The organism is Bacillus sp. FSL K6-3176 (assembly GCF_038003325.1).
GTDB lineage: Bacteria > Bacillota > Bacilli > Bacillales > Bacillaceae > Bacillus > Bacillus altitudinis.
On record NZ_JBBOOX010000001.1, the window covers coordinates 2354936 to 2470278 of the forward strand.

The following is a 115343-nucleotide window of genomic DNA, read 5'->3' on the forward strand; positions in this document are numbered from 1 at the left end:
GTAAACGGACTTTCTGCATAATGATTGCAACGCCTCAGTGATGAGGCACCTGTTTAACTGTACGTCCGTCCTGAACGGCTCAGCCATAAGGACAGACTGGCAATTATACATCTAAACAAAAACGGCCCTCTTTTGAGAAGGTCGTTTTTTTATGTTCAAGCCCCTAATAACCGAAGCAGGAACAATTCTAATAATAGCTGCTTGTCCTTTTTACCCGTTTTCATTTCATAATCAATCGTGGAGAGCTCTTTGACGATGTACTTTAGCTCTTCTTCTGAAAACAGTCTTGCTTGATCCATCGCGAGTTTGACCCGGAATGGGTGAACTTTCAGGTTTGACGCAATTTGTTTTTGCCCGTATCCCTGCTGAGCAAAGTACTTTGTCTGCAATATCAACCGAAATTGATTTGAAATGAGTGCCAATATTTTAATGGGTTCCTCATTTTGCTTTAGGAGATCATAAAACATTTGCATCGCTTCAGACCGGCGCCTGTTCACGATTTGGTTAATCAGTTCGAAAATATTCTGCTCCAAACTTCGTGCAACGAGCTGATTGACATCCGCCAGCTCAATTTCCTCTCGCTGCCCAATATATGTACTTAGCTTTCGAACCTCTTGAAAAAGTGAGGACAGGCTCCCGCCACATAACATGACAAGCTGTTCTGCCGCTTCAGCCGAGATTGTTTTTCCTTCTGTTTTCACCAGCGTGATGGTGAAATCTGTTGTTTCTTTCGGATTTAACTCTTTCGCCTCAACCACAGCCGCTTTCTTTTTTAACAATTTGGTGATTTTCTTACGTTCGTCCAGTTTCTCATATGGCGCTAATAACACGAGAATCGTATAGGGTGCTGGCTTTTCTAAATAAGCTTCTAACACAGAAAGCTGATGCTCGATCTTTTCTTTTTTCTTTTCTGCAGTGAGGAAATAAGGGTTCTTGATCACAACGAGACGCCGCTCTCCCATAAACGGAAATGTTTCTGCGTCCGTCACAGCCTGCTCAAGCGGCACCTCTTCCATATCGAAGACAGAGTAATTAAAATCCTTTGTTTCTTCGTCGACGACAGCTTGTCTCAATTTTGCAGCTGTCTCTTGAAGTAAATACGTTTCTTTTCCATATAAGCAATAAACGGGATGGATATCCCCTTTTTTTAAATTGTTCCATACCTCAAAGACCATTCGCTTAAATCCCTCTCTTTCACTTCCTCCTCTATCCTAAAGTGTGTAGAGACATTAGTAAAGAGGAAGCTGAAAGTGCCGCCTCCTCATTTATAGTAAACGTCTCACGTAAGCTCCCGGGTCAGCTTACAGTCAGACGATATTCACAAAATGATCATGAAAATGGAAAACGGTTACTTTACCTTCTAGCAATTCCAAATGAGTTCAAGTATACTAAAAATAGCCAGGAGGGATGAAAATGAATGAATTTGAAAAGAATGTTCAAAGCAAGCGGAATGATGTGACCGACTCAGCTGTTGGTTTTATCGTCACATTCGGATTTTTCGCCTCAATGTTTATTTTGGCAACTGTGATACACCTCGTTGGATCTTAACTACATGAATGCAAGATGACTGCCGTTTTGGCAGTTTTTTTATTGATTTTGTAAGATATCATATGGAGGATGAGCGTAAAATGTTCCATCCTCTTCAAGAAATTCATAGGTCACACTTCCATCGATATCTGTACGATACACCCTTGTTTGATGATCATTTAATTTTTTCAAAACTTCTTGATGAGGATGCTGATACCGATTTCGTTCACCTGCTGAAATCAGTGCATATGACGGATTCAAATGCTGAAGCCATTCTTCACTTGTTGATCCTTTACTCCCGTGATGCCCAACCTTCAAGACATCCGCTCGTAGCTTGGGGTAAGCTTGAATGATGTCTCGTTCCCCTTCTTGTTCAAGATCCCCAGTCAGCATAAAACGCTTGCCGCCAAGCGTAAAGGTGAGGACCAGTGAATCATTATTTTTACTCGTCACCTGGTCACGTGCTGGATGCAGAACGTCAAATTTTTGTCCTCCAATTCTCAGCTGATCCCCTCTTTCCAACTCATCTACAGGAATCCGTTGATCAGCCGCTTCCTTTAAAAGCTGCGCATCCTCTGGATTTCGAGCAAAGCCTTTTGGGATTGCAAGGCGTTTGACTTTATTTCGCTTTATTAACCGCATCGCTTCTCCCATGTGATCTTGATCTGCGTGGGTAAGGATGAGGACATCAAGTTTTGCTATGCCTTTAGAATGCAGAAATGGAATAAGGGTTTGATCCCCAATTGTAGATACTTTACGTCTTTTTTTCCATGGCTCTTCTTCAAAAGAAAGCCTGCCTCCTGTATCAACTAATATATGCCCGGTTCGATAAGGTAGCTGAATAAACAAACTATCCCCTTGTCCTACATCTAACATCGTGACCTCTCCTTTTTGAAGAAAATTCGGCGTGAAATAGTGTACAGCCAGCACACAAACGAGAATCAAAATCGGCACAAGATAAGATTTGATAGAAGTTTTACATTCCATCACAATGAATAGAAAAACAATGGAGGAAACCTCTAGGAGCACATGCCACCATGTCGATTTCATAAAAATGAGAGTAAGACTATCGTAAGCAGCCATGTGTGCAGACAATTGATGACTAAACTGGATCACCCAATCAAGCAGCTGAAACAGTGTTTGTCCAAGCGGAAGATAAATGATAGATAAAAGAAAAAAGAATAAGGACAGAGGCATGACAACCATTGTATAAAAAGGAACAAACATCATATTTAAAGGAACACTCAGCAAGGAAAATTGTTGAAAATAATATAAAAGAACAGGAAGCGAAGCAAGCTGTGCAATCAAGGAAATGAGGAATAACTGCATCACCGAACTTTTTGCTTTTGATAAAATACTAGTGGATAGCAAAATAAATAAGGTCACCACAAATGACAGCTGAAAACCGACATCAAATATATAAAGTGGTTGAATAGCTAATAAAAGCAAGAACGCTGCACTTAACACGACCGCAGAAGGCTGTTTCATTTCTTTTGGCAGGCTTGTGATGACTAAATAAATTCCAGCCATGAGACAGGCTCTTAACACAGACGGTGCAGCACCTGTTAAACAAGCATAAACCGGCAAAAAGGATATTAAAAGAATACGTGCTGTCTCTCTTGTCACGCCAGCGCGGAGTAGACACCAAAATAAACAAGCGAGCAATGTTTGAACATGAAGTCCTGAAATGGCTAATAAATGAATGATGCCAAGCATTTGATAATCTCTTAATGTATCAGGGTCTATTAAATCACGATCGCCAAAAATAAGTGCCTGCACAATCCCAACAGAATTCTTCGGAACGTGATCTTCTAGAAATTTCAACCCCTTCTGCCTAATAGATGAAAGGTCATGTGAAGGGCTGTCATGTTTCGTGCAGCTTTTCATAGACTGCGTTAAGAAAATAGCATCAATGCCTTTTGTTTTTAGAAATTGATCATATTGAAAGCCATTCGGTATGGTTGCTTGTTTAGGCAACCGCATCTCACCTGTCATATGACAGCTCATACCTGGCCCAACATCTTTTAGCGCTTCTTTTTCACGCTCCGTTTGAATCGTATAAAATGCCGCTAGTCGACGATTCTCTGATGAAACAGTCGCTGAAAAGCGATTGCCATCTATTTTCGGGATCGTTTCAATCACAACCGAATGAGAAAATGCTTTTTCTTGCATGGGATGATCCGTTTCAAAAAACTGATGCACCATAAAAATGAGCATATAGATCGTTCCACACAAACTGACCATTAAAAAGAGCTGGGTTGTTTTTTTCAGCAGACTGAAAAGAAGAAATACTAGAAGAAAAAGGAGAAAATACAAATGAAGATGATATGCGGCCAGAGCAATTCCAGCAGCTGCTGAAATCGCCCCGAACGGCAAATACTTAAACATAGGAAGTAAATAATTGATTCGCCTTTTCATGCATTTGACGAATTTCTGTTTCGCTACGTCCTGATTCACTTAGTTTGCCTATTAAATCCGCAACAAAGGCTAATTTTTCTTGGTTTTTTAAGTCAATAATCATCTCATCTAGTTCTACCTGTTCTGTTTGAACTCCGGCCTGTTCAAATAAATCAACAGCATATGGATGATTTTTATAATCCTTCGCATAATACACTGTTCGAATACCTGCTTGAATAATCGCTTTACAGCACTGCAAGCAAGGAAAATGCGTCACATATATTTCAGCATCAGCCGTTGGTGCACCAAATTTGGCACATTGTAAAATAGCGTTCATCTCTGCATGGATTGTACGAACGCAGTGATGATCTATCACATAGCATCCTACATCTGCACAATGCACGTCACCGGCAATGGATCCATTATATCCACCTGCGATGATGCGCTTGTCTCTTACGATCGTTGCCCCAACAGCTAGCCGCTCACAGGTGCTTCGCAAGGCAAGCAAATGGCTTTGAGCCATAAAATATTGATTCCATGAAATTCTCTCCACGAGCTGATCCCTCCAGAATGATGGTTGGTATTAAGTGTACATGCCTTTCTTCTATACCGTCAATTCTACTTGACCGTCAGTTGATTTTTCAGCCGTTCAATGGTCTTCTCTCCAAAACCCGAAATATTCCGTAAATCTTCAATTTGCTGAAATTCTCCATGTTCTTCTCTATACGCAATGATGGCTTCCGCTTTGGCTGGGCCTATTCCGTTAATGGTCTGCAATTCCGCTGCATCAGCTTGATTGACATTCACCCCTTGACTCTTTTCATTTCCCGGCGGCGTATCAGCCGCTGCTGTTTGTCCCTGCTTGTCAGCCTCCCCCTTCTTTCGTACATAAATCATCATACTATCCTCTAATTTTGCTGCTTGATTGATGTCAACTATATCTGCCTTGCTCGTAAAACCACCTGCTCTTTTAATGGCTTCTTCAACTCTGTCCTCAGCCATAAATGCATAAACGCCCGGCTTCCGTACAGCTCCTTTGACCTCTACTACGATGGATGTTGGCTCTTTTTCTGCACTCTCTTGTTTTTCTTCTAAGGTGACTTGCGTTTCATGTTGTTCTTTCAATACACCTAGCTCGGCGCTGCCTTTCTCTTTTCCTGCTAAAAAGAAGAAACAGATGATGACGAGGATAATGATTCCCGCTATCAGATAAAGACTGTATTTTTTCAACGAAATGAGCTGCTTCACTTGTTCACGCTTCTTTCAATCATATTTTCACGCTGCTTCACATACTGTTTAGAAGATAACAGATCCTATGCGTCTAAGGAGGGAGAACGTTTGAATATAGGGTTAATCGGTACAGGAAACATGGGTACCATACTTACTGAGGCATTTATTGAATCAAAAGCAGTCAATCCCTCATCCATCACCATTACAAATCGGACCATCGAAAAAGCGTTCAATATAAAAAAGAATCACCCAGAGGTCGAAGTGACGAAACAGCTTTCAGGAGCTGTAACAGATAAAGATTTCATCTTTGTTTGTGTCAAACCACTTGATATTTATCCGCTTTTAAAAGAACTGAGCCCACTTTTAAAAGAACAGCAAACCATTGTCATCATTACAAGTCCGGTTCATCCTGAACAGCTTCAAGACATTGTTCCTTGTCAAACAGCCAGACTGATCCCAAGCATCACCAACCGCGCGTTATCAGGCGCCTCTCTTTTAACATTTGGTTCATCATGCAATGTCACGACAAAAGCAGCGCTCAGACAACTCGCTTGCCGCATTTCAACACCAATAGAAATTCATCATTCAATCACACGGGCAGCCTCAGATATTGTCAGCTGCGGTCCTGCCTTTATTAGCTTTCTTGTTCAGAAAATGATTGAAGCAGCTGTTGAAGAAACGGATATTTCAAAAGAAGAAGCCACCACCTTATCAGAAGATATGCTTGTAGGACTTGGCCGTTTGATTGAAAAAAGGGTGTATACCCTGCCTACACTGCAAGAGAAGGTGTGTGTAAAAGGCGGCGTCACCGGCGAGGGTATTAAAGCACTTGAAGCAGGTGTTCAAGATATGTTCCATCAGCTTTTCCAGAACACTCATGACAAGTTCGATGAGGATGTAGAAGCGGTTGCGCATCAATACCCGCCGAGTGTGTTTACTGATGATCTCAGAAATTAAACATGTTCGCAACAAGCGAAAAAAGGGTTTTAAAAAACCATCGTTCCATTAAACGATGGTTTTTGGTTTCTTCGCTGAAATAAAATATCTTTCTGCACATTCTTGAGGTGCTTCATTTGTAAAATCAGCGGTCACTTCAATCTGTTCAAAGCCAGCGGACTCAAGGAACGCTGCATATGTCTCAAAAGGAAATGTACGCTGTTCGTGCGTTTCATCATAACGCTCATACACGTCTCCGTCTTTTACAAAAAAGCTTAAATCATGAATGACCGAATATGGATGATCTCCTTGATCACTCTGCCAAATATAGCTGATCTCTTCATCTTGATCGGCATAAGTAGAGCCAGGAAATACCTCTTCCATTTTATAAGGGGTATGAACATCAAACAATAAAACCCCACCTGTCTCTAAAAGCTGAAACATGTTTTTAAAGGTTTTTTTGACGTCATTTTCGTTTTTTAGATAATTCAAAGAATCACAGCAAATAACCGCTGCTTGAAAAGTTTGTTCAAACCCCTCAAGCTCTCTCATATCTTGATGTAAAAATTGAATAGACTGCTTATGAGCCTGTGCTTTTTGCTGCGCAAATGCCAGCATCTCTTCACTTAGGTCAATTCCTGTGACCATGTGGCCTTTTGCAGCTAACCGAAGAGAGATCTCTCCAGTTCCACAACCTACATCGATAATCGCACTATTTGGCTTGATATACCGCTGTACCCACTGAACCCATTCATCATAAGGGGCATGTGTCATGAGCTCATCATACACACCTGCAAACCCTTGATAAATCATGAGTTAATGCCAAGCGAAAGCGTTTCTCTCGGCGCATCTCCCCAAAGCTTCTCTAAGTTATAGTATCCTCTTTCCTCTTTGTGGAACACATGAGCAATGACATCTCCTAGATCAATCAAGACCCATCTTGCTTCGTCAAAGCCCTCCATCTTTTTAACTTCGATGCCGCCTTCTTCTGCAAGGTGTTTCACTTCTCTTGCAATGGCCTGTACTTGTTTGTCAGAATTCCCGTGACAAATGAGAAAATAATCTGCAACAAGTGAGATCCCTTGCATATTCAGGGCAATAATATCCTCTGCCCGTTTATCATCGCACGCTCCAGCTGCGATGTTTAAAATTGATGATGCATCCATCAAAATTCCTCCTTAGTTGTTCTTTTGCACAAGTGAGTTATAAGTAGCAAGTGTATCTGGGAAAACTGGCTGATTCTTTTTCATTAAAAAGCTGACGGTGTTTTTTAAAGATTGAATCAAGGCAAGATCCAAATCCTGCTCTGCTAACTCTCTTACTTCCTCTACACCAGGAAAATGGCGTCCTGGCTCTATATAGTCGGCGACATAAATAACTTTTTCAAGCAATGTCATGTTCGGTCTGCCGGATGTATGGAATTCAATGGCTGTTAAAATATCTCGGTCGTCAATTCCAACTTCTTTTTTGACCAAATAGGCACCAACTGGGGCATGCCAAAGCTCAGGTGAATATTTAAGCAATAGAGGGTTCATCTGTTCTTGCTGGATGATGCCCTTCATTTCTTCTTTCGGTCTAAATTTAGCATAATCGTGGAAAATAGCCGCGACCTCTGCTTTTTTCACATCTACACCAAAACGTTCAGCTAATGAAATGGCCGTCTCCATGACCCCAATTGTATGTGTATATCTATGCTCTGTTAACTGCTGTTTGACACAGTTTAAAGCTTCTTCACGATTCATATAAATGATGCTCCTTTATATAACACTCAACAGCTTTCGGAATCAAATAATCAACAGGTTTCCCCTGCTTCATTCGCTGCCTAATCAATGTCGATGATACATCAAAAGCCGGAACATCTGCAAACAAAAGAGGATATGCCGTACTTCCTTCATAACCTGGTCTTTTCATCCCAATAAAGGTGATCATCTGAAGCAAATCATCGATTCTGTGCCATTTCGGCAAATACTCGACCATGTCCGCTCCAATCATAAAAAAGAACTCATCTTCAGGATGGCGCTTCTTCAACAGCTCAACCGTATCTACTGTATAAGATGGGCCCTCCCGCTCCATTTCAATAAGCTCAACTCGAAAATGAGGATTTGACTGAATCGCTTTTTCCACCATTTTTACGCGGTGATGACTCTCTGCTCGTTTTCGGCCCGTTTTATGAGGGGGCTTGTGATTTGGGATAAACCAAATTTCATCAAGCCCTACTTGGAAACGCACCTCACTTGCCATCAGCAAATGCCCATTATGCGGGGGATCAAACGTACCGCCGAACAACCCTATTTTTTTCATATCATATCCACCTTTACGGCAGCTTAATTTGTTTATTTTCCTTTGATTCCTTATAAAGGACAATCACATTTCCGATCGTTTGAACGAGTTCAGCTTTTGCACCTTTTACAAGTGCTTTTGCAACCTCTGTTTTGTCCTCGTCGCAGTTTTGCAATACGCTGACTTTCAAAAGTTCTCTTGCTTCAAGCGCCTCGGAAATTTGCTTGACCATATTGTCATTTACCCCGCCTTTTCCAACTTGAAAAATAGGTGATAAATGATGTGCTTGCGCACGTAAAAAACGTTTTTGCTTACCTTTTAACATGGTGTTCCTCCTAATTTCTCTATGACAATTGACTTCATTTTTCGGGCGTCAGGTGTAATGCCCGTCCACAGTTCAAAGGCTCTTACTGCCTGACCAACAAACATGCCGACGCCATCGACCGTTTTCAAACCTAACCCAGCTGCTTCGCTTAGCAGCTTTGTTTCTATTGGATTATACACAATATCACAAACGACCGCTGTTTTTTTTGCGTTCGCTAAAGAAATTGGGGTTTCTTCAACATTCGGATACATACCAATCGAGGTCGTATGGATGATGACATCATATTCCCCAAGCCGCTCTTCTGCTGTATTTAATGCAATGGCACGAGATGTGATTTTCCCACCGGCACTTTCAATTAAAGCCTCAGCTTTTTCAATGGTACGATTCGTAATGTCAAAGCTTTTCGGTGCATACTCAGCAATTGTCATATAAATCGCTCTTGCCGCTCCGCCAGCACCAATCATGAGAAATGACAGCTCTGATAACGGCCGATCCAAGGCTTCAAGCAACGAATGAAGAAAACCCTCTCCATCTGTATTGTACCCAACGAGTTGACCATTTTCGAGGCGAACCGTATTGACGGCACGCAGACGTTCAGCTGTCACATCAATTTTGTCAAGGTACTGCATGATGTCTACCTTGTGCGGAACAGTGACGTTAAAGCCGCTGATTCCTAAGGCTTTCATACCGTTAATGGCATCTTTCAGGTCATCATTTTCTACTTGAAAGCCATGATAATGTCCATCAATTCCAGCATCCTTTAATGCTGCATTATGAATATCCGGAGACATTGAATGGCCAACAGGGTTACCGATTACTCCGTATAAAGGTTTCAAGGTCTCTCCCCCTCTGAACATTTAAATTAACGAACGTCTCATAAACACGTGCACGCCTTTTGGCGCATACACTTTGATTTGTTTTCCAGCATCATTCGCAGTCACCCAGCCCAATCCTGAAAAGACAATGTCCATTTTTGGCTGATCGATGGTGAAAGTGTGCGGAACGAGCGGCGGGAAATCTTCCATCCCCTCTTTTGATGGCGGTGAAAGTAGTTCACCTGCATGCTTTTCATATAAGTCATCTGCATTCTCCATCTTCGTCCTATGAATGTTGAGTTCATTTGGCATATAGCAGACAAAGGATGTTCTGCCGCCTTTTACATAATCAAATCGAGCCAGTCCGCCAAAGTAAAGCGTTTGAGCTTCATTTAACTGGAACGTTCTCGGTTTCAATTCTTTTTTGGGCGTTAAAATCTTTAAGTCATTTTTGCCGACATAGTGCGCCATTTGATGGCGGTTGATGATCCCCGGTGTATCGAATAAAGCAGACCCGTCATCAAGCGGGATTTCAATCGCATCAAGTGTTGTCCCTGGGTATTGGGATGTGGTGATCACATTCTCTTCTCCAGACACCTCTTTGATAATGCGGTTAATAAATGTTGATTTCCCAACATTTGTACAGCCGACAACATAGACATTTCTACCCTCACGGTAATGATCAATGGCCTCCATGACCTCAGGCACACCTTGTCCTCTGCTCGCACTGATTAAAAACACATCGATCGGATTGAGCCCATTTTCTTTTGCTTCCCGCTTCATCCATTGAACAAGACGGTCTTTTTTCACGGATTTCGGTAAAATATCTACCTTGTTGCCGACAAGTAAAATGGGATTACCACCAACAATACGGCTCAGTCCATTAATCCAGCTTCCGTTAAAGTCAAAAATATCAACGACCTTGACGATCAGAGAATCAGTCTCGCCAATGCTGTGTAAAATATTTAAAAAGTCGTCTTCTGTTAAAGATACATCCTGAATTTCATTGTAGTTCTTTAACCTAAAACAGCGCTGACAGATCACATCTTCTTTCAATAGAGATGCTGCCGGCGCATATCCTAATTGATCTTTATCTTCCGTCTGAATGGCTACACCGCAGCCAATACAAACAACCTTTTCCATTATTACTCTTCCTCCCACTGAATGTGGCCCTTACGCTTTAAGGCTCCTAAAATTCTGCGTTCAATCTGCCTGTTAAACTTCGTGAAAAATCCGTCCGATGCCGCAACAGGTACAACCAAAATGGTATGGAAGCCATGCCTGTTTCCGCCAAGCACATCTGTCATAAGCTGATCGCCAATGACAACCACATCTTCTTTCTTCAATTGCATATCAGCGACGGCCTTATTAAAGGCTCTTCCCATCGGTTTTCTCGCTTTATAAATAAACGGGATATGAACCGGCTCAGAAAAAAGCTTGACCCTTTTTTCATTATTGTTCGATACAATCGTCACCTGTATCCCGTGATCTTTCATCTCTTGAAACCATTCAATTAAACGCGGGGTCGCACTTGGACGATCCCATTCTACTAGTGTGTTATCTAAATCCGTAATAATTCCTTTTACATTTCGTTCTTTTAGTTTTTGCGGCGAAATGTGGAAAATACTTTTCACAAATTCATCCGGTAAGAAATACTTCTTTAGCACAATTTGCACCCTTTCTTCCATTGGTTTTTCAGCGATTGTGTCGAATCAAATCACAATTTGTCTGTCTATCGAATACAATGAAAAAGTTTTCGACATATGATGAGGACCTTCAACAGGTGTGGATAATTTTACACACATTATCCACCTATATTTCATCACGCTTTCATTCAATTATAAACACTCTACCCACAAGTTATCCACTTAACCATGTGGATAACAGAACGATTGTTCTTGTTTCCCATTCATGGTAGATTAAAGGTACTTCAAAGACATTCGATCAACCTATGATGATATGTCTTTTCCTCAAGTTTTATGCCAACTTTTTCAGGGGAGGTGTTTTTCCCATCATATGGGTTTCTAGTATGAAAAAGCTGTCAGATGATTTACTTATAGAATCGTATTATAAAGCAAATGAAATGAACTTAAATCGCGACTTCATTGAATTAATTGAGACAGAAATGAAAAGACGTTCGCTCGGGCATATGCTCTCTGTTTCCTCTTAATTCCATATATCCAGGAACCATGCCTCCCGAGCACTCTCCTTTTTTAAACTCAGATGACTGATATTATATCACTTGCGCTATAGGCTTACTACTATTTTCCGTAAAAAACACCCCTTCTGATCAAAGAAGAGGTGTCTTATTTGCAAGGCTGTTCATTCCAAAACCATAACCCTCCACCTACGACCAAAATGACGACAAGGAACACAACAAGAAAAGCGTAACCGATTCCTGCTCCTTGAGCTGGATAAGGCGAACACGCAGGGTAAGGATAAGGACATCCCCACATATCAGTTACCTCCTTCTAGGAAGATATACTGTTAGACTATGCGAGATGGATCGTCTTGTTTAGGCAGATGGCCTGCTTTTAAAAATGTTTAATGACATCACGCTCTTTGATTTCGTTATAAATGATTCTTGCCCCTTTTGGTGTCATATGATTGCCAGAAGGGTCAATGAGGCCAGACTGAATCAAGGCGTTGTCACTATCTTCACCCGCTTCTCGGATGAACGCTTTCCAATTGTCGACAAGCGGCACTTGCTGTTTTTCAGCTACTTGTCTTGTGATGTCATTGTATGAGTTTTGCCAAGCTCTCGCCCCGCCTCTCTCAGCAAAATAAGATGACTTATATCTAGAATAATAATACAAGCCCTTTTTGCCTCCTTCCACCACAGGCACGCACGTCATGAGGATCGGGGTAATTCCCTCTTTCCTACTTTCAGAAATGAAGTAGGATAAGTTTTCTTTAAATCGTTTTTTGGTCACACGGGGATGTTTCCCGTCTAGAATCGCCGCATCATTTGTACCGAACATGATGAGGACGTAAGTTGGTTTTGGTTTTAAAATATCCTGCTCAAAGCGCAGCTTCGCATCTTCTGTTGTCTGCCCGCCAATCCCAGCATTCTGCACCTTGATTTGGCCGCGCTCGACATTTTTCATGAGATTCACCCATTTTTCAGATGTGGGATAATCTCGAAAATCCCAGTTCGATCCTCTTGTGTTACTGTCGCCAAATGCAATCACACTTTCCTGTGCTGGTTTTGAGCACCCAGCCGCAACACATAACAGGATGAAAAGGAAAACAAATTTCTTCACAACATTCACCTCCAAAAGCCCTCTTCATATAGTAAACGACAAGACTTTTGGTTTCAATGAATGACTGTTTCTTATTGTAATTGAACCGGCAGATAATCTCTGTCATGGTGCAGTAGTTCGCTTACTTTCACAAACTCATAGCCCCTTTTCTTTAGTTCAGGTACGACTTGTTTCAGCGCTTCTACTGTCTGCTTACGATTTCCTCCGCCATCATGTAAAAGGATGATATCACCGCCCTGAATATTCTCAATAATACGGCTGGCAATTTTGTGTGCACCTGGCCTTGACCAGTCCTTCGGATCTTGCGTAAAGGACCACATCACGACATCGTATCCTTGCTTAGAAAGAATGCGGAATGACTTCATCGTCAAGCGCCCGCCCGGAGGACGAAATAATAAGGGTCCGCCAGGCTGGAGAGAAGCGATATGAGCCGCTGATTCTTTTAATTCTCGCTTGATTTCTTTCGATGACAAAAGGTCAAAATACGTATGGTTCATCGTGTGATTGCCAAGCTCATTTCCTTCGCTCACAATCCGCTCTGCGAGGAGGGGATATGCATGAATACGGCTTCCGATGACAAAAAAGCTGGCATTCACTTCATGCTCTCTCAGTACATCTAGTATTTGATTTGTGTATACCGGATGAGGCCCATCGTCAAAGGTTAACGCAATCTTTTTCCGTTCCTCTCTCATGTCCCAAAAGGCTCGTCCCGTTTTTTCTAGGTCGATTCTTTTTAATGTACGCGCCTCTATGTTATCAGGAACAAAAGCGCATAATACCAATATACATAACAAGATATGCAACCCTTTCATCAGACCGCCTCCACAGAACATCATTACACATTAAATTGCCCGCTTTCTGATGAATTCATTCAAGTTTCGTGATCGTCTACGCTTCTTTTTCACATAAAAAAAGCCGGCCCATTAGGCCCGCTTTTTGTCTCACGTTTGGTTTCTCTCTTCAACTGTCGAACGTTGCTTAGAATTCATACAGACACTCTCCTTCTTGGATTTGATTTTGAGCCCATAGCAATTTTTGATAATACTGGTTGGATTTCTGGTATTGTTGAGAGGTTTCTAAGGCTGTCGCAATTTCTAGTGAGATATCCTCTATATAAGAGTATAGGCTAAGTTTTTCCAAATAATCAATGGTTTTTTGCAGTTGTTCTTCATTGATTTCCTGAACATATAAAGCATCCAGATACTCAAACATATGACAGAACAGCTGGTCTTCATGCTTCTTTGCGGCCAATTTCCCATCCTCTAATATGCGCCTTGCTTCAGTCTGCTCATTTTGTCTAAAAAGCAGCTTGGCCAGTGTATAAAGTGTATGAGGCAGCGTGGGAAGCAGCTCTTTTTTGGCGAGGTCTGCCGATTCGGTTAAATATCGTTCTGCTTCTTCTCGATAACCTAACTCCCCGTAACATTTCCCTAAATTATAGAGTGCTGAGCTATAAATGCGCGGGTGGTCAATTTCGGATGCGAGTTGTTTCGCCTTTTTCAAGTGAGGCAGTGCTCGATCTTTACGTTTTAAATCTTGATAATTTCCCGAGATGACAAAGAGGCACTGAATAATGCGAATGGAATATGCATCATGCTGATCGTATATTTCAAGCGCTTTTAAAATATGGTGCATGGAGACATGCGTTTGTTTCATTATATAGTAGGCTTCTGCTACTTTAAAATGAAACTCGGCCTGCTCAATATCATCAAATACCATAGATAGCTGTTTTTCTGCCATGCGATAATATTTGACGGCCTCCAAATATTCTTTTTGACTAAACTCATGCATGCCACGAAAAAATGCATGGTAATAATGCAGCATATCAGATAACTCATGATTGGAATTTTCGATTTTATCGACAAGGTTAGATACTGAGAAAGGTTGATATTTTGAAGGGTGTATATAGTCGAGCATAATTTGGTGCCGAAAACACATGAGCTGATAATAAATCAGTAAATGCTGGTCCTCTTCCATACGTTCAATTTCCGCTTCTACTTCCGCTTTCAAGATTTCCGCATCTGGAACACTGAACTGCCGTATCATTCGATACCATTCATTAATTTTCATACCGACATGTGAAGAAAGAACCTTCCCCATGTTCCGAAAAAACCCCTTCCTTTTCGGTCTAATATTACATATTTTAGCACGCTTCTAGACCGCCAAGCACCGCAAAGAAACCGCAAACATATGAGAGGTGCAGCAAAAACATACGCACAGAAGCACGTTTCTTTCAAATAAGATGATTTTTTCATCGTACAGACACAGACAATCCTTCCTTCACATACATTTGAGGATATAGGCAGCGGCCTAAACATGGTGGAGGTGAAAATCGTGGCAGGAGTATTTACAGCGATGGGATTGATGGTCAAAGAATTGGTGTTTTTAGTGTCCTATGTCAAAAACAATGCCTTTCCACAACCCCTTTCGGGAGATGATGAGAAAAAATACTTAGCCCTCATGGCAGAGGGCGATGAACACGCAAGAAACATGCTGATTGAACATAACCTTCGGCTCGTCGCCCATATTGTCAAGAAATTTGAAAATACCGGGGAAGACGCTGAAGACCTCATCTCCATCGGGACGATCGGACTCATTAAAGCCATCGAAAGCTATTCCTCTGGAAAAGGAACAAAGCTGGCAACTTATGCGGCGCGGTGTATTGAAAATGAAATTCTCATGCACTTACGCGCACTCAAAAAAACAAAAAAGGACGTCTCTCTGCATGACCCCATCGGTCAAGATAAAGAAGGCAACGAAATTTCATTAATTGACGTCTTAAAATCAGAAAATGAAGACGTGATTGATACCATTCAGCTCAACATGGAGCTTGAAAAAGTAAAAGAATATATCGACATTCTCGACGGCCGAGAAAAAGAAGTGATCGTCGGCCGATTCGGTTTGGACTTAAAGAAAGAGAAAACGCAGCGAGAAATAGCCAAGGAGCTCGGGATATCGCGGAGCTATGTGTCACGGATAGAGAAACGCGCGCTGATGAAGATGTTTCATGAGTTTTACCGGGCGGAGAAGGAGAAACGGAAGCGGGAGAAGGGGAAGTGATTTGAATTTTGTAAAAGAACCCTTCATGTTAGTGTGATAAAAAACAGACCATATGAGGTCTGTTTTTTATTTTTGCTCTATACTACTTTCCATCTGAATTTGGTTATAAGAATAGTTTCTAATCAATTGCCAATTAAATATCTAATTTATTTTCTAGTTTATACGCTTGATAAGCTTTATAACAAACTGCATCTAAGACTCTAAATCAGCTATATTTTAGAGATTATAAACCTGATTATGATACATTGAAAAAATGGCTAATTATTTTAATCAGTTGAGGAGATGTAGAAAAAGATATTAAACCCTGAAACAAAACTTTTCTTTAAAGATATAAAAGATGCAACCGATGATAAGATTGAGGAATTGTTTCAGTTTTGGTTGAATCTGATGTTTCCAAAATTAAGAGTATCAGACTTGTATTAGATTCACCATTCGACGAACATTTAAATAATGTTGCCGAAAAAAAGAATTAACAGTTGATTTAAAATAAATGCTCATTAAGAGTATTTATTTTTTACCCACATTCAGAACATACGTTCTTATTTTAAAGGAGTTGCTTAAGTTGGAACGCATTTTGCCAAAAAACACAACACACTTAGATGACTGGATCGAAGCATTCTATCATCAAATCAACATTAAAAATCCATCAGAACTTGATCTATTAGACATCGCCTACCGCTCCAATTTAAAAGTCGAATTCTTAAACATCAGCAGCCGGTACTATGCTGGAACTATTATCATTGATAATCGCCTTAGCCCTCAAGAACAGTGGCAAGATTTTGGTCATGAACTTTGTCATGCGCTTAGACATGAAGGAAATCAATTAATCATGCCCCCACTGTTTAGAGAGCTGCAGGAAATGCAGGCGAAGCGTTTTGCATATAAGTTTTGTATTCCCACTTTTATGCTTAGAAAAATAAAAGCTATTCAACCATATAATAATTTCACAAATGAAATAGCATCTCTTTTCAATGTTACATATAAATTCGCTACCGAACGCTTTGTGACTTTAAACCCATGCTATAAGTCATGAATTATTTCGTCTAATTTTGTCGAAAATCATCACTTCAACATTTTTTGTATTATAATGTTTCCTGTATTACTAAAATGTGTATATAGAAGGGTGTAGACAAATGAAAAAAGCTAAACTAATTTTATTCTTATGCTTTATGGCAGTTCTAACTGCTTGTGGTAACACTAACAGCTCAACTGAGCCGGCAAAAAAAGAAGAAACGAGTAAAGAGGCTTCAAAAGAATCAACACAAAAAGAGAATAAACCAACATCAGGACTTCTAACCAAAATTGGCCAATGGGATAAAGATAAAAATGGTTCAACACTAACTTTGAAAAAGATAAATAACAAACAAAAAGAAATAGATTTAAGTCCTATTAAGATGAAAATACACGATGTTAAAGTATTTGAATACAGTAATTTAGGTGAACAAGATAAAGAGCTTCTTTCTTATAATAATTTTGAAAAAGATAAATATCATAGAATACAAATCACTTATACGACTGAAAACACTTCCGATAAAGATGTTTTGTTTTCTGGTGTTGATGTTATTACCACTAATACAAAGAAACAAATCGAAGTCTATAAGACTAATTTGACTACGGATACAGGTGTTGGTTCTTTGTATGGTAAAGTCGAAAATGAAGGTATGGTTGTAGTTCCTTTACTGGTAGATGATGTTTCGGATTTGAGTTCAATCACACTTCACTTAAGTGATGTTTATCTAAATGACGAACCTGAATTATTGCATGATGGGGCAAAAGTGAAATTCGATTTTTAAATTCTGCACTCCCCTCTTGACATTAATAATGAAATCCTTATGCATTTACGCGCACTCAAAAAAACAAAAAAGGACGTCTCTTTGCATGACCCCATCGGTCAGGATAAAGAAGGAAATGAAATTTCATTAATTGACGTCTTAAAATCAGAAAATGAAGACGTGATCGATACCATTCAGCTCAACATGGAGCTTGAAAAAGTAAAAGAATATATCGACATTCTCGACGGCCGGGAAAAAGAAGTCATCGTCGGCCGATTCGGTTTGGACTTAAAGAAAGAGAAAACGCAGCGGGAAATAGCCAAGGAGCTCGGCATATCAAGGAGTTATGTATCTCGGATAGAGAAACGCGCGCTGATGAAGATGTTTCATGAGTTTTACCGGGCGGAGAAGGAGAAACGGAAGCGGGAGAAGGGGAAGTGATTTGAAAGATATAAAAAAATCCATTCATTTTGGGTTGATAAAAAAACAGACCACATTAGGTCTGTTTTTTATTTTGACCATTCTTTGTTTCTTATATAAGACTGACCCTTATTAGATTTAAAAATACTCTAAAGGCTAAGAAATATCTGTTCACTCCATTGACTTCAATATCCCGTTTTCTTTTAAAAAACGCTCAAACAACTGATTTCCTTCATCTTCAATTTTGTCATCTTCAATGGAATACTCCCCAATCAACAGCCCTAAATCTTCATATTTTTCATAATGCTTTAAAAGCGTGATCCCATACCATGTATGATCAAAAAATAATAGCCATTTTCCTGTGTCTAAACTCTTAAAAAACATCCCTTCAATATCAACACCCTGTTCATAATAGCCAACATGTAGGTGCATCGTATCGTCTAAACTATGCATTTCATCCCCCTTAACACGTGTCTATCTGGTTCCCTCGTAAAAAATTTATAGATTTTGCTGAAAATCAATCGTCCTCAACTCCACCCATTCAACACTATCAGGTATCGATTTTGTTTTTAGAAAATGTTGAACGATTTCATAGGCTTGATGTCGATCGACGTAGCTGCATGAAGGTACATACAATGGTGCGCCTGCAACGACATGCTTGATTGTTTCTATCTTCTCTTCTTTTTTAAAAGGAACCAAAAAACCTGGATATCTCATAAGAAAAAAGCCATAAGGTTCATGATAAAAGAAAACAAGACTTTCCGTTTCCCAATCTTCATCCACTTCAATAGAAGATTCTCCATTCCCTTGTTTCCAATAGTCTTCATCCTTATGGAAGAAGATTTCTTTCATCCATTCTTCTCCCGGATTTTCCACTGGAGCACCGGTTGGTCCATAATACAAAAACATTCCATTCTCTCCTTCGACAACTATTGATTTCTCGTTCTCTTTCCTTCAAATGTGTAAAATGGATAAGTAAATGATGATTTATTCTGAAAGAATGCTTCTTAAATTCAATATTTTTTAATAGACCATTCATATTCAATTACTAAACTCCATTAATCTAAATTCTCCTTATTATGTTTCAACTCTTTATAAATAAATTAAATAAGTTTAAAGTTTTCATTTAACCAACTATAAAAATCTTAAACTCCTATGAAAAAACTTTAATTCTTTACTTTCAGACCGATTATAAAATTAAAGATACATTATCAATATTAAACAATATTTTTATTCTGAACAAAGGGGAATGACATGTACGATTTTTTCTTATTTATATTTTTTGTTAGCCTTATTTCCATAATAATTATTATTATATTGACCCTCATTGAAAGGACCAAAGAAAAAAATGAATTTGAAAAATTAAGCAAATCAGGAATCGATCAAATAGATGCTATGACAGGAAGAGAATTTGAAATCTATTTAAGCGTTCTATTTAGGAACCTAGGTTATAAAGTAAAATTAACTAAAGCTTCTGGTGACTACGGTGCTGATCTAATCTTGAAAAAATCTGGTTTGAGTATTGTAGTTCAAGCTAAAAGGTATAAAAAAAAAGTGGGGGTGAAATCTGTACAAGAAATCACTTCAGCAAGGTTTTATTATTCATCTGAATCATCATGGGTAGTTACTAATAATTATTTTACATCTCCAGCAATCGAATTAGCTGAAAAAACAGATGTTAAATTATTTGATAGAGATGATCTTGTTAACTTAATTTTAAAGTCAAAAGAATCAAACGAAAAAATAATTATTACCTATTGAATATTAACTAGATTAACTCTAAGAGGCATATATAATGGATCTAATTACTTCTTAAACAGAAAACAATTTCTATGTTCCGAAATTGTTTTCTCAATTAATTATCAATAAATTATTTTTTCTGTTCTTCCTTCCACTGCTCAAGCTCAGACACCGTCAATAATTGATATCCTTGTTTGGTGAGTTCTTTGATAATCGTGACGGCTGCGTTTGCTGAGGTGTCATAGATGTCGTGCATTAAGACCGTTTCACCGCTAGATGCATGGGCTAGAATGTAGTCCGCGACGTATTGGCTGTTTCGATATTTCCAGTCTTCAGGATCCACATCCCAAAGGGTCACTTTCATGTGAAGAGCTTCGTTGATTTGCCCGTTTGTCCCGCCATATGGCGGTCTAAAATGAGTCGGTGTGAACCCGCTCGCTTTTTCAATGATTTGTTGCGTGTCTTCTACTTGTTTGACCGCTTGTTTTAAGGGAAGTCTTGTGAGCAAAGGGTGGTTATAGGAGTGGTTTCCAATTTCATTTCCACCCTTTCTGATTTCACTTAACATATCGGGATAATACTGAACCCTGCTGCCTAATACAAAAAATGTAGCATGTCCTTTGTTCTCTTTTAATGCTGTTAAAATTTTTGAGGTCGTTGATGGATTGGGCCCATCATCAAATGTGAGTGCAATGGCTTTTTGATTTGGATGAAATGTGGATGGTTTTGGCAATTTCACAATCTTTCTTGTTGGAATCGGTTCTTTTTTCTCGTTTTTGTTCAATTCTTTCTTAATATATTCAGGTTTTAATATTCCTTTCAGCAGTGTTTTCTTAATCGCTAACACTTGAGGGCCTTGATGATTTGGAGCGATTTGTCCTCTTGGAAAGTAGAATTCAATAAAACGATCTTTGATGGCAAAATACTGATAGTTCTTCGCCTCAGGAGACGTTCCCCGTTTGAGCAGCGGCTGATTTTCAGCTAGCGTTCGATCTTTTTTTAATTCCTCAAAAGTCATATGAGATAATTTTTGAAAATTATCCTTCTTTGATAGAAAGATATCGTTGATTGATAAAAATGTCTGTTTCTTGAAATCAAAGTTCATCACCTTCGTTTGATTGACGCCTTGCTTTCCGCCCTTCACTTCATATGTATTGAATCTGATTGCGACGGTTTGCTTGGCATAATGAATGATCTCATAATCGATGTTTAACTCGTATCGTTTCTCTTCATTGACATCACTCGCTTGACTAAACGATGTTTTAAACTTTTCTAACGCGGTCTCTGCAAATCTTTTGATCTCCTGATCTAGTTTTTCTTGATGAAACAGCGGATAGTTGACAGCATATCTCATGAATTTCCCGTCATTCACAAGTGTGACAATTTCAACTTGTTTGTAGCTCGCATCTTGTTCTACTTTTTTTCTCTCTGTCCCGCTTGCCTGCTGGTTATGATAAAACGCAGCGATACCGATGACGATTGCAAGTCCACATAGGACGAGGCTGATCTTCCCTTTCGTTGACACAATGATTCTCCTCTCGTGATGCCGTCCTGTCTGGATGACGTGTGTTTGTAGGATAGACTTTTCGCAGCCCCTTTTTAGTTTGCAAAAAACACACTTGTCACATTTTCGACATATTTTACGAGAGACATATAAAAAGGGCTTGATCGCTTAGCCCTTATTTTTGCATATACAGTTGGAATAACTTTGTTTCTTCATCAATAGAGCGAGCCTGGTCAAAAGCTGCTCTGACTGTTTTTGAGTTGTTCACCAGCTCATACAGCATGGTGAGAACAAAAATAAATGACGCATTTCCATCAATGTAGTCATCGGGCGCTGTATAGGAGATCGCCCCTGTTTCTAAAAAAGCTTCTGCCACCTTTTTTTCACCTAGTGTACAGCCTGTACATATAATGTGGACTCCATTTAACGAAGCATACCGCTTTATGTCATCCGCACTAAAAGCAGCACCTCTCGGCTCACCCTCTTCGTATACATCTTCTCCTAACTCCGGCATGAGAAACGCTCCTTCTTCTCCGTGAAAGGATAAAAGAATGAAATCCGTCTTGCCTCTATTCCTCCCGGATAATACATCAATCAGGTCATTCGGTCTGCCTATCCAATGCATATCGACTTTTGCGCCAAAGTTTTCAAGTGCTGCACGAAGCGCAAAGGATTCCAGCTCACTATTTGGTCCGGCTGCCAATGTGATGCGCATGACTGGCTGGCTCATTTATATCCCCTCCAAACGATGATAAACATAGCACCATTTTTTCCTCATCTACATATGCACCATTTATTTTTAGTGCTTTTTCTTCTACCGCATACGACTTAAATCCAACAGACTTGTAAAGATGTTTGGCTGGGTCGTTTGTTGTGACCACTGTTAAATATAGTTGTTCGATGTCTTTTTTTTCGCGTGCAAAAGAAAGTACTTTTGTCAGAAGTGCCTTCCCCATTCCTTTTCCGCGTCCATTAGCCGTGACATACATCGCTACCACATTGGCACGGTGCTTTAATTTCTGCAAGGTTTCTTGTATGAGTGTAACCGAGCCGACCAGCTGACCTTGATGAAAGGCACCGAATGTCCACATAGATTGTGTAGAGGCAAAACGAGCCTTATATTTATTCTTCGTATCTAGCTTCTCTTCCTCGTAACTCATAGCAAAACTCTCTGGATTTAATCGGAGTGCTTCTAATCTCAAGTTCGCATATTCTTGAGCATCTTCTGGTGTTAACAATCGAATATTCAGAAAATCGCCTCCATCAGAATGAATTGATACTTCCAATTTTATCTTGAAAGGCGCTTTTGATCAAAGAATATTGGTTCATTTACATATAGCACATTTCTTATAGACTTTTAGGCTCTCTTTCGTTTTTGTGAAAACAAGGTCATTTTGATCATGTTCACTTGATATTTCCTATCCAAAACGATTCTTTTCTCACTTATCTTTTCACTTATTTTATATTAACCTATAACTAATTCATGAAAAAAAAGAAAAAAAAGGATTGATATGAACAAAAACATATCATAAGATAGAATAGTAATAAAAAGACAAAAAAGGGAGGAATTTGATATGACAGAAACAAGAAATGAAATCAAACTACATGTTCTTTTTGGTGCTTTAGCAGTAGGATTCCTTATGCTAGCTCTTTTTTCCTTCTCGCTACAAGTACTGCCAGTTGCTGATCTAGCAAAAGAATTTGGTATTCCAGGCAGTGTTGCCGCTGTAGTTCTTAATGTGGTTGAAGCGGGTGGAGCTGTCACTACAATTGTCTCCATTTTAACTGCTGTAGGTTCAGGCGGTCTTTCTCTTATTGCTGCGGCTGGTAAAGAGACAATTCGTCAATACCTTAAAAACGAAATTAAGAAAAAAGGCCGTAAAGCCGTTATCGCTTGGTAATTTATTTAACGACTCAATAGAAGGAGACTCTGTTCTCCTTCTATTTAAATTTTTGTGCAGGTGAGAAGATGTTATATCCATTATTATCACTACTTCTATCCATTAGACTGGAGCAACAGTATTCTAATATCGCTCAGTTCGTTATACGAAAAATTCCATTTCTCAAGTCGTTTTCTTCAAAACAGTACATATTTTTTTCTTGTATTCTTGATATCATATTCGGATGCATGATTGTATTCGTGATTTCTTCATTTCTTTACTCCCCCGTCTATCAAATAGAATGGGAAAGTGCTTTTGTGATGTTTTTATTTTTATTTTCTATCGTCAAAGGAATTGAATCTTATAGAAGAACTCATCTTCTTCCTTTTAAAGAATTGATACAGCTAGCACCTGTTTCCTCTAGACAACTTTTTCAAACGCTTCTGTTTTCTGAATTGATTTGGCTTGTGTTTACGAGTTTGAGCACTTATTTGATCTATTTTTTGTTTCAATATGATATTGTTCAAACACACGATCTGGCATTCTGGTTAAAACATGTCAATGTGATGCTGACAAGTATCTTCCTATTTATCATCAGCAATAAGATATTCGGTGCTTATATCTATAACATCGTCGTGAAAAAAATCGGGGCTATTCGTGTCCTCTTTTTTGCAAGCATCGCTTTGCTTTTTTTCTTTTTCGGAAGGGTTCTCATATTAAACATCATGTTCCCTTTTTATCACACCTTCCAGCAACTATTTCAATCGATCTCATCGCTTGCAGAGGATTCGTTTTGGATCACTCTTTCAAACAAGCTGATCTCTTTATATCAACATGATCTTCAGCAAATGCATCATGCTTTATTTTCAGATGGCTCTGTTTTTCTACAATTTCAAGCCCTTTTTAATTCACCTATTACATTGATTGTTGTGATACTAGGTAGTGCGCTTGTCATGAGAAGTCCTGTTCGATGGATTCCAACGGAAAAAGATCAAGACCAAAGCTCAAAGCATTTTCGGGATTTATTTTATTGGTACTTTCAAGTACTGCATAAAATTCAGGGTTTGTTGTTTAGACAAAATGTGTTGATTCAAAAAGACATCAAGCTGCTGAAAGAAAAAAGGTGGCTCTTATCTAAAGAATTTTTTAATTATATGTTCATGTCATATGAAGCCTTCTTTTATATTGGTGTTTTTACCGGATTGATCTCGATCATCGATCATCAAGCCTTGCAAATTCAGCTGCTATTCACACTCAATATTATGATACTAGCAAATCAATCTTATGAGATGAGAATGCTGACACCTTCTATTTTTGCTTTAAGTGCTGAAAAAAAGAACATTTGGCTTTACGAGCTTTCTCAAATATCTCTTTTGCAATTTTTCTTATCAAAAATCCAGTTATTTTATTGTTTATTTTCCATACCAGCACTCTGTTTACTATTCATTAATCTTTCTATTATGACTGTGTATCAACTGTTTCATGTTCAGATGCTCATTCAACTGGTGGTATTAGGGATTGGCTTTTTCATTTTTCCTTTGATTCAGCTTTACCTGTTTCCATTCACAACGAAATTCAATTTTATTCATGAGCATGAAATAGGGACAACAAATGAGGAATTAGAGATCATCGATAAAGGTCAGGCATTTGCCAGAAACTTTCTTGTGCTGCCTTTTATGTACTATTTAATTTTGACCTCTTTTCTCCCTATATTGCAGCAATCCTCAGGGCTCGTAAACGTGCTGTTCGCTATATATTTTGTGATCGTTTCAGTGATTTGCTGGATATTATGCCGCAAGACCATTTATAAAGGAATTGAGTATGTTGAAAAAAATAAGATATTTTCTATCGGAGAATAGATTGATTCTACGTCTCGGCTATTTTTACGCCGGTGTATTTATTGCAGCTTTGCTCATTGGATGCCTCCTTCCTTATGATCAGATTCCTTATTTAAAAAAGGATGAAGACATGTTTTTTCTCTCTATTTTTTCAAATAATTTACAGGTTGGGCTTGCCATTCTAGGTATCGGGGCTTTTACTGGCGGCATTATGTCTGCTGGCATTCTTTTTTATAATGGCTATATCATCGGAAAACTCATTCAGTTTCTGATAGCCCATCATGAAGTGCCGCAGTTATTCACTGGCCTCATGCCGCATGCTTTTGTTGAAATTCTTGGTTTGATCCTCTTTTCAATCGTCAGTGCTTTTCCATTCATTTATCTTTACCGGTTTATGAAAGGTAAGGCCATTGATGTAAGAAAGCTGACTCGGACTGTGGTTCAGTTAATCTTTTCCGCTGTAGTGCTCTTGTTGATTGCCTCTCTTTTAGAGGAATATGTCAGCCATGTACATCTATCTTAGAAGAAAGGAGAATGTGGTTCTATGGAGCTACTTCTACGCCCTAAACAATTTTTCAACCAACATCAATCGACCAAAACCGTTATAGGTTTAGTCTTACTATCTTTATTTGTTTCAACTGTTTTTTTAACATTTTTCATTATTGATTTGTTAGTAGAGGAACCATTATCTGCGGGAAAACAATTAGCCAGCATTGTGTTTATCTTTTTACTGACAATCCCACTTTATTTCATATTGAATTTTCTCGGTACTGTCGTGACTTCTATTTATATGTACTTTTTTCATAAAACGTTTATTTTGCGCAAAATGTATTTTGTCATCTTGCTTTATAATGCGTTTCTTCTATTAGTGAATAGCGCAGCAATCTATTGTGTGATGGTACTCGATTTAGATCATTATTTTATCTTCATCCAAACGGTTTCTTTTTTGATCAACTTGTACCTTTTACGCATCCTATATGATGGGATCATTTATTATGCTAAAGGATCAAAAAAAGCCGCCCTTGCGACCGTCATCTTGTATATGCTGGTGACCACTGTTTTTGTTATTGGAGGATTTATCAATGGCTAGTTTGCAAGTGTCTCAGCTATCTTTTCGTTATGAAACAACTGAAGAAAGCTCTCCCCTCCTTGATCAAGTATCCTTTCATCTGAAAGAAGGTGATCGTGCTTGTATTATCGGGAAAAACGGCAGCGGTAAATCGACACTTTTAAAGATCATCGCAGGTCTGCTTCCTTCAGTATCCGAAACGGTTTTACTCAATGAACAGCATCATCCTGGGTCAGCTCTTTTTAAAGGGTTGGTCGCGTACATTCCAGATAAGCCTTTGGTTTATGATGCGCTGACTGGTATCGAGCATATGACTCTTATACAGTCGCTATGGAAAATGAATCAGTCAGAAAAAGAGGTATACAAAAAGACCTTTCTCTCGCTTTGTGATGCATTTGATTTAACTCATGCACTTAAGATGCCTGTCAAACAATATTCACTAGGCATGAGATATAAGCTTTTCTTTAATTGTATGGCGGCCAGATCACCAGAGCTAATCATTCTTGATGAACCTTTTACATCTCTTGATGAGGCATCTCAAATGCAGTCTATTTCTTTATTAAAAGAAGAATTCTCTGATCAATGTGTTTTATTTACAAGCCATCAGCGCTACCTTTATTCAGAATTAGGAAATCGTTTTTTCGAGCTTGATCACGGACAACTAAATGAAATAGAGCGTTGAACATACAAAAGGCATCCCATCACAGGATGCCTCACTTCTTTTTACCATTAGACTACCACTTACAGCGTTTGACCGGGCGGCAGCAAGGATTCTTGATATCACTGCCACAGTCATATTCTTCCACAATATACTCATTTCGAGTAGATTGCGTCACAGGGTAGTAGTTTTCAATTCTTTTGATGTTTTTATTGACGTTTGTGATATGAGTTGGATGAATTTTTCTGATCGTTTGTACATTTGTTGTCGTGTTGACAATTTGACGTGTAGGGGATACAACCGTTTCAACTTCTCCATGATTCCCTCTGCGAGGCCCAAAGAAAAAATTGTCTAATCGATTCCGGCTCATCTCAACACCCCTTCAAGTTGTCTTTCACTTACACTCTATCGTATGTCAGAGGCACGATTAGTGATTAGATGCTTGTCTATTTTTGATAAAATCCGCTGGTGATCTAGTAGTCTCACCCTTTACAATAGGACAATTTTAACATATTATACAAATGATCTCTTGTGAAGGAAAGGACATTCATTGATGAAAACAAGACATAAGCTTTTTTCATTTTTCATTCTGCTTGTCGTGATGATCACCCTTCCCTTGCTGTCGCCTATGGTTTTTACAAATGCGACTGAAAGAGGAGCGATACGGCATGCCATTTATCAAGAAGGCTACCCTTACCAAAGCTATTTTGCTATTTTGCAAAAAAAGGACGATGTAGACCCTCAATATGGTCAGCTGTATGATGTGTATTGGCAGGCTTGGAAAAGTGAGACGGGAATGACGCCTTCCGTCTGTTATTCAAAAAAGGTAGAAGACCATGAATATAAGGTAAGCTGCGGAACTGCACCGTAACATTTTTCAATAACTTTAAAATAAGAGGTGAACGATTTGATCAACACAACACAAACCATCGAACGAAACAAACTGGACATTGCACTTGAACTGACGCAATTGCATTTGAATCGATATGAAGCAAATCATCCTGATCAGCTGAGTGAAATTTATGCGAAATATTATGCGCTTCTTGAAGTGCTGGACGTATCCTCACCTGATCAATTAATGGATTTACTGCCAGATGAACTGAAACAAATACTTGATTAAAAAAGCCATCTATCCACACAGGATAGATGGTTTCTTTTAGACTCGTGCAGCCATATCGGTTTCGATTTGTTCTAAGCTTCTTCCTTTTGTTTCGACTAATACAAAGCGGGTGAACAACAGGCCAATTAAGCAGATGACCCCAAATGAGGAGAAAATGACGCCAAAGCTGAATTGGTCAGCCAAGATTGGGAACACAAGGCCAACTGCTAATGATCCCGTCCAGTTAAAAGCAGAGGAAATGCCCGCTCCAATACCCCTGACAGAAAGTGGGAAAATTTCACCAATGATAATCCATGTGATCGGTGCCCATGAGAAGGCATAGCACAAAATAAAGCAGCAAAGTGAAATCAATGTGACCCAGTTTAATATGCCTTCACTCACTCCGAGCGCACCTAATGCCGCTGGTGCAAAGAAAGACAGGGCCATCCCCGTTCCCCCAACTGTGAGAATCGTTCGGCGGTCGAACCGGTCGACGAATTGTAAAAAGATCACGGTCGTCACAACAAATATGACACCAACAATGACGGTAAAACCTGCGGCAACTTGCGGAGCAAGACCTACATTTCTTGCGATACTCGTTGCATAATACACAATGGAGTTCGCCCCCTGTATTTGCTGGAGTGTCGCCATTCCGACCCCAATAAAGAGAGCCATTCGGAATTTCTTTTGAAATAATTCACGAATGCCTGAGCGTTCTTCTTTTGCCACTTCTAAAATTTCTTGCATTTCTGCTTCAATCTCTTCACGAGATGAACGAAGTGATCCTAATACTTCACGTGCCTTATGAGCCATTCCGTGTTTAATTAAATATCTTGGAGATTCAGGAAGTTTCAGCATGCCAATATAAAGCACGATCGCAAATAAAGCAGCACTTCCCAGCATCCAGCGCCAGCTGTCTGGAATTGGTTCAAACACAAATGCGACGATATAGCTAAGCAATAATCCACTCACAATCATCAGCTGATTCAGGCCAGACAATTTCCCGCGAATTTTGGCCGGAGCGATTTCAGACATGTAAGCAGGCACGAGCGATGAGGCTGTCCCTACAGCTGTTCCTAAGAAAATCCGGGCAATGGTTAATGAGATTTCTTCTGGTGCAATGGCTGAGCCAAGCGCACCGACAAAAAAGATAATCGATGACACCAAAATGAGCTTTCTGCGGCCAAACTTATCCCCCATCAGACCGCTTAAAATGGAACCAATGATCGCCCCGCCCATTAATGAAGAAACGACGATGCCAAGCCATAACGGGCTGAGCTGAAATTCTTCCTGAATGTGCCCTTCTGCCCCTGCGATAATACCAATATCATATCCAAATAAGATACCTGCAAAGGACCCGAAAAAGAAGATAAATTTACTTGATACTTTTTTCTCCAAGTGGATGACCCCCCTCACTTAATAAACCGCTTTCATTTCTCCCTGCCATTCTACCGTTCACAGTAGAATGCATTTCACCCTTCTTTATAAAACCACATATTCTGCATTCACAAGCTTTGCAAAATGAACAATTTGATCAACTGTTAAATTGAGAGATACGACTGTATGATGACCTCCGCCGTGCTTAATCCATGCTTTGATGCCATCTTGAAAGTTCGGTTTGATTTTCCAGAGGACTCGTGCCACCGGTAAATGAGGTGCTGCTTCCTGCGGCTCAAAGGCTTCTACTTCTTGAATCAACCATTTGAAATGTGTTCCAAAATCAGCAATGGAGACAACAACGCCCTCGCCTGCTTTTCCATCAAACACAAGACGTGCTGGGTCTTCCCTGTTTCCAATGCCTAGCGGAGACACGACAATGACAGGTTTTGTATGTGCAAGCGCAGGATCTACTTCTAGCATATGAGATTGCAGCACTGCTTCCTGACCAGCAGTCATTTCATATGTGTAATCTTCCATAAAACCAGTCGATTGATGATGGCTCATCACCTTTAATAAACGATCCAGTGCGGCGGTTTTCCAATCCCCTTCACCCGCAAAGCCATATCCCTTTGCCATCAGTCGCTGAACGGCTAAACCCGGAAGCTGCTTCATACCATGTAAATCTTCAAAGTTTGTCGTAAAGGCATTGTAGCCGCCTTCATCTAAAAAACGCTTGATGGCAATTTCATATCGTGCCTGCACTTTCACACTTTGTTCCCATTCTTCCGCCGAATAGCTCCCATAATCCACGTCATATAACGTTAAGTACTCAGCAAACAGAGCATTAACTTCTGCTTCTTCCACAGCATTTACATAGTTCACAAGATCGCCAATTCCAAAGTAATCAACGGTCCATCCCAGCTGGATCTGCGCTTCAATTTTATCTCCTTCTGTCACAGCAACGTGGCGCATATTGTCACCAAACCGAGCCACTTTAATGTGGAAGCTCTCATGATAGGCAGCCGCAACGTCCATCCAATCAGCGATTTGCTGCTTCACCTCCTGCTTCGACCAATGACCTGCAACGATTTGGTTTTGCTTATTTAAACGTGCATTGATATAGCCATACTCTCTGTCTCCATGTGCCGATTGATGGAGATTCATATAGTCCATATCAATCGTGTCCCACGGAATGTTTTCATAGTATTGCGTGACGAGATGCAAAAGAGGCTTTTGCAAAAGAGACGTACCACGTATCCACATTTTTGCTGGAGAAAACGTATGCATCCAAGTCATCACACCGATGACCTCATCACGATAGTTGACCTCTTTCATCAGCTGTGTGATTTGATCCGCACTAACCGCCAGTTCCTGCAGAATAATTGGATAAGGCAGCAAACCGCTCTCATTTAAGGCATCTGTTATCTTTTGCGCATCTGCCATCACTTGCTTCAGTGCCTCGTCCCCATATAAGTGCTGTGACCCGACGACAAACCAACATTCTTTCTTCTGACTTGTTAACATAGAAATCCCTCTTTTCTTTATCTTGAAGGTTTTTGTCCGTAATACGCATGTGTTCCATGTTTTCTCAAATAATGTTTATCTAAAATCACCTGCGGAAGAGGCTCCGCATATTCGTTCAATTGCTTTGCAAACAGGTTCATTTTCGCTACTTCATCTAAAATGACACTGTTCGTTACCGCACTTTTTGCATCTTTTCCCCACGTAAATGGACCATGACCTTGTAGCAAAATACCAGGTACCGCCATGACATCTATCTGTCTTTTCTCAAACGTTTCAATGATCAAGTGTCCTGTTTCCACCTCATACCCGCGATTCACCTCTTCTTCTGTGAGAAATCGAGCGCACGGAACAGGTCCGTAAAATGTATCGGCATGTGTTGTGCCCATTGCTGGTAAATCAAGTCCAGCTTGCGCCCATACCGTTGCCCACATTGAATGGCTATGTGAAATGCCGCCAATTTCCTCAAAGTGTTTGTAAAGAACAGCATGTGTGGCAGTATCGGAAGAAGGATTGAATTCTCCCTCGACCACTTGACCGTCAAAATCGACCACGATCATGTCTTTTGCTGATAATTTGTCATACGCTATGCCGCTTGGCTTAATGACAAACAGTCCACTGTCACGATCGCACGCACTGACATTGCCCCATGTAAATTTCACAAGTCCGTACTTTGGTAGATCTAGATTCGCTTGAAACACTTCTTCTTTTAACCGCTCTAACATACAGGTGCCGCTCCTTTCTGTGGCGTCAAATGTTCTACTGCCGCTTTTTCTATCGGGAGTCCTACTTGATAGCGCTTTATAAATTCCTCAAAACCTTTAACATCCAGTGGATCAGGATCAATAAGCTCTTCTAATGTATGGGCAAATACTTGATGCTTGAGGAAATGGCTCAGTGTTTGCTGCTGGTGATTGAGCATATATGAAGCAAGGACCGCCATCCCAAACGCACCGCCTTCTCCAGCAGTTGATACGACGGATACAGGTGTCCCGAGTGCAGCAGCGACCATTTTTTGCCCAACTATGGGTGTTTTAAATAAACCGCCATGTCCTAGTAAGCGATCAATCTTGACTTGTTCATGTGCTTTTAAACGATCCATCCCAATTTTCATTGCGCCAAATGCAGAGAAGAGATGCGTCCGAATGAAATTAGCAAGGGTAAACCGGCTTTGAGGAGATCTAACAAAAAGAGGTCTTCCTTCTTTTAGTCTCGTAATATTTTCACCAGAATAATAGCCATAGCTTAAAAGCCCGCCCCCATCATGATCTGCTTCTAAAGCTTGATTTAATAGGGTTTCGTACATTCTTTCTGTTTCAACTGGCTGACCCATTGCTTCAAACGCTTCTCTGAATAGATTCATCCAAGCGTTGAGGTCACTTGTACAATTGTTGGCATGAACCATCGCGACTGGTAGGCCATCTGGTGTCGTGACAAGATCCACTTCTGGGTACACACCTTTTAGATGATGCTCTAACACAATCATGGCAAATACAGATGTCCCAACTGAAATATTCCCAGTTCTCTTTTCCACACTGTTTGTTGCGACCATCCCTGTTCCAGCATCACCCTCTGGCGGGCAAAAAGGGATACCTGGCTGCAACTGTTTGCCTTGGTCTAAAATCGCTGCTCCAGCTGCTGTTAACACACCAGCTTCTTCGCCTGCTAAATAGATGCGCGGCAAAAGATGACGAAGCTTCCACGGATAGCCTTTTTCTGCAATCAATGCTTCAAATTGATGAAGCATCACTTCGTTGTAATCCTTCGTTTTTTCATCAATGGGGAACATTCCCGACGCATCGCCAATTCCGATGGCCTGCTTCCCTGTTAGCAGCCAGTGAATGTAGCCGGACAACGTGGTCACATACTCTAACCGGGACAGATGTTTTTCCTCTCCTAATATCGCTTGATATAAGTGAGCGATGCTCCATCTTTCTGGAATATGAAATTGGAATACATCTGTTAGCTTTTGACTCGCCTCGGTCGTTGTTCCATTCCGCCACGTTCGAAACGGAACGAGGACTTCTCCTGTATGATGACAGGCGACATAGCCATGCATCATCGCAGATATCCCGATGGAGCCAATGGTTTGAATCGTCACCCCATACAATTGTGCAGCCTGTTCTTTCATTTGACGGTATGCCACTTGAAGACCTGTAATGATCTCAATTAAGTTGTACGTCCATATTCCTTCTTGAAGAGAACTTTCCCATTCAAATGCACCTTGCACAATTGGCTGAAACTCTTCATCTATTAAAATCGCTTTAATTCGTGTGGAACCAAATTCAATGCCCAAAGATGTCCTGCCTTCTCTAATGGCTTTGGCCGTCTTTTCACGATTCATTTTGTTCACCTCCAAGATGATAGCGGTTTCAAATATCTTTTTCGTTTGATTCACCTTTACCTGTGCACAAAAATAATATAATATTTGTACGTACATATGTCAATAATAAATATATTTGTACATACACAATTAGACAAAAACTTTCATGTTCTCTAAGGATTAGACGGTAGACACTGCAAGCGCCTGTTTTTGATTGAGCAACCATGTTAAAATATGTCCATACAAGTTCTTCTCAACCCGAGTAGAGGATCAACTGTGAAAGAAGTGAAACGATGAAAAAGAAGTACCAGATCATTATAGATGATATAAAAAGCAAAATACTGACAGGGGATTACCGGATCGGGGAGCGTATTCCAACCGAATCAAGCTTACAAGAGATGTATCAAGTAAGCCGGCATACGGTGCGAAAAGCCATCTTAGAATTATCGAGTGAAGGTTTTTTACGAAGCGAAAAAGGCTCAGGCACATTTGTCACCAATCAATATCAAACAAAACCTGCTGGACATGCTCATATGAAAACGATTGGCGTCATCACCACATACATATCCGATTACATTTTCCCGTCGATCATTCGGGGCATCGAAAGCCGATTAAATGAAGAGAACTATTCTTTGTTACTGGCGAGTACAAATAACGATGTGGAGCAAGAGAAAAAAGCGCTTGAAATGATGCTGTCCTTTGGTGTGGACGGATTAATTGTCGAACCGACAAAAAGCAATTTATATAATCCAAACATTTCGTACTACCTATCCTTTAAAGAGCAGGATGTCCCGCTTATTATGATCAATGCCTACTATGAGCAGTTAGAGGTCCCCTTCCTTTGTTTGGATGATGTAAAGTCCAGCTATTTAGCGACAAAGGAGCTGATCACCTCTGGGCATCAGCACATTGGACTGATTTCAAAAACAGATGATTTACAAGGAAAATATCGAATGAAGGGCTATATTCAGGCACTTGGTGAAGCGAAGCTCAATTTCCTACCAGAGCATGTTCTTTTTTTCGATACAGAATCGAAGCAGTATTTAGGGGATCATATCAAAACCTTTTTACAAGCGCACCAGCATGAGCTAACCGCCCTTGTTTGCTATAACGATGAAGTCGGGTTAGAAGTAGCAAATGTATGTAGTGAAATAGGTTTATCTATTCCAGATGATCTTTCCATTATTGGACAGGATAACTCGTATATTGCCCAAAAAAATGCCCATGTGAAACTGACAACGCTGACACACCCTCAAGAGCAAATGGGACGAGATGCGGCAGACTGGATGATTAAAAAAGTACAAGGGAAAAAGAATCTCCCTGATCAAACATTTTATGAGCCTGAACTCGTTCCTGGTGAAACGATTAAAGAGCTAAACGTAAGAAAAAATGAGCCCTCTTCATAGAAGGCTCATTTGACTTTAGGCTCCTGTTCAAGCATATTCATCACATCATAGGCAATTCGGTCGGGAGAATCTTGTGTGATACGATTGCGATAGTTAGACAAGACGACCACTCCTGTTTTTGAATGCGGGCGGAAGCCCATGAAGCTGGAGAAACCAGAAGTTGCACCATTATGGCAAATCAATCCCGTATCATCTATGACCCACCCGAGTCCCATTGACATGTTTTTCCCTATCTTCACCTTTGGCTCGTGGGTCATTTTCCATGGAGAAGCGGCGTCTGCACTCATGTGTGCAGAGAGAAATGAAAGCAAATCAGTGACCGTCGAACGAATCGCACCAGCCCCTTGATAGTCATGCATCTGAAGCGGAGGAACCTCTTTTCCATTCTCTTGATGACCGAGGATCATCTTCTCTTGGACATCCTCCTTGATCGTAATAAAGGTGTTCGATAGTTTCAGCTCATCCACGATATATTCAGTCAGCAGCTCTTCATATGTTTTGTGAAGAGACCATCCCATGATCAACCCGAGGAGTCCCATCCCTACATTGGAGTAACGAGATGGGTATTCTTTTCGCTCATTCCATTTTTTCGAGTGTAACAATTTCATTAATTCATCAAGGGAGTATTGACAGTACATATCTCTTCTCACTTTTGGAAGGAACCTTAGTTGTAAATCTCTGAGAAAACGATATGAAGGAAGTCCAGACGTATGGATTGCCAGCTGTTCTATTTGAATGGGGTGATTCTTTCTTATTTCAGGACAATACAGTGAAATGGAATCGTCTAGCTTCATCTGCCCTTTTTGAATCATGCTTGCCAATATACTTGTCGTAAAGACTTTTGAAATAGAGCCGATTTCAAAAATGACCTCCTCAGGCTGGACGCGCTGCCGTATGGGGTGATCTCCGAAATGAAAAACGTGTCTTTCTCCTTGATGAATCAGTCCGATCACAAGCAGTGCCTGTTTCTTTTTCTCCGTATAAGAAGAGGCAATTCGCTGTACTTCTTGTTTGAGCATCATCAATGGATCATCATCCTTCCCCTTCATTTTGATCTACAATCAATTGATCAAGCTTTGTATAAATGGATGTCAATGTGTTGATCTCTTCGAGGCTTAATTTTGAATAGTATTTTTCAATGATCGCAAGTTCTATCTTTCTCATATTCTCCAAGTACGTCTTTGCCTTTTCAGAAAGTTCAACGTGCAATTCCCGACGATTTTGCGGGTTGATGCTGCGGCGAACCCATTCTTTTTTTTCAAGCGTGTTTAACAACTGGCTCACAGCACTTTGGGTGATGCCTAGTTGCTGAGCAATTTGAATAGGTGAGCTTCCCCCTTTTCGCTCTACGAAATCAAGGACAATGTGCTGCTTATCAGTTAACTCATCTACAAATAACTCTTCAAACTCTAATCGGAGCTTTTGATGGATGCGCGCTTCGATTTGGTTTAATTCTTGAATCATCGTTGTTTTGGATGTCACTGTCATCACCTTCATAATTAAGATAACTTAAGTATAAAGGTGTATTAATTATTAATCAACAAAAATCCCTATCTTTTATCAAAGATAGGGAAAATGCCGATTATAATTCTTCTTTTGGCGAGGGCACTGCACATACGCCATCTGCACATGCTTCTTCAAATGAAGCATCAGCCGCTTTCTCCGTTTGCGCTGCCTCTTCTGTCCAAGCCGTTTCAAGTGCACGAAGGAACGTATCTGCTGGCTGTGCACCAGCAACCGAATATTGATCATTGATCACGAAAAAAGGCACAGCAGAAATCCCGAGCTGTCTTGCCTCTTTTTCGTCTTCTCGCACATCGTCTGCAAATTCTTGCCCGTCTAGAACCTTCTGTACTTCGTTCTGATCAAGACCTGCTTTTTCTGCGATATCTAAAAGGGTTTGACGATCACCAACATGCTTTCCATCTGTAAAATACGCTTGAAACAGCTCTCCCATGACGAGATCGCCTTTTCCCATTTTTCCAGCATATTGTGCGAGCTGGTGGGCATCAAAGGTGTTTGTCAAAACGAGTGGATCGAATTGAAAATCGATTCCTTTCTCCTTGCCCGCCTGTTTCACCTGTTCATTCATCGCGATGGCCCGGCTGCGGCTCATGCCATATTTTTTGACAAGCATATCATGCACATCATAATTCACTGCAACAGGTGCATGCGGATCAAGCTCAAAGCTTTTAAACTCTACTTCTACCTGTTCTTTATGAGGGAATTGCTCAAGCGCTGTTTCCAACTGTTTTTTTCCTATATAACAAAAAGGACAGGCGATATCTGACCAAATTTGCACTTTCATCTTCATCTTCCTTCCGTTGCTTACGTTTTTTCTTTTGAGATGTAACTATTATAGTTACATCTTATCCTATATGTCAAGTGATCCTTCTTTTTAAGTACCATGTATTAAAAAAACCTTTCCTTCAAAAAAGGAAAGGTTTTCATCACGGCTATTCTAAGTTCGCATGGTGACCGTACATTTTATGGGTGTCGAGCTTTTTCATTTCCATCAATCTCAAGATGACCGCATCGTACATAAGAAGCAAAGTTTGCTCAAATAATGAGCCCATCGGCTGAATCGTATGATGATTTCCTTCATGTTGATCCTTTGGCGCACCTGAAAGTAAGATGACTTCATCCGATAGATCAGCTATAGGTGACTCAGCTGAAAGTGTGAACGCCGCGACGCTTCCGCCAATCGCCCTTGCCTTTTTCGCGAGCACAAGCAGCGTCTCTGTTCGGCCAGAACCGCTCCCTACAATCAATAAATCCTCAGATGTAAAAGCAGGCGTATTCGTTTCACCGATCACATAAGCTTCGACACCAATATGCGTGAGTCTCATCGCAAACGATTTCCCCATCAAACCAGACCTGCCAGCCCCTGCGACGAAGACCTTTCGAGCCGCTAAAATGCTTTTGACAAGCTGCTCTGATTGTTCGTCTTGAATAGCGGGCGAGTGCTCAGAAAGCTCGCTTAGAATGGCTCTCACATAGTCACTTATTTTCATGATTGTGCAATCAACTGCTTCATTTGCGCAGCCACTTCTGCTTTATTGTCTTGAGCCGCAATACCGCCGCCGACAATAATCAAATCTGGATTTAATTTGACGACTTCAGGTAACGTATCAAGCTTAATACCGCCTGCAATCGCTGTTTTTGCCTGTTTGACCACTTGTTTAATGGTCATGAGATCCGCAAATGAGTTTTGACCAACCGCTTGCAGGTCATAGCCTGTGTGCACGCAAATATAATCTACCCCAAGCTCATCCAGCTCTTTCGCACGGCCGGCGATATCTTTGATCCCAATCATATCGACTAAAATTTGTTTCCCTCTTGCTTTTGCTTCTTTTACCGCTCCTTGAATGGACATATCTTCTGCCGCCGCAAGAATGGTGACGATATCCGCTCCAGCTTCAGATGCCTGCTGCACTTCATAACCGGCAGCATCCATAATTTTAAGATCCGCCAGCACACGTAAATTCGGAAACGCCTGTTTGACTTCTTTTACAGCACGAAGCCCTTCGTTGATCACAACAGGTGTCCCAATTTCCACCACATCAATAGACGCTTCTACTTCTTTGATCAGCTCGATCGCTTCTGGTATATTCACTAAATCTAACGCTAATTGTAATTTCATCTACCTTCACTCCTGTTTCATCATGTCATCTTCAAGAGCTCCGCGGATGATGCATCTTGAATCTTTCTTGCATGAAACGAGTATAACAACAGGAATGGCGCAATCCTAGTACGCACTTTTTTTTTACATACTATACTTTTTCGCATATGGGCACAAAAAAGATACTGTCTTTCGACCAGTATCTCAGCGTGTAGACAAACCCTCGCATTCGGTGTCAGCCCTGCGTGCTAGTGCTCACGAATGTGACATTCGCTCCGCGCCAGTACTCGTCTTTCCTAGACTGCAAAGGTTTTCTATCACGCTGAAAGGAAGACAAAGGGCTAAAATCAATTCATTTTAGCCCTTTGTCAACAATCTGAGATACTGTCTCTCGTTCAGTATCTATTTGTAGGTATTTCTATTTATCGTCCTTTAAAAAATTGCTGTCGAGATATTGTTTGCCCCAATCATACATCGCCTCTAAAATTGGCATTAAGCTTTCTCCGAGTTCTGTGAGAGAATACTCAACCTTTGGCGGAACGACGGGATAAACTTCCCGGTGCACAATGTGATCTTCCTCTAATTCTCTTAGCTGATTGACAAGCATTCTTTGCGTAATCCCAGGCATTAACGACTTTAACTCACCAAACCGTTTTGTCCCTTCTCTCCCAAGGTGCCATAAGATCAGCATTTTCCACTTCCCGCCGATAATATTCAGCGTCAGCTCTTTTTCGCAATTGAACACTTTATTTTCCATTCTTGATGACAACAATATACACTCCTTTTAATACAAACCGTTTATCCTATATCATATACTGCGGCAAAATGGATTGCCCTAACATACAGTCTTTGTTACTGATTTTGTTTTTTGACGAAAGCCATCACAGCCTTTGTCATCTCTTGCGCTTCTTTTGGCGCTCTGTCAGATCCAAACCATTTATTTAAATCACTGTGGCTCAGCGAATGGACCCGAAAGACAAACTTAGAACCTTTATCATGATTCAGTTTTTCTGCAAATCGGTACACCTCAGGATTTTCCCAGCCAGTAACCAAATAGACAGGAGGTACATTCTTTTGATTCATATAAGTGACAGGTGATGCATTTGTCCAATTCTCCTCTTGTTTGCCAAAGACTTTTTTGTACGATGGGATAGCTTGTATAAATTGATTGAGGTTTAACGGTCCGTCTAGAACAACAATGGAATTGATCGTTTTTGGCGACAGCCCCACATGTTTTAAGTAGGTCGAATCTGTGGCAACCAGCGCCGTCAAATGACCACCCGCTGAGTGACCCATGACATTGATTTTTGACGAATCGATTTGATATTCATCTGCATGATCCTTGACCCATTTAATAGCGCTTGCCGTATCATCTGCCATCTGCTCGTAGTTGGCATCAGGGTGAAGCCTGTAATTCATTGAAACAAACACATACCCTTGCCCCGTAAAATAATCAGCTTTTGAAGCGACTCTATTCTTATCGCCGCCCGACCAGCCGCCGCCATGGAGATAGATCATGACTGGATGCTTCTTCTTTTTGTCTTCATCTTTTCCCTTTGGCATATATATATCCAGTGTTTGCTGTTTGTTTTGTGTGTCTGCATAATGGATGTTTGTCGTCGGCTTAGGCTGGTTTAAACGGAACACAAAGAATGCGCATCCCAATAAGCCAGCGATGACCGCCGCAAATAAGAGCCATTTCATGATTCGATTCAATGTCATTGCACCTTTCTATGTTGGGATGGGGAAGCATCATTCGCACATATGTAGAGAGACTAGCCCGATTCATTTGAAACGACTTGTATGACTTGAATCGTTTCACAATAAAAAGAAAAATACTGTTCTTCATAATCTTCGACAAAGTAATTCAAATATTCCCAGCCTCTATCCAAAAGTTGAATGTTCAAAAAAAGAGAGGAATCGTTTGTTAACTCCAAATCTTTGATTTGAACAGAAGAGACGTTGGTAAATTTCAGATGAATGTCTGCTTTATGGGTTGCAGATTCGTATGGGATGTGTAGATGAATACAGTTGATCAAGTCGTAATGTTCATTATACTCTTTAAAGTAGTGAAATTCATTGATTTGCTTTAGATGGTTGATATTGAAATCAGGGATTTGTTTCTGGACTTTTTCATCTAAAAACCATGTCATCGTTTGTCCTCCAAGAGGTTATTGTATAAGTGCAATGATTTGTTTTCTTGTTTCTTCATGGTATTGAACATAGGAGTGCAATAAAGGATATGATTCAAGGATCTGTTGATACGATTTGATTTGGGGATATTGCTCTTCAAATGACTGACGCAGCACGTTTAACTGTTTTTTCGGTATTCGTTTATGATCGACCACATAACTTAAGCTGCCTGCAACAAGTGAAAAAAACATATAAAAATCATCTGAGTACATACCGGTTTCTTCTTCAAAAGAGACGATTTCATCTGGATAAGATGAATCTAATAAGTATTGATAACGTTGTTTTAAATCATCGAATAAACCTTGTTTATCACGGCTGATTCTCATGGTTTTTTCCCCAATCTCTCATTATTTTTAATTCTTATTTAGACGCTAATGAGATCTTCCTATAAACTGCAAATAAATTCTTGTGAATCGAAACATACGTTTTTCGATTCTATTGCGAGTAACATCCCATTGATGTTAAATAGAAAATTTGCATTTGAATCAAATTCTTCAAGAAGTACATTTTTAAGGTCCCCTATCCCATTAGGATGGTAACCACATTCAAAAATTTGCCAATTCATCTCTTCTTGTATCAATTCTTCAAATCTATCATTACCTTCACCCCCATTATAATAAAGACTCGCCACATTCATAAATCGCAATTCATGTTGAGTAACTTTATTTAATTCTGATACTTTTACGCTCAGTATTAATTCTTTATGAAACAAATCAAATGTGACTCCAAGTACATTACAACCACCATCTAGATAATCGATCCATTTTTGTACACTATTAAACATCTCATTCACTCTCCTATTTTTTCAGGATGAACTCTATTCTTATCGTGTCACGGAGTTTGTAAATATTCTTCAAATGAAATAAAGTCCGCTTTTTTTCGAAATTCGCTTAAGATTTTCTGATCTCCTGTAAAAATAACATCTGTCGAATCAAAAAATCCGATTTCAAACACGGCTTGAGGGATAACGGGTGTATAATTCACGTTCCAATATCGTTCATTATCTTCAATTTGAGGTATTGAAATAATATTCAAATGATCTATATGACGAGGCAATGCGGTCAAAACAGCGAAAATAAAAGAATAGTCATGTAAGAATTTTTTGAAATGTTCACCCTTCAGAAATAAAAAATCCGTATAATCCGGCATAACTTCTGAATGAGATTGATTATTCCGATCATGAAGCATTGGGAGTGTCACATCACTTATGACCCAATGATACTCTTCTACGTTTAAATTGATTTTCTTTATTAATTCATTTACTTCGAATAGATTTTTCTCTTTTGCTAATACGATTCTCATTACTTGCTCCACCTCACCGATTTAAAACATCAGACGAAACTAAAAATATTCCACAGTATCAAAATCTGACCATAATCTCCAGTCAGTGTTCGTGTTTATATTTACAATGCATGTTGGATCTTGATAGATCAAACTCTTCGCAACCGATTGAAAAAAAGGAGATTGACTAGGGAGTTGGCTATGCGTTTCTGGATGAAACCATGATTCAGTTGTATAGAGCGGTTTATCATATACATGCTGAACGATGTCAAATTGTTCTTGATCTGTCATCCATAAACTATCCAGCAAATCTCGATGTTTGGCCATTTCTCTTAACAGAGTAATCCATTCATTTTCCTCTGTTACATCAGATTGGCATGACTCTGGTATTTGAACATTAAAATAGCCACCATTCAATTTAATTCGTAATGGTTGTTTGGTGAATCCAGGTTCTATCTCATCATCTATTATTTCATCATGCTGATCCACGAAAACAAAGAGCTCATCCAATAGAAAATTGATGGATCCATTATTCAACTCATGACCAAACGCAAAAAAATCAATAGCCGGTCCTAACTTCGATAAACCGAATAATTGAATCGTGATCAGCCAATTTCCATCTCTAGTAAATAGAGAAAGCTTCCCTTTGGCAAAATCAAAGTTCTCGTTATCTAATAGCGGAAACTCTTTATTTAGAAAAGACTTATCTAATGTGTTTAATACATGGTCTATTTGTTTCATTTCTTCCTCCTTATGAAGTCATTTCTTCAAAGTTAGTATAATTTCGAATCAGTTCTTTTTTAAAATCATCAGGAAGTTTTTGATTCGGAAATACAACTGAAATCCAGCCTAATACAATCTCATCTAAAATTCTCCACGTTTTTAACAATCGTTTATTCATTTGTTCTAATTGAAGAATCGCTAGTACTCCTATCTCATAACCTCTTTCGCCATAAATGATCCATTTCGCAGAAGGGGAAACCCATATCACACGTGAAGCAATATCCATTATGCTATCATTTACACTCTCTATCGGATAATCCGTTAAGAGATCGAGGTAATCACTTGGAGTAAGGTTTAACGGTACTTTCACCCAAGGATAATAACCAAAATCATGATAATAATCATCCATGCTCTTCTGCTCATCTAATACAGCCATGAGTATATAGTCATCATGATGATTCAAAGCTAAACCTTTTAACATTTCCCAACCATCATCTGATAACAACCAATGGAATTCTTCGAATAAATAATGAGGGGTTTTCGTTTTCAACACTTGATCAGGGAATGTCTTCGTACTGTGAATGAGCGAATGAACAAGCGATAGAACATGTTCAAATTCTTTTGGATCGGATATAAACAAATGTTTCACTTTATGCTCCTTTCATATCTTCGGGTAAGGCTATTATCAGTCATTGATTCTCAATTCCACCGCTTAGAACATTATGCATAACTAGAAAGCATTTGAGTGAAATAGTCATCGAATGTTTTTTGATCCTTTAATAATAGTTGTAGCCATTTTGCTAAAACAGGGTGATCCAGTGGCTTCCATCCTTCTTCTAATAACATATTTTTTGCAGAATCTTTTGTTGATACCATCCCTATGATACAAATTTCCATATCTCTATCTGCCCAAATCGCCCACTGCAAAGAATGAGATAACCAGACAACTATATTCGAATTCGTGATTATATTATCCGCTATGGAACCTTTTGGGTGCATCCATAGTGCATTTACATAATCCTCACCTGAAATGTTCACACTCGCTTTCAGCCAATGATAATAACCAAATTCCTTCAAATAATAATCAATTGGATCTGGTTGAAGGACTGCAGTCAAAAATTCTCTATCTTGTGTAACAGTTGATAACTCTTTTATGGTTGGTAAAATATCATCACTCAATGCCCAATCAAACTCTTGAAACAAAAAACAATCAAATGTCTTACGAAAAACTTGTTGTGGCAGCTCTTTATTTGTTTCAAACACATGGTCTACTAAATTCTGATAGAATTTGAACTCTTTTTCTGAACGAATAAATAAGTCTTCAAGCCGTTTCAAACAACTACCTCCACTCTTGTCGAACTAGTAGTTTTTTAATTCTTCCTCTATATCTTCTTTTAATGTTTGAATTTCAATTGACACCGAATTATTTCGATTATAGAAAATGGACGGATTGATTCCATCTGCTAACATTCCCGGCAGCCACTCTTCTATAAAATCGTCTAAATCAATCATTTCTGGCACTGTTTTTTCCCATTGGTCGATCGCACAATAAGCGGCATGTTCCTCTGTCGGCCAAAAATGAAGCTGCGGTACACGATGTTCATCCTCTGACATCACCCACCCCTTCTCGTTTCTTAATGACCAAACCTCTTCAAAATCAACAATCTTTTTGATGAAATAGTCATAACGCTTTTTCGCAGGTAATTGGACGGTGGTTTCTAATTCTTTCGGATGCATGGACATTGCGTCACTCCTTTTATTTATAAATGGGCTTAATCATAAGAATTTAGCAAGCTCATATATAGGAACTATTTGTATTCTTCTAACCAGTCATTCAAATCATCTACAGGATGTAAGTAAGAATTAGGTGAATCTTTCAAATCAATTCCACTTAAAAGAATCAGCATATCCCAAACTTGATCATCGTCTATTTCTGGATCGTCTGCAGAAACGTAAATTTCAGCCCAATCAGACACTTGTTCTCTTGTGATCGTCCCCTTTAAGACATTTCGTATTTTATTTAAACAGTCTAGCATTTTTGGTTCAGCCATTTATTACACCATTCCTTTCTCAAAACTCATTTTACGCTGTAAACTGCCTATATTTCATATTTAATAATATCCTCCATTGACATACCTTTAAAATATAATGAAAGAATGCTTATAATAGTGTATTCGCCAAGCATACCAATCGGGTTAAATATCATTTTAGCGGTTTTTGGATCAGCAACCTCTAAGGACCTAACAGGTGCATCGTGACCTTCTTTACCCTTGCTTACATAATAATTTCCATCTCGGTATTCCACGAATTTCAGATTTTGAAGATCCTCTTCTTTTATAAAATCTTGATTTATTTTTGTGATGACTTTCCATGAACCACTTAAAAAGCCTGTCAGGCCTGTATTTGCAACGAATAGTCCTTTCTCTTTTTTTATCAATTGTTTTAACTCATTTTTTTCTATTCTTTCATCAACAAACAAATCATAGTATTGGATTAAAATATCATCATATTGATTTTTCCCCTCACCCGAAATGATCAAAGCATAGCTCAATTTCCCAACTTCTTTTAATGGGAGTTCAAATATAGCTCCTGGTTCTACTTTACTTAAAGTTTTTACTTTTTTAGTTGTTATTTTAATATCCGTTACTTCTTTGTCGTTTAAATCATCAAAATAGTGACTACCTCCATTGTTTAAAGCCATCATAATTGTCAAAAGCATCTCATCAATCGTTGGCTTTCTCTTCAAATGTTCCTCAGTCATTTCATAGAATTGTTCAATCGCTTCTTCAAAAATATCTAATCCATCATCACCAATTATGATGTTCTTTTTCTTATGTACTTCTTCCCAAAAGCCCATTTAGAATACCCCCTTTATATATTGTGTTCTTTATGTTATTCTCATTTTGCTTTATCACGATAAACGTATACTTGTATAAACTGTTTTATGTGCACGTTTGAAAAGTGCCACTTCATGATCCGTTAACCACTTAAGCTCTCTCATATGATAGGAAATTTCTTCTAAATAAGTATCGGTTTTTGCAATTAATTTTTTATCTAAGATATTTCTTTTATTGTCTTCAACTACAAGATAAAGAGTAAACTGTTTTAAATCTAATTCGATAAGTGGGTAAGCTTTTCTTTTTTTATCGGGACTTAGTTTTGTTCTCCCTTTAATCTCCGCTTTATATTCCTTCTCTTTCATTTTCTTAAATGTCGCTTTGACTAGCTGACTGTCCCAATTTTTCAGTTCACACAGATAGAGTATCGCTTTTTCCAAAGTATCTGCTAAGATCTTTTTCTTATTTGTTGCATTTTCAAATTCACTGTAACGGAAGGGTACTTCCAGCACGTACGTATTTTTTAAAAATAAGATGTCTGGTTCATCTTTTAAAGTACTAATTAATTTGTAGTCTTTAAAAGACCCACATATCAAAACAATAGCCTCACAATCTTTCGTTTGAAATTTCTTTTCTAATTCGTATAAAAACATTTCAGTCATACAAAGGGATTGGCTGGCTAAGTTCCCACGATCTTCATCTGACATTAATTGTATATTTTTCAAATACACTTCTTGTAAGCCTCCTAATAAGATTGTGAATGTTTGCTCACTCTTTTTTCAAAACTTGCTTTCTTAGGTGTAAATGCTCTATCTCATTCCCATTAAAATGCCCTTTCTTCCCTTCTAAATATAGCTAGTTTAAAATATTAGCTCCTTAGAATTTGAAGAATTTCTGTTGCTTCTTTGTACAATTCATTAACTAGTTGTATAATAATTCCTCGCAAATCCACTTCATTTTCAAATGCAATTAAATATCCTTTTTTGCTGATCAGATTATTTGATACACAATCCCAGATATCAAGATGGTCTATACAATAACCTTCATCTCCCTCATCACCATCATGAAACTCTTCGCCATTTAGATAATCTACTGAAAAATATATGGATGAATGATAACCTGCTTTAAAACAATCTGAAACATGAACTTCTCTCCCGCTAAATTTCTTCCCATATCCGAATCGTCCAAATGCAGCATTGATTGTTAACCCTAAATCTCTAAAATCTATTTGTTTTTCATTCACTATATTCAAAGCGATTTTTGTTATTTCTTTTTCGATATCTGCGATAAATTCTTTGGTCAAAGTATTCAATTTAATTTTTTTCAAATTTTTCACCTCTTGCATTGCCTATAGTTGTTAAGATAATGATTACTATTTCACTTCAATATATTTCTATAAATATACCATACTTTCAAACTAACCCAAGTATCATCTTTTTATCAATATATCCCCAAATTCACTCATAAAAAAAGCACACTAAACGGATGCTTCTATCAAATGATATTTTTTCAAAATACGATAGGTGATTTCTTTTGCTTCTAGTCCGGTGCCTTCTATATTTGTGGTGAAGATGTAGGTTTTGTTTTCATGTTTGATGAAGCCTGTGTACCAGCCGATTCCTGATCCGGAGCCTGTTTTTCCGTATAGCGTGGCGTGTTTCTCTTCTTTTTGTATCATCATTCGCTTGACGGTTCTCATAACAGATAGGTCAAATGGGAGACTTTCTTCATATAGCTGTTTAAGGAAATGGACTTGTTCTACTGGAGAAATGCGCAACGTACTGCTTAGCCAAAATTGATCGATTCCGCCAGATATGTCTTGATTCCCATAATGAATGGCTTTTATCCAATGGCCCATGCGTTCTTCCCCGATGTCACGTGCCATGGCTTGATAATACCAGACGACTGAATCTCTCATGCCAGAGCCCAGTGTATGGTCCTTATTCCAGTTATCAATCTCTCTTTTTACTCCGTCCCAATATTTGATGTCGTATTCATCTTTAACTGCACCTGTTTGAAGTCCGATTAAGGCATTTGCTATTTTAAACGTTGATTGAGGTGCAAAGCGCTTGTTCGCTCTTTTTTTGTTATACACCCATGGTGATTTTTCTTTTACTTCTTGAATCACAAATGTGCCTTCCCGGTCTTTCAAAAATTCATCTACTGAACACGATGGTGATGTTCCTTCGCTTGATGAAGGTTGGCCGATAAAAAGTGCCATCAGCATAATAGTAGAAAATAGCCATTTTATATGCTTCTTCAAAAAAACCGCTCCTTTTCCCATGATTTGTATCGATTTTAGCATGTTGAGCGATAAGACATAAGGTACGCTTGTCCTCTTTTCTGCCAAATAAAAAAAGCCGGTTTTATCCGGCTTTCTGTTTATTGTATGCTCAATTTTTTCTCTTCAATCGCTTGCTTTGCAATTTTCGAAATTGTCATATCGTCCATTGGTGGGTTATGAAGGCCAGCACGAATGTCTCGATAGTAACGTTGAAGCGGGCAGCTAAGGCTTAAGCTTTTTGCACCGACTAAACGCATGGCTTTATCGACCACTTGCAGACTATGATTGACGACTGTATGCTTCACAGCACCGAATTCATTGATTAACAGCTCTCTTTTCTCTGGTTGCTCATACAATGTTGTCGTTGAATAGATGACATGGCGTGCTTGCTTTAGTAGTAAATCAATTTCGCCAATCAGTATTTGGACATTTGGCAGTTCGCTAATCGTTCCGCTAATACTGTTCGGTGAATGGGTGATGGCATACTGAACAGCATAGTCTCTTGCCGCTTGCGCAATCCCTAAATAACAGGAAGGGATATGTGCGATCCAAGGATTCAGCATACCGCCCCGAGGTCCTTTTTGCACTTCAACCAACATGTCATCTGGAACTTCCACATGATCTAGAATTAAATCATGGCTCTCTGTTCCTCTCATGCCAACAACATCCCACGTTTCTTCTATAGAAACACCTTTTGTATCATGGTGAATTAAGAAGAAGCCCATCGCTTCTTTTTCTTCGATCCATACACCGACGAGAAAGTATGTGAGCGCTGGTGACATCGTTGTGAATGTTTTCCTGCCACTGATCACCCATTGATCTCCTGATCTCGTTGCAGTTGTTCCAGGTTTGCCTCCTCTTGTTGGACTCCCTGTTTGCGCTTCACTGACAGCCCGGTTCACAAGAGTCCCATTTTTGATTTCTTCAGCAAAAAATTGCAGCTGCTTCTCATTCCATAGTTTCTTTTCATAAATTTCACCAACAACTCCTTGGTGCCAGCCGATCGATAAGGCAGTTGCTCCATCCATACTTCCTAGCGTTTCTTGAAAAAGGACCATATCCTTTACAGATTGACCCCCGCCCCCGTACTCAACAGGCAGAGACAACGTTGTATAGCCCAGTTCTACTAATGATTCGATATTTTGTTTAGGAAAATAGGCACCCTCATCATGTTCTTTTGCAGATTGTTCGATCGTTTCACGAAGGGATTCTAGTTGATTTAGCCAATTTTTTTGAAAATCTGTATCGACAAATAATGCTTTAGACAAAACGTATCCAACTCCTCTGTTTCTCGCAATCTATCATATCCGATTTATCCAATAGGTATTATTAAAACACACTTTACTTATAGGATTTAATGTGTTAAATTTTATCAATATTAAGTACATATGTCAAAGGAACGTGATGCTTTTATGATTTCTGCTATTAATCTACATAAATCCTATGGGTCAACTCATGTGTTAAAAGGAATTGATTTCACCGTACAAGAAGGTGAAGTGGTCGCCATTATTGGACCGAGCGGATCAGGAAAAACAACCCTTCTCCGCAGTTTAAACAGCCTTGATATCCCAGACAAAGGAACGCTGACAGTTGGAGAAGCCACGATTCAATTTGAACAATATCGGAAAAAAGATCTTCTAAAACTCAGACAGCAATCGTCTATGGTGTTTCAGCATTATCACTTGTTTCAAAATAAACGAGCACTTGAAAACATCACAGAAGGATTGATTGTGTCTCAAAACATGTCTAAAAAAGAGGCGGAAAAAATCGGAGAGCAATTGTTAACGCGAATTGGGCTGCTTCATAAAAAAGATGCGTTTCCAAGTGAATTATCCGGCGGTCAACAGCAGCGGATTGGGATTGCTCGTGCTCTTGCCATGAATCCTGCGGTGCTTTTGTTTGATGAACCAACGTCCGCACTAGACCCAGAGATGGTCGGAGAAATCCTTGAAATGATGAAAGATATTGCGAGCCAAGGCATGACGATGGTCATTGTGACGCATGAAATCTCGTTTGCAAAAGATGTAGCGGATACAGTGATCTTTATGGCAGATGGGGAAATCGTTGAAAAAGGCTCACCAGAAGACGTCCTGATGAAGCCTCAGCATGAACGGACGAAACAATTTTTATCAAGAATTCATCGCGGGATGTGGCAAGGATTGGAGGAAGACAGATGAAGCGCAAGACTTTATTCACCGCCGCTAGTATCCTTCTGTTTCTCCTCTCTCTCATTGGCTGCAGCAGTGTGAAAACGACAACAGATGATGGCAGACAAATTGTCAAAGTCGCACTAAGCGCAGAAGTCAATCCGCCTTTTTTAGCCACAAATGACCGCAACGAGCCGATTGGCTATAACATCGATTATTTAAATGAAGTCGAGAAACGTTTGCCACACATTCATTTTGATTATACCTTTGGCGAGGAAGAATCCAATTTAATTGGGATCGGCGCTGGGAAATTTGAAATGGCGGCTAATTGGTTTTTTAGTAATCCTGAACGTGAAAAACGCTTTCTTTATCCTAAGGTTCCATACGGCTATTCGATGACAGGTTTAATTGTGAATGAATCAGAGCAAGATATTCAATCTCTAGACGATATGACATCAAAAAAGCTCGCTCCCGTCAGTCCTAGCGGCGGCCTTCGTTCCATATTAAATCAATATAATGAAGAAAATGATCCGAAAATTCCGCTCACGACCATTGAAAGCCCTTCAAACGAACTCAATTTAAAACGAGTCGAAAGTGGACGGTCCGATGCGGCTTTTATGAATATTTCAACCTTTGATACGATACAAAAACATCTTCACCTGAAAGTCAAAGTGGGCGGCATTGTCTCAAAGGAACCTATTTATCTTGTCTTACAGCCTAGTCAAAAGAAACTAGCATCACAATTGGACCGAGTGACACAAGAGATGATAGAAGACGGAACATTACCTGACCTTGCGAAGAAATGGTTTGGCGTTGATTTCTTTCAAGATATTGACTATATATCAGAGCAAGGCTATCAATATGAAGAAAGGAAGGAAGCGCCATGACGTTTACAGCTGGAGATTGGCTGAGAATCTTTTTACAAGTGGTTGATCGTCTGCCACTCACATTTCTTATGATTGTGGTGTCATTGTTTTTTGCCATCATCATCGGATTGCTGTTTGCTTGCATTCGAATCAAACAAATTCCAGTGCTGAAACAATTGGCGGTCATTTATTTGTCATTTACACGAAGTACGCCGCTCATTGTTCAGTTATTTCTGATTTATTTTGGTCTGCCTCAGCTTTTACTCATGGCCGGAATTCAAATCAATCATTGGGATCGTGTGTTATTTGTGATGATCACATTCTCGTTACATACGGGCGCTTATTTATCTGAAGTCTTTCGCAGTGCATATTCTTCTGTTGGGAAAGATCAGCTTGAAGCAGCTTACATTGTTGGGATGACAGATACTCAGGCATTAATGAGGATCATTATTCCACAAGCCTTTCTCATTGCACTTCCGAACCTCGGAAATTACACCATTGATCTCGTGAAAGATACTGCCATTGCATTTACAATCGGACTCATTGATATGATGGGACAGGTCAAAATCATCCTAGGTAATAACTACGGGATAGGGATGTTTGAAGTGTACGTCATCATTGCAATTGTGTATTGGCTGATTTGCATCAGTATTGAACTGATCACGATGCTACTGGAAAGAAAATTTGTGAAAGGCCGCACCAGCCTGTCACGCTAAGGAGGCGATTTGATGCAAACCATTGATATATCATTTGCGATTGACCAAATACCACATATTCTAAAAGGCGTTCCCTTTACCTTATTGATTGCACTTGTTTCTATGGCTGTGAGCCTTTTGATTGGATCTGTTTTTGCTTTCATTCGCCTCTTTCGTATCCCTGTGCTCCGCCAGCTGGTCACGCTCTATGTCTCATTTTTTAGAGGAACACCTCTCATTGTTCAGTTGTTTGCTTTCTTTTATGGCATTCCATTTGTTCTGACCAAAATGAATAGCACTTTTGGGTTGACCTTTCACCCGGATATGGTCTCCCCGCTTACCGTTGCCCTTATCACCTTCAGCCTGCATTCAGCCGCACATTTAACAGAAGTGGTCCGCAGCGCACTTCTTGCAGTAGACAGAGGGCAGCTTGAAGCGGCGAAAATCGTTGGCATGACCACCAGACAGGCGATGATTCGCATTATTTTACCGCAAGCGTTTGTGGTTGCCCTGCCAAACCTAGGGAATCAGCTCATTCAGCTGTTAAAAGCCACATCCCTTTCGTTTACAATTGGTGTACTGGAAATCATGGGAATCTCTCGCATCATTGCAAATGATGGCTACAAGTTTTTAGAAACGTATCTCGTCTCTGCTTTGATCTATTGGATGCTTAGTATTTTCTTTGAACTCGCTTTTGCTTTGTTAGAGAAACGAGTCAGCGTGTACGGAAAGTCTCTTGGACGTTAAAAAAAAGAGAATGGCAGATGCCATTCTCTTTTTCGTCCTACTTATTCAGCACTGACTAAAATTTTCACTTGATCTTTTTCATTGATTAATGCATGGAAACCATCTTCGATCACATCGTCCAGCTTAATTTTCTTCGTGACGAGTGTATCTGCAGAGAAATAGCCTTTTCTCATTAAGTTTAATACAGATGGAAATACGTCTCTATAGCCGATGATTCCTTTGACTGTACGTTCTTTAATGACAATGTCATTCGGCATAATTTCTGCGCCTTTTTCCCAAATGCTTACAATGACTGTTTCACCTGAAATTCTAGTTGATTGGATTGCTTGCTTCAATACAACAGGTACACCTGTCACTTCAAAAGAAACATCGACTCCACCATTTGTACGGCGTGCGATTTCTTGAACAACATCTTCATACTGAGAAGGATCTACAATGATCGCTCCAAGTTCTTTTGCTTTTTCTTGGCGCTCTTTTGATAATTCCACTGCATAAATGTCAGTAGCACCAGCTGCTTTTAATGCTTCAATGACAAGTAAACCGATTGGTCCACAGCCAAACACAGCTGCTGTATCCCCAGCTTGCACTTTACTAGAACGAACCGCATATAAAGCAACTGCAGAAGGTTCAACAAGTGCACCTTGCTCATATGAAATTTCGTCTGGTAACAAATGAAGTAATTCTTCATCGACAGATACATATTCAGAGAATCCTCCACCGCCACCAGCAAGTCCTAAAAAGCCCATGTTTTCATCTAAGTTGTAAGCACCTTGGTGCCCGTGAGTTGCAAAAATAGGTTCAACAACCACTCGATCGCCTACTTTGTAATTACTCACGCCTTCTCCAACTTCTACAATTTCACCAGAGAACTCGTGTCCCAGTGTAATGGGTGCTTTTTCTTTTGTAAGTGGATGAGGTTCGTTCACAGGAATGAAGATCGGCCCGCCTAAATATTCATGTAAATCACTACCACAAATGCCGCACCATTTTACTTTCAGTTTCACTTTTCCTGGAGCAACTGTTGGTTCGTCAATTTCCTCTAGTCGAATGTCCTTTTGATCGTGCCAGCGTAGTGCTTTCATTTGTAAGACTCCTTTTCTCATCAATTTAATTAACTTACTTAAATAATGATAACATAATTTTTTTAATTTTCTAAGTAAGATGCACTATTTTTTTGACAGTCAATGGACGAAAAATGACAAAACATAGCAACAGACAAATAAGAAGCATACATAGGCAGCCAATTATGACAGAAGTACGTATCGATAAAACATGCGCCAATGCGCCGCATATTCCTGTCATCATCATCGTCAGAACTGCTTCACATAACGCATAAAAACTTGCCACTCTCCCCATGACCTCTACCGGGATATTCGTTTGATAAAAAGTCATAAAACCAGTGTTTGCAAATGCTAAAAAGAAAGCGAGAACAAAAAAGCCAGCTGCTGCGATAGTCAATGTGCTTGAAAAAGCATAGATCAAGTATCCAAAAGCCACAAACAAACTCCCCGCACCAAGCATCACTGAAATAGGCAGCCTTTCGACAATGACCGTATTGAGACATGCCCCTGCGATAATCCCTGCTCCAGCTACACTGACAAGAAACCCATATTCGGTATTGGTCAACATCAGCACTTCCTTTGCAAAAGCTGCTTCAAGTGAGTCAATGGCAGTCGGCAGCACCGTGATGGCGGCACTAAATAATAAATACACGGCCATCACTTGACGGGATGTGAGACTGAAATGAAAGACAAGTTTTGCATCTCCCTTTAATACCGAGAGAGAAAAGCCCTTTTGTGCCCCGTCTGCTTTTGACAAGATCGGTAAACACATCGTCAAAACAGCAGATATCAAAAGGCAGATTGCATTTACATAAATTGAAAGGACTGGTGTACCAATGAGAAAAAGCAGCCCTGCTACGGCGGGTCCGAGTAAAAATCCACCAGACTGAAGCAAGGATCGAATGGCATTAAACCGTTTTCGTTTATCCGCCGGGATTAGTGCTGTCATATACACCATCGAAGCTGGATGAAACATGGCTTGTGCCATATGAATGAGAAATAGCATCACATATACGATCAATAAGTGGCCAGAAAATAAGGCAAAGGGTAAACAAGCAATCAGAACGGCCCGGCATAAATCTAGACTGATCATGACATTCCGCTGATTCAGTCTATCTACTAAACTACCAGACCAGCTATTTGTTAAAAGAGCCGAGACAGGTCTTAACATATAGACGGCTGTTACAGCAAGAACGGAGCCCGTTTCCTGAAAAATCAGCAGATGTAGAGCAATCATATAAATCCATTCTCCTATGTTCGCAATACCAATCGCTCCAAGTAACATGCTCATATCCCGCCAATGTTTTTTCATCGTAGTGTCCTCCTTTTTGTCATGAAAAAAAATCCCGCCCCCAAGACATTTCTGTCTTGAGGACGGGATTGACTCCGCGTTGCCACCTCAGTTCATTCACCTGTTACCAGATGAACCTTAGCAGGTTATCGCTAACCCTTCTCTATAACGGGAGAATGCCGCTGCATCACCATCACAATGAATCCGGTGCAGAGCTAAGAGGCTTGGTTCTGTAACGCTTCCCAGCTCCTTCTCAGCTTCACGGAGTTCTCTGTGTGAGGCAGCCATTACATACTCTTCTCTATTTGCGCTTTATCTTTTTTTCATCACGATCTTCAGCTGAATTGTTACATATTGTACTGCGCCTCCGTCAAGGCGTCAATGTTTTTTTTCATGTTAATCCGCATAAATCATTTTTCTAGTCATGCCGCCATCAACAACCAAATCTGTTCCTGTCACAAATTGATTGTCTTCATCTGTTAAATAAAAACAAGCTTTGACAATATCCTTTGGCGTTCCTACTCGATTGGAAAGGTGCTGCTGATGATCAATTTCTCGCAAATTTTTCTCATCCTTCGTTTCAATCCACCCAGGGGAAATGCTGTTTACTGTTATATGATCCTGACTAAAAGAAGCAGCCAGCGCATGAGTAAGTGCTGATATCCCGCCTTTTGATGCAGCATACGCTTCTGTATGAGGCTCTGACATGGTCGCACGGGTAGATGAAATATTCACAATGGAACCGCCGTTTGGATTCTCTTTGATATAACGTGCCGCTTCCCTTGCACATAAAAAAGCACCTCGTAGGTTTGTATGCAGCACATGATCAAACTCATCAACCGTTAGCTCATAAGGCGATTTTGTACACATAACCCCTGCATTATTGATGAGAATATCGATCGTTTGATAACGAGCCACAGCAGCCGACATGATGTCTTGAATATCCTTCTCTTGTTTCACATCCGTTTTTTTAAAAAAAGCCTCAAAGGACTCCTTTTTCAGCTGATCTTCCAAGCGCTTGCCCTTCTCTTCGTCAATATCCGCAAGCACAACACGCGCCCCTTCTTTCGCATAGCCATACGCGATCGACTCACCAATTCCATTGGCTGCGCCAGTGATGACAACTGTTTTATTGTGAAAGTTCATCGTTTATCCTATCCTTTCTCTCATGAGATGTTGTCGTCTATCATACCACTCATGTATACACGATACCTAGTCAAATGGGACATAGAAAAACCACCACCTAAATCATACATTAGGAGGGTGGTATATTTGTAATTCTCCATATTGACGACATAGTCGTTTGCTTCTTGTGTAAAGTCTGGGAAAGTTTGTGTGTATCATTCAGTCATTCTATTCGGCTCTTTTTCTGTATGACTATATGAAAAAGCAGCCTTTAGTATATCTAAGTAGTCCGCTTTCGTAACGGCACGAACATTGCTTTTTGTAGAGTTATTTTGTTCTGCTAGTTGAGCCATTTTTTCAAAATCCTCTACTTTTACATAAGATAATTCTTTTAGTGATGGAATACCTAAATTCTTTGTGAATGTATACATACCATCCATTAATTTTTGAATCGCCACATCATCTGCATCCGTTTTATCTGCAAAGCCCATAATGTTTGCAAGCTCTATGTGCAATGATTTGTTTTCAGCTGCATTAAATTGTATGACATAAGGTAAAAATACAGCATTTGCGATACCATGAGGCGTATCATAAAGACTGCCGAGCGCTTCGGCTAAACAATGCACGGCTGCTACATCAGCGGAACCGAAGCATAAGCCAGCGAGTAAACTGCCTTCCTGCATTTTGTATCTTGCTTCTAAATCAGATCCGTCTTCATACGCCTTCGGTAAATAGGTCACAATGGTTTTCATTGCGCTTGCCCCCATCGCCTTAGAAATAGGGTTTGTTTCTTTACATGTATAGCCTTCAATCGCATGGACCAGTGCATCAACACCTGTTGCCGCTGTTATACTTTTTGGCACCGTAGAAGTAAGAGCAGGATCCAAAATCGCAATAGTTGGTCGAAGCAAGGCATGTTTTAAGGTGATTTTTTTATGTGAAGCAGCTAACGTAATCACAGATGAACGGGTCACCTCAGAGCCAGTTCCAGCCGTGGTTGGAATACAAATTAAGGGTGATACATTTGTGTACGCTTTCTTGCCTGCTATATACTCTTCAGGATTACCGCCATTTGGACCTAATAAAGCAATGGCTTTTGCCGTATCCATTGGGCTTCCTCCACCAATCGCAATAACCGCTGATGCTTGTACTTTTCTAAAGAGCTCTGCACCCGTTAGACATTCATGATCTCTAGGGTTTGGAGATACTTGATCAAAGACGACAACGGAATAACCAGCTTCTTGCAAATAGGCTTCAATAGGCGTCACCAATCCTGCGCTTTTTACACCAGGGTCAGTTACAATCATAATTGTAGCACTAGGCAATACAATGTCCTCTACAATAGAGGCAATATCTTTAGATTTCCCCGCCCCCATGATCATTTTCGTATGACAATCATATTCAAAATTTATCATTGATTTTCTACCCCTTCATTTGTTGATTTAATTGCTTGTTTTTCTGCTCCCCACCATTCTATTCCTTTTAAACCGGGAATGGTAGAAGCGTAAAAAACAGGGTTCTTTCCTACCTTTCTTTGTCCCATGTAATCATTTAGAGCCGCAAAAGCAAATTTGCCTAAAATCGCAATGGCAACCAAGTTAACAATAGCCATAATCGCCATCGACAAGTCCGCTAACGTCCAAACGATTTGTAAGTTGGCGAGAGCACCAAACATAATCATCATTAAAACAGTGATTCGATACACGAATAGCGCGGTTACACTGTTATGAATAAAACCGATATTGGCTTCACCGTAATAGTAGCCACCTACAATGGAGCTAAATGCAAAAGTAAAGATCGCAAATGCTAAGAAAATACTAGCCCAAGAACCGAAATGCTGCGCCATTGCAGCTTGAGTAATTTCAATACCTGACAAATCACCTGCTGTTTCTACTGTTGATAGCATAATAATAAATGCTGTACAACTACAAACAACTAATGTATCAAAAAATACGCCTAATAATTGAACAAACCCTTGTTTTACTGGGTGTGAAACATGGGCAGCAGCAGCTGCATTTGGCGCACTTCCCATCCCTGCTTCATTGGAAAACAACCCGCGTTTGACACCGTTCATTATTGCAGCGCCGATTCCGCCTCCAACCATTTGCTCTAATCCAAACGCACTTTTCATAATACTTGCTAATGCTGCGGGTACATCAGCGATATTTGTCACAATCACATAAAGTGCTAAGATAATATAAAACGAGGACATGATTGGCACAATGATTTGGGTAAAGCGGGCAATTCTCTTTACACCACCAAAAATGATGAGAGCCGTAAGAATGGTTACGAATACCCCCATACCAATTGGACTGATACCAAATGAATATCGAAAGGCATTTGTGATGGTGTTCGTTTGTACTGCATTAAAAATTAAGCCAAAACTAAGAATAACAGAAAAGGCAAAGATCCTACTTGGCCATTTCAGTCCAAATTGCTTTTGTATATAATAGCCTGGCCCCCCTTTAAAACCATCACTTGTTCTCACTTTATATATTTGAGCGAGTGTGCTTTCGACAAATGCAGAAGCTCCCCCTAAAACTGCTGCAAACCACATCCAGAAAATAGCTCCAGGACCACCAACTGTGATGGCAATAGCAACACCTGCCATATTTCCAGTTCCAATCCTCGTCGCTGCTCCGATAAAGAAAGCTTGCATTGAAGAAATGTCTTGACTCCCTTTTATTTTTGGAGCTTTTTCAAAAATAGAACGGAAGATCTCTTTTAGTAAGACAATTTGCATAAACTTCATTCTCACCGTAAAGTAGATTCCTATTCCTATTAACATAATGACTAAAATATATGTCCATAAAAAGTCATTTATTGAATTGACAATCGTTTCAAACAAAGCCATCCCCCCTATAAAATCTGAACATTCTAAATAATGAAAGCGCCTACTTTTATCATAGTAAAAATGTTATGATCTATCTATAGAAGTTTTCTGATTGCATCAATCGGCTCATCCGATTTAGGAGGGATTGACGTTGGAAATAAAGCAACTGATGATGTTCCAAACAGCATCAAAAGTATTAAACTTTACAAAAACAGCACAAATACTTGGCTATGCTCAATCTAGTATCACGGCAAATATCGCTGCATTAGAAGAAGAGTTAGGAACCCCTCTATTTGAAAGGCTTGGAAAAAGGGTCATTTTAACTGAAGCTGGCATGAAGTTTCAAGATTATACGGATAAGATTTTAGGTTTAACAGGAGAAGCATTAGAGGCTGTTGGCGGGATGAGTGAGCCAAGCGGCATTTTGAGAATATGTGCATCTGAAACACAATGTACCTATCGACTTCCTCATATTTTAACGGACTTTCAAACAACGTATCCTAAAGTAGAACTGATTTTCCGTCCCGGAATATCTGAAAAGGATGTTTTAAATCTATTACTGGAAGGACAAATTGATGTCGCTCTATTATCGATGAATCCTGTCGTATCCTCACATTTAATTGTAAAAGAATTAAAAGATGAACCGATGGCCATTGTATGCTGTCCAACAAATCCATTGAGCAAAAAACAAAAAGTACATCCTATCGATTTAGACGAGCAAAGATTGTTGTTAACTGAGGACTGCGATTATCGTTACGCCTTCGAACACTCTTTGACACAGGCAGGAGCAAAACCGAGAAGTAAACTAGAGCTAGCAGATGTAGAAGCCATAAAAAAATGTGTAATGGCTGGTCTAGGAATTGCTGTACTTCCCGAAATTTCTATAAAAAGAGAAATAACAGAAGGCCATATGATTAAAATCAATTGGATGGGACCCTGTCTCACAACGAAAATCCAACTATTCTGGCATAAAAATAAATGGATGTCTCCTGCTTTGAAGGCGTTTGTTGATTTAACAGAGGATTATATACTCAGGCACGACTAACAATTGACATGGAATGTAGCAGAAAAGCTTCATCTTTTTATATGTAACAAACAAAAAAACTTACAGGAAAAATCCTGTAAGTTTTTTTCGATGGATCATTATTTAGAAATCATGCCATGCGGGTCAATCACAAATTTCTTCGCCACACCCGAATCAAAATCGCTATATCCTTTAGGGGCTTGATCTAGGGAAATGACGGTTGCATTAACGGCTTTGGCGATTTGTGCTCTTCCGCTTAAAATAGATTTCATCAAGCTGCGGTGATATTGCATGACAGGGGTTTGGCCTGTCACAAAGGTATGGGCTTTGGCCCAGCCAAGTCCAATTCGCACTTTCAGAGATCCAACTTTTGCATCTTCATCCACAGCACCTGGATCTTCTGTGACGTAAAGTCCTGGAATTCCAAGCTTACCGCCAACTTTGGTAATATCCATAATTGTATTTAAAACGGTGGCTGGTGCTTCTCCTTGATCTCCATGACCTGAAGCTTCAAAACCGACACAATCGACCGCACAGTCGACTTCTGGCTCTCCAAGGATGTTTGTCATTTGTTCACCGATTCGATCATGTTTTCGTAAGTTAATCGTTTCGCAGCCAAAGCTTCTCGCCTGCTCGAGCCTTTGTTCATTAAGATCGCCGACGATGACAGCAGAAGCGCCAAGGAGCTGAGCGGAATGCGCTGCTGCAAGACCTACTGGCCCTGCACCAGCAATATAGACGGTAGAGCCCGGCTTTACGCCAGCCGTATAAGCACCATGAAAACCTGTCGGGAATATATCAGAAAGCATCGTCAAATCAAGTATTTTTTCCATCGCCTGATCTTTGTCCGGAAATTTGAGTAGCTGGAAATCAGCATATGGCACCATGACGTACTCCGATTGGCCGCCAACCCATCCGCCCATATCTACATATCCATAAGCTGAGCCAGGTCGATCGGGGTTCACATTTAAACACACATGGGTTTTTTGTTCTTTACACATGACGCAGCGACCACAGGCAATATTAAATGGAACTGATACGAGATCACCCTTTTGGATAAACTCTACATCTCGTCCAACTTCAACGACTTCACCAGTAATTTCATGACCAAGGACAAGTCCTTCAGGCGCAGTTGTACGCCCTCTTACCATGTGCTGGTCGCTCCCGCAAATGTTTGTTGTCACCACTTTTAAAATGACGCCATGCTCACACTTACGTCCAACATTGGCTTTAGGTACACCAGGGCCATCTCTTAAAACCAAATCAGGGTATCCAATATCCTCAACTGCTACATTTCCTGCTCCTTTGTAAACGACACCTTTGTTTCCCGACATGTTTTCATTCCTCCCTTTTTGTTTAAAAATGAAGTCTCCCCAAAATTCTCTCTTTCTCGGGCTTTTTCCTTCTTTTAACCACACATTGACTCAAAAAGTAAGTGACAAATGTCTATCTAGGAGAGAAAAATGTACTTTCCAGTCAAATAAAAAAGAAAATATTGAAAAAAAAGCTAAACATTTGCAGAACATTGTCGATATAAGGAATAAGCCAGACAGGTATCCTTAATCGACAAACAAATTCCTTATATATACTATCATTCCTTACACACCTGGCTGGCCCCTACATATGAAATGAATGCAAAAGACTCTTCTTGTGAAGAGTCTTTTTTATTGACGAATGGTCCATTTCATCGCATGCAAAAAGGCTCCTCTGACGAAGAGCCTTTTTTAATTGCTTGTTCATTACCTGGGAAATATTTTCATCATCATTTTAAGGCTTTGATACAGATGTATGTATCATAATGGTAAACAGAGACGTCTCTAAAGTGATACGCTGAAAAAAGACAGCTGATGTCTTCTTCACTGTACGTTGAAAGAGACTGTGAGCGTTTTTGTTCCTTCATTAGTTCCTGCTTTTGAAAAGATAAGAATACTTCTCCATCCACTTGAAGAACACGATATACCTCTTTCATAACTTGTTCGATATCTGGCAAGTAATAGATGGTCTGCACTGTGAACAATTTATTGAATGATCTGTCTTCAAAAGGTAATTGCTCAGCTCTTCCAAGTGTGATAACGGCTTTTTCCTGCTCGACAAGCCTCTTATGTTTTCTTTTCGCGTATTTTACCATATGACGCGAAGCATCGATTCCATATACTTTTCCTCGATCAAGTTTTTCCGCTACTTTAGATAATGTCATACCTCTTCCAGTACCAATTTCTAAAATCCGGTCGTTTTCTTGTATATTTAAGAGTTGAATCGTCCATTGATTGATATTATGATGATTTTTTTCCATATAGCGGGCAACCCATTTTGAGAACAAGCCCTTTGGTTCCCTCATTTGTTTTCCAATCCAGCTTTGAATCAATGTCAACACCTGCTTTACACCAGTAAATAAAACTATTTACGAATTTTCTTACTTTTCATATCGGCTCTCGCCTAACAAAAGTTAAGACCTAGTCCTAATTTCTTTGTCTTTTATTAGACGGCAACTTTTCTGAAAATGTTTCGCACGTCATGAAAAATATTTAAACAAATAGGCATTTTCATTAATTGTGCTCAGATTGATTTCGTTTTCCGCATGAGCTGCATATTTTATGAATGTATCTTGATTAGATAAAGGTGGTGCTAGATTATGGGCTTTGGCGGTTATTCTGGAGGCTACTGCGGTGGCTACGGTGGCGGTTTTGCAGGCGGATTCGCATTGCTTGTTGTACTGTTCATTTTGTTAATCATCATCGGTGCAAGCTGGATTTGCTAATGTAAAAGGAGCAGGAAACGATAACGTTTCCTGCTCCTTTTCTTTAATACCAATAGGTTGGATAATTGTACATATAGCGTCTGAGCATTTCTTCTTGCTCTCTTTGCATTCTGTATGGATTGCCGTATCCGTGCTTTAAAGAATGCGGAATAGACGCATATCCGTGCCCCACTGATGGAAACCTCATATATGGTGACATCGACATTCATTGATCACCTCACAATCTCCTTTTACGGTTATCATATGTGCAGGTGATCAATGTGGAGCGTGTCTAAACCTGGTCCTTCTCCCTTGTATAACAATCAAGCATTGCAAGCATCATAAACATGTCAATCTCCTCCTTTTCATGTTTTTATTGTCCTTTTTAGTTCATGTACTTTAGTTGTTTCTGCTTCATTTCTTCATAAAATGTTTCGACTTGTTGTTCATAAAGAACCGTTTCAATGTCTTTGTATTTACGTTGGATCGTCAAAGTAATAAAAAATAAATGGATTGTCATATACGCTCACCTCCCTTCAGTTCGCAGCACGCGAAATAGCCCGCAGATCTTCTTTATCAGTTGACCTGCGGGCACACAAAAATGCAGATCAAAAGACAGTGTCTTCTAACCTGCGATGGATGATACGTGAAATCCTCGTTTACTTAAACAGTTTTGTAGCGTGAACCGTAAAAGGTAAAGGAAGGACACGAGCTCTTCCACAGGCTGATGACATGATGAAATTGGTTGTTGAATTGATCACAAGTAGATACGAATAACATATTCTTCAGCCTCCTTTACGTTTTTAATTACTTTGTAAGTATATCCAGCAAGCACCATTTTGTAAACCTGTTTTTAGTAAATTAGATGATTTTTGTGTGTTTGACTAAATTTCTACAGACATTCTTGTCCGATTATCCAGTGCAATTAAAAAAAGTCTCCTCATCATATGAGGAGACTTTTCGACTTAATCTTCATCTAGTTCTTGTAGCTTTTTTTGAAAAAAGATCGCACGTTTCACGCAAAGAAAAGCGGCTAATAGGAAAACACAATCAACTGCCATCATCAGCATTTTTGGTGATGCTTCTAGGTGCTGATTTGGTAAAATCGTACCAATATATAAAAAGGTGCTAACAGCAAGCAAAATAAAAGCGTATTGCTTGTAATCTGTCACTAAACCATCCCACTTTTTCTTCACTTGATTCACCTTCCCGTTATCAATGTCTATTGATAGCTTACCATAGTGAGAGAAAGCGGGGGGCATGTAAATCTATCCATTCGTTACTGCGTCGAGCCCTTGTTCAATATCATGTAATAAGTCATCAATATCTTCAATACCGACAGAAATACGGATTAAACCATCTGTGATGCCAAGCTCTTCTCTGCGCTCTTTTGGAATGGATGCATGGGTCATGCGAGCAGGAACAGAGATTAAACTTTCAACCGCCCCTAGGCTTTCTGCGATTGTAAACAATTTCAATTGGCTTAAAAACACGTCGACGTTTTCTTCTTTTCCAATATCAAAAGAAATCATACCGCCAAAGCCTGTTGCTTGAGTTTTTGCAAGCTCATGACCTGGGTGAGCGCTTAAACCTGGGTAATAGACACGTGTAATCGAAGGATGTTGTTCTAAAAACTCAGCGATTTTCTGCGCGTTTTGTTGATGTGCTTCCATTCTTAGTCCGAGCGTTTTCATCCCTCGCATTAGAAGCCACGCATCTTGCGGTCCAAGAATACCGCCTGTAGAGTTTTGAACAAAGTGCAGTTCTTCACCAAGCTCTTCAGTAGCTGTCACGACAAGTCCGCCCACCACATCACTATGGCCGCCTAAATATTTTGTGGCACTGTGCAAGACAATGTCAGCCCCATATGAAATCGGCTTTTGAAAATATGGGGTAAAAAACGTATTATCGACAATCATCAAGATGCCAGCTTCTTTTGTGATCCGGCTTATGGCTTGTAGATCGGTCATTTTCAGCAATGGATTGGTTGGTGATTCAATATAGACGGCTTTTGTTTCTGGTAAAATTGCTTTTTTCACCGCTTCAGGATCACTTGTGTCTACAAATGTGGCTTTAATGCCAATCCGGTTGAGCACCTTTGTCATCACACGATAGGTTCCGCCGTACACGTCATCAGTCAGTACGATATGATCTCCGCTGTTAAACAGCATCATCACAGCTGTAATTGCAGCCATCCCTGAACCGAATGCATAGCCGTTTGCCCCGCCTTCAAGATCACGAATGACTGTTTCCAGTGCTGTTCTTGTTGGATTCGCAGTTCTGGAATATTCATATCCAGTGTGCTCGCCTGCTTTAGGCTGCTTATAGGTGCTGACTTGATAAATAGGAACAGACACGGCTCCTGTTTTTTCATCACCAGTGATTCCACTATGAATCATCATTGTTTTTGGCTTCATTTTATTTTCCTCCCTCATAAATACCTTTACTTAGATAACGCTCACTGCTATCAGGAAAAATGGTCACGATCACCGTCCCAGGTGATGCCTTTTTCGCTTCCTCTAAAGCGGCAAATAGAGCGGCTCCAGACGAGCTTCCGATCAGAACACCTTCCTTTTCAGCTGCTTCTTTCACCATTCGGAAAGCATCATCGTCACTGACGGTATAAATCTCGTCAAATAAAGTCGATTCCATATAATCTGGAATAAATTCAAGGCCAATTCCTTCCGTTCTATGCGGTCCCGGCTTTCCGCCATTTAAAATAGATCCTTCTGGTTCCACGATCACTGTTTTTATCGCTTCTTTTTGCTCTTTTAAATAGGCAGCACAGCCTTGAAACGTTCCACCAGAGCCCGCTCCTGCTACAAACACGTCTATGTTCCCCTGGAGGTCAGACCATATTTCTGGCCCGAGTGTTTTATAGTAAGTCAATGGATTTACTTGGTTTTTAAATTGTAAGACGCAATAAGCATTGTCAAGGCTTGCCTCTAGTTCAAGGGCTCGATCAATCGCACCCTTCATCCCATCTTTTCTTGGTGTATGAATAATTTCTGCACCAAGCGCTTTCATGAGCTGTTGTTTCTCTTGACTAAAATGTTCTGGTACACAGAAGATCGGATGCAATTGATGTTTTCTTGCACTTAGCGCAAGCCCGATGCCTGTGTTTCCTGCAGTTGCTTCAATAATGGTTCCGCCTGGGCGCAGTTTGCCCGATGCCAGCGCTTCTTTAATCAGCATATCACCTAAGCGATCCTTAATACTTCCGCCTGGGTTCATCATTTCAAGTTTTGCATAAACATCAACACCTGCCGGCACACCCATCCCTGACAGTTTTAAAAGCGGTGTGTGGCCAATTAATTCCGTAATATCATGTATGACAGCCATATAAATCCCTTCCTTTGTATGGAAAAGAAGGGGGAAACCCCTTCTTTTATTGTGTTTGCTTTATCATACGCAGGACAAGGTCTGTTGAGTGAATCGCTGCTTGCTCTAGAAATTGATCAAAAGAGATATTGGATTCTTTCCCAGCAATATCTGACAACGCTCGAACGACCACAAATGGCGTTTCAAATAGATGGCAAACTTGCGCAACTGCAGCTGCCTCCATTTCCACTGCATACAGCTCTGGGAATTTCTCTCTCACAAACGCGACACGACCAGGATCATCCATAAATGAATCTCCTGTTGCAATCGTTCCTTTTGCCACTTGAATATGATCGATTTCTGAAGCAGATTCCTCTGCCAGCTTCACAAGCTGATCATCTGCGATGAAAGCAGCTGGTAATCCTGGCACTTGTCCATATTCGTAATTAAAGATCGTCACGTCCACATCATGATGTCTAACATCAGTAGAGATGACAATATCACCTACATTTAATGAGTGATGGAAACCGCCAGCTGATCCTGTATTGATTACATAATCTGGCTGAAAGCGGTCAAGCAGAAGTGTTGTGCTGACCGCTGCATTCACTTTTCCAATCCCTGATTTTAATAAAATCACTTCTTTATCTTCATAAACACCTGTTGTAAATTCACAGCCAGCGATGTTTTCTTGTGTGGCATTCTTTAGTTGATCTCTTAAAATCGTCACTTCTTCTTCCATTGCACCTATCACTGCGATTTTCAAATTAAAAACATCCTTTCATTCCCTTTTCTTCGCTTCTACGATCCACACAAAATCATTCATTTGATGAAAAGATGTGCTAAAACCTTCTTCTTCAAAGATTTGCTTTAACACACCTATGGATGGATAGTATTCCGTTTCTAAATCCTCTGCAAGCTGATCGAATCCAGCGGCTTTCGCTTTGTTTATTTCAGCTTGATGTGCTGCTTGATTTTGAAACATTGTATCAGCAAAGACTATTTTACCACCTGAGGGAAGGATGTTGCCATAGGTGTGGATGGCTTGTTTTTTTTCGTCGTCCGTTAAATGATGGAAAGCATATGAACTGACGATCGTATCTGGCTCAAAAGGTGGAGATGGAAACGATAAAAAATCCCCGTCATGAAATACATTTGGTATTCCTTTTTGAAGAGCCGCTTTCTTCATGGCCTCTGAAGGTTCAACGCCAAACACTTTCTTATCTGCTTGAAGCAGTGCCGCTGTTAGGTTTCCTGTGCCGCTTCCAAACTCAATGACATGTTGACCTGCACGGCGAGTAATCTCTTTTAGAATGACCGGATACCGGTGAAACACTTCTTTATACTGCTCGTCATGACCACTTACAGTGTCATCATAAGATTCAGCCCAATGATCAAATAAAGAAAGAAACTCACGTCCCATTTTTCTTTCCCTCCACTTTATCTATTTATTCCTATCCGTATAGTATGTTTTATTCCGTCGAACAGTTCTTATCCTACCACATCTTCTGATTCTTTCCTACTAAAAAATACTGGGTGGGGTAGAAAAATATTTGCCCTTTTGAATGTGAGAGATTATGATGAATCTAGAGCATGGAGGGATGAATGAAATGGATTTTCAACTGGATTTTTTAAAGGACAAAATTGAATTTTTTGAAGCAACGTCTTTAAAAGAACTTGAACAAAAGATCCAAAAACAAATTGAACATAATCAGGCGATCTTGCTGACTGTTCATTCTGTGAGTCATCAAACGACTGTCATTGATGATAAGATTTTGTATACAGCAGTTGTTCATTTTAAAGCGAATATCTAATGTCTAATAAAAAAGATCAGCGTGTAGGCAGTCAGGTCTGTGCGCCGGTGCTAGTCCTTCCTAGACTGCAAAGGTTTTCTATCACGCTGAAAAGAATAAAAAGGCTAAAATGAAGTTCATTTTAGCCTTTTTGCATGCATCTTTTTTATTTTATTTTAATTTTTCAACCTTCACAGGTTTCCAGCCTTTTTCGTCCACCCACGTAATTTCTACACGGTAGCGTTCACCTGTTGATTTATCACGGATGGTTCCTTTTGCATCTTGAGGTCCTCCGTTATTTCCTAACCAAATAACAGTCATTTGGTCTTCTGAGATTCCTGTCGCATAGGACATGGCTTTGATCATTTCTTTCCAGTCTTTTGAGTTAGCATCATAGGTTGCTGTATGTGATCCCGATTGCTCTGTTCCTACAGGCTCCCAGTTATCGTTTTCATATGTTTTGTCTACGTCACTTGTTTTACCGCCATCTGTTTCTGTGGCATCTTTTAACGCATCTTTGTTTGGCTCTTCTTCATCATCTGTTTTCTTTGTATCGTCTTTTTTGTCAGATGAATCGTCTTTTTTCGCATCCGCATCATCGGATGTATCTTTCTTTTGATCTTTCACATCTTCTTCTGAGTTTTGTTTATTTTCACTCGATGCAGGTGCTGTTTTGGATGGTTCGTCTGCTACATTTGTATCTTTCGGTTTATTAAAAATTAACAAACTCGATGCGACAACCAAAATAAGCACCACAACGATACCAATTAATATGTTAAGCACCATATTCGCCTTTCTGCGCTTATCACGATGTTCAAATCGAGAATTTCTACTCAAAATCTCTGCACTCCTTTGCCTCTGTTCCCTAAGTCGTTACTATTCTAACATGACATGAAGGGATGTTCTATGTCTGTTTCTTTTCAATTTCATTGACCTTTTTTACAATATCATAAAACGCTTCATTTGTCTTAGCCCGGCCACTTGCCTCATCAAGGTGAACAACGACGAGAGCGTATTTTGGTTTTTCTGCCGGAAAATATCCGGCAAACCACTTGTGATAAAGTGGATTCCCCTGTTTATCTTTGCTGCCGGTTTGGGCAGTGCCTGATTTCCCTGCTATATGGAACGGCAGGTCTTGAAATCTTCTTCCTGTTCCTTTGTCAGAGGTCACCACCTGCCTTAAGTACTTTTGCAAGGTTTGAGCTGTATAGCGGTCAATACTGTCACCATCAGGTCGTTTGTTTTGAAAGGATAGCATCGTTGTTCCGTTTTGATACATCACTTTATCTGCAATCCTCACTTCTTTTCGTTCTCCGCCCCTTGCAATCGTTGCCATCATATTGGCAATTTGTAAGGGGGTTGTTTTGACATTTTTTTGACCAATTGCCGTTTGCGCAATGGCTTTTTTGACATGCTTGTCTCTTTTATCTCCCCACACACTGCCTGTTTCTTCACGATCAAACTGTTTGAATTGTTGCTTATGGTATACATCCCCTTCCCAGCCGGCTCGATCCACAAGCCCAAGCTTTGAAGCTGTCTTTTCAATGATTTGATCATCTGTTTGGATGAGCTGCTCAGCGAGTGTCGCAAATGTATAATTACAGCTTTGCGCAAAGCTTTCAGACAGATTCAGTACTTCCTGCTTTCCTTCTGGCTCTCCATATAAATTCTTTCGACAATCATACATCGTTTGTGGCTGGTTCAAATTTTTTTCAATCGCTGCGGCAAGTACGACCGTTTTAAATACAGAACCGGGAGCCATTGCGGTCAGCATGTAATTTCTTGCCTCATGCCGGTTTTTGCTGGTCACATTTGGAACACTCGCCATCGCCAGCACACTGCTATTTTGAATGTCGAGCAGAACCGCTCCGCCTTTTTCAACCCCTTGCGCTTTGAGAGCATTCTCCATTTCCCTCTGCATGTCTTCGTCCATGGTTGTCTGCACTTGCAGCGGATAAAACGAATGAGCTTCTGCTGTATATTTGACGTCCATCCCAAACAAAGGGTTTCCCCTTCCGTCCACATGATATAACAATTTTGTGTCTTGCTCTGGTAATAGAAATTCGTCAAATGTACTTTCCAAACCGAATGTACCGATCTCAGTGCGGATTGAAAGTTCTTTTTTGTCCGGATAACGCTTTCTCAAGAGTTCTGGATTCTCACTTGTGAAGCCTAATGTGTGGAGGGCAAGTCTTTTTTTGTCCTTCTCTTTCATATATACGCCGTAAACACCTGAATATTTCATATCATTGATGTCTTTCAGCTTTTTTTTCGTCATATCATCTTTTAAAATGAGTGGTTTCTTCGTTTCTGTCAACTGGCTTTTCAGTTCATCTTCTTTCATCTCAAGTATAGAAGCGGTTTGCTTTAAGTGAGGGAGGTCATATTGCAGGAATGGAAATATGATGACCGCTGGCTCTTCCTTTGTGAGAAGTGCCTCGCCGTTTCGATCTAAAAATTCGCCGCGTCCGTCTGAAATGACTACTTCTTCTGTCCGCTGCCTGACACTTTCTTGGATCAAATTAATATCAAGTTTTGAAAAAGATTCTGTGAAAAACAACTGAATTTCCGCTAGTCTAAATAGGAGACCGAGCAATAAGATAAAAATAATGACACCTGTCCATTGGATTCTGCTTGTTTTCAGCATAAAAACACCTCGTCCCTATTGTGGACGAGGTGTTTATCGTATAAACGTAATTATGAAATTTTTACAATTTGGACGAACATTTCTCCGCCAGGTGTTTGAACCGTGACTTTGTCGTCTACTTGTTTGCCTAAAAGGCTTTTTGCAATTGGTGAATCGTTTGAAATTTTGCCTTCAAACGGATCAGCTTCTGCACTTCCTACAATCGTATAAGACTCTTCTTCACCGTCCGGTAATTCAACGAATGTCACTGTTTTACCGAGTGAAACAATATTTGAGTTACCTTCATCTTCAATAATTTTGGCATTACGAATCATATTATCAAGCGTTGTAATACGACCTTCTACAAACGCTTGCTCTTCTTTAGCAGAATCATATTCCGAGTTTTCAGAGAGGTCTCCAAAACTTCTAGCGATTTTAATACGCTCTACAACCTCTTTACGTTTAACCGTTTTCAAATATTCAAGCTCTTCTTCTAATTTGCGCTTTCCTTCTTCTGTCATTGGAAATACTTTCTCTTGTGCCATGAATCATTCACTCCTTCTATTAATCCTCATCATACAAGCTTTCTGCATGTGAGTGACGACTGAAATATACAAGAATGAGGACATATTCCGGCCCTCATTCCTTCTGTCCCATATTCGTAAAAGTCCATCTTACATGGCGTCCCTTTTAGATGCAACTATTATGCCTTTTTATTAGGCAGGAACAGCAGCGGTCTCATGATGATGTATTATCTTCATCGCACAAACTGTGGAAAGGCACAGGAAGCTCCTGTACCTCGTTCGGCCATTTCGATCATATGTAGAAGAATAGCTTACCCATTCTCCATCTTCCAATACATAATATGGTCAGTGTACGATATGTCTATGCTATATTATTACAAAATTGCATTTTGATCAAGAATTGTTTGAAAATTTGTGATGATTTGTTTGTCGTTTTTTTAATATACTTTTACAAAGCAGGAATAACTGAAACTTTCAGCATCCCATCGTGATTTTCCTGTCTTCATTTCGCAGCATTGTTTTCCTATCATATCAAATCTTTTATTCAGGGGGCTGCTTCTTACAATGCTCATCGATGATTTCAGACTAGCCATTACTAAAGTATTGACTACAAGAGCATGATGTTGAAAAGACCTTTACGTCGTAAAGGTCTCAGATTGTTGACAAAGGGCTAAAATGAACTTTATTTTAGCCCTTTGTCTTCTTTTTTCAGCGTGATAGAAAACCTTTGCAGTCTAGGAAGGACGAGTACTGGCGCGGAGCGAATTTGTCATTCGTGAGCACCAGCACGCAGGACTGACAAAGAATGCGAGGGTTTGTCTACACGCTGAGACCTTTACATCGTAAAGGTCTTTGTTCTTCTCCACCATTTACTCTCCGCGGTTTTGAAGAATCGTTTGAATTTTTGTGACCATGAGGTCTATTGCGACATGGTTTTGTCCGCCTTCTGGGATGATGATATCCGCGTATCGTTTTGACGGTTCAATGAATTGATTGTGCATCGGTCTGACGACAGATACATATTGTTCAATCACGGAATCAATCGATCTGCCTCTTTCTTTCGTATCACGTAAAATACGGCGAATGATCCGAAGATCTGCATCTGTATCCACATACAGTTTAATATCCATTAAGTTTCTTAGACGTTCATTTTCAAGGGCAAAGATTCCTTCAACGATGATGACATCCTTTGGTTCAACATGTACCGTCTCTTCTGAACGTGTGTTTAGTTTAAAATCATAAATTGGTTTTTCAATGGACTCGTACTTTAGCAACGCTTCTACATGCTCAATCATCAGGTCATTGTCAAATGCAAGCGGATGATCATAATTGGTCAGCAGGCGCTCTTCAAATGGCATATGACTTTGATTTTTATAATATAAATCTTGCTGAAGCATGAGGATTGAATGTCCTTTAAATTTTTCGTAAATGGAATTGGTGACGCTCGTTTTACCTGAACCCGAGCCGCCAGCGATTCCAATCACCACTGGTTTTTTCCCCATGTGCCGGTTATTTCCCCTTTCTCATCATGTTGCTAGGGTATACTTTTTGATCAAGCTTAAATTTCACAATTTGCAGTGGATGACGAGCAGCATCGAGTTCGTTCCCTTTTTCGTCCCAAATCGTCTCAATCTTGCATGTGAAATTTTGGATTTCTGGACCGAAAAATTCAACTTCGTCGCCAGCTTTAAAGAAATTACGCTGCTGTAATGTGACAATTTGTTCTTGTTCATCATAATGAAGCACAAGTCCGACGAAATCAAAGGTCGTTTTCTTTCCGTGAATGCCAAACATTTGTTCATCCGTTCCTGGTACACCTTCAAAAAAGGCAGGAGCCGTGTCACGGTTGGCACATTTGTCTAATTCATCGAGCCATTCTTGTTGAATGACGAAATTGTCTGGATCAGCACAGTAAGCATCAATGACTTTACGATAGACACTGACAACTGTTGCTACATAATGAATGGATTTCATGCGTCCTTCGATCTTTAAGCTATCAATTCCCATTTCGATCATTTGCGGTATGGATTCGATGAGTTTTAAATCTTTTGGACTCATCGCAAATGGTGCGTCTTCTTCACCGAATAAAGGCGCTTCCTTAGAGCCTTCTAGTTTATAAAGATCATAATCCCAGCGGCAAGATTGGCAGCAGCCCCCGCGGTTTGAATCTCTCGCTGTCATATGGTTACTGAGCACGCAGCGGCCAGAATAAGCAATACACATGGCCCCGTGAATGAACGTTTCGATTTCAATATCCACTTTTTCTTTCATTTCTTTAATCTCTAGGGCGCTTGTTTCACGTGCAAGGACCACACGCTCAAGCCCCTCTTCCTTCCAAAACTGCACCGCTTTCCAATTTGAAAGAGACTGCTGTGTGCTTAAGTGAACTTCAAGCTTTGGAGCTACTCGTTTGCATGTTTCAATAATGAGTGGATCAGCGACAATAATTCCCGCTACACCGGCTCCTTCAATCCCTTGAAGATATTCTTCCAGCCCGTCCATGTTTTCGTTGTGGGCGAAAATATTCGTTGTCACATAAATGCGAGCACCGTATTTGTTCGCAAATGCGACACCTTCTGCCATTTCTTCGATTGAAAAGTTATCTGCATTTGAACGAAGTCCAAATTCTTTCCCGCCAATAAAAACAGCGTCTGCTCCATAATGCACAGCAATTTTTAGTTTTTCTAAGTTTCCTGCTGGCGCTAGCAGTTCTGGTTTTTTTGTAATGACACGTTTTCCATCGATCACTTCAGAAATTCCATCTTTTAAAAGTGCCATTTCCTCTGCCTCCTTTTATCTTAATAAACCGTTTCTTTAAAGAAAAATCCTGTATCGATTGAGCGGTTGACAGGCTGGATCTCTTCAATACGCTCCACCCATTCATCTTTCTGATCTTCATAGGCTTCCTTATCAGTCACTAGTAAATCAATGGCTTTTCGATAGAGGGATGTCACCTCTGTCATATAAGAAAGTGACTTTAAAATTCCGTCAATTTTAAATGAGTCAATGCCTGCGTCGACAAATTCTTCTAATTCATCAATCATACATACATCATTTGGACTCATAATGTGTGTGCCATTTTCATCCTCAAAAATAGGATATTTGTTTTGACGTTCCTGATCGTGAAGGAATAGACCTTCTTCCATATTTCTGCCTTCCACGTCCATTTGTTTGCCTTGATATTCAAAATAGTTGCCAACAAGTGTCCGTTTGGATTGGAACATACAGGTCATGCCGTGGACTTGAATTTCAATCTCCACTTCAGCGTTTTCTTTGATATCAATCACGCTATCCATATTAAGTTCTTTGGCAAGAACAGCACGTGTTGCGCCTTTTCTGCCCCAGTAGTTACAAGTGTAATAGTTTGTCCCAGTTGTTTCTGTACTCCAGTGCAGATTCAAGTTGACACCTGTTTCTTTTGCGGCCATGATCACTGCCGGATCTCCAAAAACGACACCATCCACGTTTAACCCATCGAGAAAGGTTAAATAATCTCCAAGCAGTGCCACACGGTCATTATGAAAAATCGCATTCATGGCGACATATACTTTTTTGTGATGTGCATGTGCGAGTCGAACCGTTTGTTTCACATCTTCTCTTGAAAACTCACCTGCAAGACGGATTCCATATGTTTGTTCACCTATTAAAAATGCGTCAGCACCCGCTTCAATGAGCGGCAGTACATCCGACACCTTGCTTGGCGTCACAAGCAATTCTGGTTTTTTCATGATTGGTCACCTCTTTTTGTACTAATAGCGATCCCATCTCCAACCGGAATGATACACGTTTGGTAGTCAGGATTTGACATCAGCCATTGATTGTATCGATCAATTTTTCCTATTAATTGTTTTTTTCGTTTATCTTCAATTTCTTCTTCATAATTTGTCGCAACTAAGCCTTTAAATAATACGTTGTCTGTAATAATCATTCCGTCATCAGACAGCATCGGTTCAAACAGCTCAAAAAAGCGTTGATACTGGCCTTTTGCCGCATCAATGAAGATCACATCATAGGGCGCCATCGTCTGAACCGTTTTAGCTGATTCGATCGCATCGCCAAAAAACACGTGAATTCTATCTTTGAAATGTAATTCTTCAATATTCCGTGTCGCTTCCTCATAACGTTTCGCATTTCGCTCAATCGTATAGATTTCAGCATCTGGCAGAGCTTCTGCCATTCGAATCGCTGAATAGCCAATCGCTGTCCCAACCTCAAGAATCTTCTTCGGTTTTTTCAAAGAAAGCAGCTGCAATAACAGTTCAATGCTCACCTTTTCCATGATTGGCACATGATGCTCTTTGGCATACTCCTCTAATTGAGCGATGGCATCAGGACTCGGCTCAATTAAATCTTCAATATAATCATTTATTTGATCATCTTCGATTGTCATTATATGTCTAGCTCCTTCATGACCTGAAAAAGAAGAGTCCTGCCTATTGCAGCTCTCTTTCTCGTCAATCTTTCGTTCATCTAAGTAAAAACAACCCGATATATTTTACCACAAAGATGTGGTAATTGCGAACCTATAAAATGGATATAACAACGAAAAAAACTGCAGGCAATTTCACCATTGTCTACAGTCTTTTTCCTCTCACATGAGCGCTAGTTGCTGCCTGTGATGTATTTCGCTTTCGCTTTGTTGTGCTCATTTAACGTTTTCGTAAAGACGACTTCACCATTTTTCTTTGCTAGGAAATAAACAAAATCTGTTTTCTCTGGATGGAGCGCTGCTTTCCAAGAAGATTCTCCAGCATTAGCAATAGGTCCAGGCGGCAGCCCTTTGTTTGTATACGTATTATATGGTGATTTTACTTTTAAATCTTTGTAATAAACACGAGACTTATGCTCGCCAAGCGCATAAAGAACGGTTGGATCTGTTTGAAGCGGCATATCCTTTTTCAACCGGTTATAAAACACACTTGATATTTTTGACCGATCTGTTTTTTCAGTTGCTTCCATTTCTATCAGGGATGCCATCGTTAGGACATCATGGATGGACATCTTTCTCTTTTTCATGTCCTTTTCGTACGTTTTCACATATTGATCTGTTTGTTTAATCATTGTGTCAATGATGGTTTCAAGTGATTCATCCTCACGATAAAACGGATACGTCGCCGGGAATAAATATCCCTCTAACGGATGCTTGACTTGTTTCCCGTTCACTTGTGATGTCACCGTTTTCGGGTACTTTTTCATCAATTTTTTAATAAAGGCTGGATCATCCAGCTTCGCTTCAACTTCTTTCGCTGAAAAATTCGTCTGGTTTGCGATAATAGCTGCAATATCAGACAACTGTTTCCCTTCAGGTATCACAAGCTGAAATGCGTAATCTGTCCCGCCAGATGTCAGCTTTTGAATTAGCTGATCCGCATCCATTGTTTGTTTGAGATGAAAATAGCCCGCTTTAAAGCCTGATGCTTTTTTGTACTTTGCATAGTAAGTGAAAATCGTGTCATTTGAAATCAGCTCATTTTCTTTTAAAATGCTCGCAATTCCGCTGACAGATGTCCCATTTGGAATATGAATATTAATGGTTTGTTTGCTTTTTTGATCGACCGGCCCGAGTGCTGATTTTACATATAAAAAACCTGATAATGCTGCAATGATGATCACAGCAAGTACAGATAACAGGACGATCCCCATTTTTCGTTTAAAAAATGGTCGTTTCTTTTGTTCTGAAAACATGCATGGCCCTCCTCACATCTAGCTTTTATAGTACATGATTCGACGGAGTTCGGCAATTACTTGCTCATGCATGTCATGACAGAACTTGCCATAGTGTGGCTAAACCGACACCGCCTCCACTGCCAATTGCAGCCATGACATAGCTTCCATTCGGTAAGGCGCGGGCTTCGTAAAACAGTCTCACCATCATAGCAGCTCCCGAGGCGCTATATGGATGCCCAAGACAAAGCGCACCGCCTCTTTTATTGATACGGTCATAAGGAATACCTAGTGTCCGGGCAATGAGTACTACTTTGAGCGCAAACGCTTCATTGATTTCAAAAAGTGCAACATCTTCTATCTTCACCTGTTCTTTATGTAAAAGTTTCTTGATTGCATCAATTGGTGAAGCAGCAGGATAATGCGGGTCTATAGAGGTCACGGCACTCCCGATATACCGCAGCATAGGGCTGAAGCCTTTTGCCTCCGCTTCCGCTCTTTCCATCACAACGACGGCAGCTGCACCATCTGCTTCTTTACAGCTATTGGTCACAGTCACAGTACCTTTGCCTGGTAAAAAGACAGGTTTTGCCCGCTTTATCAAGCTTGCAATCGGTCTTATTTTAGCTGCCGCTTCATCTGTACTCATCCCGCTAATCGGAACAATTTCTTCTGAATACGTTCCTTGCTTGAATGCGGTTATACTTCGTTCCCAGCTTAAAAGTGCATAGTCATCTTGCTCTTGTCTCGCAACTGAAAATCTCGACGCCGTCAGCTCTGCCGCTTCCCCCATATGAGGGTCCCCTATCCACTCTGGAGAAAAGCGAGCCCTTTCTTTCATTGGTGACCGAGAAATGCTTTCCGTTCCACCAGCGATATACATTGATCCCTCCCCCGACTGAATCATAATGCACGCCGTTCTAATGGCTTCAAGACCGGAAGCACACTGCCTATCAATGGTCATACCCGGAATATGTAATGAAAGCCCTGCTTCTAACGAGGACAGACGGGCAATGTTGCCACCACCCCCGACGACATTGCCTAAAATGATGTCATCTGGCTTGGTCACGTTTGAAAAATGCTGGATCAAGGGCGCAGCTAGATGCTCTGGCCGGTAATCCTTCAACATTCCATTTTTCTCACCGAAGGGCGTCCGTTTCGCTTGTACGATCACGGCTTGCATAATAGTTGTTCCTCCGCCCACTTTTTCATACTGGCACGAGCGATTTTCCCTCCTGATGTTTCGATCATTTTGTCCGTGACGAGCCATTTTTTTGGTACTTTGTATGCCGCTAATGTTTCTTTTACAGCTTGCCGAATGGTTTTTGTTTGTTGTACATTCTCAATAATGGCAACAGGGATTTCGCCCCAATATGGATCAGGAAGTCCAATCACGATTGACCGATTCACCTCTGGCTGTTCATTCAGCACACGCTCAATTTCCTCTGGAAAAATATTCAGTCCCCCATAGACAATCATGCCATTCTCGCGGCCGCTCGTATACAAGTAACCATCCTCGTCAAGCCACCCCATGTCATATACGGTCAGCCACTCTGCGGGCGGCTTTTCATCTTGTAAATAGCCTGAAAAAGACATTGGGCTTTTCACATAAATTCTCCCGATTTCATTTGGCTTGCAAACGGTTTGATCTGCCCTCCTGATTTCAACCTGAATAGTAGGAAAAGGCTTTCCGACAGAAGTAGGCTTTTGCAAAAAATCATCTGAAGATAAATAGGAGACAAAACTCAATTCTGATGTCCCATAAAAATCAAAAAATGTGATGCGGGGATAGCGGTTGACGAGCTGTTTTTTTGAAGAGCTTCCCCAATCTGCACCAGACGATAGGACAAGAAGCGGATTCTTTCCGAAAGCATCCATTTGCAGTAACGCTTCTGTCATGGTCGGAACCGTATAAATAGCCGTGATGTCTCCTCTTTCTAAGGTTTTCTTTGCTTTCTCTGGCACAAATTTTTCTAACAATGTCACGGTGCCCCCGAAATAAAGTGTGCTGATCGCACCGTATAAAAAATGAGAGGATAAAAGTGTGCCCAAAATCAGTACATGATCTTTATGTGTGATCCCAAAGACGGAAGCTGTCATTTGAAAGCTCTCGATCCATGACTGCTGGCGTCTTATAAAGGCTTTGGGCGATCCCGTTGATCCTGAAGTAAATCCCATATAAAAAGCAGGATCTTCCTCCGGTTCACCTTTGTTCGATTGAACATTTATGCTGAGGCTGATTCTTTCTTTCCATTCAGATAAAGAGAGCACTGGCATATCCAGCTTGTACTTTTCAATCCTTTTGATATATCGATCTTCCACAATGACAAGGTCCGCGTCGCTTAATAAGAGCTTTTCTGCGCATTCCTTGTCACTCCACCGCGGATCAAGAGGCACCGCTGTCCATCCTGCAGAAGCTGCGCCAGCAAATAGTTGGAGAAACGGAACACCATTTGATACTAAAAAAGCGACTCTTTTTTGCTGATGAGGCGTTTCTTTTAACCATTGTGCAGATAACTGCACACGCTCATGCCATTCTTCATAAGTGATCTGCTCTTTTTCATCTATGATCGCCATCTGATCTGGCTTCACTTTTGCATGAGCTTCATAGCTTTCCGTTATTCTCATCAAACTGCTCGCCTCCCTCTATGTAAGTCCCTTTTTCGATATGACATCGCTTGAATGATTTTCACCGTGAAGACGGCACATATCCCTGCTTTGATCAGATCACCCGGTAAATAAATGACGCTGAACAGAGCTGCTTGCGTGATCTTTATATGCATCATCATAGCTTGAAAGGGAATTCCGCTTATATATAATATCCCGATACTGCATACCGCATAGATCAAAAATAGTCGTAAGGCCGTCACTTTCTTCAGCCGGTTCAGCCACAGGCTGATCATAAAGGCAGCCACTGGATAAGCAAGTAAAAAACCACCGCTTGGCCCAAAAAAGACCCCTATTCCGCCTCTCCCTCCAGATAAAAGAGGTGCGCCTGCTGCCACTATTAGAAGAAACAGAAGTAAACTAATCAGCGCTTGCTTTGGTTTTAACAGCCCTCCAGCAAGCAAAAGACCTGCGGTTTGTAAGGTGATTGGTACAGGTGTAAACGCAAGAAAAATAGGCGGAATCAATCCTAACATCCCAATAACTGCTGTCATTAATGCCATTTGCATCATATCGTGAATTTTCAATTTTCATACCCCTCACTCGATTCATTGTTAAAAATAGAGTAAAAGGTATAGTTCATTATGTCAACTTAAAATAATTTAAAGTTGACATAATGAATGTAAAAAAGAATTAACTTAATATAAAACTTTAATTCCTCTAGGCTTGAAATTGAATGTCGGCATTAACATCATGTCTTTAAATTAAACTTAAATTAACTGTAGATCTATTTATTTCCTGATTAACTAAATGCTATTATTTTCTTGATAAGGATATATTTCATTAATACCTATATCTTAGTGAAAGTACATACTGGAGGAAACACATTTTGCGTAAAATCTTTTATATTTTAATGATACTAATTGGTTCAGTAACTCTTTTATATCTAGGCGGATGTAGTCAAAAAAAGACCGTTTCAGAAGATCATAAAATAGAGTTTAAAATTGAGGACAAAGAATTTGGTCATACAACTATGCTCAACTATCTTGTGACAAACTCTGTTTCAGCCATTGGTGATCGTTTATTTTTAAGTGTAGATGACCATAGTCCTTCAAAGATGGCAAATAAAGTAGTTGAATTTAATAGAAAGACACAGAAAAGCAACATACTATTTACAACCACTTTCGAGCGTTCTTCCATTCAAGGTTTAAAAGCTAATAAAGACTGGGTCGTTTGGATTGACAGTGATGAATTAGGCGGACAGATGAATTATTACGTCATGAATTTGAGCACACAAGAGATAGAGTCGATCAAAAAGAATAACACTTCGGAGACATTAAGTGACACTCTTGAATTAACAGGTCATCGTGCAGTGTGGATATCTCATGATGAAGAAAAGGATGCTACTCACATTTATATGAAAGATCTCAAAAAAAAGCAGACAAAAAAGCTCTTTAAACTAGACTCAATGAATAACGCCCATCTCTCTGTTCACAATGATAAGCTTCTCTTTTTTAATAAAGACAATGGAAAGCAGCAAGCATACATTTACAATCTGACTACTGAGTCGCTTAAAAAAATCCCATTAAATCAAAGTTTAATCAATAATAGTCAACTCATTAACGACCATCAATTTGTTTACGAGAAGGCTTTTACTGACTCGGAAGGAACAATCAATAAAAGCCAATTAATCTTTTATGACATAAACACAAAACAATCTAAACTAATTAAGAACACTGACTCGGGTATCGGATCGATCGTGATTGATGATCATAATCGATTTTTCGTCGAAACAGATGAACCTAAAAAGAGTGGTTACACGATACTTAAAGAGAAGAACGATTCCATCAAAAAAATTGGTTCCCTAAAGAAAGAAAATCATTTTCATTTAACATTTGATCATGGTCTTTATTTACTTAACTTTCAAAATGCACAACGAAATAATCAAAAGTTAATCATCACTTCAAAGCTTCCATAAATAATAAAAGGCCTGTGATCATGCAGATAACTCCCATCTGCTTCACAGGCCTTTTATTCGTTCTATTCTTCTTCGTCTTCTTGATCTAAGAACGTATTTAACGTTTCTTCAATCATGTCCCACTCTTCATCCGTTTCAATTGGCTCTAATTCGCCATCTTCACCGTCTTCGTTTGGTGTGAAGCTTGATGCATGAATTTCAATTTCTTCGTTATCTTGTTCAGAAATTGGGTAGTAAAGAACATATGATTTGTTAAAATGGTCGCTTTCAAAAGTAAATAGTACTTCGCAAAGCTGCTCATTTCCATTATCATCAACGATTGTAATTTGCTTTTCTCCGTGTTCCATTTGATTCACCTCATTTTAATTTAAGCTGTCTAAATACCCTTGAAGGATCATAACAGCCGCCATTTTATCAATGACTTTTTTACGCTTTTGTCTGCTCACATCTGCAGAGATGAGCATTTTTTCTGCTGCCATCGTTGACAGACGCTCGTCCCAAAGCACAACAGGAACATTGTACGTGTTTTCTAACACTTTCGCAAATGATTGGCTGGCCTCGCCTCTTGGACCGACCGTACCGTTCATATTTTTTGGAAAACCAAGGACAATTTTATCCGTTCCATATTGCGAGACGATCTCAGACAGGCGGCTGAGACCAAAATCTCCGCCTGCTTCATCAATTTTAATGGTTTCAATCCCTTGAGCTGTCCATCCCATTTCATCACTGATTGCCACACCAAGGGTTTTCGTGCCTAAATCTAAGCCTAAAATTCTCATGTTTTACGCCTCTTTATGTGTCTCTAAGTACGATTTAACCAATTCCTCAATTAATTCGTCTCGTTCTAGTTTACGAATTAGGTTGCGTGCATCCTGATGTCTTGGAATATAAGCAGGGTCGCCTGACAGCAAGTATCCGACAATTTGATTGATCGGGTTGTATCCTTTTTCTTGGAGTGCGTCATAAACTGTTATGAGCACTTCATTCACATTGGTTTCAGCTGAATCATCAGAGAAGTTAAACTTCATTGTCTTATCAAATGAACTCACTGCTTCTTGCACCTCTCTTCCAACATTCTACTAGCAAGCTTTTTTCTAACCGCTCATCTAATACCATTATTCTACACTACATTGACTGATTATAAAACGGATTTGACAGATTCTTCGACAGTTGCCAGTGCTTCTTCAAGCTTTTCTGGCTGTTTCCCGCCTGCTTGTGCCATATCTGGGCGTCCGCCTCCGCCTCCGCCGCAAATTTCAGCTGCCTGCTTCACAAGTTTTCCTGCATGAAGACCTTTTTCAATGACGTCTTTTGTCACACCGGCTGAAATGTTGACTTTTCCATTTTGAACAGCACCAAGTACGATGACAGCTGAACCTAATTTCGCTTTTAAGTCATCAACCATCGTTCTTAAATGGTTCATGTCTTTGGCGTTTACTTTTTCAGTTAACACGTTCACTCCGCCAACTTCGATGACTTTTTCTAAAATAGAGCCAGCTTCTGCTTGACTTAATTTCGCAAGAAGTGATTCGTTTTCTCTTTGAACTTCTTTTAAATCAGCCTGCAAGGAAGCGATGCGTTTTGGTACATCTTTTGTATTTGATTTCAGTTCATTAGCTGCCTTTTCTAAAATCGCAAGCTGATCATTTAATTCTTCATAAGCACCTTTACCTGTTACAGCCTCAATACGGCGTGTTCCAGCACCAATACCCGATTCAGATGCAATTTTAAACAATCCGATCTCTGCAGTGTTTTGAACGTGACAGCCTCCGCATAACTCGATGCTGTAATCACCCACTTGTACCACACGGACAATATCGCCATACTTCTCGCCAAACAGCGCCATTGCGCCCATTTCTTTTGCTTCAGCAATTGGTTTCAGGTCAATGGCAACCGAAATGCCTTCCCAAATCTTTTCGTTGACGATTTTTTCAATTTGTGACAATTCTTCTTTTGTTACTTGTCCAAAGTGAGAAAAGTCAAAGCGAAGTCTGTTTTCATTCACAAGTGAACCCGCTTGGTTAACGTGGCTGCCCAATACATCTTTTAGCGCTTGGTGCAAAAGATGTGTCGCTGTGTGATTTTTCACAATGCCTTTTCGAAGCGCTGATTCGACTTCTGCAGTGACTTCAATGCCTTTTTGAACCGTACCACTTACGACGACTCCTTCGTGGACATGCTGGCCGTTTGGCGCCTTTTTCACATCTTTGATATCAATGATCGCTTCGGCACTTTTTAACGTTCCTTTATCCGCCACTTGTCCGCCGCTTTCCGCATAGAAAGGTGTTTTATCTAATAAAATTTGCACCGTTTCCCCTTCGTGAGCTTCTGTGACAATCTCACCGTTTTGAAGCAATTCGATAATGCGAGCATCTGCAGTTAAATTTTCATAGCCCACAAACGTACTTTCTGCTTTAATATCGCCTAAAGCCCCGCCTTGAACCTGCATACTACCTACATCTTGTCTGGCATTTCTTGCACGTTCACGCTGCTTCTCCATTTCTAGCTGGAAGCCTTCACGATCGACTGTCATGTTCTCATCTTCTGCATATTCTTCTGTGAGTTCGACCGGGAATCCATATGTGTCATAAAGCTTAAACACGTCTTTACCGGAAATTTGTGAGCTGCCATTGTCTCGTTCTTTTTTAATTACTTCTGATAAAATGGCTAACCCTTCATTCAGTGTCTCATGGAAACGCTCTTCTTCATTTTTGATCACTTTTGCAATAAATTCTTCTTTTGCTTGAACATCTGGATAGAAATCCTTCATGATCTCCGCAACAACTGGAACTAGGTCATACATGAATGGACGGTGGATATGGATCGTTTTTGCATAACGCACAGCACGGCGCAGCAAACGTCTTAACACATAACCTCGGCCTTCATTAGAAGGAAGCGCTCCGTCACTGACGGCAAAGGCAACAGTACGAATATGGTCAGCAATGACTTTAAATGCTGTGTCTTTTTCTTTTGATTCCCCATAGCTTTCTCCAGAAATTGTTTCTACTGCACGAATAATCGGCATGAACAGGTCTGTATCAAAGTTCGTCGGTACGTTTTGAATCACAGAGACCATACGCTCAAGACCCATTCCTGTATCAATGTTTTTCTTCGGAAGCGGTGTGTATGTACCATCTGGATTATGGTTAAATTCAGAAAAAACAAGATTCCATACTTCTAGATAACGTTCATTTTCTCCGCCTGGATATAATTCAGGGTCGTTCATGTCGTTGCCATATGCTTCGCCGCGATCATAGAAAATTTCTGTATTCGGACCACTTGGCCCCTCGCCAATATCCCAGAAGTTGCCCTCTAGACGAATAATTCGTTCCTCAGGGACACCCATTTTATCTCTCCAAAGAACATACGCTTCTTCATCCTCTGGATGTACCGTTACAGATAACAGATTCGGATCAAAGCCAATCCACTCGTCACTTGTGAGGAATTCCCAAGCCCATTCGATTGCCTCTTCTTTGAAATAGTCTCCAATAGAGAAGTTGCCCAGCATTTCAAAAAACGTATGATGGCGTGCTGTTTTCCCTACATTTTCAATGTCATTTGTACGAATTGATTTTTGTGCGTTGCAAATACGTGGATTCTCAGGCACGACGCGGCCATCGAAGTATTTCTTTAATGTTGCCACCCCGCTGTTAATCCATAAAAGTGTTGGATCGTCATGCGGTACGAGGGACGCACTCGGTTCGACAGCATGTCCTTTTTCTTTAAAAAAATCTAAAAACATTTGACGTACTTGAGCTGAAGTTAAAGTTTTCATCATAAATCCTCCTTTATTATTCCTCAATCTTCACACAAACGAAAAAACATCCCGCCCTATGCAAGCAAAAAACTACTTACACAGGGACGAGATGCTCTCGCGGTACCACCCTGATTATAGACATATGCGTCTATCACCTTCACATCCGATAACGCCGGAAGAGAGCGGCAGTGTTTATCTGCACTCGGGACTAGCTTCCGTTAAAGGTCTGATAAGGCTTTTCTCAGCAAACAAAGCCTCTCTCTGCAACAGCTTTTTAACGTACTCGGGTCCGTCATTGAATTCAATATGTATGAATCGAAATTATTATAGACAACTCGGCTCGTCTTGTCAATGAACGCTTCGTCTCATGTGAATATATTGCACAATAATGACCCTCATAATGGCTGCGGACGGCACGGCTAAAATCATTCCAATCAAGCCAAACAGCTCACCTCCAGCGAGTAACACCAGCATGATTACGACAGGATGCATATGCAGGCTTCTCCCGACAATGATCGGACTCAGTACATTGCTTTCTAAAAATTGAAGCACGGCTACTGTAATTAGCACAATGATCACTGACTTCACTGAGATGGTAAAAGCGATAAAGACAGCTGGAATCGCTCCAATAATCGGGCCAAAATACGGAATGACATTCGTTGCGCCGATTAACATACCTAGTACAAGCGGATATGGAATATGAAACAGCCAAAGAACAATGGCAGCAGCTCCCCCAATTAAAGAACAGACAAGCAATTGCCCTCTAATATAATCCCCAAGTGAGTCATCCACTGCTTTCACAAAGGCATGTCCCCTTTTTCGGAAGCTTGGCGGGGTTAAATACCATGCTGCCCGCTTCATCGTGTTCATATCTTTCACCATATAAAAGACAAGAAAAGGAATAAGTGCAGCAACTAAAGCGTAATCAAGCAATACTTTACAGCTAAGAATCATCCGCTCTGCCCCATTTGCGGCATACGTCTCAGATTGGACAATAAAACGATCCAGCCGTTCATGTAGTCCATCAGGCCAGTGGCTTGTATGACGATGAACATGTGATAAAGCACCATTATACGTTTCGGCAAGCATGGGAATTTGCTCCGACAATTCATTTAACTGAGCGATTAAAACCGGTGCCCCTTTATACACAGCCAAACCAATGCCGCCAAAAAACAGCACATATATCAATAAGAGACTGACCGTCCTTGGCAAACCTCGCTTATGTAGTCTTTCAACAATTGGATAAAGAAGATAAGAAATAAAAATAGCGATAAGAAGCGGGATCAAAACCGCTTTAAGCAATAAAAAAATAGGCATCCATAACTCGTCGAGCTGAACCAAAATGAGTAAAGACGCAAGGACAAGCAGTACACCTGCAGCATATATTAGAAACTCGATCGGACGTTTCTTCACCTTTTTCACCTCTCTTCTTATTGTTTAACCAACTTCTGCAATTATCCATGTAAATAAAATTTGTCCTAACTTTGTTAAAAATGAATACACATGAAACATACGGCTCCATCCAAAGTCACTGTTTGCTGTAAAAATCTCGTTAGAAAATATTCCATTATTTTCTTATTTTCGCCTCATTTATGCTAGAATCCGCTTTAGCTCAATCATTAGAAGAGGAGGTTCTTCATGATCACATTCGAAGAAGTCAACAAGCATTACGGCCAGTTCCATGTACTTAAGGACATTAACCTACATATTCAAAAAGGTGAGGTTGTTGTGATCATCGGTCCTTCAGGATCTGGAAAAAGCACGATGCTCAGGTGTATCAATCGTCTTGAAAGCATCGATGAAGGAAAAGTCCTTGTCAATCAAGTGTCTGTTCAGCATCCGAAAACCAACATCAATCTCATCAGGCAAAATATCGGGATGGTGTTTCAGCACTTCCATCTTTATCCGCATAAGACGGTGCTTGAAAACATTATGCTTGCGCCGATGAAGGTTAAAAAAGTGAGCAAAGAAGAAGCAAAGGAAACAGCTGAATTTTATTTAAATAAAGTTGGCATTCCTGAAAAAGCAGACACCTACCCTTCTAGACTCTCAGGAGGACAGCAGCAGCGTGTGGCAATCGCAAGGGGACTTGCAATGAAACCTGAGGTCATGCTTTTCGATGAACCAACATCAGCTCTTGATCCAGAGATGATCGGTGAGGTGCTAGATGTGATGAAACAGCTGGCAAGGGAAGGAATGACAATGGTCGTTGTCACGCACGAGATGGGTTTTGCCCGTGAAGTCGCAGACCGTATTGTGTTTATTGATGAAGGAAGAATTCTTGAAGAATCTACACCAGCTGCCTTTTATGAAAAACCGCGCGAGAAACGCGCTCAGCTCTTTTTAAGCCGTATTTTAAATCACTAGGGGGAATGAATTTGATGAAAAAAATGAAACGCTTTGGCCTATTACTGTTGATGACTTGCTGTATGATCGCTCTCGCTGCCTGCGGCTCTGCCGAGAAAGGCTCAACCGATGCAAAACAAGGCAGCTCATTAGAAGCCATTAAGAAAGACAAAAAAATCGTTTTCGGTGTGAAAAACGATACTCGTTTATTTGGTCTAAAAAATCCTAGTAGCGGGGATATTGAAGGGTTTGATATTGATATCGCAAAAGCGATCACTAAAGAAATGCTCGGTGATGAAGGAAAAGCAGAATTTAAAGAAGTGACATCTAAAACAAGAATTCCTTTACTGCAAAAAGGAGATATTCATGCCATTGTTGCCACAATGACGATCACAGAAGAGCGTAAAAAAGAGGTCAATTTCTCAGATGTTTACTTTGAAGCAGGACAATCACTGCTTGTGAAAAAAGGCAGCGACATTCAATCGATTGATGATCTTAAAAAAGGTACGAAGGTGCTTGCAGTGAAAGGGTCGACTTCTTCTCAAAACATTCGCGAAAAAGCACCAGAAGCATCCGTTTTGGAGTTTGAAAATTATCAAGAAGCCTTTACAGCCTTAAAATCAAATCAAGGGCAAGTTCTGACAACTGATAATGCAATTTTATTTGGCATGGCAGACGAAGATTCAAATTATGAAGTCGTTGGTGGAACATTTACCGATGAGCCTTATGGCATCGCTGTGAAAAAAGGCGATGAAGAATTGACAGAAGCCATTAATAAAGCGTTAAAGGCATTAAAAGACAATGGAGAGTATGACAAGATTCATAAAAAATGGATCAAAGAATAATCAATTGACTCGATCAACCTCAACACCCTCAGGAGAGCCGCTTGCCGGCTCCTCTGTTGATTAGGAAGGAAGTGAACTGATTGCTGCGGTTTTCCATTTTAACTGAGAACTTCCATCTTTATTTAGAAGGGTTTAAATATACGATTGGTGCAAGTGTCATTGCGTTGATTGGAAGCTTTTTCATCGGTACACTCATTGCCATCATGAGAATTGCGCCACTAAGGCCGCTCAACTGGTTAGGGACGGCTTACGTGGAATTTATTCGGAATATTCCGTTATTATTGATCACCTTTGTGTTCTTTTTTGGTTTACCGGTACTTGGCATTGTGGCAGATGGCTTTACAGCAGGAACCATTGCCCTCTCCATTTATACGTCTGCTTTTATCGCTGAAGCCATTCGTGCAGGTATACAAGCTGTACCGCTTGGACAAATGGAAGCTGCTAGAGCTTCTGGTCTGTCATATGGCGGAACGATGCGATATATTATTCTGCCGCAGGCCATCAAAATTGTCATTCCACCACTTGGGAATCAATTTATCAACCTTGTGAAAAACTCGTCTATTTTAGGTGTCATTGCAGGGTTTGATCTGATGTACCAAGGAGACCTTATCGCTTCGAGAACGTTTGTGACATTTGATGTATACATTTTTGTTGCTATGTTCTATCTTCTATTGACCATTCCGCTTAGTCTAGGCGTTGGGTATTTAGAAAAAAGATTAGCCCGAAGCCACTAGAAAGGAGGAAACACAATGGATTTTATAGGTGCCTACCAGCCCGATCATCTCGCCTTTTTACTTGAAGGATTTGCTGTCACCTTAAAAGTGGCTTTTATCTCCATCATTTTAAGCTTTATCATCGGATTAGTCGTTGGCACATTGAGGTTCGCACAAATCCCTATTTTATCAAAGGTGCTTGCGGTCATTGTTGAAACTGTTCGGAACCTACCGCTTTTGCTGATCATCTTTTTTACGTATTTCGCCCTGCCTGAAATTGGTATTAAGCTGAGCATCACGGCCTCTGCCATTGCGGCTTTAACCGTGTTTGAATCCGCCATGCTGTCAGAAATCATTCGCAGTGGGTTAAAATCAATTGATAAGGGACAAATCGAAGCGGCCAGATCCTCTGGCTTAACGTATATTCAAACGTTAAAAATGATTATCATGCCACAGGCGTTACGCCGAATGGTCCCGCCGATTGTCAGCCAATTTATTTCTCTTTTAAAAGATACATCGCTTGCCGTTGTGATTGCCCTTCCAGAACTATTGCATCACGCGCAGATTTTAAATGGTCAAAGCCAATCTTATTTACTTCCTATTTTCCTCTTGGCCGCCATGATGTATTTTGTTGTCAACTTCAGCTTGTCTATACTTGCACGGAGATTAGAGTACAGGCAGGCATAAAAAAAGGACATCCGCTCATGGTGGATGTCCCTTTTTGTTTAAAGCATTCGCATAACTCGTTTTCTCATCTTTTTCATATCCCGCTTAGATGGCATATCATATCGACTTGCAAAGTGATATGCGAGTGCACCTGCACCAAGCGTTAATAGTGAAGAAGTCATTTTGCCCATTCGAAATTCCCCCTTAACACTTATAGTTGAATTGAACGTTCATCGTCACTAAACAGGTCGTCTAAACTGCTTAGTGTACCGTCTTCCTCCACTTGGTGAGTAGATATTTTGCCTTTTGACAGTGTCAATTCAATAAAACAGCCCCAGCAATAATATTGATTGACCCCAATTTTTCCGATGTCTTTACATTTGCAATTTGGGCAAATGAGCATATTCAGCACCTCTTTACGTTCGGTTTAGAACAAGTGCTTCCTTTTGAACATCCATCAAGGTTCCGGCAGCATGCAGCTGCTTTCGAATCCCTGATAGCTCTGTAAAGAAGCCGTCCGAGAGTTCATATGCTACGATTGTGCCCGAATTCATGCAAAAGTATACATCTTCCAAAACACCTAATGTTTCACCATCTGGCGTACGGATCATTTTCTTTTTTAATTTCGAAAAGAAAAAGGATGGGGCGGTGGTATCTATCTCGATGCCCTTCTGGCAGCTCACATATAGACCTTTGTCTGTCAGTTTGTCGCCAGCTGAGAATGGAATGAAAGCACAGTCTTTCTTTTTCCCATCTAAAACATATCCCCCGCAGCTGCCGCCGGCTAAAAAGCAAATATCTTTGATCGCCCCAAGTGAATAAGACAGCTCGTCTGTATAGATCGTCAGTCCTTCAAGCTCTCGACATGTTCTCAAAATGTGATCAACCACCTTTTCGGAACAGTCTTATCGTGTGCGTTTCCTCTATGACTCATACGAAGAAATGGCTTCCATGAAGGAAGCCATTTACTCTTGCATAAAATCAAACGGGGTGATTCCCTCCATACCAATATTGGCATCGTGTACGCTGAAAGGAAGTTCTTTTTGGAGAGCTGCTAGTTCAGCATCCATGACTTCTTCCGTTTCAGTAAGACGCATGGTTAAAGACGTTTGTCTGAGGGAGTCTTCATTATTTTTTACGCCCCACTCTAATGCTGATTCCTCACCGCACAAAATTAAAAACTTTTTACTTCGTGTAATGGCCGTGTAAAGCAAATTTCTTCGAAGCATTCGATAATAACTTCTCACGACTGGCAGCACCACGATTGGGAATTCACTGCCCTGGGATTTATGAATCGAGCAACAATAAGCGTGTGTAAATTGATGAAAATCTTTTTTCGTAAACGTGATTTCATTTCCATCAAAGGAGATGACCGCCATATCTTCTTTTTCCGTGTTTTCTTTCGCATAAAAGATCGAGACAATTTCGCCAATATCTCCATTAAAAATGTTATTCTCGGGCTGATTGACAAGCTGAAGTACCTTATCACCTGTCCGGTAGACGACATCACCAAAAGGAATTTCTCTTCCTTTTGGCTTTTTAGGATTCAAAATTTGCTGAAGCATTTTATTCAGTTCATTAATGCCTGCTTTTCCTTTATACATCGGGGCAAGCACTTGAATGTCCTTTGCTGAATACCCCTTTTGAGCAGCATTGCTGACCACTTTCTCGATGACTTCTTTCATTTGGTCACTAGAGCACTGAATAAAGGATCGATCCTTCGAGCGTGCAGTAATATCCTTTGGCAAAACACCATTTTTCATATCATGCGCAAGCTCAACAATTGTTGAACCGTCTGCCTGCCGGTAAATATCAGTTAGTGTAACTGCCGGTATAGCTTGTGACGCAAGCAGGTCTCTTAACACTTGACCAGGTCCAACAGATGGAAGTTGATGTTCGTCTCCAACCATAATGACTTGAATATGATCTGGGATCGCCTTAAACAAATGGTTCGCCAGCCAAATATCCAGCATACTCGATTCATCAATGATGACAAGCTTTCCTTCAATCGGCTGGTCTTCATCATGTGAGAAGCCTTCTGATCCATTCCAGCCTAGCAGCCGGTGAATGGTCACAGCAGGAAGTCCAGTGGATTCTGTCATTCGTTTCGCAGCACGTCCAGTTGGTGCGGCAAGCACGAACGGAAATGCTTCATCTTTTTTATAATCACCCGGGTCAAGAGAAACGCCGTGAAGATCGCTGTAAAGCTCGACAATCCCTTTAATGACCGTCGTTTTCCCTGTACCCGGTCCGCCTGTTAAAAGCAGCATTGGAGACATGAGTGCCTTTTGAATGGCTTCTTTTTGGGTTGGTGCATACTGGACACCAAGCCGTTCCTCCAGTTCACCGAGTGCAAGCAGAAATTCTGATTCAGGAAATTGATCTGCATATTCTGTTTGAGAGACAATTTTTTGAATACGTTTTGCCACACTTTGCTCCGCATAAAAGAGCGACGGATGATAACAGCGATCATCTTCAATGATCATGTCTTTCCCTTCACCAAGTGCAATGATCTGATTGGCAACGTCCATTTCAGTCACTTTGTAGTCATTGCCTGTTTGATTCAGCAATTTACGGGTTTCGATGATCAGATCTTTCGTTTGTATGTACGTATGACCGTCTTGCAGGCTTGCTGTCTCAACGGTATACAAAAGGGCTGCACGAATGCGTTCTGGATCATTTCCAGATATCCCTGTTCTAGCGCCGAGTTCATCTGCTTTAATAAATCCAATCCCCTCGACGTCTTTGACGAGCTGATAAGGGTTTTCTTCAATTTTCTGCAACGTTTCACTCTCGTACGCTTGGTAAATCTTCATACTAAGCTGAGGACCAAAGCCATATTGATTCAGGCTGATCATAATTTGCTCAAGCCCTTGATGCTCCTGAAGTGCGGCAGCCAGCTTATCAGCCTTCTTTTTTGACAGGCGAGGGACGTCATACAAAACAGACGGATCACGCATAATTTGATGAAGCGTCTGATTGCCTAGCTTGCCGACGATTTCTTCCGCTGTCTTTTTTCCAATCCCTTCAAACAAGTCACTAGAGAGATAATGAATGATGCCTTGCTTTGTTGTAGGGACTTCCTTTTGAAAATGAGTGGCTTGAAACTGCTCGCCAAACTTCGGATGACTTGTGACCTTGCCATAGAAGGTGTAGGTTTCCTCCTCATGAAGCGCTGGGAAGTACCCTGTGACAGATGCTGTTTTTTCCTCTAAATTCTCTGATGTTTCAATGACTTTTACTTTTAACACCGAGTATAAATTACTTTCGTTATGGAAAATAACGGCTTGAACCGTCCCTTTTAAAAACGGTTCATCTTCAAGCTTCATTTGATCTGGATGTTCCTGCACAGGTCTTCCCTCCTTCCGGTTATTCTGCCTCTTGAATCAGCTTTTGCGCATGCAATGCAAGCATATGATCAGGTTGCACGTCAATGGCTTTTCCTAGCATTTCAAGCGCTTCATCTTTTTTTTCTAAATACGCATACGCAACGCCTGCATTATAAAAGGCGTCTGCATGCTGCGGATCTCGCGTAATCACTTCAGTAAAGACTGCGACCGCTTCCTCCAGCAGATGTTCATTCGCTAAGCACATGCCAAATTGAAATCTTGCTTCGTTATCTTCTTCGTTTAGCTCAACTGCACGCTGAAGATAAGGCATCGCAAGCTTTGGCTGCTCTAATTTCATCAGTGTCTGCCCTAACATATAAAACAAATCACTGTTTTCCATTCCAGCTTGTAGCGCTTGCTTAAAATAGTCTTTCGCTTTCATAAAGTCTTCTTTCATCGTGTAGACATTTCCTGCCCCATAATAAGCTGCAGCTGCTGTATGATCAAGTTCAATGGCTTTTTGAAAGAAGTTCAATGCACGTTCAAATTCATGAACACTTGAAAGTAAATTCGCAAAGTTAATATATGGAACCGGGTCCTTTGGGCTTTCTTCAATGGCTTTCGTAAAAGCTTCAGCTGCCTGTTCGATGTTCCCTTGATTTAAAGCTTCAATACCGATTTCGTTATGATTCATTCGCTCTCTTCATCCTTTCATTAAAAAACCTCAACAGCGACGTTGAGGTTTTTAACACATGTTACACATACGACAGCTTTTGGCCATCTTTAAAGACATCGTCAATGGTCCCGCCGCCAAGACATTCTTCGCCATCATAAAAAACAACAGCTTGTCCTGGAGTGACAGCACGAACGGGTTCATCAAAGATCACCATTGCTTCCTGCTCACCTGTCATTTTGACTTTTACATGATGGTCTTCTTGACGGTATCGGAATTTCGCTGTGCATGTGAGTTCACCGTTTTCGCCGACAATATGAGGACGAGTCCAGCTGATGTTAACAGCTGAAATACTTTCAGAGTATAAAAGCGGGTTGTGGAAGCCTTGTTCAACAAATAAGATATTTTTCTCTAAGTCCTTCCCAACAACGAACCACGGATCACCGCTTCCGCCAATGCCAAGTCCTTGGCGCTGACCGATCGTGTAATACATCAGTCCATCATGTTCACCTTTTACTTCTCCGTCCATTGTCTGCATCACACCGGGCTGTGCAGGCAAATATTGGCTAAGGAACGTTTTAAAGTTTCTTTCCCCAATAAAGCAGATGCCCGTAGAATCTTTTTTCGTTGCTGTTGCGAGCTCTGCTTCTTTCGCTAATTCACGCACTCTTTTTTTCTCTAAATCGCCGATTGGGAACAACACTTTATCAAGCTGTTCTTGAGTCAGCTGATTCAAGAAATAAGTTTGGTCTTTGTTTGTATCAAGACCTCTTAGCATTTTGACTTCATCGCCGGTTCTGTCGACACGGGCATAGTGGCCTGTTGCCAAATAATCCGCTCCAAGCGACAATGCATGCTCAAGAAATGCTTTGAACTTAATTTCTTTGTTACACATGACATCTGGGTTCGGCGTTCTGCCTGCTTTATATTCATCAAGAAAATATTGAAACACTTTGTCCCAATACTGTTTCTCGAAATTCACTGCATAATATGGGATTCCAATCTGGTTACAAACACGAATGACATCCTCATAGTCCTCCGTTGCTGTACATACACCATTTTCATCTGTGTCATCCCAGTTTTTCATAAATATGCCGATCACATCATAGCCTTGCTCCTTTAGCATGAGCGCAGCAACTGATGAATCGACGCCTCCGGACATACCGACCACAACTCTTGTGTCTTCAGGTCTTTTTGTCATCTTCATCAACTCCAATTTCAATGAAACAACGTGCGCGTTTCGTTCTTCAGGTGCCTAGCTGTTTCATTTTTCACACACGAACAAAAGGGAGCATTTATTTGGCTAGGCGTTTCACGACAGCCGCTATCTTATGCGCCGCCTGCTTCACATGTTCCTCTTCATTTCCAAGACCGAAGCTAATTCTGACTGAGGATGTCAGCTCTTTTGCTTCTTCACCATACATGGCGCTTAATACGTGCGAAGGAAGGACAGATCCAGCCGTACATGCTGACCCGCTTGAAACAGCAATCCCTTCCATATCTAAGTTCACAAGTAACGATTCAATAGAAACGCCCGGGAAGTGGACATTTAAAATATGCGGCAATGTCTCTTTCGGGTGTCCATTGATAGAGAAATTGAGTGATTCCTCTTTGAATACTTGCAGCATCGCTTCTTTGAGCTTACCATAATGCACTGCTTTTTCTCTTCTATTTTGCTTTGTTAATTGAACTGCTTCTGCAAGCCCAATGATTCCCGCCACATTTTCAGTGCCAGCACGGCGTTTTCTTTCTTGTTCTCCTCCGAATAGCTGCGGAGAAAGTTTTACACGCTCATTGACGTATAAAAAGCCTGTTCCCATCGGGCCATTTAGTTTATGACCGGACGCAGATAAGAGGTCGATATGAAGTTCTGTGACATCAATTGATATTGTCCCAAATGCCTGTACTGCGTCTGTATGAAAATAAGCAGTGTGTTCGTGTAAAAGTTGACCAATTTCTTTGATTGGCTGAATCACACCCGTTTCATTATTGCCATACATGATGGTCACAAGAATTGTATCGTCTCTTAGTGCTTGTTTTAATTGATCAAGATGAATCAATCCAGTGTGATCCACATCTAAATACGTCACATCAAAACCAAGCTTCTCTAAGCGTTCGCATGTATGCAGCACTGCATGATGCTCAGTTTTTGTTGTGATAATATGTTTTCCTTCATGCTGCCTTGCCATTGCCACACCTGTAATGGCCAAGTTGTCTGCCTCTGTTCCCCCGCTTGTGAGGATGATCTCCTGCTGCTTACAGTGTAATTCTCCTGCAATGACTTCCCTTGCTTCATCGAGCCACTTTCTTGCCTCGCGCCCATATGAATGAATACTAGAGGGATTGCCAAATATCTCTGTAAAGTAGGGCATCATCTTGTCCACAATTCGCTGATCCATCGGCGTTGTGGCTGCATGATCTAAATAGATACGTTCCATTTCCGGTACACCTCTGATCTAAATATAGAACATATACGCCTCTTGATCCTCGTCATCTTTATAACTTGCCAAGTCTTCAAGAGTTGTATTGTCTAGTACGTCTTTTACTGCATCACGAATACGAATCCAAAGTGCACGCTTTGCTGGCTCTTCGTTTTCGATCACTTCAACAGGACTAATAGGTCCTTCTAATACACGAATAATATCACCGGCTGTAATCTCGTTTGGCTCATGGGCAAGCACATAGCCGCCATACGCTCCTCGGATACTTTTCACAAGACGTGCATTGCGAAGTGGTGATACAAGCTGCTCTAAATAATGCTCAGACAAATCATTGTTTTGAGCAATTGATTTTAATGATGTAGGGCCTTCGCCATGTTTTTTGGCTAATTCGATCATGATCGTCAGACCATATCTGCCTTTAGTAGAAATTTTCAAGTTAAACACCTCTGCGTTTTCTATTTCTATGTCATCAATTATTTTTCTGATTTCATATACGCTTATATAGACCAAAAGCAATTATATCATACTTTTAGCCAACTTTCATTTGCGGGTTCTGAGCTCAAAACGAGGACGCATCCCTTTTCTATTTGAAGAAATTTCGGTACTCTATACAAACAAGACATTGCTTTAGGAGAGATAATCATGAAACCTTTAGCGTATCGGATGCGCCCAAGTCATATTGGAGACATTATTGGGCAGGAGCATCTCGTTGGAGAAGGTCAAATTATTAGACGAATGGTCGAGGCGAAACATTTGTCCTCGATGATTTTATACGGGCCGCCGGGAATCGGCAAAACATCCATTGCAACTGCAATCGCTGGCAGTACAAGCATTGCCTTCCGTACATTGAATGCGGTGATTCATAACAAAAAAGATATGGAAGCTGTCGCCGCTGAAGCGAAAATGAGTGGTCAAGTCATCTTGATTTTAGACGAAGTCCACAGACTCGATAAAGGGAAGCAGGATTTCCTTCTTCCGTATTTAGAAAATGGCATGATTATTTTAATTGGCGCGACAACAGCTAATCCGTATCATGCGATCAACCCAGCCATCCGTAGCCGGACACAAATATTTGAGCTGAAGCCGCTGGAAACAGAGCAAATCAAAGCTGCATTATCTCGAGCTTTACAGGATGAACATCGCGGGCTTGGCGGTTATTCGGTCAAAGTTGATGAGGAGGCAATGAATCATTTTGCAAATGGATGCGGAGGAGATGTGCGTTCCGCTTTAAATGCGCTTGAACTAGCCGTCTTATCGACAAAAGCGGATGATTCTGGACAGATCACGATCACTCTAGCTGCAGCAGAAGAATGTTTACAAAAAAAGAGCTTCTCGCATGATAAAAACGGTGATGCCCATTATGATGTCCTCTCGGCTTTTCAAAAATCCATTAGAGGATCTGACGCAGATGCTGCGCTTCATTACCTTGCAAGACTGATTGAAGCGGGAGATCTCGAAAGCATTTCGAGACGATTACTTGTGATGGCTTATGAAGATATTGGCCTAGCCAGCCCGCAGGCAGGGCCGCGTGTGTTAAGCGCTGTTCAAACAGCTGAGAGAGTTGGTTTCCCAGAAGCACGAATTCCACTCGCTAATGCCGTGATTGAACTGTGTCTTTCTCCAAAGTCAAACTCCGCTTACCAAGCGATTGATGCGGCACTGCATGATATTCGCACGGGGAAAATTGGTGAAGTTCCCGTTCATTTAAAAGATGCCCACTATAAAGGGGCAGCTGCACTTGGAAGGGGCGCCGATTACTTATATCCGCACGATTATGAAAATGGCTGGGTGAAGCAGCAATATTTACCTGACCCGCTGAAAAACAAGCAATACTATGTACCGAAGCAAACCGGGAAATTTGAAGGTGCATTGAAACAGGTCTATGAGAATTTAAAACGCCAGAAATAAAAAAAGCCCCCTGCATATTAGCAGGCGGGCTGTTTATTTATCTTTCACACGTGTAATCGGAATATCTTTTAACAGTTTCATAATGACATGACCACCCATGATCAGTCCAGCCACAGATGGAACAAAAGCATTGGATGAAGGCGGCATTTGTGCCTTACGAATTTTCGCTTCATCATTTCCAACTTCTTTTCTCACATCTTCACGAATGACAATCGGACTTTCATCAGAGAAAATAACTTCAATTCCCTTACGAATGCCTTCCTTCCGCAGGCGTGTTCTGACGACTTTCGCAATTGGGTCTGTATGTGTTTTCGAGATGTCTTCAATTTTAAACCGCGTCGGATCTGTTTTGTTTGCAGCACCCATACTCGAAATAATGTTCACATCGCGTTTCAGGCACTCTTTCATTAAATGAATTTTATAATGAATTGTATCTGATGCATCAATGACATAATCAAGTGGATACTCAAAGAATTGTTCATATGTTTCTTCTGTATAGAACATTTTGAGCGCAACAACTTCACATTCTGGGTTGATGTCAGCAATTCTTGCCTGCATTAAGTCAACTTTAGGCTGACCAACCGTTGATAGCAAAGCTGGCAGCTGCCTATTTACATTTGTAATATCAATATCATCTTTATCAACAAGAACAATACGGCCAACACCTGAACGAGCAAGGGCTTCTACTGCAAAAGAACCTACGCCGCCTACTCCAAGCACTGCAACTGTACTGTTTTTTAATATATTTAAGCCTTCCTTGCCAATGGCAAGCTCGTTTCTTGAAAACTGATGTAACAAGTGCCTCACTCCACCTTTATTTAAAATGAATCGAAAGAATCATATCATATTCAGCGTTCTCCGTCATCCTTCTCAAATAGAAAAAAACACAAAAAAGTCCCGATCACGCCGCCAGCTTTTCCTTCGTTTTGAACCCCGCACCATGCAGGTGGGTGCTTTCTTCCTCACTTTATAAGTCCTCAGAAGAGGCATTTATGCAGAAAGGAAAGGCAAGCTCCCGTAAAAAAAAATGTTCGGTCAAAACTAGGTAACCACCGTACGTATCAGGACTTTATTTATTGGTTGATGAAAGCATATCATAGGCATGTCCCTTTTACAAGCGTTTACATGCCTATAAACATGCGCCTATTTTACTGTTTTACTTTTGTTTTAATCGCCAAACTCAGTTCATCTAGCTGCGCTGCGCTTACAGTGCCAGGAGCATCTGTGAGAACACAGCTTGCACTTGCCGTTTTCGGGAACGCAATGGTATCTCTTAGGTTAGATCGGCCGGCAAGCAGCATCACTAAGCGGTCAAGTCCAAGCGCAATTCCGCCATGCGGAGGCACACCATGCTCAAATGCATCAAGAAGGAAGCCGAACTGATCGTACGCTTCTTCTTTAGAAAAGCCAAGTAAACCAAACATTTTCTCTTGAATGTCCTTTTCAAAAATACGAATAGAACCTCCGCCAAGCTCATAGCCGTTCAGCACAAGATCATACGCTTGAGCTTTCATATCTTCTGGACTTGTTTCAATTAATTCAAGATCATCCCGAACTGGCATTGTGAAAGGATGGTGGGCAGCATAGAAGCGGCCTTCTTCTTCATCTTTTTCAAGCAGCGGCCAATCGACAACCCATAAGAAATTAAAGACAGACTCATCGATGAGTTTAAGCTCTTTGCCAAGTTTTAAGCGAAGTGCGCCAAGCGCATCATGGACAACAGACGTCTTATCTGCAACAAAGAGTAAAAGGTCGCCTTCTTCAACTTGAAGCTGTTCTTTTAATTCTGCTTGTTTTGACTCATCAAAGAATTTAGCGATTGGTCCTTTTAACTCTGTCCCTTCAGCTTTTAGCCAAGCAAGACCTTTTGCACCATAGTTCGCTGCAAATGCACCGAGTGCATCGATGTCTTTTCTTGAGTAGTTTGCTGCAGCCCCTTTGACATTAATCGCTTTGACAGCTCCGCCATTGTTTACAGCACCACTGAAGACTTTGAAATCTGAGTCTTTTACGGTGTCTGAAATGTTGACAAGCTTCATGTCAAATCGTGTATCTGGCTTGTCAGAACCATAGGAATTCATCGCTTCATCGTACGTCATACGAGGTAATGGCAATGTCAAGTCAACACCTTTGACATCTTTCATCACCTTTGACATCATCTCTTCAGCAAGCGTCATGATGTCTTCTTGGCTCATAAAGGACATTTCAATATCGACTTGTGTAAATTCCGGCTGACGGTCAGCACGCAAGTCTTCATCTCTAAAGCAGCGAGCGATTTGATAGTAGCGGTCCATCCCAGACACCATGAGCAATTGCTTAAATAATTGCGGAGACTGCGGCAGCGCATAGAATTCTCCTTCGTGTACACGGCTTGGCACAAGATAGTCACGTGCACCTTCTGGCGTACTTTTTGTTAAAATTGGCGTTTCAATGTCTAGAAAGCCGTGATCATCTAAGAAATGGCGGAATGCTTTTGTGACTTCATGTCGCATTTTCATCGTTTCAAACATCGCAGGACGGCGAAGATCTAGGTAGCGGTATTTTAAGCGCACATCTTCTGATACCTCATCTGCTTGATCAGAAATCACAAATGGAGGCGTCTTGGCTTCATTTAAAACAGTGACTGTGTCGACTTGAATTTCAATTTTGCCTGTTTTTAAATTTGGGTTGATCGTGGCTTCTTCTCTTGCGACCACTGTCCCTTTAATATCAAGGACATATTCATTCCGAATCGATTCTGCTGTCTCAAGAGCCTCTTTTGATTGGTCTGGATGAAAGACAACTTGCACAATGCCTGTACGATCACGCAGGTCAATAAAGATTAATCCGCCAAGGTCACGACGTTTTTGTACCCATCCTTTTAATACAACTGTTTGACCGATTTGGTCTTCTGTTACTTCTCCACAATAAAAAGTTCTACCAAACACAAACATTCCACTCCTTCTTTACGCTTTCTGGTGGGCTTTCATCATTTGAATCAGCTCATCAAGCTTCACTTCAATTTGTTCACCTGTTGTCGTATCTTTTACGTTTACAATTTGCTGCGCCAGCTCATCTTCACCAAGAACTGCAATAAACTTGGCTTTCGAGCGGTCTGCGGCTTTAAATTGTGCTTTTAGCTTTTTCCCTGTATAGTCCATTTCACTTGAAATGCCTTCTTTTCTTAAGCGATTCAATAAGCCAACAGCATAATCTTTTGCTTGATCTCCTAATGCCGCAATGTATAAATCAATCCCGTCTTGAACAGGAAGCTCAATCTTCTCTGCATCAATCGCTGATAGGAAACGTTCAATACTCATCGCAAAGCCGATACCTGGTGATTCAGGACCGCCAATTCCTTCAACAAGTCCATCATAACGGCCGCCGCCGGCTAATGTTGTGATCGCACCAAAGCCTTCTGCATTACTCATAATCTCAAAAGCAGTGTGATTGTAATAATCAAGACCGCGCACTAAGTTCGGATCGACGACATATTCAATGCCTAGATCGGTTAAGTATTGTTTTACTTTTTCAAAATAAGTCCGTGATTCTTCATTTAAGTAATCTTGAATGGATGGTGCCGTTGCCATCAGTTCGTGGTCGCGGTCCTTTTTACAATCAAGAATACGCAATGGATTTTGATGCAAACGAATTTGGCAGTCATGACAGAATTCATCAATTCTTGGTTCAAAGTGCTCGACAAGTGCTTGACGGTAATCTGCACGGCTTTCTTTGTCACCAAGGCTGTTAATGACGAGTTTTAAGTTGGAAAGACCCGCTTTCTCATACACACTCATCGCTAATGAAATGACCTCTGCATCAATGGCAGGATCTTTTGAACCGATCGCTTCAATTCCGAATTGATAAAATTGACGATATCTTCCCGTTTGGGGACGCTCATAGCGGAACATTGGTCCAATGTAGTACAGCTTTGTAGGCTGTGCAGGCTGTGAAAACAGTTTATTTTCAACATAAGAACGGACAGTTGAAGCTGTTCCTTCTGGGCGAAGTGTGATGCTACGTCCTTTTTTGTCTTCAAATGTGTACATCTCTTTTTGAACGATATCTGTTGACTCGCCTACTCCTCGTGCAAACAGTTCCGTATGCTCAAAAATCGGTGTGCGGATTTCTTTGTATTGAAAGGCTGCACATGTATCTCTCGCAATTTGTTCAACATACTGCCAGCGTTCTGATTCTCCCGGTAAAATATCCTGTGTGCCTCTTGGAATATTAAAACTCATTTTTCGTCCTCCTACGACCATCATTCATTTTTTATGTGGACATATAAAAAACCCCCGCCTCTACTATGTGTATAGTAGGGACGAGAGTTATACCCGTGGTGCCACCCTAGTTGGAACTGATCTAGCCATGTTCCCGCTCAAATCCTTAACGCAGATTCACGTTCTCCGCCTAATGACTCATTTTTTGAGTGTTCAGCAGGAAACCTACAGAGTGTTCTTTCGTGATAAATGCCATGCGGATTCGCTTTCAGCCTAAGGCGATTCCTCTCTGCTCACGCAATTTACCCTACTATTCTCTATCATCAGTTCCACATTTTAAATTTTCAAGTGTGTTGATTTATATTATAATAAGGTCGGTGCTGCCACTCTGTCAACCCTTGCCGTGTCTCTTTTTCTTTTCCAGCTCTTCTTTTGACGTGCATCCGTATTCAGATGCCGTTTCTTCAAGGAAGCCTGGTTGATCCATTTCGTCGTGCTGCCAGCGATCGATATCACGATGTCCATTATATTGCACTCGTCCTAATTTTCTGCTTAATCTCATGTTTGTACATCCTTTTATCACATTTTTATCTAGTATAAACAGATTGATTCATTTTTATTAGGGAAACCGCAAGGAATTCATCCATTACATAACGAATTAACATTCATCGGTTTTACAAGGGAGGGGAAAACACCGTTTTGAATCTGAAAACACACCATCACATGATGTTGCTGCTCACCTGTTTTGTCCTCATTGCCAGCACTTGGCCAATGACACATGCGACGGCTCAAACAGATCAAGCTGTCGTTGCAACAGATGAAATCAATGTGCGAACCGGACCTGGTTTAAGCTACGGGATCGCAGCAGTTGTGAAACGAGGAGAAAGCTACCCGATTCTCACTGAACAAGGAGAATGGGTACAGATCGGGCTATCGAACGGACAAAAAGGCTGGGTCGTCTCATGGCTGATTACCAAGTCATCCGATGCACAAAAGCCTGCTAAGCAAAAGACGCAAGGTCAAAGTACGCAAGGAAGCAGTTCGATTACGTCAACAGCCTCCGACCTTCGCATTCGGACAGGCCCAGGGACTTCCTATCAAGTCATTGGCACTTTCCCGCAGGGCGCTTCCGCTAAAAAGCTGGACACAAGCGGCGAATGGACAAAAATATCGTACAAACAAGCGGAAGGCTGGGTCCACTCTGATTATATTTCTGGCGGACAAAACGCTTCTTCATCCAGTTCAGCTGAGCCCGCTCGTTCTAAACAGTCCGGCACAGTTGGCGTATCAAGCTTGAATGTTCGAAAATCGGCGGCACCAAATGCACAAGTGGCCGCTTCACTTTCCCGTAACACTCAAGTCACCATTTTACGGGAGCAAAATGGCTGGTATGAAATCGAAGCAAAAGGCGTTAAAGGCTGGGTTGCAAGTTATTATATTGTCTCAAACCAAGGAACAAGTGCAGCACCTGAAAAGAATTCATCCTCTTCGTCATCTCATCAGAAAGCGTACATCGTTTATGATGGAACGAATATTAGAAAAAGCGCTTCTACCTCTGCTGGAATTGCAGAAAGAGCAACAAAAGGAGCTGCTTATCAAATTGTTCGTACACAAGGTGACTGGTACGAGGTGACATTATCAAACGGCGGAACAGGCTACGTGGCGAGCTGGGTCGTTCAAACAAAGAAAAATAGCAGCGAAGCACCAAGACCTCAGCAGGATTCATCGTCTGGCACTGGATCTTTAAAAGGCAAAACAATTGTTCTTGATCCTGGGCATGGCGGAAAAGACAGCGGCACGATCGGCGCAGACGGTGCATTTGAAAAGAATATCACGATCAAAACCGCTCATTTGCTGGCAGGTAAGTTAAGAGCTTCTGGGGCAAATGTCTATTTAACAAGAAGTGATGATACTTTCATCAGCCTTCAATCGAGGGTTGCCACTTCACATTACCGAAATGCAGATGCATTTATTAGTCTTCATTATGATAGCTTTATGGACCCAAGTATCAGAGGAAGCACCGCATATTATTATCAGGCATCCAAAGATCAACGTCTGGCGACAAGCGTTCATACGGAAGTCGCAAAACGATCACAGATCCCTGATAAAGGAGTCCAATTTGGAGATTATTTTGTTTTAAGAGAAAACAAACGCCCTTCCCTTTTATATGAACTCGGCTATTTAAGCAATCCTCAAGAAGAAGCGATCATTTATAGCGCCTCTTACCAAGAACGAGTGACAGAAGGAATGACAGAAGGATTAAAACAATATTTCCGATAGAAAAAAGAGGCCGCTGCGCCTCTTTTTTGTTTGATCGCAAAAGAAAAAGACTCTAAACAAACTCTCAGCAAGAGTTTATCTACAGTCTAATGTCTTTCTATTCTTTGCTGTCCATCAACATGGTGACTGGCCCCGAATTGGTCAATGAGACGTCCATCATCGCCCCAAAACGTCCAGTTTCAACATGGATGCCCTTTTCTCTAAGCGTTTCATTGAAGCATTCGTAAAGTGAATTCGCCACATCCGGTTTGGCAGCTTTCATAAAGTTCGGCCGTCTGCCTTTCCTCGTATCACCATAAAGAGTAAATTGAGATACAGACAGCACGCTTCCTTTTACATCCAATAACGAAAGATTCATTTTCCCGTTTTCATCTTCAAAAATACGCAAGTGTGCGAGCTTTTCAGCTAAGTAATGCACATCTTCTTCTGTGTCTTCATGTGTAACACCAACGAGCACCATATAGCCTTCATTGATGGCACCTGTGATCTCTTCTCCTACTTTCACAGATGCACTCGTCACACGCTGAACAACAAGCCTCATAGACGATATACTTCCTTTCTAATTCATGAATCGGCGAACAGAGTAAATGTCTTTGATTTGTTTGATGCGTTCTACCACTTTGTGCAAATGGTTAATATTTTGGATAAAGATCGCCATATGGATCGTCGCCACTTTGTTACGATCAGACTTACCAGAAACCGACGAGATGTTCGTTTTGGTTTCGTTGACTGCTTGAAGCACTTCATTAAGTAAGCCGCGCCTGTCATATCCTAATATCTCAATTTCCACATTGTATTCTTTACGGTTTCGAGCAGGCTGTTCATGCTCCCACTCAACCGGGATTAACCGTTCCTGCGCTTCTCCTGTCTTCACGTTCGGACAGTCATCACGGTGAACAGATACGCCACGGCCTTTTGTAATAAAACCAACAATGCTATCACCAGGAACAGGATTACAACACTTAGATAAACGGACAAGCAAGTTATCAATGCCTTTCACTCGCACGCCAGCTTCCCGTTTTTTCCCGTGATATGGTTTTGACTCTACAGACACTTCTTGAACGGTTTTCTCTTGTTCTTCCTGATCTCTTTGTTTTCTTTCTTTTTCCGTTAAACGATTCGCCACTTGGAGTGCCGTAATTCCGTTATAACCAACGGCTGCATACATGTCCTCTTCATTTGAGAAATTAAATTTATCAGCCACTTTTTGCAGATTTTCAGCGGTCAAGATGTCTTTAACATCGAACTCAAGGTTTTTGATTTCTTTCTCCACAAGTTCTCGGCCTTTTTCGACATTTTCTTCACGGCGCTGTTTCTTGAAAAACTGTCTGATCTTGTGCTTCGCTTGGGAGGTTTGGGCAAGTTTGACCCAATCCTGGCTTGGTCCATAGCTATGCTTAGATGTCAGAATTTCAATAATGTCACCTGTTTTTAACTTATGATCAAGTGTGACCATTTTACCGTTGACTTTGGCTCCGATTGTTTTATTTCCAATTTCCGAATGAATCCGGTATGAGAAATCAATTGGAACTGAACCAGACGGTAGCTCAATGACGTCTCCTTTTGGTGTAAATACAAACACCATATCAGAGAAGAGATCGATTTTTAACGATTCCATAAATTCTTCCGCATCTGTGGATTCATTTTGGAATTCAAGAATTTCTCTAAACCAAGACAGCTTCTTCTGGAAAACGGCTTCTTCCGTCGATTCTGCTGACTCTTTGCCTTCTTTATACGCCCAGTGTGCCGCAATTCCGTATTCCGCAATTTCGTGCATTTCCACTGTACGAATCTGAACTTCAAGCGGGTCCCCTTTTGGACCAATCACCGTTGTATGAAGAGACTGATACATGTTCGGCTTTGGCATCGCAATATAATCCTTAAATCTGCCTGGCATCGGCTTCCAGCACGTATGAATAATACCAAGTACCGCATAGCAGTCTTTAATGCTGTCAACCAAAATACGAACAGCCAGCAAATCATATATTTCATTAAATTGCTTATTTTGCATGACCATTTTTCGATAAATACTATAAATATGTTTCGGTCTGCCGGAGAATTCAGCCTTAATGTTCACCTCAGACACGCGGTCTTTTACTTCATTGACAACCTCGTCCAAGTATTCCTCACGTTCCGCTCGTTTACGCTTCATGAGATTCACAATCCGGTAGTATTGCTGCGGATTTAAATAGCGGAGGGCTGTATCTTCAAGCTCCCACTTAATCTTTGAAATCCCTAATCTGTGCGCTAGCGGTGCAAAGATCTCAAGGGTTTCATTTGAGATTCTTCGCTGCTTTTCCTGCGGAAGGTGTTTGAGTGTTCTCATATTGTGGAGACGGTCTGCCAGCTTAATTAAGATGACGCGAATATCCTGCGCCATTGCAACAAACATTTTACGATGGTTTTCAGCCTGTTGTTCTTCTTGTGATTTATATTTAATCTTTCCGAGCTTTGTCACACCATCAACAAGCATGGCTACTTCTTCGTTAAAATGCTCTTTTAAATCTTCTAATGTCACATCCGTGTCTTCGACAACATCATGCAAGAAGCCGCCAGCAATGGTCGAAGGGTCCATTTCAAGATCAACAAGAATTCCCGCCACTTGAATAGGATGGATAATATAGGGCTCACCGGATTTCCGGTATTGCTCCTTGTGAGCATTTTCAGCATATTCGTATGCACGCTCTATAAATTGAATATGTTCAGCGGACAGGTATTCTCTTGCCTTATCAATGACCTGCTGCGCCGTTAAAACTTGTTCGTTCGCCATGGAATCACCTTTTTAAATGAAAACTGTATTGTAGTTTATTATCAAGAAAAATTCGATAGATGTAAAGAGAAGAAGTCCGCTAAAAGATTTTTGATAGGAAAAAAGCACCCTTCTTACTGAGTGCTTTTTTCGTAAAACTCCATTAGTATTGCATTAACGTCAAGATGTCGTAACCGTCAAGCTTCTTTCTGCCATCAAGATACGTCAGCTCAATTAAAAATGCAATCCCTGCCACAACGCCGCCTAATTCCTCAACCAGCTTGATGGATGCTTCAATCGTTCCACCTGTCGCAAGCAAATCATCTGTGATCAGTACACGCTGACCAGGACGAATTGCATCTTTATGAATCGTTAATACATCTTTACCGTATTCCAAACCGTAATCGACTTTGATGACTTCACGAGGAAGCTTTCCTTCTTTACGAACTGGGGCAAAACCTACACCAAGTGCGTATGCTACAGGGCAGCCAATAATGAATCCACGCGCTTCAGGTCCAACAATGAGATCAATGTCTCTTTCCTTCGCGTATTCAACGATTTGATCCGTTGCATAACGGTACACTTCGCCTTTATCCATTAACGTTGTAATATCTTTAAATTGTACACCTTCCTTTGGGTAGTCAGGTACAACTGTCACATATTGTTTTAAATCCATCTTTTCCTTTTCCTCCTCGTACGTCAAAGCACAGGTGAGACTTCGCTCATCATGCTATTCAGCCATTCCTTCAGCTCTTTGGCTGAGGAATATGTTAGTGTTTGATCGAGTTCCATCAATCGTTGTTTTGCTGTATAAGACGATGATGCGGTTAAATCTTTTTTAGGGGCATCACGCACTATTGACAGCACACCATTCTCTATTTTAACAAAACCGAGTTCAAAAAACACCTTTGTCATAAAAATGATTGTATCTTTTGTCCAACCTCTATGTTTAGCAAGCTCCATGCCTTGTTCTTTAATAGGAAAACTTCCCCGTTTGAACAAGAACCCATAGAACCATTTGAATTGATCACGGCTCGGGAATGAGGACATAAAGTGATCTTCTTTCCGCTGAAACACCGTATAAATTCTTGCTGGTTGTTGATTTTCTAAAAGCAGCTTGAGCAAGTGTTCATCTGCAGGAACATCGGCAAAGATCACATACTTTTCCTGCACATCAAACGTGGATACATTTTCTGCATCAATAAGGTGAATCGGAATATCCACCAGCTCCGATTGCCTTTTTGTTTCTTCGTCAAAACAGAAGACCATCGTTTTTGCTGGATCAAGTGTTGATACTTTCTTTTCCCAATCTTTTTTCCCGCGTAAATCAAAGAGCTGCCATTCATCGACTCTGGCGTCTTTTAGCATGAGCTGAGGTTTCTTTCGGTTATTCCATTCATTAATCGAGACCTCACCAACGACAGAAATTTGACTCCCTGGGACAAGTTCTTCTTTTAGCTTGCCTTGGTGAAAACCGACACAGTCGAGCAGCTTGTCTTCGTCTTTTAGTGACATTTTAATGTGATTTTGATTGGCCCCGATCGTTCGGATGTCTTCAAGCTGGGCGTCTTCAATCATAATGAACGGCTTAGGATTCTGCATGCCAAACGGGGACAGCAGTCCCACTTCTTCAATGGCTTGCACCGTCATTTCGTCCACTTTACATACTGCATCGACCCGTTGAATTGGAATGAAATCTTCTTCTGTCAATGTTTCATTTGCATATTGATTCAATCTTTCCCTAAGTAAAGGAACATCATCCGCTTGAAGTGTCATTCCTGCTGCCATCGGGTGTCCACCGAAATGCGGCAGGATGTCACGGCACTTGCTCAAATGGAAAAATAAATCAAAGCCAGGAATACTTCGAGCTGAACCTTTCGCCATCTGCGTTTCTTCGTCTATTCCAAGCACAATCGCCGGACGAGAAAATGTATCCGTCAATTTTGAGGCAACAATGCCGACAACGCCTGGATTCCAGCCAGCTTTTGCTACGACGATAGCAGACTGGTCAGCACCTGTCTCTTCGACCATTTGAATGGCTTCTTCCGTGATCGTACTCACAATTTTCTGCCGTTCTTTGTTCAATTCTTGTACAAAACGAGCGAGTTCTTCTGCTTCATCCATATCCTCAGTCATGAGAAGATGAACAGCCGGATCTGCCTGCTCAATTCGTCCAACAGCATTCAGCCTTGGCGCAATTTGAAAGCCGACTGTTTCCTCATTTGCTTCTTCAAGAGTGGCGCCTGCTTCTTTTAATAACGCTTTTAACCCAGGCCGTCTAGATTGACGAAGCTGCAGAAGACCTTTTTTGGCAATCCATCTATTTTCATCATGCAACGGGACAAGATCCGCAATTGTACCGATTGCAGCAAGATCTAATAATTCTACTGGGAGTTTACCAAGGAGTGCATGTGCCACTTTAAACGCAACACCGACACCCGCCAGCTCTTTAAACGGATACTCACACCCAGGCTGCTTAGGATGTACAATCGCAAGTGCCTCAGGCAGGTCCTCGCTTGGTTCATGGTGATCTGTGATGATCAGGTCTAATCCTATTTCTTTTGCAATACGTGCTTCATTTACAGCAGCGATCCCTGTATCCACAGTGATAACAAGCGATGCTCCTTGCTCTTTGATATATCGGAAAGCCTGTTCGTTTGGCCCATATCCTTCTTTAAATCGATCTGGAATATAAAAGTCTACCTTCGCAGATCGTTCTTTAAGTGTATGTAAAAGTACAGAAGTACTTGTCACACCATCTGCATCATAATCTCCGAAGATCACAATCGATTCCTGCTCTTCGATCGCTTTGTTGATGCGCTCTACTGCTTCTTTCATTCCTTTTAATAAGAATGGATCATGAAATTCGGCTTTTTGATCAAATAAAAAAGACCTCGCTTCTTCTACTTCTTCGAGCCCTCTTTGTACAAGAAGTGATGCAGTCAGCGCTGAAATATTCAGATTTTCAGAGAGTGATTTCACTTTTTCTTCGCTAGGATGTTCATATTCCCAACGCATTTTGGATAATAACATAAATTCACCCCTCAACCACACTATTATACTAGAGTGGACTGAGGGGTTTCAATTTTTATTTTATGAAATTGTACTGGAAGATTATTTTTCCTTCCGGTCAAAAGACGCTGGCTGTTCTTTTAAAGGTGTGACATTCGTTTTCTTTTGAACGTCTTTGTCCGCCTTTTTATGAGAAGAAGCAGGGCTTGCTTTAGCGGCTGCGTGTTCAGCTTTTAATGTTTTTAATTCACGTTTTAGTTTCACAATTTGGAAAATCCCCGCAAAAGCCACAATGAGTCCGCCCATAAGAACAGAACCGATAATGACAAGGATCAGCGGCCATTCAGCCGTTCCAAATAAGTAGTCTACCTGTACAGGCCGCACGTTAATAACAGCAAATACTGAGACAATTAATACGAAAATAAATGCGAGTATGATGGTCCATTGTTGTTTATTCATCTACAAATCCCCCAAGCTTTTTCTTTTATTCTTCCCTCTTTCTTGTCCTTTTTAAACACAGAAAGAACATGGCGGAAGGTTTTCTATCAGCATGGGCGCTTAGCTGCTGAGTTTTTCTTTAATGAGGCTCTTTAATTCTTTTCTTTCTCCAGAGATGACAAGGGTGTCTCCTTCTTCAATCACCGTATCTGGTCCTGGATTTAAAATTTTCTCATGTGATTTTCTCACAATGGCGATGACTGTTACTTGATAGTTTTGGCGAACACTCAGGTCTCCGATCGTCTGGTTAACAGCCGGTGCGTTCTTTTCAATCTTAAACCATTCAATGATGAGTTCATCAATGGCCACCTCCACTGTCTCAAGCGCTTTTGGTTTATAGACCATGCCGCCTAAAATAGCCGAGATTTGTCTTGCTTCTTCATCGCTAAGCAAGATACCAGAAATACATTCTTCGTGATCATCTTCTTGAAAATGATACATCTCTCTTCTGCCGTCATCATGTGTGATAATGGCAAGTTTCTCATTATTTCTTGTGATCATTTCGGCTTTGTGACCGATACCTGGCAGTTCAGTTTCCCGAACCTTCATAACAGCCCCTCCAATGAATAAAAGCCAAATGCCCCAAACGGACACTTGCTTTCTATACTGATCTAAACGTATGTCATTATAGCAAAAGACCATTTCAAGATCAATGAAACCCGAAATGTTTTTACATATCATCTTATTGTTGTGACAATGACAAGTATGATGCATGAAAAAAAGACTGCCAAGCTGGCAGTCTTTCTTGTTTAAATATCTTGTTCTGTATCTATTTTAGCCGGCTTTTTCAGCTCACGGCCTTTCCATATCAGCCAAATTTGTGCCGCAATGTAAAGGGATGAATACACCCCTGTTAATAGGCCGACAAGTAAGGCGATGGAGAAGTTTGTAATAGATGCTGAACCGAAAATGAGAAGTGCAATCACCACTACAAGTACGGTAAGCACAGTGTTCACAGAACGCGTAAAGGTTTGCTGTAAACTTAAATTCACAATGTACGATAAATCTTCGATCGTTTTCGGTTTGCGTTTCTTCATTTGCTCACGCACCCTGTCGAAGGTGACAATCGTGTCATTGATTGAGTACCCAATGACCGTGAGTATCGCTGCAATGAAGGTGACATCCACCTCTAAGCGCGTAATACTAAAGAAGGCAACGATAAAGAATGCATCGTAAAGCAGAGAGATTATCGCTGCAATCGCCATTTTATACTCAAATCGGACGGATACATATAAGATAATCCCGATCGAAGCAATGATGACAGCGTATAATGCGTTACGCGCAAGCTCTTTTCCAACCGTCGGAGACACTGTACTTACGTTAGGCTCCGTTCCATATTTATCTTTGAAGTAATCTTTCACTTCAGCGATTTTTTCTTTATTCGGAACACCGACAAATCGAGCTGCTGCTTGATTTTCTTTTTGACCCGATAACACAACACTGTCTGTCTCAAGGTCTAGCTTTTTAAAATCTTGCTCCACCTGTTCTGTTGACAGTTTATGGTCACTTTGAATATCAACTCTAGTACCACTTGCAAAGTCAATACCTGCATTGAGCTTGAAGATCGACAGCACAATGATTCCAGCAATGGTAATGGCTGCTGAGAAAATCATAAAGCCTTTACGTTTGCTGACGAAATCCCATTTATCAAATGGTGTTTTCGGTTCAGTATTTTCAGTTGTTTCATGAATATCAATAATGTCTTTCTGACGAACCCCAAACCAACCTTTTCTGCGGTCGAGATAACGGCTTTCTACAAGTAATCCAAGAAGGAATCTTGATAGGAAGACAGCCGTGATAAAGCTTGTCAAAATCGATAGGATAAGCATAGTTGCAAATCCTTTGACAGAGCTTGTTCCAAAGAAGAACAGAACCCCTCCGGCAATGATACTTGTTAAGTTTGCATCAAAGATCGTGGCAAATGATCTGCGGTTACCCGATCTGAAAGCAGAACGGACAGATTTACCGAGCTTGAGCTCTTCTTTAATCCGCTCATACGTAATAATGTTGGCATCGACAGCCATCCCTACCCCAAGAATCAATGCAGCGATTCCAGGCAGTGTCATGACCGCACCCATCCAGTCAAAGACTTGCAGTGTGATATAGATATAAGCTGACAGTGTAATGACAGCAACAAGACCTGGTAATCGGTAATAAAACAGCATGAATAAGAAGATAAATGCGATTCCTACAATTCCTGCGAAGACTGTTTCGTTTAGTGCTTGCTCACCAAACTGTGCACTCACAGATGTTGAATATTTTTCGGTTAATTTTACTGGCAATGCGCCGGCATTTAAAATGCTCGCAAGGTCTTTTGCCTCTTGAACCGTAAAGTTTCCTTCGATTTGTACGTCACTGCTGTTAATTTCTTGGTTTACATTCGGCGCAGATACATACTTATGATTTGATTTAGAGACTTCTTTTTTGAAGGAATCTCCCTTATGATAATCAAGCCAAATGACAAGCTGATTGTTTGGTGCCATCGCCGCTACTTTTTTTGTCACGTCACCAAACTTTTTCGCATCCTTTAGTTTGACTGTCACGATCGGCTCATTCGTTTGATTGAATGTTTGTTTTGCACCATTTTCAACAAGATCAGATCCGTTTAGGAGCTCTTTGTCATTCGTATCTCTGAAGGAAAGCTGTGCTTCAGTCGATAGAATCTCCCGTGCTCTGTTTTGATCTTTTACACCCGCAAGCTGTACGCGGATACGGTTGTTTCCTTCAATCGAAATGTTCGGCTCACTGACCCCAAGCACGTTGGCTCTTCGGTTTAAAGCCTCTACTGTACTGACGAGAACACCATTTGTGATCTTGTCTTCTTTTTTCACCGGGTGTACATCATACAGAACTTCAAATCCACCCTGTAAGTCCAGCCCTAGCGTCATATCTTTCGCAACGGGCTTCGTTAATAAGCCCACACCAGTTCCGATTAACAGAACCACTAAGAAAAACGCAAGTATGCGCCCTTTTTTCATTATGTATTTCCTCCTTAAACACCTGAATCCATTTAGATGGCTTATTTCAACAGTTCGTCCAGCATATTCTTGCCATCTTCACTGTCCAAAAAAGCAGACGTTTTAAACGACTGAACGGTTGCATAGTTCATAAATTCGCCAATTTTCACAGATAAAATATCTGCAACCATTTCATGAATCGGATACTCTTGTTTTTTCTTCCACTTCTTATTCTCTAAGTATGACCATAATTCCTCTAAATCTACATCTTTATAGCCCAAAACGATGAATTCTTCAAGCTTACTGAACAGAAAAGGCTTTAGATGGTCTTTGTATATAGCAGCCGGATGTTGTGTCAATGTGAGGCTCCCCCTTTTCAGTTTTTTATCGAGAGACTTGTCATGCTTGGACGATATACACGCATATCTTATTGTATATGATTCTATGTCGTTTGAGAAGGCAGGTGATCTGTGATTTGACGAAGCAAACGTTTTTAAAAGGGACGATTATTTTAATTTTAGCAGGTTTTATTACAAGAATATTGGGTTTTGTCAATCGAATTGTGATTGCAAGGTTCATTGGTGAAGAAGGCGTAGGGCTTTATATGATGGCAGCGCCTACCTTTTTTCTCGCCGTGACGCTGACACAATTCGGACTTCCTGTTGCGATTAGTAAGCTAGTCGCAGAAGCAGAAGCCCGTGGTGACAAACAGAAAACAAAACGCATTCTAGTGATGTCCCTTGCGATAACAGGAACACTCAGCCTGATTTTCACGCCGCTTTTTTTATGGTTTGCCCCTATTATGGCGGAAAATATGCTGACAGATCCTAGAACGGTCTATCCTCTGCTTGCCATTACACCAGTCGTACCCGTTATTGCGATCTCAAGTGTGTTAAGGGGCTATTTCCAAGGAAGACAGCAAATGAGCCCGCTTGCGATGTCGCAAGTACTAGAACAGGTCGCAAGAATTTCACTCGTAGCAGTATGTACAACAGCGTTCCTGCCTTATGGAATTGAATACGCAGCAGCAGGCGCCATGATTTCATCTGTCATTGGGGAAATGATTTCACTTGCTTACTTACTGATTGCCTTTCGTTATAAAAAGACCATCCGTATCCGAAAACGTTTTTTCAAGGCAATTCATGATGGGAAGGACACGTTTAAACAGCTCATGAGTATTGCCCTGCCAACGACAGGCAGCCGTTTCATCGGCAATATCTCGTGGTTTTTAGAACCGATTGTCGTCGCGCAAAGCCTTGCGATTGCCGGTTATGCAGCTGTGGAAGCAACAAGGCAGTACGGAGAATTGACAGGACTTGCGCTCACCCTTTTGACACTTCCTAGTTTTATCACGTATTCTCTCTCCACCGCACTAGTTCCAGCGATTAGTGAGGGGATGGAACAGAACAAACGCAAAACGGTCGAATACCGGCTCAAGCAGGCGATGCGCCTTTGTTTATTAAGCGGGGGCATTTCATGTATTATCCTTTTTGTGTATGCAGAAAATTTAACCCTCTTCATGTATGGTTCATCTCATGCCGCTGTCTATGTAAAATTCATGGCCCCCTTCTTTTTGCTCTATTACTTTCAAGGGCCGTTGCAGGCTGTCCTTCAAGCATTAAATTTAGCGGGGGCAGCGATGACCAACAGCTTGATAGGAGCTGTTGTGAAAACAGGCATGATCTTTGTTCTTGCTTCACAGCCAAGCTTTGGCATTATGGGCGCAGCGCTTGCGATACTCATCGGCATCGTCCTTGTCACATTGCTCCATGCGGCAACTGTCGGTAAAGTGCTGCCTATTCATTTACCATTAAAAGAATATGGACTTTGCGTCCTTGTGATCATCGGTACTGGGGCAGTCAGTTTATGGATGAAACATCAAGCGAGCGGACTCTTTTCCGCCCCTTTGGAGCTTGTCATGATGATCTTTTTGACGTGCGTGCTGTATGTCATTCTATTAATCTGGCTTGGGCTAGTGAAACGAGAAGAGCTACGCCGCATCCCCTTTATTGGGAAGCTGCTGTAGCTCATTCTTTCTTGATCACTTCATCTTTCAAATCAATATAAAAATCCTTCTGATTAAAGCTACAGTAGGAGATCTGCTCGATGTCATGATAGCCTCTTTTGGCAAGCTCCTTTATCAGCCACTGTTCATCATGGTTGATCTGCTTGAGATGATCATGCTGAACCACACCGTCTGCAATAAGAGGGAGCTCAAGCGCTGCATGTTTGCGCTTGTTTTCTTTTTCAACAACGGCGAGCTTCCCTGAAGGCTCTAAGATGGCATATGAGACATCCTGGATACTATCGATGTTATTTTCTCTTAATTGAATGAGCAAATCATCAAAATTGTATCGCTGTTTTCTCATCGCACCCTCATCTATTTTTCCGTTGATGATGAGCAGGGCCGGCTTACCGTCGAGAAAACGCCGGACACCTTGGAATTTTAGTGACAAATAGGCAAGGGTGATTTGAATGAAGGTTAACAGCAGGATCGGCCATACTGTATGTAACATGTGATCCTCAACTTCTTCTATGGCGAGCACCGCAA

129 protein-coding genes, 1 other RNA gene, 1 pseudogene and 2 other annotated features (2 of these 133 running past the window's edge) are annotated in these 115343 nt (G+C 40.7%); of the genes and pseudogenes, 32 read left to right on the forward strand and 99 right to left on the reverse strand.

The features are described from left to right. Nucleotides 1-21: the 3' end of a 30S ribosomal protein S20 gene (gene rpsT, locus MHB38_RS12230; RefSeq protein ID WP_008342485.1), read on the forward strand. It extends 246 nt beyond the left edge of the window; the window shows 21 of its 267 coding nt (coding positions 247-267); the start codon falls outside the window, past its left edge; its stop codon occupies nucleotides 19-21. A 134-nt stretch (nucleotides 22-155) separates the two neighbouring features. On the opposite strand, the gene holA is transcribed toward rpsT, so the two are convergent. Further along, the gene (gene holA, locus MHB38_RS12235) at nucleotides 156-1175 is read right to left on the reverse strand and encodes a DNA polymerase III subunit delta (protein WP_017358025.1); all 1020 of its coding nucleotides are present in this window, start codon (nucleotides 1173-1175) and stop codon (nucleotides 156-158) included. Between the two features lie 238 nt (nucleotides 1176-1413). Here holA and MHB38_RS12240 point away from each other — a divergent pair, with 238 nt between their 5' ends. Next, nucleotides 1414-1548 (forward strand): YqzM family protein, encoded by a 135-nt coding sequence (locus MHB38_RS12240; protein WP_008342491.1) that lies wholly within the window; start codon nucleotides 1414-1416, stop codon nucleotides 1546-1548. Nucleotides 1549-1587: 39 nt separating this feature from the next. Here MHB38_RS12240 and MHB38_RS12245 read toward each other — a convergent pair whose 3' ends face one another. From MHB38_RS12245 to MHB38_RS12255, 3 genes are all read right to left on the reverse strand, one after another. Further along, the gene (locus MHB38_RS12245) at nucleotides 1588-3915 is read right to left on the reverse strand and encodes a DNA internalization-related competence protein ComEC/Rec2 (RefSeq protein ID WP_341004302.1); all 2328 of its coding nucleotides are present in this window, start codon (nucleotides 3913-3915) and stop codon (nucleotides 1588-1590) included. Continuing rightward, nucleotides 3908-4477, reverse strand: a complete 570-nt coding sequence (locus tag MHB38_RS12250) for a ComE operon protein 2 (RefSeq protein ID WP_008342495.1) — start codon at nucleotides 4475-4477, stop codon at nucleotides 3908-3910. The genes MHB38_RS12245 and MHB38_RS12250 overlap by 8 nt, the downstream gene beginning before the upstream one ends. Nucleotides 4478-4542: 65 nt before the next feature. Further along, nucleotides 4543-5172, reverse strand: a complete 630-nt coding sequence (locus MHB38_RS12255; RefSeq protein WP_202734337.1) for a helix-hairpin-helix domain-containing protein — start codon at nucleotides 5170-5172, stop codon at nucleotides 4543-4545. A gap of 90 nt (nucleotides 5173-5262) precedes the next feature. On the opposite strand from MHB38_RS12255, the gene comER reads away from it, so the two are divergent. Further along, nucleotides 5263-6111, forward strand: a complete 849-nt coding sequence (gene comER, locus MHB38_RS12260; protein ID WP_039964044.1) for a late competence protein ComER — start codon at nucleotides 5263-5265, stop codon at nucleotides 6109-6111. Nucleotides 6112-6159: 48 nt separating this feature from the next. On the opposite strand, the gene MHB38_RS12265 is transcribed toward comER, so the two are convergent. Genes MHB38_RS12265 through MHB38_RS12300 form a run of 8 tightly spaced genes read right to left on the reverse strand, consistent with a single transcriptional unit; the run spans nucleotide 6160 to nucleotide 11177 of the window. Then, nucleotides 6160-6903: a class I SAM-dependent DNA methyltransferase gene (locus MHB38_RS12265; RefSeq protein ID WP_202734336.1), complete on the reverse strand. Its 744-nt coding sequence runs from the start codon at nucleotides 6901-6903 to the stop codon at nucleotides 6160-6162. Then, complete coding sequence (rsfS, locus tag MHB38_RS12270; RefSeq protein WP_008342502.1) at nucleotides 6900-7256, reverse strand: ribosome silencing factor; 357 nt, start codon at nucleotides 7254-7256, stop codon at nucleotides 6900-6902. The genes MHB38_RS12265 and rsfS overlap by 4 nt, the downstream gene beginning before the upstream one ends. A 12-nt stretch (nucleotides 7257-7268) precedes the next feature. Next, nucleotides 7269-7832 (reverse strand): bis(5'-nucleosyl)-tetraphosphatase (symmetrical) YqeK, encoded by a 564-nt coding sequence (yqeK, locus tag MHB38_RS12275; RefSeq protein ID WP_017367637.1) that lies wholly within the window; start codon nucleotides 7830-7832, stop codon nucleotides 7269-7271. Beyond that, entirely contained in the window at nucleotides 7822-8391 is a 570-nt protein-coding gene (locus MHB38_RS12280; RefSeq protein WP_045034392.1) for a nicotinate-nucleotide adenylyltransferase, read from the reverse strand. Before MHB38_RS12280 ends, yqeK begins: the two co-directional genes overlap by 11 nt. Before the next feature lie 13 nt (nucleotides 8392-8404). Next, nucleotides 8405-8695 (reverse strand): ribosome assembly RNA-binding protein YhbY, encoded by a 291-nt coding sequence (gene yhbY / locus MHB38_RS12285; protein WP_008342507.1) that lies wholly within the window; start codon nucleotides 8693-8695, stop codon nucleotides 8405-8407. Then, a complete protein-coding gene (aroE, locus tag MHB38_RS12290) occupies nucleotides 8689-9531 on the reverse strand; it encodes a shikimate dehydrogenase (protein ID WP_035702719.1) in 843 nt (280 codons plus the stop codon). The genes yhbY and aroE overlap by 7 nt, the downstream gene beginning before the upstream one ends. A gap of 21 nt (nucleotides 9532-9552) precedes the next feature. Next, nucleotides 9553-10653, reverse strand: coding sequence for a ribosome biogenesis GTPase YqeH (gene yqeH / locus MHB38_RS12295; protein WP_007501357.1), 1101 nt, complete (start codon nucleotides 10651-10653; stop codon nucleotides 9553-9555). Between the two features lie 2 nt (nucleotides 10654-10655). Continuing rightward, complete coding sequence (locus tag MHB38_RS12300) at nucleotides 10656-11177, reverse strand: YqeG family HAD IIIA-type phosphatase (RefSeq protein ID WP_008356191.1); 522 nt, start codon at nucleotides 11175-11177, stop codon at nucleotides 10656-10658. Between the two features lie 362 nt (nucleotides 11178-11539). Between MHB38_RS12300 and MHB38_RS12305 the strand changes: the two genes are divergently transcribed. Next, on the forward strand, nucleotides 11540-11680 hold the full coding sequence (locus tag MHB38_RS12305; RefSeq protein ID WP_003217327.1) for a sporulation histidine kinase inhibitor Sda: 141 nt from the start codon (nucleotides 11540-11542) through the stop codon (nucleotides 11678-11680). A gap of 136 nt (nucleotides 11681-11816) precedes the next feature. On the opposite strand, the gene MHB38_RS12310 is transcribed toward MHB38_RS12305, so the two are convergent. From MHB38_RS12310 to MHB38_RS12325, 4 genes are all read right to left on the reverse strand, one after another. Further along, nucleotides 11817-11966 (reverse strand): hypothetical protein, encoded by a 150-nt coding sequence (locus MHB38_RS12310; RefSeq protein ID WP_003217499.1) that lies wholly within the window; start codon nucleotides 11964-11966, stop codon nucleotides 11817-11819. Nucleotides 11967-12044: 78 nt separating this feature from the next. Next, nucleotides 12045-12773 (reverse strand): SGNH/GDSL hydrolase family protein, encoded by a 729-nt coding sequence (locus tag MHB38_RS12315; protein ID WP_230677074.1) that lies wholly within the window; start codon nucleotides 12771-12773, stop codon nucleotides 12045-12047. Between the two features lie 71 nt (nucleotides 12774-12844). Continuing rightward, on the reverse strand, nucleotides 12845-13585 hold the full coding sequence (locus MHB38_RS12320) for a polysaccharide deacetylase family protein (protein WP_048003096.1): 741 nt from the start codon (nucleotides 13583-13585) through the stop codon (nucleotides 12845-12847). A 166-nt stretch (nucleotides 13586-13751) separates the two neighbouring features. Next, nucleotides 13752-14873 carry a response regulator aspartate phosphatase gene (locus MHB38_RS12325; RefSeq protein ID WP_007501361.1) on the reverse strand — a complete coding sequence of 374 codons (1122 nt, stop codon included), beginning with the start codon at nucleotides 14871-14873 and terminating at the stop codon, nucleotides 13752-13754. 231 nt (nucleotides 14874-15104) lie between these two features. Between MHB38_RS12325 and sigK the strand changes: the two genes are divergently transcribed. From sigK to MHB38_RS12345, 4 genes and pseudogenes are all read left to right on the forward strand, one after another. Further along, nucleotides 15105-15833 carry an RNA polymerase sporulation sigma factor SigK gene (gene sigK, locus MHB38_RS12330; RefSeq protein ID WP_058014952.1) on the forward strand — a complete coding sequence of 243 codons (729 nt, stop codon included), beginning with the start codon at nucleotides 15105-15107 and terminating at the stop codon, nucleotides 15831-15833. A gap of 562 nt (nucleotides 15834-16395) precedes the next feature. Further along, on the forward strand, nucleotides 16396-16866 hold the full coding sequence (locus tag MHB38_RS12335; RefSeq protein ID WP_048003095.1) for an ImmA/IrrE family metallo-endopeptidase: 471 nt from the start codon (nucleotides 16396-16398) through the stop codon (nucleotides 16864-16866). 100 nt (nucleotides 16867-16966) lie between these two features. Further along, complete coding sequence (locus tag MHB38_RS12340; RefSeq protein ID WP_048003094.1) at nucleotides 16967-17626, forward strand: hypothetical protein; 660 nt, start codon at nucleotides 16967-16969, stop codon at nucleotides 17624-17626. 21 nt (nucleotides 17627-17647) lie between these two features. Then, nucleotides 17648-18046 (forward strand): annotated as a pseudogene (locus tag MHB38_RS12345) (sigma-70 family RNA polymerase sigma factor); the annotation flags it as partial. Nucleotides 18047-18196: 150 nt separating this feature from the next. Here the strand turns inward: MHB38_RS12345 and MHB38_RS12350 are convergent. Both MHB38_RS12350 and MHB38_RS12355 read right to left on the reverse strand, forming a co-directional pair. Continuing rightward, entirely contained in the window at nucleotides 18197-18478 is a 282-nt protein-coding gene (locus MHB38_RS12350) for a DUF3986 family protein (protein WP_048003093.1), read from the reverse strand. Nucleotides 18479-18523: 45 nt separating this feature from the next. Continuing rightward, complete coding sequence (locus tag MHB38_RS12355) at nucleotides 18524-18934, reverse strand: Imm1 family immunity protein (protein WP_048003092.1); 411 nt, start codon at nucleotides 18932-18934, stop codon at nucleotides 18524-18526. 345 nt (nucleotides 18935-19279) lie between these two features. Between MHB38_RS12355 and MHB38_RS12360 the strand changes: the two genes are divergently transcribed. After that, nucleotides 19280-19786 carry a restriction endonuclease gene (locus tag MHB38_RS12360; RefSeq protein WP_048003091.1) on the forward strand — a complete coding sequence of 169 codons (507 nt, stop codon included), beginning with the start codon at nucleotides 19280-19282 and terminating at the stop codon, nucleotides 19784-19786. Nucleotides 19787-19895: 109 nt separating this feature from the next. On the opposite strand, the gene MHB38_RS12365 is transcribed toward MHB38_RS12360, so the two are convergent. The 3 genes from MHB38_RS12365 to MHB38_RS12375 all read right to left on the reverse strand — a co-directional run bounded on the left by MHB38_RS12365 (nucleotide 19896) and on the right by MHB38_RS12375 (nucleotide 22555). After that, the gene (locus tag MHB38_RS12365; protein ID WP_135226683.1) at nucleotides 19896-21290 is read right to left on the reverse strand and encodes a polysaccharide deacetylase family protein; all 1395 of its coding nucleotides are present in this window, start codon (nucleotides 21288-21290) and stop codon (nucleotides 19896-19898) included. A gap of 154 nt (nucleotides 21291-21444) precedes the next feature. After that, nucleotides 21445-21999: a hypothetical protein gene (locus MHB38_RS12370; protein ID WP_019743199.1), complete on the reverse strand. Its 555-nt coding sequence runs from the start codon at nucleotides 21997-21999 to the stop codon at nucleotides 21445-21447. Then, nucleotides 21953-22555 carry a GNAT family N-acetyltransferase gene (locus tag MHB38_RS12375; protein ID WP_412093603.1) on the reverse strand — a complete coding sequence of 201 codons (603 nt, stop codon included), beginning with the start codon at nucleotides 22553-22555 and terminating at the stop codon, nucleotides 21953-21955. The genes MHB38_RS12370 and MHB38_RS12375 overlap by 47 nt, the downstream gene beginning before the upstream one ends. Nucleotides 22556-22843: 288 nt before the next feature. Here MHB38_RS12375 and MHB38_RS12380 point away from each other — a divergent pair, with 288 nt between their 5' ends. The 5 genes from MHB38_RS12380 to MHB38_RS12400 all read left to right on the forward strand — a co-directional run bounded on the left by MHB38_RS12380 (nucleotide 22844) and on the right by MHB38_RS12400 (nucleotide 26738). Next, nucleotides 22844-23170 carry an uberolysin/carnocyclin family circular bacteriocin gene (locus tag MHB38_RS12380; protein ID WP_017358050.1) on the forward strand — a complete coding sequence of 109 codons (327 nt, stop codon included), beginning with the start codon at nucleotides 22844-22846 and terminating at the stop codon, nucleotides 23168-23170. 299 nt (nucleotides 23171-23469) lie between these two features. Then, nucleotides 23470-25008, forward strand: coding sequence for a hypothetical protein (locus tag MHB38_RS12385; RefSeq protein WP_341003534.1), 1539 nt, complete (start codon nucleotides 23470-23472; stop codon nucleotides 25006-25008). A gap of 1 nt (nucleotide 25009) precedes the next feature. Beyond that, nucleotides 25010-25510, forward strand: coding sequence for a stage II sporulation protein M (locus MHB38_RS12390; RefSeq protein ID WP_019743196.1), 501 nt, complete (start codon nucleotides 25010-25012; stop codon nucleotides 25508-25510). A gap of 21 nt (nucleotides 25511-25531) precedes the next feature. Then, a complete protein-coding gene (locus MHB38_RS12395) occupies nucleotides 25532-26077 on the forward strand; it encodes a hypothetical protein (protein WP_017367654.1) in 546 nt (181 codons plus the stop codon). After that, nucleotides 26070-26738: an ABC transporter ATP-binding protein gene (locus MHB38_RS12400; RefSeq protein ID WP_017367655.1), complete on the forward strand. Its 669-nt coding sequence runs from the start codon at nucleotides 26070-26072 to the stop codon at nucleotides 26736-26738. Before MHB38_RS12395 ends, MHB38_RS12400 begins: the two co-directional genes overlap by 8 nt. 52 nt (nucleotides 26739-26790) lie before the next feature. On the opposite strand, the gene MHB38_RS12405 is transcribed toward MHB38_RS12400, so the two are convergent. Further along, nucleotides 26791-27084: a CotD family spore coat protein gene (locus tag MHB38_RS12405; protein ID WP_017358055.1), complete on the reverse strand. Its 294-nt coding sequence runs from the start codon at nucleotides 27082-27084 to the stop codon at nucleotides 26791-26793. 183 nt (nucleotides 27085-27267) lie between these two features. On the opposite strand from MHB38_RS12405, the gene MHB38_RS12410 reads away from it, so the two are divergent. Further along, nucleotides 27268-27585 carry a hypothetical protein gene (locus tag MHB38_RS12410; protein WP_025207665.1) on the forward strand — a complete coding sequence of 106 codons (318 nt, stop codon included), beginning with the start codon at nucleotides 27268-27270 and terminating at the stop codon, nucleotides 27583-27585. A 27-nt stretch (nucleotides 27586-27612) separates the two neighbouring features. Further along, nucleotides 27613-27834: a hypothetical protein gene (locus tag MHB38_RS12415; RefSeq protein WP_223255645.1), complete on the forward strand. Its 222-nt coding sequence runs from the start codon at nucleotides 27613-27615 to the stop codon at nucleotides 27832-27834. Between the two features lie 36 nt (nucleotides 27835-27870). On the opposite strand, the gene MHB38_RS12420 is transcribed toward MHB38_RS12415, so the two are convergent. The 4 genes from MHB38_RS12420 to MHB38_RS12435 form a co-directional block, all read right to left on the reverse strand. Continuing rightward, nucleotides 27871-29211, reverse strand: a complete 1341-nt coding sequence (locus MHB38_RS12420; protein ID WP_007501378.1) for a sugar porter family MFS transporter — start codon at nucleotides 29209-29211, stop codon at nucleotides 27871-27873. A gap of 84 nt (nucleotides 29212-29295) precedes the next feature. Beyond that, the gene (gene araA, locus MHB38_RS12425) at nucleotides 29296-30717 is read right to left on the reverse strand and encodes an L-arabinose isomerase (RefSeq protein ID WP_236809972.1); all 1422 of its coding nucleotides are present in this window, start codon (nucleotides 30715-30717) and stop codon (nucleotides 29296-29298) included. Between the two features lie 17 nt (nucleotides 30718-30734). Further along, nucleotides 30735-31439, reverse strand: a complete 705-nt coding sequence (locus MHB38_RS12430) for an L-ribulose-5-phosphate 4-epimerase (protein ID WP_076822276.1) — start codon at nucleotides 31437-31439, stop codon at nucleotides 30735-30737. Further along, nucleotides 31433-33058: a xylulokinase gene (locus tag MHB38_RS12435; RefSeq protein ID WP_202734334.1), complete on the reverse strand. Its 1626-nt coding sequence runs from the start codon at nucleotides 33056-33058 to the stop codon at nucleotides 31433-31435. Before MHB38_RS12435 ends, MHB38_RS12430 begins: the two co-directional genes overlap by 7 nt. Before the next feature lie 272 nt (nucleotides 33059-33330). On the opposite strand from MHB38_RS12435, the gene MHB38_RS12440 reads away from it, so the two are divergent. Then, a complete protein-coding gene (locus MHB38_RS12440) occupies nucleotides 33331-34443 on the forward strand; it encodes a GntR family transcriptional regulator (RefSeq protein WP_048003282.1) in 1113 nt (370 codons plus the stop codon). Between the two features lie 5 nt (nucleotides 34444-34448). Here the strand turns inward: MHB38_RS12440 and MHB38_RS12445 are convergent, their stop codons facing one another. The 21 genes from MHB38_RS12445 to MHB38_RS12545 form a co-directional block, all read right to left on the reverse strand. After that, nucleotides 34449-35465 carry a serine hydrolase domain-containing protein gene (locus MHB38_RS12445; RefSeq protein WP_186365186.1) on the reverse strand — a complete coding sequence of 339 codons (1017 nt, stop codon included), beginning with the start codon at nucleotides 35463-35465 and terminating at the stop codon, nucleotides 34449-34451. Nucleotides 35466-35475: 10 nt separating this feature from the next. Continuing rightward, nucleotides 35476-35931 (reverse strand): MarR family winged helix-turn-helix transcriptional regulator, encoded by a 456-nt coding sequence (locus tag MHB38_RS12450; protein WP_202394234.1) that lies wholly within the window; start codon nucleotides 35929-35931, stop codon nucleotides 35476-35478. A gap of 94 nt (nucleotides 35932-36025) precedes the next feature. Next, nucleotides 36026-36751: a DsbA family oxidoreductase gene (locus MHB38_RS12455; protein WP_202734333.1), complete on the reverse strand. Its 726-nt coding sequence runs from the start codon at nucleotides 36749-36751 to the stop codon at nucleotides 36026-36028. A 148-nt stretch (nucleotides 36752-36899) separates the two neighbouring features. Further along, entirely contained in the window at nucleotides 36900-37457 is a 558-nt protein-coding gene (hxlB, locus tag MHB38_RS12460) for a 6-phospho-3-hexuloisomerase (protein ID WP_202734332.1), read from the reverse strand. Further along, nucleotides 37454-38086 carry a 3-hexulose-6-phosphate synthase gene (gene hxlA, locus MHB38_RS12465; RefSeq protein WP_007501390.1) on the reverse strand — a complete coding sequence of 211 codons (633 nt, stop codon included), beginning with the start codon at nucleotides 38084-38086 and terminating at the stop codon, nucleotides 37454-37456. The genes hxlB and hxlA overlap by 4 nt, the downstream gene beginning before the upstream one ends. Before the next feature lie 397 nt (nucleotides 38087-38483). After that, the gene (locus MHB38_RS12470) at nucleotides 38484-38822 is read right to left on the reverse strand and encodes a winged helix-turn-helix transcriptional regulator (RefSeq protein WP_034646559.1); all 339 of its coding nucleotides are present in this window, start codon (nucleotides 38820-38822) and stop codon (nucleotides 38484-38486) included. Nucleotides 38823-38917: 95 nt separating this feature from the next. Further along, nucleotides 38918-39787, reverse strand: coding sequence for an alpha/beta hydrolase (locus MHB38_RS12475; RefSeq protein ID WP_341003548.1), 870 nt, complete (start codon nucleotides 39785-39787; stop codon nucleotides 38918-38920). Between the two features lie 53 nt (nucleotides 39788-39840). Continuing rightward, entirely contained in the window at nucleotides 39841-40218 is a 378-nt protein-coding gene (locus tag MHB38_RS12480) for a hypothetical protein (protein ID WP_008342582.1), read from the reverse strand. An 18-nt stretch (nucleotides 40219-40236) separates the two neighbouring features. Next, nucleotides 40237-40584 carry a YxiJ family protein gene (locus MHB38_RS12485; protein ID WP_202734330.1) on the reverse strand — a complete coding sequence of 116 codons (348 nt, stop codon included), beginning with the start codon at nucleotides 40582-40584 and terminating at the stop codon, nucleotides 40237-40239. Nucleotides 40585-40643: 59 nt separating this feature from the next. Further along, a complete protein-coding gene (locus MHB38_RS12490) occupies nucleotides 40644-41042 on the reverse strand; it encodes a YxiG family protein (RefSeq protein ID WP_144716580.1) in 399 nt (132 codons plus the stop codon). Between the two features lie 47 nt (nucleotides 41043-41089). After that, a complete protein-coding gene (locus MHB38_RS12495) occupies nucleotides 41090-41560 on the reverse strand; it encodes a hypothetical protein (protein WP_202734329.1) in 471 nt (156 codons plus the stop codon). A 39-nt stretch (nucleotides 41561-41599) separates the two neighbouring features. Then, the gene (locus tag MHB38_RS12500; RefSeq protein WP_202734328.1) at nucleotides 41600-42280 is read right to left on the reverse strand and encodes a DUF7003 family protein; all 681 of its coding nucleotides are present in this window, start codon (nucleotides 42278-42280) and stop codon (nucleotides 41600-41602) included. 10 nt (nucleotides 42281-42290) lie between these two features. Beyond that, nucleotides 42291-42911 (reverse strand): hypothetical protein, encoded by a 621-nt coding sequence (locus MHB38_RS12505; RefSeq protein WP_341003557.1) that lies wholly within the window; start codon nucleotides 42909-42911, stop codon nucleotides 42291-42293. Between the two features lie 71 nt (nucleotides 42912-42982). Then, nucleotides 42983-43597 carry a hypothetical protein gene (locus MHB38_RS12510; protein ID WP_250026188.1) on the reverse strand — a complete coding sequence of 205 codons (615 nt, stop codon included), beginning with the start codon at nucleotides 43595-43597 and terminating at the stop codon, nucleotides 42983-42985. Between the two features lie 24 nt (nucleotides 43598-43621). After that, on the reverse strand, nucleotides 43622-44005 hold the full coding sequence (locus tag MHB38_RS12515; RefSeq protein ID WP_080987804.1) for a DUF2750 domain-containing protein: 384 nt from the start codon (nucleotides 44003-44005) through the stop codon (nucleotides 43622-43624). A gap of 65 nt (nucleotides 44006-44070) precedes the next feature. Next, complete coding sequence (locus tag MHB38_RS12520) at nucleotides 44071-44313, reverse strand: DNA-binding protein (protein ID WP_046526837.1); 243 nt, start codon at nucleotides 44311-44313, stop codon at nucleotides 44071-44073. A gap of 47 nt (nucleotides 44314-44360) precedes the next feature. Next, nucleotides 44361-45119 (reverse strand): Imm26 family immunity protein, encoded by a 759-nt coding sequence (locus MHB38_RS12525; RefSeq protein ID WP_048003295.1) that lies wholly within the window; start codon nucleotides 45117-45119, stop codon nucleotides 44361-44363. Between the two features lie 54 nt (nucleotides 45120-45173). Next, nucleotides 45174-45830, reverse strand: coding sequence for a hypothetical protein (locus MHB38_RS12530; protein WP_060832460.1), 657 nt, complete (start codon nucleotides 45828-45830; stop codon nucleotides 45174-45176). Nucleotides 45831-45967: 137 nt separating this feature from the next. Next, entirely contained in the window at nucleotides 45968-46435 is a 468-nt protein-coding gene (locus MHB38_RS12535) for a hypothetical protein (RefSeq protein ID WP_225310441.1), read from the reverse strand. Between the two features lie 141 nt (nucleotides 46436-46576). Then, entirely contained in the window at nucleotides 46577-47362 is a 786-nt protein-coding gene (gene blaBPU, locus MHB38_RS12540; RefSeq protein WP_412055290.1) for a BPU family class D beta-lactamase, read from the reverse strand. A gap of 119 nt (nucleotides 47363-47481) precedes the next feature. Further along, nucleotides 47482-48651 (reverse strand): acyl-CoA dehydrogenase family protein, encoded by a 1170-nt coding sequence (locus tag MHB38_RS12545; protein ID WP_250026184.1) that lies wholly within the window; start codon nucleotides 48649-48651, stop codon nucleotides 47482-47484. 144 nt (nucleotides 48652-48795) lie between these two features. On the opposite strand from MHB38_RS12545, the gene MHB38_RS12550 reads away from it, so the two are divergent. From MHB38_RS12550 to MHB38_RS12565, 4 genes are read left to right on the forward strand one after another with little or no spacing between them, the layout of a single operon-like run. Next, nucleotides 48796-49560, forward strand: coding sequence for an amino acid ABC transporter ATP-binding protein (locus tag MHB38_RS12550; protein WP_034646521.1), 765 nt, complete (start codon nucleotides 48796-48798; stop codon nucleotides 49558-49560). Next, nucleotides 49557-50417, forward strand: coding sequence for an amino acid ABC transporter substrate-binding protein (locus MHB38_RS12555; protein WP_035390933.1), 861 nt, complete (start codon nucleotides 49557-49559; stop codon nucleotides 50415-50417). Before MHB38_RS12550 ends, MHB38_RS12555 begins: the two co-directional genes overlap by 4 nt. After that, on the forward strand, nucleotides 50414-51112 hold the full coding sequence (locus MHB38_RS12560) for an amino acid ABC transporter permease (RefSeq protein WP_008342617.1): 699 nt from the start codon (nucleotides 50414-50416) through the stop codon (nucleotides 51110-51112). The genes MHB38_RS12555 and MHB38_RS12560 overlap by 4 nt, the downstream gene beginning before the upstream one ends. Nucleotides 51113-51124: 12 nt before the next feature. Further along, complete coding sequence (locus tag MHB38_RS12565) at nucleotides 51125-51838, forward strand: amino acid ABC transporter permease (RefSeq protein ID WP_008342619.1); 714 nt, start codon at nucleotides 51125-51127, stop codon at nucleotides 51836-51838. A gap of 41 nt (nucleotides 51839-51879) precedes the next feature. On the opposite strand, the gene MHB38_RS12570 is transcribed toward MHB38_RS12565, so the two are convergent. From MHB38_RS12570 to MHB38_RS12590, 5 genes are all read right to left on the reverse strand, one after another. Continuing rightward, entirely contained in the window at nucleotides 51880-52920 is a 1041-nt protein-coding gene (locus tag MHB38_RS12570) for a 2,3-butanediol dehydrogenase (protein WP_008342621.1), read from the reverse strand. A gap of 70 nt (nucleotides 52921-52990) precedes the next feature. After that, nucleotides 52991-54211, reverse strand: a complete 1221-nt coding sequence (locus tag MHB38_RS12575) for an MFS transporter (protein ID WP_057079277.1) — start codon at nucleotides 54209-54211, stop codon at nucleotides 52991-52993. Nucleotides 54212-54586: 375 nt separating this feature from the next. Further along, nucleotides 54587-55336 (reverse strand): glucose 1-dehydrogenase, encoded by a 750-nt coding sequence (locus MHB38_RS12580; RefSeq protein WP_007501410.1) that lies wholly within the window; start codon nucleotides 55334-55336, stop codon nucleotides 54587-54589. Between the two features lie 194 nt (nucleotides 55337-55530). Then, nucleotides 55531-56730, reverse strand: coding sequence for an iron-containing alcohol dehydrogenase (locus MHB38_RS12585; RefSeq protein WP_057079276.1), 1200 nt, complete (start codon nucleotides 56728-56730; stop codon nucleotides 55531-55533). Next, nucleotides 56727-58169 (reverse strand): alanine/glycine:cation symporter family protein, encoded by a 1443-nt coding sequence (locus tag MHB38_RS12590; protein WP_057079275.1) that lies wholly within the window; start codon nucleotides 58167-58169, stop codon nucleotides 56727-56729. Before MHB38_RS12590 ends, MHB38_RS12585 begins: the two co-directional genes overlap by 4 nt. A 130-nt stretch (nucleotides 58170-58299) precedes the next feature. Between MHB38_RS12590 and MHB38_RS12595 the strand changes: the two genes are divergently transcribed. After that, complete coding sequence (locus tag MHB38_RS12595) at nucleotides 58300-59193, forward strand: LysR family transcriptional regulator (protein ID WP_341003570.1); 894 nt, start codon at nucleotides 58300-58302, stop codon at nucleotides 59191-59193. 98 nt (nucleotides 59194-59291) lie between these two features. On the opposite strand, the gene fdhA is transcribed toward MHB38_RS12595, so the two are convergent. Then, complete coding sequence (gene fdhA / locus MHB38_RS12600; RefSeq protein ID WP_017358089.1) at nucleotides 59292-60506, reverse strand: formaldehyde dehydrogenase, glutathione-independent; 1215 nt, start codon at nucleotides 60504-60506, stop codon at nucleotides 59292-59294. Nucleotides 60507-60934: 428 nt separating this feature from the next. Continuing rightward, nucleotides 60935-61537, reverse strand: coding sequence for a class I SAM-dependent methyltransferase (locus tag MHB38_RS12605; protein ID WP_017358090.1), 603 nt, complete (start codon nucleotides 61535-61537; stop codon nucleotides 60935-60937). 267 nt (nucleotides 61538-61804) lie between these two features. Here MHB38_RS12605 and MHB38_RS19565 point away from each other — a divergent pair, with 267 nt between their 5' ends. Continuing rightward, complete coding sequence (locus MHB38_RS19565; RefSeq protein ID WP_008342643.1) at nucleotides 61805-61930, forward strand: YjcZ family sporulation protein; 126 nt, start codon at nucleotides 61805-61807, stop codon at nucleotides 61928-61930. Between the two features lie 43 nt (nucleotides 61931-61973). Here the strand turns inward: MHB38_RS19565 and MHB38_RS12615 are convergent, their stop codons facing one another. From MHB38_RS12615 to MHB38_RS12645, 7 genes are all read right to left on the reverse strand, one after another. Beyond that, on the reverse strand, nucleotides 61974-62135 hold the full coding sequence (locus tag MHB38_RS12615; RefSeq protein WP_154666048.1) for a hypothetical protein: 162 nt from the start codon (nucleotides 62133-62135) through the stop codon (nucleotides 61974-61976). 159 nt (nucleotides 62136-62294) lie between these two features. Next, nucleotides 62295-62429: a YrzI family small protein gene (locus MHB38_RS12620; RefSeq protein ID WP_008342648.1), complete on the reverse strand. Its 135-nt coding sequence runs from the start codon at nucleotides 62427-62429 to the stop codon at nucleotides 62295-62297. A gap of 445 nt (nucleotides 62430-62874) precedes the next feature. Next, nucleotides 62875-63105, reverse strand: a complete 231-nt coding sequence (locus MHB38_RS12625) for a YrhC family protein (protein WP_035391005.1) — start codon at nucleotides 63103-63105, stop codon at nucleotides 62875-62877. A 72-nt stretch (nucleotides 63106-63177) separates the two neighbouring features. Continuing rightward, entirely contained in the window at nucleotides 63178-64326 is a 1149-nt protein-coding gene (locus MHB38_RS12630) for a bifunctional cystathionine gamma-lyase/homocysteine desulfhydrase (protein ID WP_079920471.1), read from the reverse strand. Nucleotide 64327: 1 nt separating this feature from the next. Continuing rightward, on the reverse strand, nucleotides 64328-65251 hold the full coding sequence (locus MHB38_RS12635; RefSeq protein ID WP_019743015.1) for a PLP-dependent cysteine synthase family protein: 924 nt from the start codon (nucleotides 65249-65251) through the stop codon (nucleotides 64328-64330). Nucleotides 65252-65297: 46 nt separating this feature from the next. After that, nucleotides 65298-65993: a 5'-methylthioadenosine/S-adenosylhomocysteine nucleosidase gene (mtnN, locus tag MHB38_RS12640; protein WP_019743016.1), complete on the reverse strand. Its 696-nt coding sequence runs from the start codon at nucleotides 65991-65993 to the stop codon at nucleotides 65298-65300. 15 nt (nucleotides 65994-66008) lie between these two features. Next, entirely contained in the window at nucleotides 66009-66650 is a 642-nt protein-coding gene (locus MHB38_RS12645; protein WP_052320850.1) for a class I SAM-dependent DNA methyltransferase, read from the reverse strand. A gap of 187 nt (nucleotides 66651-66837) precedes the next feature. On the opposite strand from MHB38_RS12645, the gene MHB38_RS12650 reads away from it, so the two are divergent. Next, nucleotides 66838-67041 carry a YrzA family protein gene (locus MHB38_RS12650; RefSeq protein ID WP_052320851.1) on the forward strand — a complete coding sequence of 68 codons (204 nt, stop codon included), beginning with the start codon at nucleotides 66838-66840 and terminating at the stop codon, nucleotides 67039-67041. Nucleotides 67042-67191: 150 nt separating this feature from the next. Here MHB38_RS12650 and MHB38_RS12655 read toward each other — a convergent pair whose 3' ends face one another. From MHB38_RS12655 to MHB38_RS12705, 11 genes are all read right to left on the reverse strand, one after another. Beyond that, entirely contained in the window at nucleotides 67192-67857 is a 666-nt protein-coding gene (locus tag MHB38_RS12655) for a YrrS family protein (RefSeq protein WP_017367687.1), read from the reverse strand. 67 nt (nucleotides 67858-67924) lie between these two features. Then, nucleotides 67925-69667, reverse strand: a complete 1743-nt coding sequence (locus MHB38_RS12660; protein ID WP_341003578.1) for a peptidoglycan D,D-transpeptidase FtsI family protein — start codon at nucleotides 69665-69667, stop codon at nucleotides 67925-67927. A 50-nt stretch (nucleotides 69668-69717) separates the two neighbouring features. Then, a complete protein-coding gene (gene greA / locus MHB38_RS12665) occupies nucleotides 69718-70191 on the reverse strand; it encodes a transcription elongation factor GreA (RefSeq protein WP_007501433.1) in 474 nt (157 codons plus the stop codon). An 848-nt stretch (nucleotides 70192-71039) separates the two neighbouring features. Continuing rightward, the gene (udk, locus tag MHB38_RS12670) at nucleotides 71040-71672 is read right to left on the reverse strand and encodes a uridine kinase (protein WP_007501435.1); all 633 of its coding nucleotides are present in this window, start codon (nucleotides 71670-71672) and stop codon (nucleotides 71040-71042) included. A gap of 7 nt (nucleotides 71673-71679) precedes the next feature. After that, nucleotides 71680-72948, reverse strand: coding sequence for a peptidase U32 family protein (locus MHB38_RS12675; protein WP_099496638.1), 1269 nt, complete (start codon nucleotides 72946-72948; stop codon nucleotides 71680-71682). 20 nt (nucleotides 72949-72968) lie between these two features. After that, nucleotides 72969-73898, reverse strand: coding sequence for a peptidase U32 family protein (locus MHB38_RS12680; RefSeq protein WP_039167102.1), 930 nt, complete (start codon nucleotides 73896-73898; stop codon nucleotides 72969-72971). After that, on the reverse strand, nucleotides 73895-74560 hold the full coding sequence (locus MHB38_RS12685) for an O-methyltransferase (RefSeq protein ID WP_008342672.1): 666 nt from the start codon (nucleotides 74558-74560) through the stop codon (nucleotides 73895-73897). Before MHB38_RS12685 ends, MHB38_RS12680 begins: the two co-directional genes overlap by 4 nt. Nucleotides 74561-74772: 212 nt before the next feature. Beyond that, nucleotides 74773-75855 (reverse strand): endolytic transglycosylase MltG, encoded by a 1083-nt coding sequence (gene mltG / locus MHB38_RS12690; protein ID WP_025207696.1) that lies wholly within the window; start codon nucleotides 75853-75855, stop codon nucleotides 74773-74775. Nucleotides 75856-75928: 73 nt separating this feature from the next. Beyond that, nucleotides 75929-77017, reverse strand: coding sequence for an acetyl-CoA C-acyltransferase (locus MHB38_RS12695; protein WP_341003582.1), 1089 nt, complete (start codon nucleotides 77015-77017; stop codon nucleotides 75929-75931). Beyond that, complete coding sequence (locus tag MHB38_RS12700) at nucleotides 77005-78462, reverse strand: acyl-CoA synthetase (protein WP_341003585.1); 1458 nt, start codon at nucleotides 78460-78462, stop codon at nucleotides 77005-77007. The genes MHB38_RS12695 and MHB38_RS12700 overlap by 13 nt, the downstream gene beginning before the upstream one ends. Next, nucleotides 78462-79028, reverse strand: coding sequence for a biotin transporter BioY (locus MHB38_RS12705; RefSeq protein ID WP_272753969.1), 567 nt, complete (start codon nucleotides 79026-79028; stop codon nucleotides 78462-78464). Before MHB38_RS12705 ends, MHB38_RS12700 begins: the two co-directional genes overlap by 1 nt. Nucleotides 79029-79330: 302 nt before the next feature. Here MHB38_RS12705 and MHB38_RS12710 point away from each other — a divergent pair, with 302 nt between their 5' ends. Beyond that, nucleotides 79331-80419 (forward strand): hypothetical protein, encoded by a 1089-nt coding sequence (locus tag MHB38_RS12710; protein WP_341003586.1) that lies wholly within the window; start codon nucleotides 79331-79333, stop codon nucleotides 80417-80419. A 62-nt stretch (nucleotides 80420-80481) separates the two neighbouring features. On the opposite strand, the gene MHB38_RS12715 is transcribed toward MHB38_RS12710, so the two are convergent. From MHB38_RS12715 to MHB38_RS12735, 5 genes are all read right to left on the reverse strand, one after another. Further along, on the reverse strand, nucleotides 80482-80766 hold the full coding sequence (locus tag MHB38_RS12715) for a DUF1292 domain-containing protein (RefSeq protein WP_017358102.1): 285 nt from the start codon (nucleotides 80764-80766) through the stop codon (nucleotides 80482-80484). 15 nt (nucleotides 80767-80781) lie between these two features. After that, nucleotides 80782-81198, reverse strand: coding sequence for a Holliday junction resolvase RuvX (gene ruvX / locus MHB38_RS12720; RefSeq protein WP_003216519.1), 417 nt, complete (start codon nucleotides 81196-81198; stop codon nucleotides 80782-80784). A gap of 3 nt (nucleotides 81199-81201) precedes the next feature. Then, complete coding sequence (locus MHB38_RS12725; RefSeq protein ID WP_024718370.1) at nucleotides 81202-81468, reverse strand: IreB family regulatory phosphoprotein; 267 nt, start codon at nucleotides 81466-81468, stop codon at nucleotides 81202-81204. 89 nt (nucleotides 81469-81557) lie between these two features. After that, nucleotides 81558-84194 carry an alanine--tRNA ligase gene (gene alaS, locus MHB38_RS12730; protein ID WP_268357581.1) on the reverse strand — a complete coding sequence of 879 codons (2637 nt, stop codon included), beginning with the start codon at nucleotides 84192-84194 and terminating at the stop codon, nucleotides 81558-81560. 79 nt (nucleotides 84195-84273) lie between these two features. After that, nucleotides 84274-84481 (reverse strand) — a binding site (T-box leader). A 43-nt stretch (nucleotides 84482-84524) separates the two neighbouring features. Then, complete coding sequence (locus MHB38_RS12735) at nucleotides 84525-85589, reverse strand: AI-2E family transporter (protein ID WP_017358104.1); 1065 nt, start codon at nucleotides 85587-85589, stop codon at nucleotides 84525-84527. Between the two features lie 225 nt (nucleotides 85590-85814). Here MHB38_RS12735 and MHB38_RS12740 point away from each other — a divergent pair, with 225 nt between their 5' ends. The 4 genes from MHB38_RS12740 (at nucleotide 85815) to MHB38_RS12755 (ending at nucleotide 88767) form a co-directional block, all read left to right on the forward strand. Further along, nucleotides 85815-86543 (forward strand): amino acid ABC transporter ATP-binding protein, encoded by a 729-nt coding sequence (locus MHB38_RS12740; protein WP_007501456.1) that lies wholly within the window; start codon nucleotides 85815-85817, stop codon nucleotides 86541-86543. Nucleotides 86544-86557: 14 nt separating this feature from the next. Next, nucleotides 86558-87367: a transporter substrate-binding domain-containing protein gene (locus MHB38_RS12745; protein WP_008342689.1), complete on the forward strand. Its 810-nt coding sequence runs from the start codon at nucleotides 86558-86560 to the stop codon at nucleotides 87365-87367. An 80-nt stretch (nucleotides 87368-87447) separates the two neighbouring features. Then, nucleotides 87448-88101, forward strand: coding sequence for an amino acid ABC transporter permease (locus MHB38_RS12750; RefSeq protein WP_007501460.1), 654 nt, complete (start codon nucleotides 87448-87450; stop codon nucleotides 88099-88101). A 15-nt stretch (nucleotides 88102-88116) separates the two neighbouring features. Then, complete coding sequence (locus tag MHB38_RS12755; RefSeq protein ID WP_008342693.1) at nucleotides 88117-88767, forward strand: amino acid ABC transporter permease; 651 nt, start codon at nucleotides 88117-88119, stop codon at nucleotides 88765-88767. A gap of 38 nt (nucleotides 88768-88805) precedes the next feature. On the opposite strand, the gene MHB38_RS12760 is transcribed toward MHB38_RS12755, so the two are convergent. The 8 genes from MHB38_RS12760 to cymR all read right to left on the reverse strand — a co-directional run bounded on the left by MHB38_RS12760 (nucleotide 88806) and on the right by cymR (nucleotide 95624). Then, complete coding sequence (locus tag MHB38_RS12760; RefSeq protein ID WP_008342695.1) at nucleotides 88806-88937, reverse strand: YrzQ family protein; 132 nt, start codon at nucleotides 88935-88937, stop codon at nucleotides 88806-88808. 20 nt (nucleotides 88938-88957) lie between these two features. After that, nucleotides 88958-89149, reverse strand: a complete 192-nt coding sequence (locus tag MHB38_RS12765) for a hypothetical protein (protein ID WP_003216308.1) — start codon at nucleotides 89147-89149, stop codon at nucleotides 88958-88960. A gap of 13 nt (nucleotides 89150-89162) precedes the next feature. Further along, entirely contained in the window at nucleotides 89163-89621 is a 459-nt protein-coding gene (locus MHB38_RS12770; RefSeq protein ID WP_008342703.1) for a PRC-barrel domain-containing protein, read from the reverse strand. 90 nt (nucleotides 89622-89711) lie between these two features. Next, entirely contained in the window at nucleotides 89712-92096 is a 2385-nt protein-coding gene (gene recD2, locus MHB38_RS12775; RefSeq protein ID WP_035390959.1) for an SF1B family DNA helicase RecD2, read from the reverse strand. Between the two features lie 19 nt (nucleotides 92097-92115). Beyond that, nucleotides 92116-92769 carry a tetratricopeptide repeat protein gene (locus MHB38_RS12780; protein ID WP_341003589.1) on the reverse strand — a complete coding sequence of 218 codons (654 nt, stop codon included), beginning with the start codon at nucleotides 92767-92769 and terminating at the stop codon, nucleotides 92116-92118. A gap of 61 nt (nucleotides 92770-92830) precedes the next feature. Beyond that, nucleotides 92831-93949: a tRNA 2-thiouridine(34) synthase MnmA gene (mnmA, locus tag MHB38_RS12785; RefSeq protein ID WP_008342709.1), complete on the reverse strand. Its 1119-nt coding sequence runs from the start codon at nucleotides 93947-93949 to the stop codon at nucleotides 92831-92833. Nucleotides 93950-94043: 94 nt separating this feature from the next. Further along, nucleotides 94044-95186, reverse strand: coding sequence for a cysteine desulfurase family protein (locus MHB38_RS12790; protein ID WP_099496641.1), 1143 nt, complete (start codon nucleotides 95184-95186; stop codon nucleotides 94044-94046). 18 nt (nucleotides 95187-95204) lie between these two features. Then, complete coding sequence (gene cymR / locus MHB38_RS12795; RefSeq protein WP_008342713.1) at nucleotides 95205-95624, reverse strand: cysteine metabolism transcriptional regulator CymR; 420 nt, start codon at nucleotides 95622-95624, stop codon at nucleotides 95205-95207. Between the two features lie 207 nt (nucleotides 95625-95831). On the opposite strand from cymR, the gene MHB38_RS12800 reads away from it, so the two are divergent. After that, nucleotides 95832-97097 (forward strand): replication-associated recombination protein A, encoded by a 1266-nt coding sequence (locus MHB38_RS12800; protein WP_099496642.1) that lies wholly within the window; start codon nucleotides 95832-95834, stop codon nucleotides 97095-97097. Between the two features lie 33 nt (nucleotides 97098-97130). Here the strand turns inward: MHB38_RS12800 and MHB38_RS12805 are convergent, their stop codons facing one another. The 5 genes from MHB38_RS12805 to MHB38_RS12825 all read right to left on the reverse strand — a co-directional run bounded on the left by MHB38_RS12805 (nucleotide 97131) and on the right by MHB38_RS12825 (nucleotide 101858). After that, a complete protein-coding gene (locus MHB38_RS12805) occupies nucleotides 97131-97895 on the reverse strand; it encodes a tRNA threonylcarbamoyladenosine dehydratase (protein WP_213406884.1) in 765 nt (254 codons plus the stop codon). A gap of 92 nt (nucleotides 97896-97987) precedes the next feature. Next, nucleotides 97988-98168, reverse strand: a non-coding RNA gene (ssrS, locus tag MHB38_RS12810) — 6S RNA. A 77-nt stretch (nucleotides 98169-98245) separates the two neighbouring features. Next, nucleotides 98246-100024 carry an aspartate--tRNA ligase gene (gene aspS / locus MHB38_RS12815; protein ID WP_096882167.1) on the reverse strand — a complete coding sequence of 593 codons (1779 nt, stop codon included), beginning with the start codon at nucleotides 100022-100024 and terminating at the stop codon, nucleotides 98246-98248. An 18-nt stretch (nucleotides 100025-100042) separates the two neighbouring features. Continuing rightward, complete coding sequence (gene hisS / locus MHB38_RS12820; protein WP_202734312.1) at nucleotides 100043-101317, reverse strand: histidine--tRNA ligase; 1275 nt, start codon at nucleotides 101315-101317, stop codon at nucleotides 100043-100045. Between the two features lie 73 nt (nucleotides 101318-101390). Next, nucleotides 101391-101629: a binding site (T-box leader), on the reverse strand. A gap of 58 nt (nucleotides 101630-101687) precedes the next feature. Further along, nucleotides 101688-101858: a YrzK family protein gene (locus MHB38_RS12825; protein WP_003216250.1), complete on the reverse strand. Its 171-nt coding sequence runs from the start codon at nucleotides 101856-101858 to the stop codon at nucleotides 101688-101690. Between the two features lie 137 nt (nucleotides 101859-101995). Between MHB38_RS12825 and MHB38_RS12830 the strand changes: the two genes are divergently transcribed. Next, nucleotides 101996-103576, forward strand: coding sequence for an SH3 domain-containing protein (locus tag MHB38_RS12830; RefSeq protein ID WP_050827504.1), 1581 nt, complete (start codon nucleotides 101996-101998; stop codon nucleotides 103574-103576). Nucleotides 103577-103673: 97 nt separating this feature from the next. Here MHB38_RS12830 and dtd read toward each other — a convergent pair whose 3' ends face one another. The 8 genes from dtd to MHB38_RS12870 form a co-directional block, all read right to left on the reverse strand. Further along, nucleotides 103674-104117 carry a D-aminoacyl-tRNA deacylase gene (gene dtd / locus MHB38_RS12835; RefSeq protein WP_048003401.1) on the reverse strand — a complete coding sequence of 148 codons (444 nt, stop codon included), beginning with the start codon at nucleotides 104115-104117 and terminating at the stop codon, nucleotides 103674-103676. An 18-nt stretch (nucleotides 104118-104135) separates the two neighbouring features. Next, nucleotides 104136-106346, reverse strand: a complete 2211-nt coding sequence (locus tag MHB38_RS12840; RefSeq protein WP_008342726.1) for a RelA/SpoT family protein — start codon at nucleotides 106344-106346, stop codon at nucleotides 104136-104138. Nucleotides 106347-106488: 142 nt separating this feature from the next. Then, nucleotides 106489-107001: an adenine phosphoribosyltransferase gene (locus MHB38_RS12845; RefSeq protein WP_008342729.1), complete on the reverse strand. Its 513-nt coding sequence runs from the start codon at nucleotides 106999-107001 to the stop codon at nucleotides 106489-106491. A gap of 23 nt (nucleotides 107002-107024) precedes the next feature. Then, complete coding sequence (gene recJ / locus MHB38_RS12850) at nucleotides 107025-109358, reverse strand: single-stranded-DNA-specific exonuclease RecJ (RefSeq protein WP_048003402.1); 2334 nt, start codon at nucleotides 109356-109358, stop codon at nucleotides 107025-107027. An 81-nt stretch (nucleotides 109359-109439) separates the two neighbouring features. Next, a complete protein-coding gene (locus MHB38_RS12855; protein ID WP_017367707.1) occupies nucleotides 109440-109796 on the reverse strand; it encodes a LapA family protein in 357 nt (118 codons plus the stop codon). Between the two features lie 99 nt (nucleotides 109797-109895). Beyond that, entirely contained in the window at nucleotides 109896-110384 is a 489-nt protein-coding gene (locus MHB38_RS12860; RefSeq protein WP_008342734.1) for a cation:proton antiporter regulatory subunit, read from the reverse strand. Nucleotides 110385-110584: 200 nt separating this feature from the next. Then, the gene (gene secDF / locus MHB38_RS12865) at nucleotides 110585-112813 is read right to left on the reverse strand and encodes a protein translocase subunit SecDF (RefSeq protein ID WP_048001809.1); all 2229 of its coding nucleotides are present in this window, start codon (nucleotides 112811-112813) and stop codon (nucleotides 110585-110587) included. Between the two features lie 41 nt (nucleotides 112814-112854). After that, entirely contained in the window at nucleotides 112855-113151 is a 297-nt protein-coding gene (locus MHB38_RS12870) for a post-transcriptional regulator (RefSeq protein WP_003216788.1), read from the reverse strand. A gap of 116 nt (nucleotides 113152-113267) precedes the next feature. On the opposite strand from MHB38_RS12870, the gene spoVB reads away from it, so the two are divergent. After that, nucleotides 113268-114818, forward strand: a complete 1551-nt coding sequence (spoVB, locus tag MHB38_RS12875; protein ID WP_041090916.1) for a stage V sporulation protein B — start codon at nucleotides 113268-113270, stop codon at nucleotides 114816-114818. 1 nt (nucleotide 114819) lies between these two features. Here spoVB and MHB38_RS12880 read toward each other — a convergent pair whose 3' ends face one another. Further along, nucleotides 114820-115343, reverse strand: the 3' portion of a protein-coding gene (locus MHB38_RS12880; protein ID WP_017358120.1) for a DUF421 domain-containing protein. Its footprint extends 139 nt past the window's final position; only the last 524 of its 663 coding nucleotides appear in the window; its start codon lies beyond the right edge, outside the window; the stop codon is at nucleotides 114820-114822.

Coding starts and splice junctions, on each gene's coding strand:
- MHB38_RS12310 (WP_003217499.1), bottom strand. CDS start 11,966: ATGTGGGGATGTCCTTATCCTTACCCTGCGTGTTCGCCTTATCCAGCT.
- MHB38_RS12525 (WP_048003295.1), bottom strand. CDS start 45,119: ATGGGCTTTTGGGAAGAAGTACATAAGAAAAAGAACATCATAATTGGT.
- MHB38_RS12700 (WP_341003585.1), bottom strand. CDS start 78,462: ATGAGAATAACGGAAAGCTATGAAGCTCATGCAAAAGTGAAGCCAGAT.
- yqeH (WP_007501357.1), bottom strand. CDS start 10,653: ATGGAAAAGGTTGTTTGTATTGGCTGCGGTGTAGCCATTCAGACGGAA.
- MHB38_RS12495 (WP_202734329.1), bottom strand. CDS start 41,560: ATGAGAATCGTATTAGCAAAAGAGAAAAATCTATTCGAAGTAAATGAA.
- MHB38_RS12740 (WP_007501456.1), top strand. CDS start 85,815: ATGATCACATTCGAAGAAGTCAACAAGCATTACGGCCAGTTCCATGTA.
- MHB38_RS12590 (WP_057079275.1), bottom strand. CDS start 58,169: ATGGCTTTGTTTGAAACGATTGTCAATTCAATAAATGACTTTTTATGG.
- MHB38_RS12660 (WP_341003578.1), bottom strand. CDS start 69,667: ATGCTGAAAACAAGCAGAATCCAATGGACAGGTGTCATTATTTTTATC.
- holA (WP_017358025.1), bottom strand. CDS start 1,175: ATGGTCTTTGAGGTATGGAACAATTTAAAAAAAGGGGATATCCATCCC.
- alaS (WP_268357581.1), bottom strand. CDS start 84,194: ATGAAAACTTTAACTTCAGCTCAAGTACGTCAAATGTTTTTAGATTTT.
- MHB38_RS12855 (WP_017367707.1), bottom strand. CDS start 109,796: ATGAATAAACAACAATGGACCATCATACTCGCATTTATTTTCGTATTA.
- udk (WP_007501435.1), bottom strand. CDS start 71,672: ATGGGGAAAAAACCAGTGGTGATTGGAATCGCTGGCGGCTCGGGTTCA.
- MHB38_RS12355 (WP_048003092.1), bottom strand. CDS start 18,934: ATGTTTTTGTATTATGGACCAACCGGTGCTCCAGTGGAAAATCCGGGA.
- recJ (WP_048003402.1), bottom strand. CDS start 109,358: ATGTTATTATCCAAAATGCGTTGGGAATATGAACATCCTAGCGAAGAA.
- MHB38_RS12490 (WP_144716580.1), bottom strand. CDS start 41,042: ATGTTTAATAGTGTACAAAAATGGATCGATTATCTAGATGGTGGTTGT.
- MHB38_RS12430 (WP_076822276.1), bottom strand. CDS start 31,439: ATGTTAGAGCGGTTAAAAGAAGAAGTGTTTCAAGCGAATCTAGATCTA.
- MHB38_RS12360 (WP_048003091.1), top strand. CDS start 19,280: ATGTACGATTTTTTCTTATTTATATTTTTTGTTAGCCTTATTTCCATA.
- araA (WP_236809972.1), bottom strand. CDS start 30,717: ATGTTAACAAGTCAGAAGAAAGAATGTTGGTTTGTCGTCGGGTCACAG.
- MHB38_RS12485 (WP_202734330.1), bottom strand. CDS start 40,584: ATGAGAATCAGCCGTGATAAACAAGGTTTATTCGATGATTTAAAACAA.
- MHB38_RS12780 (WP_341003589.1), bottom strand. CDS start 92,769: ATGAATCATAACGAAATCGGTATTGAAGCTTTAAATCAAGGGAACATC.
- MHB38_RS12760 (WP_008342695.1), bottom strand. CDS start 88,937: ATGGGCAAAATGACTTCTTCACTATTAACGCTTGGTGCAGGTGCACTC.
- MHB38_RS12470 (WP_034646559.1), bottom strand. CDS start 38,822: ATGGAAAATAAAGTGTTCAATTGCGAAAAAGAGCTGACGCTGAATATT.
- MHB38_RS12435 (WP_202734334.1), bottom strand. CDS start 33,058: ATGAATCGTGAAAAGACGGCCAAAGCCATTAGAGAAGGCAGGACATCT.
- MHB38_RS12340 (WP_048003094.1), top strand. CDS start 16,967: ATGAAAAAAGCTAAACTAATTTTATTCTTATGCTTTATGGCAGTTCTA.
- MHB38_RS12575 (WP_057079277.1), bottom strand. CDS start 54,211: ATGAAAAAACATTGGCGGGATATGAGCATGTTACTTGGAGCGATTGGT.
- MHB38_RS12320 (WP_048003096.1), bottom strand. CDS start 13,585: ATGAAAGGGTTGCATATCTTGTTATGTATATTGGTATTATGCGCTTTT.
- MHB38_RS12615 (WP_154666048.1), bottom strand. CDS start 62,135: ATGTCGATGTCACCATATATGAGGTTTCCATCAGTGGGGCACGGATAT.
- yqeK (WP_017367637.1), bottom strand. CDS start 7,832: ATGAATCGTGAAGAAGCTTTAAACTGTGTCAAACAGCAGTTAACAGAG.
- MHB38_RS12840 (WP_008342726.1), bottom strand. CDS start 106,346: ATGGCGAACGAACAAGTTTTAACGGCGCAGCAGGTCATTGATAAGGCA.
- MHB38_RS12410 (WP_025207665.1), top strand. CDS start 27,268: ATGAAAACAAGACATAAGCTTTTTTCATTTTTCATTCTGCTTGTCGTG.
- hxlB (WP_202734332.1), bottom strand. CDS start 37,457: ATGAAAATAAGTGACTATGTGAGAGCCATTCTAAGCGAGCTTTCTGAG.
- MHB38_RS12845 (WP_008342729.1), bottom strand. CDS start 107,001: ATGGATTTAAAACAATATGTGACAGTTGTACCTGACTACCCAAAGGAA.
- MHB38_RS12825 (WP_003216250.1), bottom strand. CDS start 101,858: ATGAGATTAAGCAGAAAATTAGGACGAGTGCAATATAATGGACATCGT.
- MHB38_RS12635 (WP_019743015.1), bottom strand. CDS start 65,251: ATGGCTGTCATACATGATATTACGGAATTAATTGGCCACACACCGCTT.
- ruvX (WP_003216519.1), bottom strand. CDS start 81,198: ATGAGAATTTTAGGCTTAGATTTAGGCACGAAAACCCTTGGTGTGGCA.
- mltG (WP_025207696.1), bottom strand. CDS start 75,855: ATGTTTTCAGAACAAAAGAAACGACCATTTTTTAAACGAAAAATGGGG.
- MHB38_RS12370 (WP_019743199.1), bottom strand. CDS start 21,999: ATGAGCCAGCCAGTCATGCGCATCACATTGGCAGCCGGACCAAATAGT.
- MHB38_RS12765 (WP_003216308.1), bottom strand. CDS start 89,149: ATGCTCATTTGCCCAAATTGCAAATGTAAAGACATCGGAAAAATTGGG.
- rsfS (WP_008342502.1), bottom strand. CDS start 7,256: ATGGATGCATCATCAATTTTAAACATCGCAGCTGGAGCGTGCGATGAT.
- yhbY (WP_008342507.1), bottom strand. CDS start 8,695: ATGTTAAAAGGTAAGCAAAAACGTTTTTTACGTGCGCAAGCACATCAT.
- hxlA (WP_007501390.1), bottom strand. CDS start 38,086: ATGAAATTACAATTAGCGTTAGATTTAGTGAATATACCAGAAGCGATC.
- MHB38_RS12455 (WP_202734333.1), bottom strand. CDS start 36,751: ATGAAAGTGCAAATTTGGTCAGATATCGCCTGTCCTTTTTGTTATATA.
- MHB38_RS12680 (WP_039167102.1), bottom strand. CDS start 73,898: ATGAAAAAACCAGAATTGCTTGTGACGCCAAGCAAGGTGTCGGATGTA.
- MHB38_RS12560 (WP_008342617.1), top strand. CDS start 50,414: ATGACGTTTACAGCTGGAGATTGGCTGAGAATCTTTTTACAAGTGGTT.
- MHB38_RS12675 (WP_099496638.1), bottom strand. CDS start 72,948: ATGGCACTTTTAAAAGATGGAATTTCTGAAGTGATCGATGGAAAACGT.
- MHB38_RS12860 (WP_008342734.1), bottom strand. CDS start 110,384: ATGAAGGTTCGGGAAACTGAACTGCCAGGTATCGGTCACAAAGCCGAA.
- MHB38_RS12555 (WP_035390933.1), top strand. CDS start 49,557: ATGAAGCGCAAGACTTTATTCACCGCCGCTAGTATCCTTCTGTTTCTC.
- MHB38_RS19565 (WP_008342643.1), top strand. CDS start 61,805: ATGGGCTTTGGCGGTTATTCTGGAGGCTACTGCGGTGGCTACGGTGGC.
- MHB38_RS12380 (WP_017358050.1), top strand. CDS start 22,844: ATGACAGAAACAAGAAATGAAATCAAACTACATGTTCTTTTTGGTGCT.
- MHB38_RS12305 (WP_003217327.1), top strand. CDS start 11,540: ATGAAAAAGCTGTCAGATGATTTACTTATAGAATCGTATTATAAAGCA.
- MHB38_RS12480 (WP_008342582.1), bottom strand. CDS start 40,218: ATGACATGGTTTTTAGATGAAAAAGTCCAGAAACAAATCCCTGATTTC.
- MHB38_RS12630 (WP_079920471.1), bottom strand. CDS start 64,326: ATGAAGCCAAAAACAATGATGATTCATAGTGGAATCACTGGTGATGAA.
- MHB38_RS12695 (WP_341003582.1), bottom strand. CDS start 77,017: ATGCAAGCCGTGATCGTACAAGCGAAACGGACGCCCTTCGGTGAGAAA.
- MHB38_RS12520 (WP_046526837.1), bottom strand. CDS start 44,313: ATGGCTGAACCAAAAATGCTAGACTGTTTAAATAAAATACGAAATGTC.
- MHB38_RS12800 (WP_099496642.1), top strand. CDS start 95,832: ATGAAACCTTTAGCGTATCGGATGCGCCCAAGTCATATTGGAGACATT.
- MHB38_RS12240 (WP_008342491.1), top strand. CDS start 1,414: ATGAATGAATTTGAAAAGAATGTTCAAAGCAAGCGGAATGATGTGACC.
- greA (WP_007501433.1), bottom strand. CDS start 70,191: ATGGCACAAGAGAAAGTATTTCCAATGACAGAAGAAGGAAAGCGCAAA.
- MHB38_RS12475 (WP_341003548.1), bottom strand. CDS start 39,787: ATGACATTGAATCGAATCATGAAATGGCTCTTATTTGCGGCGGTCATC.
- MHB38_RS12580 (WP_007501410.1), bottom strand. CDS start 55,336: ATGAACTTTCACAATAAAACAGTTGTCATCACTGGCGCAGCCAATGGA.
- MHB38_RS12280 (WP_045034392.1), bottom strand. CDS start 8,391: ATGAAAAAAATAGGGTTGTTCGGCGGTACGTTTGATCCCCCGCATAAT.
- MHB38_RS12585 (WP_057079276.1), bottom strand. CDS start 56,730: ATGATAAATTTTGAATATGATTGTCATACGAAAATGATCATGGGGGCG.
- MHB38_RS12405 (WP_017358055.1), bottom strand. CDS start 27,084: ATGAGCCGGAATCGATTAGACAATTTTTTCTTTGGGCCTCGCAGAGGG.
- MHB38_RS12565 (WP_008342619.1), top strand. CDS start 51,125: ATGCAAACCATTGATATATCATTTGCGATTGACCAAATACCACATATT.
- dtd (WP_048003401.1), bottom strand. CDS start 104,117: ATGAGGCTTGTTGTTCAGCGTGTGACGAGTGCATCTGTGAAAGTAGGA.
- MHB38_RS12645 (WP_052320850.1), bottom strand. CDS start 66,650: ATGGGACGTGAGTTTCTTTCTTTATTTGATCATTGGGCTGAATCTTAT.
- MHB38_RS12745 (WP_008342689.1), top strand. CDS start 86,558: ATGAAAAAAATGAAACGCTTTGGCCTATTACTGTTGATGACTTGCTGT.
- MHB38_RS12385 (WP_341003534.1), top strand. CDS start 23,470: ATGTTTTTATTTTTATTTTCTATCGTCAAAGGAATTGAATCTTATAGA.
- MHB38_RS12500 (WP_202734328.1), bottom strand. CDS start 42,280: ATGAAACAAATAGACCATGTATTAAACACATTAGATAAGTCTTTTCTA.
- MHB38_RS12445 (WP_186365186.1), bottom strand. CDS start 35,465: ATGATGCTCAAACAAGAAGTACAGCGAATTGCCTCTTCTTATACGGAG.
- fdhA (WP_017358089.1), bottom strand. CDS start 60,506: ATGTCGGGAAACAAAGGTGTCGTTTACAAAGGAGCAGGAAATGTAGCA.
- MHB38_RS12790 (WP_099496641.1), bottom strand. CDS start 95,186: ATGGAACGTATCTATTTAGATCATGCAGCCACAACGCCGATGGATCAG.
- MHB38_RS12650 (WP_052320851.1), top strand. CDS start 66,838: ATGGATTTTCAACTGGATTTTTTAAAGGACAAAATTGAATTTTTTGAA.
- hisS (WP_202734312.1), bottom strand. CDS start 101,317: ATGAGTTTTAATATTCCAAGAGGCACACAGGATATTTTACCGGGAGAA.
- MHB38_RS12325 (WP_007501361.1), bottom strand. CDS start 14,873: ATGGGGAAGGTTCTTTCTTCACATGTCGGTATGAAAATTAATGAATGG.
- MHB38_RS12715 (WP_017358102.1), bottom strand. CDS start 80,766: ATGGAACACGGAGAAAAGCAAATTACAATCGTTGATGATAATGGAAAT.
- MHB38_RS12265 (WP_202734336.1), bottom strand. CDS start 6,903: ATGATTTATCAAGGGTTTGCAGGTGTGTATGATGAGCTCATGACACAT.
- MHB38_RS12400 (WP_017367655.1), top strand. CDS start 26,070: ATGGCTAGTTTGCAAGTGTCTCAGCTATCTTTTCGTTATGAAACAACT.
- MHB38_RS12755 (WP_008342693.1), top strand. CDS start 88,117: ATGGATTTTATAGGTGCCTACCAGCCCGATCATCTCGCCTTTTTACTT.
- MHB38_RS12685 (WP_008342672.1), bottom strand. CDS start 74,560: ATGACAATCGAAGATGATCAAATAAATGATTATATTGAAGATTTAATT.
- MHB38_RS12570 (WP_008342621.1), bottom strand. CDS start 52,920: ATGAAAGCACTACGCTGGCACGATCAAAAGGACATTCGACTAGAGGAA.
- MHB38_RS12350 (WP_048003093.1), bottom strand. CDS start 18,478: ATGCATAGTTTAGACGATACGATGCACCTACATGTTGGCTATTATGAA.
- MHB38_RS12450 (WP_202394234.1), bottom strand. CDS start 35,931: ATGACAGTGACATCCAAAACAACGATGATTCAAGAATTAAACCAAATC.
- MHB38_RS12515 (WP_080987804.1), bottom strand. CDS start 44,005: ATGTCCATGCATCCGAAAGAATTAGAAACCACCGTCCAATTACCTGCG.
- MHB38_RS12245 (WP_341004302.1), bottom strand. CDS start 3,915: ATGTTTAAGTATTTGCCGTTCGGGGCGATTTCAGCAGCTGCTGGAATT.
- MHB38_RS12620 (WP_008342648.1), bottom strand. CDS start 62,429: ATGACAATCCATTTATTTTTTATTACTTTGACGATCCAACGTAAATAC.
- mnmA (WP_008342709.1), bottom strand. CDS start 93,949: ATGACAAAAAGACCTGAAGACACAAGAGTTGTGGTCGGTATGTCCGGA.
- MHB38_RS12395 (WP_017367654.1), top strand. CDS start 25,532: ATGGAGCTACTTCTACGCCCTAAACAATTTTTCAACCAACATCAATCG.
- secDF (WP_048001809.1), bottom strand. CDS start 112,813: ATGAAAAAAGGGCGCATACTTGCGTTTTTCTTAGTGGTTCTGTTAATC.
- MHB38_RS12440 (WP_048003282.1), top strand. CDS start 33,331: ATGAAAAAGAAGTACCAGATCATTATAGATGATATAAAAAGCAAAATA.
- MHB38_RS12550 (WP_034646521.1), top strand. CDS start 48,796: ATGATTTCTGCTATTAATCTACATAAATCCTATGGGTCAACTCATGTG.